Here is a 115,247-nt window from a genome sequence, read left to right on the forward strand (position 1 = left end):
CAGTAGCTGAGAAAGTTGTATTAGCACCAGCACAAATTGTACTTGCAGATGGCTGAGCAGTAATAGCCGGAGCCATGTTAACAGTCAATGCTGCACTATTTGAAGTTGCAGCAGGTGTACAAGAACCAGTTGCTATAACTCTATATAAATATCCGCTTAATCCGGCAGTTGCACCAGTGATAGTTAATGTTGCACTAGTTGTACCAGAATATGGTGCACTAGCTGGAACATTACCAAAACCAGAACCCTGATCTACCTGCCATTGGTACCCTGTAGCACTTGAAGCTGTAGCTGTGAAAGTTGTATTAGCCCCTGCACAAATTGTACTTGCAGATGGCTGTGCTGTAATAGCCGGAGCCGTATTAATAGTCAAGGCCGCGTTGTTTGAAGTAGCAGATGGACATGTTCCTGAAGCTACAACCCTGTAGATATATCCATTTAATGCTGCAGTTGCGCCAGTTATAGTTAATGTTGCAGTAGTTGTACCAGAATATGGTGCAGAAGCTGGAACATTACCAAAACCAGCACCCTGATCTACTTGCCATTGATATCCTGTAGCATTTGAAGCTGTAGCTGTGAAAGTTGTATTAGCTCCTGCACAAATTGTACTTGCAGATGGCTGAGCTGTAAAAGCTATAGTATTCATACTTCCTGTAACCGCAACATTTTTAGTTGTTATACCGGTAGAAGAAACAGTAATATTACCAGATGGCGTTCCTGTAGCTGATGCCGCTAAACGAGCATATATGGTTTTAGTTGTTACAACACCGCCTACGTTAGGAAAAGAAATATTGTTAGTGTAAATACCAGCTACTGATGTAGAAATTTCAAAACCAGTAGTGGCTAATACATCCAATGATGAGGTTAAACCACCACCACTTATTGTAAAACTTTGTGCTGTTGAAGCACCACCACAGCTTGAAAACGCACTCAAAGAGGTCGTTGATACAATAGAACCCGCAGGTTCAGTAATAGTTACAGTTTGGGTTTTATTACAACCGCCAAGGCCATTTGGAGTGCTGTCCGTAATCGTTACGGTATAAGTACCAGCAGTAAGACCAGAAGCAGTAGCCGCTGTTCCTCCAGATGGAGACCATGAATAGAAATAAGGAGTAGTTCCGCCCGTAACACTAATCGTAGCCGAACCATTATTAGCACCGTATGTACTCGCATTACTTTGTGATGAAATTGAACTGCCAAGTGCCGTTGGAACGGTTAATGTTGCAGAATTCGAATTTACAGAAGAAGCTCCTCCAGCAACACAACGATAAATGTAAGCATTCATTGCAGATGTAGCACCTGTTATCGTTAGTGTAGAAGTACTGCTGGTACCTATAGAAGTTACGATTGAGTAAACACCACCATTCGAAATGTTAGTAAAACCGCTTCCATCATCAACCTGCCATTGTAGGCTAGTAGCATTAGTTGCAGCAACTGAAAATGAAGTATTAGCAGCAGGGCAAATAGTTTTGCTGGTTGGCTGTAAACTAAACACCGGTGGAGTTGTAGAAATATTTGGAGTCTGATAATTGGCTGCAGTTATAGGAAAATTAGTAGGACTGGTTGTATTTGTATCTATATCCCAGTTTGCCGGATTATTGATAAGGCTTAATAAAGTAGTAACATTCCCTGTTAAAGTACCAGTACTTTTATATTTGGCATTCGGATATTCCTGAGGTGATGGTGGAGGAAATAAAGAAATACAAGTTGAACCATTAACTAATCCTGATGGTAATGCACTTGAATTTCCGCCAGTTGTACCGGCCAGATTCCATTTTGTTGTTGGGTCATAATCACCTGAATTATAATCACCATTAATACCCGCAATAAAAGTCGGAGCATTTGGTGAAACAGGTTGGGCACCGGCTGATGACTGATAAGCTAAAATCTGATCACCACCACTAAGATTAAATCCTGAAAAACCAGGAGCAAAACCAATACCAGTTGTACCCGTTACTGTGAAAGTGTCGGCAGATGTTTCCATTACCGAAACAATAGTTCCTACTGTAGTCAAAGAAGGTACTGTCCATTGAAGATGTGCTTCTGCACTTCCAACATTCCACGTTGTACCATTCCATCCACGTTCACTAAAATAAATAACTGTTCCGGCTGGTATATCTTTTAAAACAATAAAAGAAAAACCATCCAGAGGAGAGGTATTATAGCCAATAAAGGCTATATCTCCCGGTGCCAGTTGGGCACTTGCTTTTTGCTGCACCAAAAAGGTACATAAGAGCATAATAAATAAGAGTAATTTTTTTTTCATAACATATGTTTTAGTTAATGACATAAATAAGCATTCTGCCAACCGCCTTGTTTGTCAGGCTTTGTAAATGAAGTGAAAGCCTTAATAAAATTTCCGTCATTTATCAATGTCTCAATTTTCCTAAAGCTTATATTATTAAGGGAATCTAAATTTAATTCGTAGATGTAATGATTAAATATTGTTCTGTTTGTTTCCTTGTCAAAGCGAATAGCTCCTCTGGGACCAACAATATTTAATTTGTTTATCTCTTCAATTAAAGAATTCAAACTAAAGTCTTTTGCATTTAGAAGAATGTTCTTTAATATCAGTCCGTTTTCATATCCTAAAATTGAAAACACTGATGGACTTTCAGAATAAGTATTTAGATATTCGGAGGTGAAATCTAATGCTTCAGTATCATTTTGCATCCATGAACTTACTACATAAAGATTGTGTGGATTGGTTTTATAGTGTTCTAATATTTTATCATTGATAAAAAAAGGAGTTACATAAAAAGGATATTTTTGTGTAATCTTATTTTTACTTACAAAACCAGCATTTTCTTCGGCATATATACCGCTGTAAAATGCAAAAACGGCATCAGGTTCCTGATTATTAATAGTCTGATCCATATATATGGCTTCATCTTCTCTTGGCACAAAAGGAGTAATGTAATGTCCTGAAAAATTACTATCTTCCTTAAATGCATATTCAATCGCGCTCAGCATACCATAACCAGAATCATAGAACGAAGTCGAAGTGGCAATTTTTCTATACTTTTTGCTTGTTGTTAAATAATTTCCTAAATGATAGCAGGATTCAGTTAATCCAAATGAATTAATGTAAACCCCTTTTGGAGTTACAGTTTCATAAGGTAATGTTGCTCCTAAATCTGCTGCGATTAATAAAATATCATTGTTTGAAGCATATTTATAAACTTCGGCTACATTGTAATGACCAAAAAAACCTATAATAATAGATACATCTTCCTGAAAATTTAATTTCTGAATTTTCTCAATTATTATTTTATCGTCTGCACCAATACCTATACTTTCGACAAAAAATTTTGTTTTGAGATTGTTAAGTTTTAAACCTCGCATAAAATCTTTATCCAGCCCGGAATACTGTTGTGACTTCGGAATTAAAATTCCTATTTTGATGTCGTTACCCATAAAATTAGATTAAAAAAAACAGAGGCAGGAATACCTCTGTTTTATAATTTGATATTAGTTACGAGAAGGGAAAATTCCTTCCATAGCAATACAAAGATTAATACCCAAATATGGATCTCTAATACTAAATGCCTGAGAGCCTCCTGCAATAGTTGTAGAACCAGATATACTTGCAGTTATACCTCCAATTTTGGTAGTGTTTGCAGTTGGCTCACTATAAATAGCTGGTGTAGCTCCGGCAGCTGCCAAGAAGTTGTTACCGCCGTCAGTTTCATTAGAATTTGTCCCGCCAGTAAAAGCATTTGCAGTATAAGCTAAATTTACCTGACCAGCACCAGTTCCAGGAATAAGCTGGTGATTGTGCTGTGGCATATTGTTTATAGTTAGTGTAGTGTTTTCAGTTCCACCAACTTGTCCATAAACAATAGGAGTTAAGCCAGGTCCGTTACCAACACCAACCATGCTGCGTCCTCTTAAATCTGGCAAAGCAAAAGTAGTTTGTCCATTTCCGCCGTAAGTAGTACCAAGTAATGAAAATAGGGCAGTATTTTGAGCAATTGAAATTAATTGACCGCTGCAAGTTTGCCAGCCCCTAGGATTAAAAGTAAATCCAAAAGCCATAATTGATCCTAAAAAAATGTCATTCATAATTTTTCTGATTAATAGTTAGTATTAGTTATTTTGATTTATTTATAATTTGCCAGATTTGGTTAAAAAAATACTCTGACAGTTTTTTATTACAATGCTAAGTTACTTGAATGTAACTATTTTTAAAACAGGTGTTTATACCTGATTTTTAAAGTAGAAAGTATTTTGCTAAAAAAATAGTTCCTACATTTTTAAATTGAATCACTAAACTTTTATGGTTTTAATTCAGGATTAAAATTAAATTTCAAATAGGTTAACAAGGAAAAATATGTCATAGAACAGGTTTTTCTTGTCATGAAATGGCATTTTAATAAAGGCGTGTAAGGTTTATTTTATAAGGCTTTTTTGTATAAATAAAGTTAAAAACACAAACGATTTCATTTGCAGTTTTTAGTTTGTAAGTTTCTTCGTTAATAAAGAATAAAATAAAGATAAATAAAAGCTTACAAATAAAAATTAAATATTTGTCAGATTTTTTCGAGGCAAATAAAAAATATTATTGTATAATATACTGATTCAGAGTATAAATAAAAGCAAACTGTCAGGAACTATATCTTCGTTATCTTATTTATTAAGGCTTTCGAAAAATGTTCCTGACAGTTTATTTAAAGAATATCCTTAAAAATGGATATTGATGCAGTTTAGAGATTTGAAGAATAACTTCAGTATGGGATTTGCTAATTTTTAAACTTCACAAGACGAAAGTTCATCTATTATAGTTTTGACACTGCGAATAAAAATTTCAGTATTTTTAGTTTCCTCCTTAATATAGATATCATAATCGGTTAAATTAAACTGTTCCAGCATATCTTTTTTAAGATACTTTATCATCGATTCAATACTTCGGGTATCGTTATTGTTTTGTCTTTTTAGTTCACGATGTTTGCTCTCCAGATATGATAAAGTCTTTTTTAATTTTTGAATGCTCAATTTATCCACGTTTCAATCTTTTAAAATTAATAGAAAATAATCACCAACTAAATATCTAATCCTTCGTACTTACGATTAAATCGATAATTCAGTTTTAATAATTTTCGAGAGTTTTAAAATATTTTATTTGAAGATGGTTTAACTTTTTGAATATCTTTTAGTTAAGATATATGTAGAGTAAAAAAAACTTTTTTTTTCTTAAGAAAAAACTTAAATGACCAATTATTATCTGGAATTTCTAATACTATAAGAAATATTCTAAACTTTTTGTTCTCTATTCTTAATATGATTTCGATGTGAAATTCCCCATTTAATCATTTCCAAAATTATAGGCCCGAAAGATTGGCAATAAGAAGTTGATTCATAAAGGATAGGAACTTCTGCATCACGATCTTCGGTTCTTTTTACCAAATTATTCAGTTCCATATCCCTTAATTCCTTCGATAACATTCGCGAAGTAATTCCAGGAATACTTTCCTTAATATCCTTAAATCTATTATTTCCGTTACAGATAGAATTTATAATAGGCAGTTTCCATTTTCCACCTAAAACATATATAGTATCCTGAAGAGCCTGAACTTCTTCTTTTTGATTTCTTGCCATATATTTTAAACCATATAAGTTATATAAGAAATTTTAAGTTTTTTATTTTCGTATTAATCTCAAAAGATCATTTTAATCCTTTAATCTGTGGCATAAAAAAACTTTGCGTCTTAGTGCCTTCGTGGCATTAACCAAACAAAAGTATAAAATAAATCATAAAATTAAATAAATGTTTTTATTTATGTATTTAACTACGTAGTTTTGTGATGTAAAAAAATAAAATATTATGGAGCCAAAAATTAGACCTATAGAAAACCAATATTCAAATGTTATTGTCGATTTAATATTAAACATTCAACAAAAAGAATTTAATGTTCCCATCACTATCGAAGACCAGCCAGACCTGCTTACTATTGATGATTTTTATTATGCCAGCGGAGGAGGTTTTTGGGGCGCATTTATAAAGGAAGAACTAGTTGGAACGATCGCTTTGGTAAAATTTTCTGATACTGAAGCCGCAATTCGAAAGATGTTTGTAAAGAAAGAATATCGCGGAAAAGAATTTTCAATTGCCCAAAAATTATTAGAGACACTAATAAGTTATTGCAAAGAAAATGGAATCAATGATTTATATTTGGGAACCGTTTCTATATTAGAAGCTGCATTGCGTTTTTATGAAAAGAATGATTTCGTGCGAATAGAGAAAGATAAACTTCCAAAAGAATTTCCTTTAATGGCACCAGACAATGTATTTTGTCATTTAACTCTAAAGAAATAAAGATGAACATTATAGACGAATCAGGAATATTGGCCCTTTCTACACGATTGCAGCGACTGAGCGAACAATTGCGAAAAGACGGCGCCTTGTTTTACAAGTCATACGGAATCGATTTTGAACCTAAATGGTTTCCCGTAATTTATACTTTATATCATAAAGAAGTTTTAAGCGTAGTAGAAATTGCCAACGAAATAGGTTACACGCATCCATCAACCATAAGCTTATTAAAGGAACTGGAAAAACAAAAACTGATTCGTTCTAAAAAAGATAAAATCGACGAGCGTAAAAGACTCCTTCAGCTTACAGCAAAAGGCCAGGAACTAATCGAGCAGATGAAACCTGTTTGGGATGTTATGAAAAAAGCCTTAACTGATATTGCCGATAATCAAAATAACCTGCTTCAGGCCATTAATGAAGCCGAAAATAAAATTGTTCATCAGAGTTTTTTACAAAGAGCTTTACAATTAAAAAGCGTAGAAAAACAGTAATTCTCATATTCGAAATATCATAACCATTGAAAAAAATACCCATATACAATCAGAGTCCCGAAGCTGTTGGCGGTATTTTTATTGCCTATCATTCTGCAGACGATCTGGCCAATTTCGATGCTAAATTAGAAGCGCACCGTGATGATTTTTTTATATTTTTTGTGCTCACAAAAGGACATGCCATTCTAAAATGTGACATGATCAATATCGAAATAAAAGCCATTAATGTACTGATGATCAAACCGCTTCAAATTCATCACGGACAGGATGGTTCGATAGACGCAGCAGGATACTATATTGGTGTGGCTCCATTTCTTATTCCGAATAATTGTATCGAGATTTTCCAGAATTTAAAAACTTCCGAACAGTTAAATACAATTAATACGGAATATAAAGAAGAACTTTTGGATACCATCGATTTATTACATCGTTCGTTTAAAAGTAAAAACAAGAACAAGCCGCAAATTATTAATGGACTTTTTAATGCGCTGATCTATCATTTTGCCAATATCTATTCAGGCTCACAAAATCCTGTAAAAGAAATAAAAAATCAGTCGGCGGTGATTTATGCTGATTTTAAAAAGCTTATTTCAGATCGTACCTTTCTCAAAAGTCCGTCATATTTTGCAAAGAAATTAAATATCACAACTTCCCATCTCAATGACTGTGTCAATGCTTCTTCTGGAAAATCGGTGACCTATTGGCTGCAAAATGCTATGATTACCGAAGCCCAGAGACTTCTTTATTATACTGATAGTGAAGTAAAAGAAATTGCTTTTGCACTCGGATTTGAAGATCATACTTACTTTTCGCGATTATTTAAAAAAATAACCAAAGAAACCCCGCTTGCCTTTCGCAAAAAATTCCGTGAATAGTCCAATCATTGCCATTTATTATTCAATGCCTTTTTAGTGCTTTATGTTCAATTTTGAATTGAATTTTAAAACCTGAAAATTATGAGTTCAATGCCTAAAATTATTGGCGACTTTATGGAAATGGCCTTCGCCGGTAAAATTTCCAAAGTAAGCGTGATCACTATAGAAACACCAAGCCCGAATATAAAAATAATCAATTTTAAAGGTACTTTTCCACATGTTAAATTCAAGCTCGGACAAGCCATAGTAATTCGGATTAACGATACCAATTACCGCAATTATACCCCAAGCAAATGGAACAGCGAAAACGGAACATTTGAAGTCATCTTTCATATTCACAATAACGGCCCCGGAAGCGCATTTATAAATAATTTAAAACCTAATGATCAAATTAGCGTTGGCCTGCCAAGAGGTTTTAAGATTTTTAATAAAGAAGCGCAATACCATTTCTTTTTTGGAGACGAAACTTGTATTAGTGTTTTTAAAAGTATGAAAGATGAAATTAACCGAAGTGAAAACAATTATTTAGGTATTTTAGAACTGGATGAACTTTCAGTTGAAATTCCTAAAAAGCTAGGGCTAAATGTAGATATCGTTCCAAAATCAATCCGCAAAGCAGAATCGGCAATAAAATCACTCCAAAATCTTGATCCCGAAATCTGGAACTTATGGAAAAATGGATATTTCTATTTAATGGGAAATGCCAAGTCCATTCAGGCATTTCGAAAAGTATTAAGAGAAAAAGGCGTTTCAAACAAAAACATTCACACACAGCCATATTGGGCAGAAGGAAAAGTTGGACTTTAATTCCCTGAAGTAACAATAAGAAAAAAGCGATCTTATTGGGATCGCTTTCTTGGTTAAAATATTAAGTGGAACATCAACGATATTATAAGAATGATAAACCCAATATGCTCCAAAAACAAATACCATTTGAATTTACGCCCATTCTCTAACACCATTTCATATATGTACGATAAATTCTATATTTTTGGTTTTGAAAGTATTGTTAAAGTTTTACAAATATTTTTCACGCGTAATAACTTTGTCAAAGTTCAAAACTTTGACAAAGTTTATTCCCGAACAAAAAAAGAAAAAAATCTTAGTACCTTAGCATCTCAGTATCTTAGAAACTCCACAAATGACCATTCAGCAGTTAAAATATATTGTTGCTTTAGATGACGAACGCCATTTTGCAAGAGCGGCCGAAGTCTGCATGGTAACACAGCCCGGATTAACGATTCAGTTAAAAAATCTCGAAGAAGAAATTGGAATCAAGATTTTTGACCGAAATAAAGTGCCATTAACGCCAACAATCCTCGGAACTGAAATAATCAACAAAGCCAGAAAAATTCTTCGCGAAGCCGATGAAATCCGTGATTTTGTGGTGAATGAAAAAAATCTTTTAGAAGGAGAATTAAAGCTTGGAATAATTTCAACTTTGTCACCTTATCTCATTCCGTTGTTTATTAATGCAATGAAAGAAGCGGCACCAAAAGTGCATTTTATTATTAAAGAAGGTTATACCGGACATTTAATGAGAGATTTAGAAATTGGTGCGATTGATGTAGCTATTATGGCGACACCCACGGGAAATCCCAATTTAATTGAACATGTTATTTTTAAAGAACCTTTTGTAGCTTATTTGAATGAATCGCATCCAATGGCAAAAGAAGATTTTTACGAACTTCAGCCCGGTGACAAAACCGAACTGTTGCTGCTGCATCATGAATATTGTTACAACGCACAGCTTCTGGATATCTGCGGATTAAAATCATCAGATAAAATTAAGGAGCAGTTTACCTACGATATCAATTCAATAGAAACCTTAAAAAATCTCGTTCGCGCACATTTAGGATTTGCGATTATTCCGCAGCTTTCTATTTTAAACGAAGCACAATCGCAGCTTTTTAAACCTTTCAAAGAACCCATTCCGGTAAGGGAAATCAGTTTAGTAGTTTCAGATTCTTTTTCGAAGAAATTATTATTAGAAAAAATGAATGAAGCCGTTTGGAACTGCCTTCCCGATGCACTCAAAAAAGATTTCGCATACAAAAAAATCCGCTGGAACGATTCACCGTATTTTGTAAAAGCGATTAGTAAAGTTTCTTAAAAGGAAATTCCAATAAAAAAATTCCAAATTCCAAGGAAAATTCCAATATAAAAATTCCAAATTCCAAATTTGTTAAGGCTTGGAATTTGGAATTTTTCTGTTTTTGTCATTCCGAGGAACGACGAATCACACAAGAAACTCTACACAGATTGTCGCCAATCTTTATAAAACCTGTTATTATTCTAGACAAAGAAATGTCATTTCGACGAAAGGAGAAATCTCCACAAGAAACTCCGTATAGAATGTCGCCAATCTTTGTAGAGCTACTCGCGGAGATTTCTCCTTACGTCGAAATGACAAGATTATGAATATTTTGAAATTTCAATTCCCATTTTTTTTTGGAATTTGGAATTTAAATTTTGGAATTTTACTCCATTTTTGGAATTTAAAAAAATTGGAATTTATTTTTTCGAAGCTGCAATAATCACATCAGCAACTTTTGCCGGTTGAGAAATAAAAACCACATGGCTTCCTTTTATCTCTGTAATTTTTGTGTTAGAACGTTTGTACATGGCACGTTCGATATCAGGATTGATACTTTTATCTTCAGTTGCTACGATTCCGTAAGAAGGTTTAGTTCTCCATGCTGCTTTAGTAATTGGAGTTCCAAAACCCTGAGCGTGAAAAGCACCTTGCGAAGCAAACATAAATTCAGCATCTTCTTTACTTAAATCACCTGCAAAACCAGCGTGAAATTTAGCTTTATCATAATAAGCAATTCCTTTATCATCTGGAGGCAATACACCATTTTCTGGAGCAGGAGGCGCAGTTTGTAACCATTGAATAGAGTTTTCTCCGTTATCAGGCTGTAAAGCGGCAACATAAACTAAAGCCGCAACTTTTGGGTGATTTCCGGCTTCTGTAATTACAGTTCCACCCCAAGAATGTCCCACTAAAATTGTTGGTCCGTCTTGTTTGTCAAGAGCTAAATTTGTTGCTTTAACATCATCTTCTAAAGAGCTTAACGGATTTTGAACAATAGTTACATTATATCCTTTTTTGGTTAAAATCTGGTACAAACCTTTCCATCCGGAACCATCTGCGAAAGCACCGTGAACTAATACTACATTTTTAATTTGTGGAGCAGCTTGTGCGTTTACATTTGCTGATGTAAATACTAAACTAAAGATTATTGCTGCGAATGCTAAAAAGCTTTTAATTGTTTTCATGTTTAAAATTTTAGATTGTTGATTTTGTTTGAAATTCCAATTTTTTGAAATCCCAAATTCCAAGTTTCGAATCATTATTGGAATTTGGAATTTTAATATTGGAATTTATTTAAAGTTATTGATATTTAATTAGTTCAATGTTACAGATAATGTGATCTCTGTGTTAAGAAGTTTCGAAATTGGACAAATTTCTTTTGCTTTTTGAGCTGCTTGTTGAAAATCTTCTGCAGAGATTCCAGGAACTTTTCCAATTAACTCTAATTGGATTAAAGTAATTGTACCGTCTTCAAAAGTTACTTTAGCAGTTGTATCTAAATCTTCTGGAACAAAACCAGCCTCAGATAATAAAAAGCTTAACTGCATGGTGAAACATCCTGAATGTGCCGCTGCAATTAATTCTTCAGGGTTTGTTCCAACACCTTGTTCGAAACGAGTTTTAAAAGATAATTGTGCATTATCTAAAGTTGTACTTTGAGTACTAATAGTACCTTTTCCTTCCATTCCTGTACCTTTCCAGTTTGCGTTTGCTCTTCTTGTAAATTTCATGATTTCTATTTTTTAAAGTTATTTTTTAAGATGATCAAATCATTTGTTTGATTTTGATGAGACAAATTTATGGTGACAATGCTTATTAATCAAATTAATAATTTTTAACACTTATAAAAATAATTTATAATGATAGATTTTACTGGGCTGGATCAAAACTTTAGTTTATAATTTTTTTTCAGATAAATTTTAAATCTAAGGAGAAAGGATGATTATTTATCTCTTTTTTGGTTTCAAGTTAGAATTTGAAACCAACTAAATAGCTGAATAATAGTTTTATATGTTGTATGGATTTAATTTTATTCAAAACAATTTTACAGGAATACCCCAGAGAATAAATTTTTAATGAATAATCTAACTTTTAAATTTATGAAAAAAGCTTTTCTAATAATTGTAGTTTGTTTGAGTACAGTTTTGTTCTCCTGCAAAAAAGATAAAGATAGAGATCAAACAAATCCCGAAACGGTAAAGTCTGATACTGCCGATGCTGCATTTGCCGATAACGGCTGGCCGCGAGAAGCCGAAAATAACGGCACAAAACTCGTTTATTATCAACCGCAGGTAGATGACTGGAAAGATTATAAAGAAATCACAGCCCGACTTGCTTTTTCGTTAACACCAAAAGACGGCAAACAAGTTATAGGTGTAGCTTCTTTAAAAGCAGAAACTTTAGTAGATAAAGATAACCGAAGCGCTTTTATTAAAAACCTTCAGGTAACTGATGTACGATTTCCTGCTCTCGACAAAAAGAAAGTTCCCGAAATGGAAAAACTCTTTAAAGAAACACTGCCCGTAAGCGGAGATCCTATTTCAGTAGATCGTATTCTGGCAGATTTAAGCCAGACCAAAAGCCCTGCAAAAGGAATTACGGCTAAGAACGATCCTCCTGCGATTTTTTACAGTACCAATCCTGCGATTTTATTAATCGTGCAGGGAGAACCGGTTTTAGTGCCCGTAGAAAAAACAGATATTCAATATGTAGTCAATACAAACTGGGATTTATTTTTTGATAAAACTTCTAAAGATTATTATCTGTTGGCTGAGAATGTCTGGCTGACTTCCAAAAAAATAGACGGTAAATGGATTAAAACAGGAAAATTGCCTTCGGGGTTAATTAACCTGCCTTCGGGACAAAATTTTGATGATGTTAAAAAGATGATTCCGCCTCCTTCAACGGGAACGGCTCCTGAAGTTTTCTACAGCAATAAACCAGCTGAATTAATTGCCGTATACGGTAATCCAAAATTTATCAAAATTCCGGGAACTAAATTAATGTACATTGACAATACCGAAAATGATATTTTTGCCAATGAAGCCGATGGACAATATTATGTACTATTCTCCGGAAGATGGTTTAAATCGAAAGACTTAACCGGACCGTGGATCTATGCCGGAAATAACCTTCCTGCTGATTTTGCTAAAATCCCTAAAGATTCTCCGCGTGCCAATGTATTGTCATCTGTGCCCGGAACGCAGGAAGCCAAAGATGCCGTTATGCTGGCACAAGTTCCCACAACTGCGATTTTAAAGAAATCTGATGCCGAAGCCAAAGTAAAAGTAACGTACGACGGAGCGCCTCAGTTTAAACCTATTGAAGGTACAAAAATGCAATACGCAAGCAATACGCAGGAAAAGATTATAAAAGTAGGCGATTTGTATTATTTGTGTTTTCAGGCCGTTTGGTTCATGTCGACAAGTCCTAACGGGCCTTGGAAAACAGCCGATTCTGTTCCGAAAGAAATTTATACCATTCCGCCGAGTTCTCCGGTTTATAATGTAACCTATGTTACGCAAACTACAACCGATACAACTGTCGAAAGCAGTTCAACAGCAGGATATTTAGGTGCTTTTATTATAGGTGCTACAGTAGGTGCTATATTAACGTATGGCACAGGATGGTATTATCCGCCTTATGTGTATTATGGCGGATTATATCCTATTTACCGTCCGTGGCCTTATGCGTATGGAGCAGGAGCAGTTTACAATCCGTGGACGGGCGGTTATGCTGTCGGAAGACGTGTTTACGGACCTTATGGTGCTGCAGGAACTTCGGCCTGGTATAATCCCGCAACGGGAAGATACGGACGTTCTGCAAGTGTGCAGGGCTGGTATGGCGGTCGTACTGCTGCAAGTACATACAATCCGTGGACGGGAAATTATGCCAGAACCAATCAGGGACATAATGCTTATGCGCAATGGGGACATTCTGCTGCTACAAATGGCAATCAATGGGTGCAGACAGGACACGTTACAACCCGACGCGGAACTGCAATTGGTTATGAAACTTCGGGAGGAAATAAAGGTGTAATTACGCATCGCAGAGGCGGAGGAACGACTATTCATACCAACAATAATGTATATGCAGGTCACGACGGACATGTCTATAAAAAAGATGCTAACGGAAACTGGAGTCATTATAATAACGGAAACGGTGGATGGAGTCAAGCAGGAACTTTAGGTTCGTCAAGCAAATCTGGCGGAGCTGTTGAACGTAATAAACCAAATCAGGGATTGGGAGCAAACGGAGCAGGAGAGAGGATTCAGCGTGATAATCTGCCAAAACCGGAACAAAACTTAGGCGGCGAAACCCGATTAGGCGACAGAACCCAGCGTGACAATTTCCCAAAAGCAGATCAAACCCTCGGACAACCGAATAAACCGCTTGGTGAAGCAGGCCGTCCTGATATTACAAACGATCTTGATCGCTCAGCATTATCGAGAGACCGCGGAGAATCTCAAACCCGAAATTTCCAAAACTTCCAGCATCAAGGTGGTTTTAGCGGTGGCGGATTTAGAGGCGGCGTAGGCTTTAGAGGCAGAAGATAAATAAAAGTAAAGGTTGATTATTTTTTAAATTCCAATTTTTAAATTCCAAATTCCAATCGCTCGTATTGGAATTCAGGATTTGAGAGTTGGAATTTATTTTTGAAATCAAGATTCTGGAATTTAAGCATAATCTTGTCATTTCGAGGAACGAGAAATCTTCGTTAGAAACTCTACAAAGATTGGTGACATTTATTTAAAATTCCAATTTTAAAATCCCAAATCCCAACGCAATCTTGTCATTTCGACGAAGGAGACTCGAGCGATAGCGAACAGGCGAAGCAAATCTCCACAAGAAACTCTACAAAGATTGGCGACATTTATTTAAAATCCCAAACCCCAACGCAATCTTGTCATTTCGAGGAACGAGAAATCTTCGCAAGTAACTCTACAAAGATTGGTAACATTCTATACGGAGCTACTCGCGAAGATTTCTCCTCTGTCGAAATGACAAATTATGAAAACTTGAAACCTAAAACATGAAACTTCAAACAAAACAAATTCCCTATATTTAATAAAAAATCAGACAAATGAACTCTAACAAACTTTTACTTTGCCTTTTATTCACAATGCAAATAGCATTAGGACAAACCAACCCCGACATTAGTTTAAAACAATTAAGCAAACAGCATCAGTATGCTAAAATGGATAGTTTAAACAATAAGGAAAAAGGCAAAGACTATTATTTCTACAAAGGATTATATGCCAATGTCTGCAATAAACCCAAGTTGTCAAACCAGTATTTAGACAGTTTAAAAAATAACGAACTCACCAATACTTACGAATTTGCGAAGCTGAAAAATGACAATTATATCAAACTCTTTAATTACAATTTGGCTTATACGGCTTCTAAAGTTTTAACCCTTAAATTTCAAAAACAGTATACCGAAGATGAACTTCAGGACGAATTAAACACACAGCGAATCTGGCAGACTTTACGCAATACTCGCGCACAGACAACCGATAAAATTTCGACAATTTCAGTTGCTGCGGTAAAAGACAAAGCAGGTTTAATTACAGCCGAAGTTAAAGCAAATGAAACGCAGTCCAGTTTTGTTTTTGATACCGGAGCAGGAATTAGCTGTATTACCGAAAGTGTGGCGAAGAAAATGGGAGTTAAAATTCTGCCCGATAATAATATTTCGGTGGCGAGTTTTACGGGACAAAAAAACAAAGTTGGTATAGGCGTAGCACCCGAAATTAATTTAGGTGAATTGAAAATTCATAATGCGGTGTTTTTAGTATATCCTGATAAGGCTTTTACATTTGCAGATGGCGCTTATGTCATTAACGGAATTATTGGTTTTCCTATAGTAAAAGAGTTAGGAACCATTACGATTGAAAAAGATAAACTTACCTTTTCGAAAGAATTAGAGACCAATACAACCGAAAAAAACTTATTTGTAGACGAACTCAGAGCGATTGTAATGCTTACGTATAAAGGCAAAACTCTTCCGTTTAATTTTGACAGCGGAGCAAAAGAAAGCCTTTTCAACAAAGCGTTTTACGAAACCTTCAAAACAGATCTTGACCGTATAGGTACTTTAGAAACGTCTAAATCCTCCAGCGCTGGCGCAGAAGTGATTTCTACAGAAGTTTTGGTTTTAAAAGACCAGCAAATATATCTTGGAAAAAAACTAATTCAACTCCCAAAAATGGAAATTGACCAAAAGGATTATGGCGTTTATGGCGAAGTTAATTTTGGAAATATTGGTCAAGATGTATTGGGACAATTTGAAAAGGTTGTGATTAGTTTTGATGGGAATTATTTGAGTTTGGAGGATTGAAAATTTTAGTTTTCCATACCGAAGCGAATGTCTCGATATTAGAGAATTTATTTAATTACTTAGATCATTTAAAAACCAATTAATAATTTTGTCTCCAATTTTATCATTTAAGCATTTTTCATCTGATTTGAAAATAGAAATTTTTCCCAAACCACATTTATGTTTTGAATCATCACCAATAAACTTTTGAAATCCTTTAAAATCAGTTTTATTTGAGGGATATAACAACATAGCTTTCGTAGATTGCCAATACTCATTATAAACATACATCTGACGTAAATCATGAGTTGAAGGTTTATTGTTGGAAATGTTTTTCCATTTTGTATCAATGATATATTTACATGTATTATCTTCAATTACAATATCTGGTCTTATTGAAATATCGCCCCAAAAATGAGCAGATTGTTGACCACGAATAGTTACTTTTAGATCCGATTGCTTTAATCTTGCTAATATATATTCTTCCCACAAGGAATTCATATCAAAAAGTAACGCCAACATATTTTCTGAACCACTAGAAATGTTGGGAGCAAAATTTAAGATTATAAACTTTGAAATTGCTAAAGCAGTTTCATAAGAAGCAGTTTTTCTATTTTTAGGGATTTTTGAAAATGTTGCTTCGGTAACTGAAATATTTTTTACTTCAGGAAAATCTAGTTGGACTGTTTTACATTTTGAGTATAGATAATTTCCTTTAGTGCATTTTTCAATTATTTCTAAAGCTTTAAATAAAATTTGATGGACTAAATGATCTTTATCATAAATCTGGTGGGTCGTGTAAAAACGCTCTTTATGAACAAGGTTTTTACTGATGTGTTTGGCAAATTCTAATTTTCCTTTTAATGCTTTTACATTACTTGTTTCTTTATAATACTGTTTTATTAATCCTTGATGGATTAAGATTTGAACTTCATTTAAGAACCATTCAAAATAAAGATCCAGCAAATGAATGTTTTGTCGGTTCACATTTGCCTGATCTACATTTTGTATTTTTAGCTTTTTTGTTACTCGGAGCATTTCAATTAAAGCCTTTTGCCATACTGCTTCGTCTCCATTGTGATTGTCTATTTTAGGTAAAATTTCTATTGTTAGTCCATCTACTTGAATGACTCCCACAAATTGTTTGAATTTTATGCCATTGTGTCTTAAGTCGAAATATTTGTAATTATGTAATGCATTTAGTTTTGACAATGCCACAAAATGAGAATGCCTAAATTTATCACCAATAGGTAAAAAACTATGTTCAAAAACTTTAATGCTATTCATTTACTCTTCCTAATTTGATGTTTCTTTTTTATCTAATAGTAATTTTAAAGCTCCTATAATATCAAAATCGTCATTAATAATTTTTAATTTATAAGTCTGATGTCTATCTGGTTTTGAAATATTAAAGAAAGAAGGAAACGATACTTGTTTATTAAAATCTGTTTTTTCAAAGAATCCTTCGCCTAAGACTAAACCGATTTTTTCATAATCTCCATAAAAATATTCCTGTAATAATGGAATTATATTGTTTTTGAATATTTTTTTCAATCCTTCTTTGTCTTCGTTTTCCAATTTAATGAAATAAGAATGACCTATGGTATGATCTCTATCTAGTAAAACTTCAATTCTTTCATTTAAAACCTCTAAGAGATTATCTAATGTAATGTCGCTAATAATTATGCCTTCTAAAGTTTTTGAATCAGGCATAACTTCTGTAAATGAAAAACGTCTTCTTAGAGCAGTGTCCAATGCTTCAATACTGCGATCTGCAGTGTTCATTGTTCCAATGATGTATAAATTAGGAGGTATACAAAATTCTATTTCGCTTTTAGAATAAGGTAAAGTAATTCTGGTTTCGTTGTGTTTTCCTAATCTTTTATCTTCTTCTATTAAAGTAATTAATTCACCAAATATTTGTGAAATGTTTCCTCTATTTATTTCATCGATAAAAAGGAAAAAAGGTTCACTAACTTCGAATTTAGCTTTTACAATTTCTTTAGAACTTTTTAAAGCATCATTTAAATCTTCAAAGCCCGCTAAATTCGCAGCTTTATCACAAGCAATTTTGAAAATCCCGTCTTCAATATTATAACTCAATTCGTTATTTTCATCAAGAATGGGTTTAATGCCTTCTATAAAATCTTCATAACAAAATGATTGATGGAAAGTAGTGAACAAACTATTTGTTTCCGAATTAAATGTAGCATTAAGATTCTCTTTTGAAGCTTGATCGTCAAAAAATATTTTGTTTGCCTTTAATCCTTCAATTAAAGAATTCCACCTTTTCCCGCCATTTAATCGGCCAAATGTGGGGGTATAAGATGCTGAAAGCAATTCAGGAGTATCGAATATTTTTATCCATTTTACTTCAATTGTTTGAAAATCATAATCTTCATCAAGCGCTTTTGAATAATCATAATCGTGAAGTGCTTCAGCTATTGCATAAAATTTTCTACCAGAAATTATACAAAAGTAATCTCCTTTTCTAACGTAAGAGAAGTAAGATTTTATATTAAAGTTGTTTGTTTGATCTCTATTAAGAGTTTTTAAATCTCCAATATCATTATGACACCATTCATAACCAAGTCTGTTTCCTGATTTTAAATCTTCCCAAAGATAACCACCTTCTCCAGGTGCTAAATGCCAAAAGGTTTTATGTTTATTTATAAGAATAGAATCATCAATATTAATTGTTTTTTTATTCTTTTGCTTGTTAAAGAACGAATTAATTTTAAATGTTTTTCCAGTTCCTGGAGGTCCATAAAAAATTTGATTTAGTGAACTTAAATCAAAATGATGATTTTTTTCATTATTTGATTCTTCGTCAGGATTTGGATTCTCAGCAATTCCCCACAAAAAATGCATTAAGTCAAAATAGTCTTGATTAGCTTCTTTTTTAGAAATAATGTATTTGTTTAATACTGAATAACTTTTTACTTCACCTTTAAAATCTAAATATTCTGCTGCTGCATATAAGGGATCCCAAGTAAAAATATTAGTAACATTATAATCACTGTACAAAAAAGCAATTTTCCATTTGCAAGCAGGTCCTAAATCAATATTTTCAATTTTTTCAAGATCATTTGATTGAGCATATTTTATTATTGAGACTAAAATTGTTCTAATAGAATGAAAAGCTTCATCAACAGTTGAACCGTATTTAGTAAACCAAGCATACCCTTGATCTGTTTTTCTACTGTTTCCACTTACAATTGTAGCAGTATTTCTTCGTTTGTAAATACCGAATTTATATGCAGAACCTCCCCAAATACTTCCTAATAAATTAGTTTTAGCCTCAAGCCAGTAACAAAAAGATGTTTTATCTAAATTGGTATATTCTTCTAGAGTAAGTTTTTCAATTCGTGATAAAGGCCACTCTTTTAAAAAATCTTCTTTTAATTTATAATATTCTTGATTTATCATTTTTGTTTTATTTCAGTAAAGATTTCTCTAAAAGACGTAACAGAAATTAAATATCTTGAATTTTCTTTTTCTTGCAATAATATATAATGAATAATATTATGCTCTATACTATCAATAAGTATAGTTTTATTCCCAGAGTATTCTACTTTAAATTTATTGTTTGCAAAACCTTTTTCGGTTTTATTAAGTTTGTAAATTTCATTTCCCACATGCGTACTCACATTTGTAAGATCGTAAATAGTATTTTCATTATTTAGTTTGTATTCTAAAATATCACCCTCGTTTATAAGTTGAATAGATGTTACAAGTTCCATAATTTTGGTTTTTCTTAATGTGTTTTACAATATTTTTATTCCGGCTTATCAATATATTTTCCCCAACCATCAGGTATTATGTGCTCATTTTTCATCCAGAATAACCATTTATAAAAAACAGTTTGATACTTTATTTTTTTCTTATCCCATGCCATAAAATCATCATAAAGTAATTTATCCGTTATTGGTTCATTCTTTATAATTCGATTATTCCAGACAGCATAAAGTGTTGCAATAAGTTCACACTCTCCCCAACTTAGTGGCCTAAATTTTAAAAGCGTATTGTTTATTTTGACAGATTCTTCAGGGAAATTTTCTAGAAATAGGTTTTCTAATTCATCTGCCCCTGATAAAGCATGATAACGTACTCTTTTGTTATCCGTTTTATCTTGGACTACATTAAAAAATCTCATACGATTAAAATCAGTTTCAATGTTTTTGATCAAAATATCATCATATGGTCCTGCAACTTTTTTAATATAATTAGAATCAAAATCGATTTTACAAATATATTCTGTCAAGAATAATAATTTTTGAAACTTAACTCTACCAAAATCAGTTGTATTGTTTAAATTAATAATATGTCCTGCAAGAATTGTTTTTAAAGGATTTTCTATTTTTCTATCCGTAATAGAAATATTTTTAATATTTTTCTTTGGTTGTAAAGCCTCTCTTAAAACCTGTTGCAATAGTTCATCATTATAATTTTGACTTTCCTTGATACTTTTTTCTAAATTATCGCAAAATGCCATTAATTCCTCTAATTTTTTTACGATTTGCTCTTGTTCATGAAGAGGAGGAATAGGGATTATAAATTGTTCTAAATTATATTTTGGTAGTCCTTCACGGCCTGCGCCTGTTGTGGAACTAAAAATTTGTTTTTGAAAATAAGGAGATAATACCAATTTGTGTAAAAACGTATTATTTATCAGTAAAGATCTTATTATGCAAACGTGCTGACTTACGTTTCCTTCTTCAAAATCATTAGGAACTAAAGCAGATCGTCCCATAGAACCTCCAGTAATATTTAACAAAATATCATTTGCTATTACAATAGTTCCATTCATTTGCATTTGAACAGTATCGGAAATATATTTGATATCTGTATAAACCAACCCATCATCATGAATGTTTTGAGAACGAAAAAAAGGCTTTCCAACCTCAGAATAATTACTTCCTTTTGGAGTACTGCCAGATCCAATTTTAGTACAAATTTCTGCTAATCTGCACCACGTCCAATGCTCTGGAATTTTGAATGGAATTTTGTCAATAGTTATTAGCGGTAGTTCTTTTTCTTTCTTAAGTTTCTTCTCTGCAATTAATTTTGTTTTTTCTACTTTTATTTTTTTTAAAAGTCGCTGTCCAGTTTCTGTTGTATTGATATTTTTAATCAATTTTCCTTGCACAGCTTCAAGAAGAAAAGTTTGACGTAGTTGTTTTACTAAATCAAGCTGATTTATGAGTTCTATATGTAAATTTTCTTTTTCTGTAATTATACTTAAAAATTTATTGATTAAGAACAACAACTCTATTTCAATTTTATTTCCATTATAATTATTGAAATTTGGTTTTTTATCATCTAACAAATACTCATCAATGTTTTTGAATAATTTCGCTAGCTTTCTTTGCATTTCAAATGATGGAATGTTAAATTCAATTCTACTTACATCATTCTTATTAAATCCTCCTTGTGCACTCCTTGATATTGATGTTAAAAAATTTTGAAAATAGGAGCAATGTAACCAATAAAATAAAAAGTCTTTATCTACTACGTTTTCTTCTAAGAAAATTATTTTTGCACATGCAACATTATATGCTCCAGCTTTTCCTGTTAGTATTTTACCTACCGATGCTCCATATCTTCCTAAAAGAATATCATCATTTTGACAAATTTTATTGTTTTTGGTTATTGGAATAAAAGTAGGTGTGTTTTCGGAAGCAAAATCTCTAATTTGCAAAAAACGAATATAACCATTTTTAGGTTCATGAATAAATTGAGATTTCGGAGGCTGTGTTCCTCCAGAAATATCGAAGTAATCTGTAAAAAGACCTTTTTTAAATTCTTCAGGAAATTTTAAAGCAATTTTATTTAAACAATCTACAAAGGTTTGAATTGACGAATCCCTTTTAAGTTTGTTTCGATATAATGATGTTAAATCAGCCATTTACTTCCTTTTTGATTTTAATAAATAATTGATTAGTTTTAGAAATTGAAATTTGTAGTAATTCTAATAATTCAGAGCTGGTATGAGTAATGACTTCTTCTTTTTTTGCTGGATTTTTTATTGCTAAATCATAATTGCGATCAATAATTGTTTTGATATCTACTTTCCAAGCAATTTCACTTTCTTTACGATCATTCCACCAAGTTTTGATTGGATTAAATTCTTTTATCTGTATAGGTCTAGTTTTGTTATATGCTTTATGTCCTTCAGGTAACCTGTGTTCATAATACCAGATTTCTTTGGTAGGCGTTCCTTTAGTAAAAAACAGTAAATTTGTAGCTACTAACGTGAACTTGACAATTTTATAAATCCCGAAGAGATTTACCCTGTTATAGCAACTACTTCCGAATTGATGACAACAGGTGTCGATGCTCAAACCTGTAAAGTAATTGTTTTAGATACTAATATTAATTCAATGACCAAGTTTAAGCAAATAGTAGGTCGCGGAACAAGGATTAATGAAGAATTTAATAAACTTTATTTTACCATTTTGGATTTTAGAAATGCTACTGATAATTTTGCTGATCCGACTTTTGATGGAGATCCTTTAAGAATAAAACCAATTACGGATGATGTAGATTTAACTCATATAATTGATGAAGAAGAAAATGAATATTCCCCGATAATTGATGAAATAAGCGGTGAAGAAATCATTTTGGAGCAGCCAAAAGTTCGAAATACTTTAAATGAACCAAATACAGAATACAAAAAAAGAGAAAAACAATACATAAACGGTATAGATGTATCTGTTTTAGTAAGTCGTGAATTGTATTTCGATTCAAATGGAAAACCTATTACTGTTAGTCTTCAAGACCATACAAAAGAAATTATTAAAGGAAAATATACTTCATTAGATGATTTTTTATTGACATGGAATCAAGCTAATCGTAAAGATGCCATTATCAAAGAATTACAAGAACAAGGAATTTTAGTTGATGCTTTATACCATGCTGTTGGCAAAGAAGTAGATTTATTTGACTTAATTTGCCATGTAGCTTATGATCAAAAACCGTTGACAAGACTAGAACGTGCAAACAATGTCAAAAAGCGTAACTATTTTACAAAGTACGAAGCGAATGCTCGTAAAGTATTAGAAACTTTATTAGATAAATATGCAGATGAAGGTGTAGAAAATATTGAAAGTATTGAAGTACTGCGTGTAAAACCTTTTGATAATTTTGGTTCTACATTAGAAATTGTCAATGGGATTTTTGGAGGAAAAGATAGTTATACAGAAGCAGTTAAAGAATTAGAAACAGAATTATATAGAAAAGTATAATAAAAATGAATAATCACGACATATTTGTTGATCTAGTAATTAGATCATTAAATCTTGTAGAAAATGAATATTTCTATACTGCCAGTAATAATTTTCACCAATTTAGATATCATTTAAGGAATTTGGGGCATTTTAGAGGTAATACTTTTTATAGATATAGTGAACGAGGATTTGCTTATGAATTATATCATCAAATGCGAATTGAAATTAATACAATTAGGACTACAGACGATTTTTTTCCTAGACATTGCTTACAAGGTGAGATTAAAAAAATGGATGTTGAAGAAGTAGTCAATCATTTTGGTTATCAAAGATTGGGTGCGTCTTATATTCCAGATTTGTTATTTCACATACCTTCGGAAGATTCTAATGCTTTTGTTATTGAAATAAAAAGCCAACCCGAACTATCGAACAGAGATTTAAAAAATGACTTAACTAAGCTATTTAAGTTCCTAACAAGATTTAATTATGCTAGAGCAATTTTTATTGCTGTTAATGTAACTCCGGAAACCGTAGTTAATCTTATAAATGACGAACGGGATTTTATGCTACATCAACTTGATAATAATAGACTACAGGATTGTCATATAATAATTAAAGAACATAATCATACAACAGAAAATATTTTTTCTCAAACTTTAGCCCAAATATATAATGTCTAACATTTCCTCAATACTAAAAAGCATACAAAACATAATGTGGCAAGACACTGGTCTAAACGGTGATGCACAAAGAATAGAATAGTTAGGCTGGATGCTTTTTCTTAAAATATTTTCAGATAAAGACAAAGAATTAGAATTACTTGATGATAGTTATACTTCCCCAATTCCAGATTTATTTCATTGGGTAAATGAAAAAGGAAACTGGGCAGGTGATTCTGAAGGAATGACGGGAGACGAATTATTAGAATTTGTTGACAGACAATTATTCCCTGCTTTACGTAATATAGATGTGAGTACCGGAAACCGCCGTGCATTAATCGTGCGTGAGGTTTTCGATGGCAATCATAACTACATGAAAAGTGGTACCAATATTCGTAAAGTTTTGAACAAACTTAACGAAATGGACTTTAATGTCGCCAAAGACCGTCATGCCTTTGGAGAATTATATGAAACTATTTTAAAAGGATTACAAAGTGCTGGTAAAAGTGGCGAATTTTATACCCCTAGAGCCATTACTTCATTTATTACGGAAATGATCAACCCACAATTGGGTGAAAAAATATTGGATCCAGCCTGTGGAACGGCAGGATATTTAACTTCTGCTATTGAACATTTAAAAAAACAAGCTAATAGCATCGAAGATCTTCAAAGTATAGGTGAAAATGTAATGGGATGGGAATATAAACCTCTTCCTTATTTACTCGCAACAACAAATCTGATCTTACATGATATAGAAGTGCCAAATATTCGTTTTGGCGACGCATTAGATCAGCCTTTAAGTAATTTTACAGAAAAGCATAGAGTAAATGCGATTTTGGCAAATCCTCCATTTGGCGGAATAGTTGCTAATAATAATGAAACTAACTTTCCACAAAACTTTAGGACAAAAGAAAGTGCCGATTTATTTTTGATTTTAATGATTCATTTATTAAAAAAAGATGGTCGTGCAGGAATTGTTTTGCCCGATGGTTCACTTACAGGTGATGGAGTAAAACAACGTATAAGACAGAAACTTTTAGAAGACTGTAATTTACATACAATTGTGCGTTTACCTAATTCCGTATTTCAACCTTATGCGTTTCCCATCTTCATTATCACCAGTAATTTGCATTACATATTTATAATTCTCTGATACTAAATCAGCATTATGTATAGAAATTGCTTTTCGCATGCGTTCAGCGTGATCAATATCCACACAAAAAATAATTGTTTTCGCAAAACGATCTAGTCCTTTTAAGTATTCTGTCACTTTTTGCGCAACTATATCAGTTCGTTCATCAATAACAAGTTTTTTGTCAAAATCTCTTCTGTTATAAATGCGATCTTCAACTAGATTTCCTTCTTTATCAGTTTTCCCTTTTTGTGGTCTGTAACCTTCAGTATCAACATTAATTGCGACACGAATTACTTTATAAGGTGCTAAAAAGCCATCATCAATTCCTTGTTTTAAGGAATAAGTGTAAACAGGATCTCCAAAATATTCGGTATTACTAGTTTCTTTAGTTTCTCTTGGAGTGGCAGTTAAACCTATATGGGTTGCTTTATTGAAATATTTTAAAATTTCACGCCATGTACTATCTTCATTTGCACTTCCACGATGACACTCATCAATTACAATTAAATCAAAAAAATCAGGAGAAAAATCTTTATAGGCATCTTCGATTCCTGGTTCATTATTAGTTAAACCTTGATATAAACCTAGAAAAATTTCATAAGCTTTATCTTCAGTATCGATTCCCCTTTTTTTATTGCTTACTAATTCGTCTTTACCATTACTATTTGTGAGAACTTTTTTCTTTATAATAGTCATTTTATCTTTAAAATGCTTAAAATCTCCTTTTCTTGTTTGGTCAATCAAAGCAGTTCTGTCAGCTAAAAATAAAATTCTCTTTTTAGTTCTGGATTTCCATAAACGATATATAATTTGAAATGCTGTATAGGTTTTTCCAGTTCCGGTTGCCATAACTAGTAAAATTCTATTTTGTCCATTTGCAATTGCTTCAACGGTTCTATTTATGGCATTTTGTTGGTAATATCTCGGTTTTCTGCCTGAACCATCAGAAAAATACTTTTGTAAAGCTATTTTTTCTCCTTCAGGATTTATAATGCCTTTATATTTTTTGTACTTGTTCCATAAAGTTTCAGGTGAAGGAAATTCTTCATTAGATAATTCAGTTTCTATATTTTCATCATTTGCAGTTCGATCATGAAATAAGAAGCCATCTCCATTACTACTAAATACACAAGGAATGTCTAAAATCTGGGCATAATTTAATGCTTGTTGAATTCCTGAACGAATAGAATGTTTGTTATCTTTTGCTTCAATTATGGCAATTGGATTGTCTTGATAATAAAGAATATAATCTGCTCTTTTTCTTTCACCTCTTGCAGTAAGTTTTCCTCTTACATATATTTTGCCATCGGTAAAAAAGACTTCTTCTAAAATTTGTCTTTGCAAATCCCAACCTGATTTTACTAATGCTGGAGTTATAAATTTTGTGCAAATATCCCTTTCTGAAAGATCTTTTTTATTCATAAGATTTATATTACGTAAATATAATTTTTGCTAAGATATCGAAAAATATAGGTTTTTGAGTAAGGAAATGATATTCAATAAAATTTATTCTTAACTGGTGTCATAATAATTGAGTATGAAACAATGATTAATAACGGCTTAATTCTTTTGAAAATCGTTTAGCTATTTAACTTTTAGCCATTCGTTCAAAAAGATCAAGTTTTTTCATTTGTAGTGTCATATGATGCTTAACAATTCGATCATAATCATTTTCATCCTCAAAAAGCTTGCTAACTAAAACTAGCATTTCAATCCCAAAAAGTAATACAAACCAAATAAGCCATATTGTTAATGCAACACCAGATTTAGAAATTAAACTCCACATTACTTCTAATTCATCTAAAAAGCCTACTTTACTAGAAATATCTTTTTCAAGTTGAGGGCGAATATTTAGAAGAGCCGATTCTTTTTTAGATTTTTGAATATTTAATTCATGAATAGATTTTTCTAGTGGAGCAATCATAGAAATTTTGGGATTGGGTACATTTGAGCTATTAATTACTTTAACAGGGACTGATTTTTCAGTTGTAACATTATTTCCTGTTATTGGATCAAATGTGACATTTTTTTCAGTTTTATTAGTTGAGGTGGTTGAATATATTATTGAGGTAGGATTTCTTGCAATTTCAGTAATATAATTTTGTCTTTCAGTTTCTTTTTCTATAATAGCTTTTTGTAAATCATCAATCTGAGTTCTTAGTTCTCGAGTTTTAGAATCTAATGCTTTATTTACTCTAGCCTCAATAAATGTAATTTTTTCAAGTTCAATATCTTGTTGAAAAATAATTTGATCAAGAATAACAGATCCAATAATCGCCATGGTTATTGCAATAATTCCTCTAGTTACATAAAGCCAATTATTTGGATTAATAGCTAGTATTATTTGTCGTTCAATTTGAATAATAATTATTATAAAAATTATGGAGCCAGAAATTGATGCAATTATGCCTCCTGTGAGATATCTACTCGTAAAAGAATAGCCGATAAATGCCCAAAGAAGACAGACTATTAATAATGCTGACGTATATCTTTTTACAGTTTTAACTGAAATTTCGCTGCAATTTTGCACAATTGCATAGTTATATCCTGTAAGGAAACAACCAAATCTTATCCATATATTTTTCATAACTAAAAGTTCTTTTTCATTATAGAATGATGAGAAATTGCAGCTAAGCCATTATGGAAACCTCTTTTATAACTTAAGATAATTCCATAACCAATACCTTTATTCTCTTTTGCATCATTCTCAATTACCAATATTTGATTTATATGTTCTTCAGCTGTATCTTTTTTTACCGTTAATTCTTCAACAGTATCTACCATTCCGCTTCGGCTTCTGGTTTCAATATGAAAATTTATTTCACGAATAAAATCTTCATAAAATGTTTTTATTTTTCTAATTGTTCTTTCTAAATCATTTTTTAATGCTTCGATGTTCTGTTCTAAATGTATTTTGTCTGGATTTATTAAAGCATCATCATATCCTTTTCCTTCATAGTTCTTTTCGATAAAATTAAATAATACTGATATCCCGTTTTCAGAATTTGATGCAGTAGTACGATCAGTTTGAATTGCATCTGGTGTCGTTTTTTCTTTTTCAAGAAAAACGTTTTCTGGAATTTCTACAAGCGGATTTGCAAGACTGTCTTGTCGAACATCTATTGTATTACCGTTTGAATTTTGTTTTCCATTAAAAAAATTAAATAGTCCCATATTTCTAAATTTTAAATGTTTATTGTTGGTACCTTATATTTTGAATGACCACGTCTATGACATGATTCACAGAGTGTAATTAATAAGTAATCTTCGTATTCCCAAGGAAGTTTAAATTTGTTTTCACGAACTATAAAGTGATATTGTCTATGATGTACTTGAAGATTTTCAATCGAAAAACAAATTATACATTTTTGATCACGAGCTAAGATTTGCTTTCTTTTATTCTTCCACTCGATAGTAAATAATAATGAACCATAGCTGCCATGCGCTGGTATTTCTTTTGTAATTGGTTCTAAAATATTCAAGTCAATACTTTTATCTGCTTGTTTATATCGGCGGTATGTATTATTGCTTTTCATTTCATTAAAGCGATAATGACTATCAGTTGGATCAAACATAATTTGTAATTATTAATAAGGATTAATATCAACTTTTTATATTTCTATTCTAAAGCGAATTTTTTTTAGAGTTGTCAAAGATTACTATTTAACAATCAGTTATTTTACGGAAAACCATAATTGGATAAAATTTGCTTGCAACAAGTGTAATAAATAATTAAAAATCAAGCACAGAGTATTTATACGGTATTTTCCAAAATAAATTAAAAAAACAAAACCCTCAATCAAATGATCAAGGGTTTATAAATTTTAAAAAAAAAATAATTTTACTCCACATCCAAATAAGGATTCAAAATCTCAGCCAATTCATTAAGCCAGTAAAAGCTGTTTTCTAGTTTTGGTATTTCTTGCTGCAGGGTTTCGTTTTCTCTTATTAAACTTAACGAAAGAACAAAATTTACCTGTCTTAAGGCTTTTGCCATTTGTTCTGGCGCTACGGTTTGATTGAAGAAATTGGTAAGCCTAATTTCGGCTTCTTTTGAAAGGGTTTTGGTACTCATAATCTTTACTTTAGGGAAATGAAACCCGCGTGACTTAGGTGTCCTACGCTGTAAAGAGAGCGTTGCAGTTGTTTCCAATACCGCCACCATACCACACGGGCAAACTTTTTTTCTGATATCATAACTTTACTTTTAGGACTGTAAAGATATCAAAAAATGTTTTTAATTGTAAGAAAAATATTTCTTTTAAATTTTGTTTCTAAATCAAATTTCCACAAAATCTTCTAATGAAAACGAGTGTCCTAGCCCTGATCGAAGCGGCATCCTTTTTCTTGCTTCTTTAGCAAGAAAAAGATACAGCGGAGAGCAGGAATCAGCTCCTAAATAGTATTACGAATATATGAAATGGAAATGAAAACCTAAGCTTCGATAATACTCAAAATTGTCTTTGGAATTTCGGCGAAAGCCTCAAATGAATAGGGTTTTATAAGATAAGCTTTTACGCCCAGATCGTCGCATTTTTCTTTGTACGACGGATTTATGCTGGTAGAATAAACAAAGCAGGGAATGTTTTTTAAGTCTGAATTGTTTAAAATTTGCTGTAAGGCTTCGATGCCGTCGACAATGGGCATGTTGATGTCGGTCAGGATTACGTCCGGACTTTCGTTTGCCGTGTCTTTAAGGTAATTGAGCAGTTCTTCGCCATTGGCTACAAGGCTTACTTTGCCAAAATTGGGGTTTTGATTGAATGTTTCGAAGATCACATCAGCGTCATCATTGTCATCTTCGGCAATTATGATATGCAGGTTGTTTTTTTGTGGCATTTTATACAATTGGAAAGTAAAGATTAAATGTCGTTCCTTCGTTCAGTGTACTTTCGACGGTAATGTTTCCGGAGTGGTTTTCCATAATCTTTTTACAAATCGCAAGGCCTATACCGTTTCCTGAATATTCGTTTCGGGCATGAAGGCGCTGAAAAATGGTAAAGATTTTAAGAAGATGGCTCGACTCCATGCCAATTCCGTTGTCTTTAATTTGAATCTTTACAAATTTAGCATTTTGATTTGGCATTTCGGCATTTAAATTTTCTGCCTGATAAATTTCTATAAGGGGGGCAACAGCTTCTTTACTGTATTTTATGGCGTTGGTAATAAGGTTGCCAAAAAGCTGCCTGATTTGGACTTTAGAGGCTTTTATGGCAGGGAGTTTTCCTATTTTAATATGGGCTTTTTTATCTGCAATTATAATTTCGAGGTCTTCGATTACTTCGCCTATTATGGAAGTTAAATTAATTTCGGTTCGTTCTTCCTGCGCTGTGTGCGACGAATACTGCACTAAATCATCAACCAGAGAATTCAACCGCAGTGCCGATGATTTTAAAACATTCATTGATTTGGCATCGTTATCAGAAAGGTAACTTCCGTCGATTCGGTCATTATGCATGACAATTTTCCTCAGCGGTTCTTTTAAATCGTGCGAGATAACATGAATAAACTCTTCGAGATTGGTATTAATCCGGTTTAACTCTTTGATTTTTTCTTCTAGTTCCTGCTGATGATGGAGGAGGGCTTCTTCGTGTTTTTTCTTTTCGGTCAAATCGGTAATCACAATTCCAATTGCTTCTACAGAAGGTTCCAGATCGGTTAGTGCGATATAAGCCGGAAAAGTTTTTTTGTCTTCGCTCGATTTAAAAAGAATTTCGTGTGTGGCGATTCCGTACCGAAGTGCCTGAATAAGCTGGACAAACTGTGTGGGATTATCAAAATATTCATTTAAATACGTCCCGATAATTTGTTCTGACGGAATACCTACGAGTTCAGAAAAGTAGTCGTTACAGTACAATATGAGTCCTTTGCGCGAAATACTAAGCGCACCCTGTCGGAACTTTTCAATAAGAAGTCGGTACGTATAATCGGCCGTTTCGAGAGAATAAAGCTGGGGTACTCCGTTATTGTTTACTACCAGTGCATCTACATCTCCTTGTTTTATGGCTTCGACTATACTGTTTGCTTCATAAAGCTGTTCTTTTAATGACTCGATTTCGGTCAATAAATCTTCTATATTTTTATCGGTAACCTCCAAATTCTACATAATATTTAATATTCTCAGTACTTTATCTTTATCTGATAAATCACCTAAAATGATTCTTTTGGGCTCGGGACTTATCTTTAATAACGTAGGAATTGCTACTATCTGATGTATCACGGCCTGTTCTTTATCCCTGCTGATGTCTACGATTTCTAATTCGTAGTTTTCTTTGAGATAAGTATCGCATATTCTGCGTAAATTTTCAATTGCATGTCCTGATTTAACAGACATACCTGAAACAAAAAGTATGAACTTATGTTTGGTTGTACTTGTGCCATCAGATGAATCTTCCATGATTAAGCGTTTATAGGTTTAATATTAAGCCCTACAAGCACTCTTTCTTCATTAGAAAGGTCACCTATAATTTTACGGATTGGCTCAGGAAATTTCCTGACCAGGGTTGGTACAGCCAAAATTTGATCGCCTTCTGCCAATTGCGGATTCTTCAGCAAATCGATAATCTCGATGCTGTATTTTCCTTTTAAATGTTCTTCGGCGTACTTTTTTATATTTTCAAGTGCCTTGATCGATTTTGGCGTCTGGCCTGCTATATAGAGCAATAATTGCCATTCGGCTACTTCTTTTTTCATTTTAATTTTCTTTTTTCTTAGAAGATAATTTAGCCTGTAATTCTTCTGTTGCTTTCAGGATACTCAATTCTTCTTCTGCCGATTCAAATTCGGTTCTCAAGGCTTCAATATTGGCTTCCAAAACTTTGCGTTTGCGCTCAATTTCACGGTCTTTTCTGCTGATTTCGTTTTGAAGTTTAATATCAGAAATGGTTTTCTTAAACTGATGCGACTGTCTGGCAGCACCGGTCAGGATTCCCTGCGGACCTAATTCTACATCGAGTAATTCGATTCCTTTTTTAGTGATCACAAATTCGCGAACCTGATTAGAATGTCCCATTCCTCTGGCTTTGATAATAAAAATACCGCGGTTTCTTTCTCCAACGCCTTCCATATCACGAACCGTTATCCAGGTATCGACTAAAGACGATACGGATTCTTCTGCCAGATCTGGTCTAAAATTATCTGTTTGTTTATTTAATGATGTAAACAAAGCCGTAATATTATTTGCTTTAAGCATATCTATGAGCCTTACCAGCATAGAACGGACTTCCTGTTCGCTTCCTACTGTAATAAGATTACTGATTGGATCAATAATAATAGTGGTAGGCTGAAATTCTTTTATTAATTTTCGAAGTGTAAGTAAATGCAGTTCAAGACCATTTAATGACGGACGTGAAGAATGGATTTGCAAAATACCCTTTTTGATATGTTTGTCGAGATCAATTCCAATTGATTTCATATTGCGAACCAATTGCTGCGGCGATTCTTCGAAAGCGAAATAAATCGTTTTTTCGTTTTTTTCGCATTGTTCATTGGCAAAATAACAGGCAACCGTAGTTTTAGCTGTTCCCGCAGTTCCTGAAATTAAAATATTGCTTCCGCGATAGAATCCGCCGCTATGAAACATTTCGTTTAATCCGGGAACTCCTGTAGAAATAATATCCGAAGAAACTTCGTTGTCGAGTTTTAACGATGTAATAGGAAGTACCGAAATACCTTGTTCATCAATTAAAAACGGATATTCGTTTGTTCCGTGTGTTGAACCTCTGTATTTTACAATACGAAGTCTTCTGGTCGAAACCTGTTCAATAACACGATGATCGAGAACAATAACACAGTCTGAAACATATTCTTCTAATCCTTGTCGGGTTAAGGTTGCTTCGCCGCGTTCTCCCGTAATTACAGCAGTTACGCCTTTTGTTTTCAGCCAATGAAATAATCTTCGTAATTCGGCTCTTAAAATCGCCTGATTGTCAAGGCCAGCAAATAAAGATTCGATTGTATCCAGTACTACACGCGTTGCTTTTATAGAATCGATGGCGTGGCCTAATCTTATAAATAAACCATCAAGATCGTATTCGCCCGCTTCTTCAATTTCTGATCTTTCGACGCGGACATGATCTACAACGAGTTTTTTATCCTTTTTGAGCTGCTCGAGGTCAAAGCCGAGTGATTTTACGTTTAAGGTAAGATCGTCTGATGGTTCCTCAAAAGACATGAAAACCCCGGGTTCGTTATATTCTGTAATTCCTTTAATAAGGAACTGCATTGATAATAATGTTTTTCCACAGCCGGCACCACCGCAAATTAAGGTTGGGCGTCCTTTTGGGAAACCGCCATCAGTAATCTCGTCTAGTCCGTCAACGCCTGTAGGCGTTTTTGGGAATATAAAATGATGTGTTTTTGTTTTTTCCTGCACGATATAAAAATTCAGTATTATCTCAAATATACGTTTTCTTACAGAATTTACAATGAATTCTCATTAAGATTTAACAGCTGTTTAATGAAGTTTTAAAAATAAATTAAGAGAATTGATCTTTAAATATGAATAAATCGGATAATTTTAACCAAATAACTGCACATTCAATCTAAATATTTAACAGTAATTTTTGAGTTTTGCCTGAAATTGATTTTTGAGAATATTTAAATGTTAAAATCTACTTTCCAGTATACTCTATGATACCTTTAAAAAAGCAATACTATTTGCAATTTAACTTTGTCCCGTTAATTTAAAACATATAAAAATGGACAATTTAAAAGATAAAGTAGCCGTAATCACAGGCGGAAACAGCGGTATAGGCTATGCAACAGCAAAACAGTTAAAAGAACAGGGAGCACAGGTTATTATTACCGGAAGAAGAAAAGAAGCAATTGAAAAAGCAGCACTGGAACTGGGCGTAACAGCAATAACATCAGATCAATCGAGTATTTCTGATATTGAGAGTCTGGCTTTAAAAGTTAAACAGGATTTTGGAAAAGTAGACATCCTTTTCATCAATGCCGGAATTGCCGGATTAGGAAATATCGAGCAGGCAGCAGAAGAACAATTTGACAGTATCATGAATGTAAATTTTAAAGGCGCATATTTCACATTAAGCCGATTTATCCCAATTTTGAATGATGGTGCATCGGTTGTATTTCTTTCTTCGAATACTGCCAGTATGCCGGGACCGGGTTCTTCGGTTTATTCGGCAAGTAAAACAGCTTTGAATTCGGTTATGAAATCAGCAGCTTTGGAATTAGCACCTAGAAAAATCAGAGTAAATTCTGTTAGTCCGGGACCAACCCAAACCGAAGTAATGAAAAAAGTTGGTTTAGATGAAGCCACTGTAAATGGTATTATGGATATGGTTGTCGAGAAAGTACCATTAAAACAAATGGGAAAATCTGAAGACGTCGCCAAAATGGTTTCGTATGTAAGCAGTGAAGCAGCAAAATTCATCACCGGAGCAGATTTTATTATGGATGGGGGAATGGTGTTAGCTTAATTGTTAATGGTGAATTATTAATTGTTAATTCTGCTGGTGATTTAACCACAAAGATGCTAAGGTTTACGCAATCCCGATAGCTATCGGGAGCTAAGATTTTTAATCTCGCTAAGTCGCGAAGTTTTTTTGTCTCCCGCAGATTTAACAGATTTAGCAGATTTTTTTGATTATTCACAATGAATTAAGAAAATAACAATCTGCTCAATCTGCAGAATCTGCGGGAGTAAATCTTTAATCTCTGGCAAAAAAATAATAATCTGTAGCAAAAACACAAATAAAGATCGCAAAGTTATTACCCACATAGCTTTGCGATCTTCGCATTTTTATAAAACCAAACGAGCCAAAAAACCTTAGCGCGCTTTGCATTAAAAAAAATCACATTCCACTCTGTCCGTTTCACCTCAAACTTCGTCCGTTTGGACTGTTTTCTCATTTCGTAAGAATGGTTATCGATATACTTTTGACGAAGAAATTAACTGATATTCAAATAATTTAAAAATCAAAAAAAATGAAAACACTTCAACTAAACAAGCGTAGTTTTTTAAACGTCATTGCCACTGGAACTTTTATGTTGGCAACTGCCGTATCTTTTGCACAGAACGAAACTAAAACCGATTGTAATTTAATTCGTCCGTATCATATAAGCGTTTCACAGGAAGCGATTACAGAACTTCGCAATCGTGTAAATGCTACTAGATGGCCGGATAAAGAAACCGTAACAGATCAATCACAGGGAGTAAAACTAGAGCAGATTCAGAATCTGGTAAAATATTGGGGAACCGATTATGACTGGCACAAAACAGAAGAAAAGCTAAACGAACTTCCTCAATTTGTAACCAATATCGACGGACTGGATATTCAATTCATTCACATTAAATCAAAACATAAAAATGCGTTACCGTTAATTATTACTCACGGATGGCCGGGATCATTTTTTGAACTTCTAAAAGTAATTGGTCCATTGACAGATCCAACAGCGTATGGCGGAAAAGCCGAAGATGCTTTTGATTTGGTTATTCCTTCAATGCCGGGTTATGGTTTTTCTGAAAAGCCAAAAGGAACAGGCTGGGGACCAGAGAAAATTGGAAATGCGTGGGATGTTTTAATGAAACGTTTGGGTTACAAGCATTATGTTTCGCAAGGTGGTGACTGGGGTTCTGTAATTGCCGATGCGATGGCGCGCCAGGCTCCAGAAGGTTTATTGGGAATTCACGTAAATATGCCCGCAACGGTTCCGGCAGATGTTGCCAAAGCGCTTAAAGACGGAGATCCGGCACCAAAAGGATTATCGGTTAAAGAAAATGCAGCTTTTAATTCGCTGAATAAATTATATACAAAAGGCGGTGGTTACGCCGGAATGATGGTGACTCGTCCGCAGACTTTAGGTTACGGACTTACGGATTCTCCTGTTGGTTTGGCTTCGTTTTTCTTAGATAAATTCAACGATTGGACATACAGCGGAGGAAATGCTGAAAAATCATTGACTAAAGATGAAATGCTGGATGATATTTCGCTTTACTGGTTTACGAATACTGCCAATTCATCTGCTAATTTATATTGGGAGAATAACAACAATAACTTCAATGCCGTAGAACAAAAAACAGCCGAAATCAAAATTCCGGTTGCGATAACCGTTTTCCCAGGAGAGATTTACCAAGCACCAAAAACATGGGCTGAAAAAGCATATAAAAACTTAATTTATTTTAAAGAAGTAAACAAAGGCGGACACTTCGCTTCTTGGGAAGAACCGCAATTGTTTTCAGTTGAACTTCGTGCGGCTTTTAAATCATTGAGAAAATAATTTATTTTTTTTAAAACACATATAAACATAGGTTGAAAACGTGATAAAGGTTTTTGAAAAAATCTGGATTTTCACACATAGTTATGTTTGTCGATAAAAAGTTTCACGCAGATTCGGCAGATTTAGCTGATCAATAAGAAAAAAATCTGCTTTATCTGCAAAATCTGCGAGAGAATACAAACAAGTAAAACGGCTTTCCAGACAAAGAAAAACTATGTTCCTATGTGTTTAAAAAACTAACCACTAAAAAATAAAATCATGGAAACTAAAAAACAAAAAACTTGGGTAATAATCGCCATTATCATTTTAGGAATAATCGCCTTTTTGATTCCGAATCAAATCGCAGCACAAACCGGAATAAAACGTACTGACTTACAAAAACACGATTTAAGCATTCCGGGAAGAGAAACCGTTCAAGCCAAAATAGATTTCGACGGACATACCGCTTTCGGAAAACATTCTCATCCGGGTGAAGAAATCATTTATGTATTAGAAGGTTCACTTGAATATGAAGTAGAAGGCCAAGCACCAGTAACCTTAAAAGCTGGAGAAGTTCTTTTTATTCCAGCAGGAGTTGTTCACTCCGCTAGAAATAATACAAACGTAAAAGCATCAGAACTGGCAACATATATAGTCGAAAAAGGAAAACCGGTTTTGGTTATGAAGAAATAGTTTCAGGTTTCAAATTGAAGTGCGAATAGTTTAACCGCAAAGTGCGCTAAGGATACACAAAGTTTCGCAAAGTTTTTGTTTCCCGCAGATTTCGGAGATTGAGCAGATTTGATTAAATAATTTGAAACGAATAAAAAATAGTCTGCTAAATCTGCAGAATCTGCGAGAGAAAAAATCATTTTAATCCTTTAACCTGTGGCTAAAAAAATATAAGAATATAGAGTTTTACGGCTAAACTACTCACATTTCACAACTTGACCCTTGTCCATTTCACCTTTTACTTTGTCCACTTCGGCTTTTTTCTTCTTTTAAAACGAGGATTGTCGAGATACCTTTGACGAAGAAATTAACTGATAATCAACTAATAAAAAAAATAATAATTATGAAAACGATATTAAAAATCAAAAACAGAATTACAAACGCAGTTCTTTTAATTGCCTTTATTTTAGTAAACGCAGCAGCAATTGCACAAACAGAAAAACAAGACGGTTCACTAGGAACTTTAAAACAAATCAACGCCGGATTATTAAACGTAGGATATACTGAAGCTGGTCCTTCAAACGGAACTCCGGTAATCTTACTTCACGGATGGCCTTATGACATTCACAGTTACAATGAAGTAGTGCCAATTTTAGTTTCAAAAGGCTATCATGTATTTACACCTTATTTAAGAGGTTCAGGAACAACAACTTTCCTTTCAAAAGACACTTTCAGAAACGGACAACAAGCAGCTTTAGCAACTGATATTATTGCTTTTATGGATGCTTTAAAAATTGACAAAGCAGTAGTTGGCGGATTCGATTGGGGAGCTAGAACTGCAGTAGTTATGGCGGCACTTTGGCCGGAACGTGTAAAAGGTTTGGTTTCGGTAAGTGGTTATTTAGTAGTGAATTTAGAAGCTAACTTAAAACCATTACCTCCAAAAGCCGAATTAGGATGGTGGTACCAATATTATTTCGCAACTGAAAGAGGAAAATTAGGCTACAGCCAAAATACATATGAATTCAACAAACAAATTTGGCAGATCGCTTCTCCGTTATGGAATTTCGACAAAGCTACTTACGATCAAACAGCACAATCTTTTGATAACCCAGATCACGTTGCAATTGTAATTCACAATTACAGATGGAGACAATCGCTTGAAGCAGGAGAATCTAAATACGACAGTTTAGAAAAACGCCTTGCAGCAAGACCGGAAATTAAAGTACCAACCATTACAATAGGAAGTGATTTTGACGGCGCTTTTGCAGATGGAAAAGCATACGCAAACAAATTCACCGGAAAATACGCCCACAGAATTCTAAAAGGAATAGGACACAATGTTCCGCAAGAAGACCCAAAATCATTTGCACAAGCGATAATTGACGTAGATGGGATGAAATAAATTCCAATTACGCATAATCTTGTCATTCCGAGGAACGAGGAATCTCCACGAGAAACTCTACAAAGATTGGCGACATTCCTGACGGAGTTACTTACGAAGATTTCTCCTTCGTCGAAATGACAAGATTGTGGGAAAAATAAATTCCAACAAATAATCTAAAATCTAAAATCAACAATCTAAAATTTTTTAAACATGGAAACAAAAATCTTATACACAGGAAAAACACACACAACAGGTGGTAGAGAAGGCGCTTCTCAAAGTTCAGATGAACAATTGAATATCAAATTAAGTTCACCGGGAACATCGCGTCCGGGAACAAATCCGGAGCAGTTATTTGCTGCAGGATGGTCAGCATGTTTTATTGGAGCATTAGGAATCGCAGCTTCGAAATTGGGAGTTAGACTTCCGGCAGAAACGGCAGTAGATGCAGAAGTAGATTTATGTGTAACTGAAGAAGAATATTCTTTACAAGCACGTTTAAACATCAACCTTCCGGGTATTGATCGTGAAACTGCGGAAGCTTTAGCGGCTCAGGCACACCAAACTTGTCCTTACTCAAAAGCAACAAGAGGAAATATAAACGTAGAGATTAACATCCTTTAATTTCTAAGTTGTTTAACCTGCAAGGTTTTCAAAACCTTGTAGGTTTAAATTATAGACTTTCTAAATAAAAAAAATACCTGTAAGGTTTTAAAACCTTGCAGGAAATAAATAGGAATCATGAAAAAGATAAAAATAATAAGTGCTTTTACAATGCTGTTTTTCTTAACAGGAAACACCATTTTCAGCCAAAGCAATCAAGATAAAAAAGGTTTTGCTCTTTTAGAATTATACACTTCCGAAGGCTGTTCGAGCTGTCCACCAGCAGATGAATTATTGGGGAAAATTCAAAATGAATTAAAAGATAAAAATGTTTACGTACTTTCTTATCACGTTGATTATTGGGACAAACAAGGCTGGAAAGACATTTTCAGTAATGCCGATTATACCAAAAGACAATACGATTATGCAAAATACATGGAGAAAGATCCAATCTATACACCGCAGGTAATCATAAACGGAAAAATAGATTATATCGGTTCTCAGGAAACAAGTTTACGAAACGGAATTAAATCGGCACTTTCAAAACCTGCTTCGACGAATTTAAGCTTAGAAGCAAGTCAAAATGCGAATTCTATTGCTGTGAATTATAATGTGGAAGGAACTTCAAAAAACAGCCGTTTATTAATTGCTGTAGTTCAAAAAGAAGCCAAAAGCAATGTAAAAAGAGGGGAGAATGCTCATAGAGTTTTATCTCACTATCAAATCGTTCGTAATCTGCAATGGGTAGATTTAAACAAAGTAAAAAAAGGAACAGCATCGGTTCATCTTCCTAAAAATTATAATACACAGGATTTTGAGATTATTGGGTTTGTACAGGATATGAATTCAGGGGTAATTTTAGAAGTAAAACGAGCTTAAATTTTTTCTTTCTCGCAGATTTAGCAGATTAGCAGATTTTTTTTCCTTTCTTATCTGCAAAATCAGCTAAATCTGCGGGAGAATTAAAAATATATTTCACGCAGATTTGACAGATTCAGGCAGATTTTGTAGATTCTATTCCCAAACAATTTGCGAATAAAAACTTTGCGCCTCTGCGGCTTTGCGAGATTAAAAAAAATACCTCGTCACATTTGTCATTTCAAGGAACGAGAAATCTTCGCAAGTAGCTCCATACAGTATGTCGCCAATCTTTGTAGAGCTTCTCGTTGAGATTTCTCCTTCGTCGAAATGACAATACTTTGGGCTGACTTTTTAAATCTGCATAAAATCTTTTTTCAAAATAAAACTATCTTTGACAAACAGGAAAAAAAACGATACAATTATGGAAAAATCAAAACGTTTTCAGGTTTCGCTCAAAATTATTTTGGGAAGCTCAATTGCACTTGCAATTCTGGCTTCAATTCCAAAATTATTTGATGCCGATTCTACGCCTGGAGACATCATCATAAACTCTTCAATTACACTGCTGTTTTCCCTTTTTATATGGTATTACAACATTTATAGTTTACCCAAATTTTCCTCGCAGCGCACCAATAAAAGTCTGTTTAACTGGAAACTTTTACTAAGTGTTGTTTTGGGGATTTTGCTGATGGTGATTCTCGTAATTGCACATCAGGAACTTTTTCAGGTTTCAAAAATGGACGCGCCAATCATGTTCGAGCTTCGAGGTATTTTAATCAATTTGATTGTGTATATGTTTCTGCATTTACTTTTTCAGAATTACCAAACACAGCAAATGGGAGTAGAGTTGGAACGTACCAAAGCAGTACATTTAGGAGCGCAGTACGAATTATTGAAGCAGCAGGTAAATCCGCATTTTTTGTTTAATAGTTTAAATACTTTAAAATCGATGGTTGATATGCAGGATCCGCAGAGTTCTGATTTTATTCTGAAATTATCTGATTTTTACCGATTTACTCTCGAAAGCAGAAAAATGGATTTGATTCCGTTAAAGGAAGAATTACAAATTTTAGATTCGTATGTATATCTACTGAAAGCCCGTTTTGAAGACGGATTTGAAGTGATAAAAGAAATCGACGAAAAACAATACGATTGCGCGATTCCGCCTTTTTCGCTTCAATTATTAATCGAAAACTGTATCAAACATAATGTTGTTTCGCTTGATAAACCTTTGAAAATTAAATTATATACCGAAAATGATTTTCTAGTAATTGAAAATCCAATTCAGCTGAAACGAGGCACTTTGTCAACCGGCGTTGGACTGAACAATATCAATCAGCGTTTTCTGCATTTGGTTAACAAGGAAATTGAAATTGATAAAACCGAAACCCTTTTTAAAGTAAAAATACCACTGATTTATGACTATCGTAATAATTGAAGATGAAATAAAAACGGCCAAAGCACTTGGTCAGCTAATTTTGAGTATCAGACCCGATGCTCAAATTTTGTCGTATATTCAAAGTATTGACGGAGCTGTAAGTTATCTTCTAGAAAACGATCAGCCCGATTTAATTTTTATGGATATTCAGCTTGCGGATGGTTTGAGCTTTGAAATCTTCAAAAATGTAGAGGTTTTGTCTCCGGTAATTTTCTGTACTGCTTTTGATGATTATGCTATCGACGCTTTCAAATCAAACGGAATCGATTATGTCTTAAAACCTTTTTCAAGAGAAAGTATTTCTCAGGCAATTAAAAAAGCAGGTGAACTGAAAAACTTCTTCCAAAGAAATAAAAAAATGATGCCTGATTTCGATTATCTCTTAACGAGAACAGGAGAAAATAAAGGAAAAAGCAGTTTTTTAGTTTTTAAAAACAATAAATATCAAACGATTCAAACAGAGAATATTGCCTTTTTCTACATCAAAAACGAAACCCCAACAATCGTAACTTTTGATAAAACCGAATATCAAATCACACAATCTCTGGATGAAGTTCATAAGCTTTTATCAGCCATTCAGTTCTTCAGAATTAATAGACAGTATTTGGTGAACTTTTCGGCAATTAGAGAAGCAGAGCATTATTTCTCAAGAAAATTGATTCTCAAACTTACCATTCCAACTGAAGAAAAATTATTAGTAGGAAAAGAAAAAGCAACAGCATTTTTAAGCTGGCTGGAGAATAGATAGTTTTTTTAGTGGTCAGTGATCAGTTTTTTTTAATGATCAGTTTTAGTATCAGTTTAAAGAATTAACCTAATGCAGTTTGTCATTTCGAGGAACGAGAAATCGCACACGAAACTCGCCAAAGATTGGAGAATTACTGTGCGGAATATCTGGTGCGATTTCTCGTTCCTCGAAATGACAAACTGTGACTAAATCCTGCGACTGATTACTAAAAAAAACTGACCACTGACCACTAAACCTTAGAAGGCGGTAACCCAAACTGTTTCTTAAAAGCAAACGAAAAATGCGATAAATCCTCAAATCCCACTTCTAAATAAACTTCCGAAGGTGTTTTTCCTTTTTCCTTAATTTGATAATAAGCTTCCTGTAATCTTTTCTGAATGAGCCAACGACTTGGGGAAAGATCAAAAATACGTTGAAAATCCCTTTTGAAAGTCGCTAAACTTCTTCCCGTTAAATAAGCAAAACGGTCTAATTGTACATTAAAATGAAAATTCTTTTTCATAAATGCTTCCAAATCAATTTTTCCGGGTTCATTGAAATCGAATAAAATATCTTTTAATTCCGGATGACATTGCAGTAAAATAGTAATGGCTTCGTTTACTTTTAAAGTTTGAAGTTCTTCATTGATCAATTGATCCTCATTGATATACGGAATCAGCGAATTCATAAAGCTTTTCAATAACGGAACTTCTTTTAATTGTAAAACCATTTCCGTTTCCGGACTTTTAATCAAACTTGTTTTCTGATTGTATTGTATAGAGTAATCCCGAAGTGCTTCCTGATTCAGATAAATCGAAATAGACTGAAAAGCGGTATTCGGATCAGGTTGTTTGATGAATTTTATGAGCTGATTTCTTCGGATAAATCTAAAATCGCCAGGATTAAAAACGTATTCTTTATTGCCATTATTTAAAGTCAAAATTCCCGAAATCTGAAAACTCAAAACATGTTGTGCAGCAAATTGCTCGCCTTCGCGATTTTGTGTGTAATAGCAGGAATACGCAATTGGCGAGGTTTTCTGATTTATTTTTGAATCGTTCATATCACAAATTTATAAAAATTAAAGTTGGAGAATATTTTAAACACATAGAAACATAGATTATATTCTAAATAAAAGATGTTTTAAAAATCTAGATTTTCACACATAGTTTTGTGTTTTAAACAAAAAACTTAAAATAATGTTTCCCGCAGATTTAGCAGATCAAGCAGATTTTTTTTTATTTAATCTGTGTAATCTGCAAAATCTGCGAGAGAGTATCAAACTATGTTTGTTCAAAACAAGTGAAACGCCTTTATAGACAAAGAAAAACTATGTCCCTATGTGTTTCATTAACCATTGATAATGCTTATTTCTTACCAGTATACCATTTTCCCTGAGCTGAATCAAAAAAACTTCCAGAATCCTCATGATCTGTAGACAAACTTACATTCATCCATTTTTCCATTTCTTCCGTTCTGTTTTGATCAGCGTTTTGTAAAATTCCAATTGCCTCGCTTCCCAAAACAAGATGTACAGGCGGATTTGGATGCGAAGCCAGATCAACCATTACTTTAGCCGCTTTTTCAGGGTCACCAACCGGAACAAAATTTCCTCCTTTAAAGAAATCGGTACGTTGTTTCACCATTTCATAGCCTTCAATATCTTCGGCATACGTCATCGATGCGCCAGCCCAATCCGTACGGAAACCGCCTGGTTCAACGCTCGTAACCAAAATTCCAAGCGGAGCAACTTCTTTGGCTAAAGCCTCAGTAAATCCGCCTAAACCAAATTTCGCTGCCTGATACATGGTTAAACCTGGATTTCCAACGCGTCCGCCAACAGAACTTATTTGTAAAATTCGGCCAGAACCTTGTTTACGCATAAAAGGCAGAACGGCACGTGTAATTTCAATTGGTGCGTATAAATTAGTTTCTAACTGACTTCTAACTTGTTCACTTGTATAAGCTTCCGCAGCGCCAATAATTCCGAATCCGGCATTGTTAACCAATACGTCAATTTTTCCGAAATATTCAACAGCTTTATTTACGGCCTGATGAACTTCATCATAATTGGTAACATCTAATTTCAAAGGCAGAATCTGATCCTGAAATTTTTCTTTCAAATCATTTAACTGATTAATGTCTCGTGCAGTTGCAGCTACTTTGTCTCCGCTTTCTAAAACTGCTTCAGTAAGATTACGTCCTAATCCTCGAGAGCTTCCTGTAATAAACCATATTTTGTTCATTGTAATTGTGTTTTTAAGTTCATTACAAATTTACGTCGGGAATGAAGGTTGTTGTTTTGTTGAAAAGCTCAAATTTATTTGTTTTAAGGCTCAAGGGTGTTTTGCCGCGAAGACACAAAGGCGCTAAGTTTTGTTTTTGCCACAGATTAAAAGGATTAATGGATTTTTTTATTTCACGCAGATTTAAAAAGATTTAAGCAGATGTGCGCAGATTATTTAAAAAAAAATCTGCGCACATCTGCTTAATCTGCGTGAAATAAAAACTTTGCGTCTTCGCGACTTTGTGGCGAAAAAAATTAGTTAACTGTATAAGTTGCAGTATATAATCTTCTAAACATTATATAAGTAACACTTACCATAACAAAAGCAATAATAGCATCAATAGTTGCAGGAAAACCTAATACAACCAATTTTGAAAAGAAAGCGAAAATAATGTCAAAAAATACTCCGGCAAATACCCATTCTTTTAATCGTAATAGTTTATTCGGAATTAATAATGTGATAACTCCTGAAACTTTCATTACACCCAGGATGTAAATAAAATGAGCTGGATAACCTAATAGTTGTGTAATTTCCCAAACCAATTTGTTGGTTGTAAGTTCAAAAAATCCGCTGGCACCAAACCATAAAGAAGTTAAAATAATTCCTGTCCAATAAATAATTTTTGTTGTTTTTGCATTCATGATTTTAAATTTTAAGTTGTTAAACAGGACAAATTTGCGGCAACGGCAATCGGTTTCATATTCAAATTTTGGTGAAACGGACAAATTCAAATCCGAAATAGACAATCAATAAGTTCATTTGATTTTATAACTTTACAAAAGATTTTCAAACCCAATAGTCACCATTTAAAATGGAAGCCAAAACACTTTTAAAAGAACATATCGCCAAAACAGTTTCGCTGACAGAGGAAGAGTTTGATTATTTCTTTTCGCATTTCAAATCCTTATCTTTTAAAAAAGGGCAAACAATTATTAGCGCAGGCGATAAAGTAGATTGTGAGTATTTTGTGATTTCGGGTTGTTTAAAGGCTTTTTATATTAATGACGAAATCAAAATGTACATTTTACAGTTTGCGATGCCAACTTGGTGGACATCTGATTATAATGCACTTTACAACCAAACTCCGGCTGCTATAAATGTTGATTGCATTACGGACGCCGAAGTGCTTTGCCTTTCTAACACCGACCGCGAAAAACTCTGCACCGAATTTCATCAGGTGGAACATTTTTTTAGATGGAGAACGAATAAAGGCTACATCGCTTCTCAAAAAAGGCTTTTATCTTTTATGAATAATAACGTCAAAATTCGTTACGAAGAACTTTTGGCTTTATATCCTCAATTATACAATTTAGTTCCAAAGCATTTGATTGCGGCTTATTTGGGTGTTTCGAGAGAAACCCTTAGCCGACTTTATAATTCTTAGTTTTTGTAGCCCACGGATTTTACGGGTTATTTTTTTGTTTTGCGTAGATTTTGTTTCTCGCAGATTTTTTATCGCTATAAAAATATTGCCTGTGGTTTCAACCACAGGGGTCTTGATTATGGCAATACTTTGCGTTCCAGCGGTTGAAACCGCTGGCTATATTTAAAATTCGATATCAATATAAAAACCTTTGTCTCTTTGTCCCTTTGCACCTTTGAACCTCAAAAATAAGAATGTGATCTACATCACGTAACCAATTTCCATAGTCGCCGTTCCTTTGTACTGTACTTTTAAATACAACAAAAAATGGAAACAATAAATTTTAAAATCGTAAGCTCAAACAGCAGCGTAGAATGGACTGGTAGAAAAGTTACTGGTGCACATAATGGTACAATTGGTATCAAAAATGGTAATTTCATCTTTAATGATGGAAAAATAAAAGGAGGGAATGTTGTTATCGACACCACTTCGATTAAAATTCTGGATGTAACAGATCCGGCAACGAACACTCAATTTGCAGGACACCTTGCATCTGATGATTTTTTCTCTATCGAAAAATTCCCAACAGCAACATTAGATATTTTAAACGTAAAAGAAATATCAGGCACAACGTATTACCTTGAAGGAAACCTGACTATAAAAGATATTACACATCTTGTTGGGTTTGAAGTACAGGTAAACAGTAACAACAATACACTTTCACTTGGAGGTAAATTGATTATCGATCGTACCAAATACGATATCAAATTCCGTTCAGGAAATTTCTTCAAAGATTTAGGAGACACACTAATCTACAACGACTTTGAGCTAGATTTCAATATCACTGCCGAAGCTGTTTTTACAGGACAATCTAAAAACTAATTATCATGCCTTACGTAAAAATCGAATTGACCCGCGAAGGAGTAACACGCGGGCAAAAACAACAATTAATCAGCGGCATTACCAACCTGATTACAGAAGTATTAAATAAAGATCCGCATTTGACTCACGTTGTGATTCAGGAAATCGAATTAGACGATTGGGGTTATGCAGGAGAACAAGTATCAGTATTAAGAGAAAAAGGCATTACAGCCGATAAAAAATAAAAATCATGAAAAAACAAACAATAATCGTTACCGGAGCAGCTTCTGGTATCGGAAAAGGAATCGCTAAATATTTCTTAGACAGAGGCGATAATGTGGTTATAAACTCAGTTACAGCATCTTCATTAGAAAAAACTTTCAATGAATTTGGTGCAGGCGAAAATCTTGCAATGTTTGCGGGAGATGTAAGCGATAAAAAAACAGGTGAGCAATTGGTTAAAATTGCTTTAGAAAAATTTGGTTCTGTAGACGTATTGGTTAATAATGCAGGGATTTTTGCCAGCAAGCCATTTTTAGAAGTAGACGAAGCGTATCTAGATACATTTTTGAAAACCAACCTAAAAGGAACTTATTTCACTACACAATCTGTGCTTCCGCAAATGCTGAAACAACAAGGCGGTGTTGTAATTAATATCGGAACTCCATTAGTAAATCACGGTTTAGGCGGATGGCCGGCTTCGGCTCCAATTGCCAGTAAAGGTGCAATTCATGCTTTAACAATTCAGTTAGCAGCAGAATTTGGAAAACAAAACATTCGTTTCAATACCGTTGCTCCGGGTGTAATTCGTACGCCAATGCACGGAGATAACGCAGATAAAAGTGCCGGTTTGCATTTATTAAACAGAGTAGGAGAGATCGATGATGTTTCTGAAATGGTCTACACAGTTGCTAAAAGCAATTTTATTACCGGATCAATCATCAATGTTGATGGCGGAAAAGGTGCAGGACACAATTTAAATTAAGGTGAAAACTATATTATTAACTGCTTTTATGCTCTGGAGTTTTCAGGGCATAAAAGCTCAAAATACTAGTAAAATGGAAAATCAAATAGAAATTCAGGCTATTACCGATGCAATAGAAAACTATTATTTTAAAGGCATTTATGAAGGTGATGAATTATTGCTTGGCAGTATTTTTCAATCCGGGACATTTCTTTTCGGAGATATAAACGGACAACCCTATTTTAAAACCGTTGATTTGTATTTAGACGGCGTTAAAAACAGACAAAGCCCAAAGGATTCGGGAAAATCTTTTAAAGGTGAAATTTTACATATAAGCGTTGTAAATTCTATCGCTGTAGCGGAATTAAATGTTAAAATGTACGACTTTAATTATAGGGATTTTTTATCTTTCCATAAGATTAATGGCAAATGGCTTATCGTCAATAAAATGTTGACTGATACCAATAAATAACTTAAATTTGAAGCTATGTGGTACAATACAAAAGCTAAGGAACTGTTAGGGATTGACTATCCAATTTTGCAAGGCCCTTTTGGGGGTAATTTATCAACGGTAGAATTAACAGCGACGGTTTCAAATCTTGGCGGATTAGGTGGTTACGGTGCTTACACTTTAAGTCCACAGGAAATTTACGAAGTAGATAAACAAATAAAAGCAGCCACAGATAAGCCGTATAATATTAATCTTTGGGTTTCAGATCATGATATTCCGGATGGAGGTTTAACTGATGATCAATTTGAAAAAACAAAAGCGATTTTTAAATCTTATTATGACGAACTTGGAATTCCGTTACCGGAAAAACCAGCGCCATTTCAATCGAGATTCGAAAACCAGTTACAAGTTATTTTAGATGTTAAACCAAAGGTTTTTAGCTTTATGTTTGGCGTTCCTTCAGATGATGTTTTAGAGCAGTTTAGAAGATTAGGAATTGTTACTGTTGGTGCTGCTACAACACTTGATGAAGCCATTTTTCTGGAAAGTAAAGGAGTTGATATGATTATCGCTTCGGGTTTTGAAGCAGGCGGACACCGTCCTTCTTTTTTAACCAACGCCGAAGCATCTGTAACCGGAACTTTTGTTTTACTACAATTAATGCGCGAAAAAATAAAAACACCAATCATTGCAGCTGGCGGAATTGCCGACGGAAAAGGAGTTGCCGCAGCCTTAACATTAGGCGCAAGCGCAGCCCAAATAGGAACCGCTTTTTTAGCTGTCGATGAATCGAATGCATTGCCAATTCACAGAGAAATGTTATTTTCTGATGCTGCAAAATATACAACGCTTTCACGCGCATATACGGGAAGATTAGGTCGAGGCATTACAAGCCGAATTGCAAAAGATATAATTGGAAAAGAATCGAACATTCTGCCTTTTCCATTACAGACTACTTTTATTTCTCCATTGAGAAAAGCTGCACTCGATCAGCAAAAATGGGATATGATATTATTTTGGGGAGGACAAATTTCGTCAATCTTAAAACATACCAAAGCAAAAGAATTGATGCATTCTTTGATTGAAGAAACTACGGCGTATTTTGATGGATTAAAGTCATAGTTCCTCGGAATGACAAGCGGTACGATAATTTCTGTTTCAATACAAACTCATTTCAAAAAACGGAATGAGTTTTTTTATGCTTTTTCTACAGTAAAAAAACAGAATTAGTCAATTTTATTCTATCAAACGTATGAATTTCCATTATAAAATAAGGAATTATTAAAAATTATAATCTGATTTAATTATCTAAAAATCAATCATTTGTATTTTGTATAAAATGTTTTTCAATTAAAATTCAAAAAAAATAAATTTAAACACTACTAATTCGGTAGAATTAATATATATTTGTGTCACAGAAAAATTCTGAATGATACTTATCCAGAAAGACTGAGGGAGTAGGCCCTATGAAGTCTTAGCAACCTGTTACCGAATAAGGTGCTAAATCCTTCCCGCTTGCGGGACAGATAAGAAAGATTGGCGCAAATCTGAATAAGATCATCATTGTTGAAATTATTTATTTTTTAAAATGAAAACCAAACTACATTTTTTACACGACAGTGACGAACTTTTGAATTCAATCTTCGAAGAATATAGTCTTGCTGGTTTCCGAATGCGAAAGCATTAAATTCTCTCATTTCTTTTTAAATACTATTTGCTAAAGGCCTTTATAAATTGGCTTAAGGAATTCTTTTGCTCCAATATTAAACGATAATAAAAATCATATCATCACCTTAAAATCAAAATAAAATGAAAAAAATACTATTAGGTTTTGCCTTATTTCTTGGAGTTGCACAAACTCAGGCGCAAGAAAATAATTTACAGTTAAAAGGAACTGTTGTCGATACAGTTGCGCAATATGTGTATTTGCAAAAATTCCACAATAAAATGTTTACCACTATAGATTCGGTAAAAGTGAAAGACGGAAGTTTTAGTTTTAAAACTAAAGTTAAAACACCAGAATTATACGGATTAAGTGTAAACACAGAGGATTCTCCATTGTATATTTTCCTTGAAAAAACGCCTATTACAGTAAAATTAAGCCCGAAGAAATATTATACAAGCTCTGTAGTTGAAGGTTCTGAATCTCAGAATTTATTCGATGCCTATAAAAAATCAAAAGATGTAGAAATCAGTAAATTCATTACAGAAAATCCTAAATCTATTGTTTCGGCTTATGTATTGTACAGAAACTGGTCGTATAGATTAACGCCGGAACAAATCACTCAAAACATTGCTTTGCTTGATAAAAGCCTGCAAAGTACCACTTACGTGAAAGAACTAAAAGAACTGGTTACTGTTTTAGACGGATTAGCGGTTGGTAAAAAAGTCCCAGATTTTACTGCTAATGATCCGCAAGGTAAACCAGTTCGTCTTTCAGAAAATTTAAAAGGCTATACTTTAGTTGATTTTTGGGCTTCATGGTGCGGACCTTGCCGTAGAGAAAACCCAAATATTGTGGCAGCTTACAAAGAATATCATGACAAAGGATTTAACATCGTAGGTGTTTCTTTAGATAAAAAGAAAGAAAACTGGATAAAAGGAATTCAGGATGATAATTTAACATGGACTCATGTTTCTGATTTACTTTTCTGGAACAGTGCAATTGCTAAATTATATGGCGTAAGAGCGATTCCTGGAAATTATTTAGTGGATTCAAAAGGAATAATCGTTGCGAAAAACCTTCATGGAGAAGAATTGCAAACTACACTTAAATCACTTTTAGGGCAGGCAAATTAATTTTTTTTAAACACATAGAAACAGAGATTATATTCTAAATAAAAGAGATTTGAAAAAATCTAGATTTTCACACATAGCTATGTTTATTAAAACAAGTGAAACGCCTTTTACCACAAAGAAAAACTATGTTCCTATGTGTTTAAAAAAAACAATCAATAATAAATTTAGTTAATTAAAATGATAAAGGAAATGAATGCTATTGAGACAACAGAACCAATTGAATTGGAGTGTTACTTCTCTAAATTTAGAGAAAATACAATAGGAGTAGATCACCGTTTTAAATCCGTTTACGGAAATCAAAACCTGCTTTATGCAGATTGGGTTGCCAGCGGAAGATTATATGCTCCAATTGAGGATATTATGCTCAATAAAATTGGTCCAATGATTGCCAATACGCATTCACTTTCTAGTCAGACTGGAAAAACTTCAACGCACGCTTATCAATATGCGAGAGATATCATTAAGAAATCAGTAAACGCAAATACTTCTGATGTTTTGGTGACTACGGGAAGCGGAATGACTGCCGCTTTATCAAAACTGCAAAGAATAATGGCTTTGCGAACGAATGATGAACAAGATAAACCTGTTGTTTTTATCACGCACATGGAGCATCATTCGAATCAGGTTTCGTGGTATGAAACCAACGCCGATGTTGTGATTCTGCCACCAGATGAAAATAATTTAGTCGATCCCAAAATTCTTTCGGAAGAAATTAAAAAATATGCTCACAGAAGCTTAAAAATAGGTTCGTTTACGGCTTGTTCCAATGTTACGGGAATTATTACGCCTTATCATGAATTGGCCAAAATTATGCATCAAAACGGCGGACTTTGTTTTGTTGATTTTGCAGCTTCGGCACCGTATGTCAAAATCGATATGCACCCAAAAGATCCGGAACAGCAATTAGATGCTATTTTCTTTTCTCCGCATAAATTTTTGGGAGGGCCGGGAACCTGTGGTATTTTGGTTTTCAACGAGAAATTATATAAATCTGAATTTCCGGATAATCCGGGCGGCGGAAATGTAAAATGGACCAATCCTTTAGGCAGATATTGTTATAGCGAGGTCATAGAAGTTAGAGAAGATGGCGGGACACCAGGCTTTCTACAAGTAATAAGAGCTGCTTTAGCTTTAGAATTAAAAGATAAAATGGGAGTGGCAAACATCAAAAACAGAGAAAAAGAACTGCTTGCTCTTTGTTTTTCGAGACTTCAAAAAATAAAAGGTTTGTCAATTTTAGGAGATTTAAAAACAGAAAGAATCGGCTGTGCTTCTTTTATAATCGAAGATATTCACTATAATTTAATCGTAAGGCTTTTAAATGACCGTTTCGGAATTCAGGTTCGCGGAGGCTGGTCATGTGCAAGTACTTATGCGCATTATTTGTTTTATATAAACGAAAAGAAATCAGCACAAATTACAAACGAACTTTTAGAGAAAAATCAAACTAATAAACCCGGCTGGGTACGTTTGTCGCTGCATCCGATTACGACAAATGATGAGCTTAATTTTATTTGCGATGCAATTGAACAAGTATCTTTACATTATAAAAAATGGAAGAAAGATTACGAATATAATTCAGTAACAAATGAATTTGAAAATTCTGAAATTAAAGAAACTATAGCTGAAGAAGTAAATGAATGGTTTAAGTTGGATTGATTTTTTTAAACACATAGAAACATAGATTTTTTTAGTTTTTATAAAAGTTGATAAAAAGAAACTAGTTTCTAACACATAGTTATGTTTGTTTAAACAAAGGAAATTTAAAAAGCATGTTTATCATTCCTCGTTCCTCGGAATGACAAATACTGACTAGCTATGTTTGTTTAAACAAGTGAAACGCCTTTTACCACAAAGAAAAACTATGTTTCTATGTGTTTAAAAAATTAAACAGCTATACTTTTGTATAATAAAGCAATAAAAATGAAAGCAATTGTATTACAGGAAAACCGGGAATTTCAATTAGAAAACGTAGAAATTCCGCAGCCCGAAGAACATCAGATTCAGGTAAAAATTAAAGCTTCAGGTTTTAATCCGATTGATTATCAAATGACGGAAGACGGATCTGAAAGAAAGCTTTTGCACTCTCCAATTCTGGGTCGGGAGTTTTCAGGGATTGTATCGGCAATTGGTAAAAGTGTAACTGATTTTAAAATTGGCGATGCTGTTTTCTGCGGATCAGGAAGTATGGGTTCTAACGGAACTTATGCAGAATATATTTGCGTTCCCGAAGCAATTGCGGTGCATAAACCTGCGAATATTTCTTTTGAAGAAGCTGCTGCAATTCCATCAGCAGGATTAACAGCTTTGCAAGCCTTTAAACGTATAAATGCCATTTTTTCTGATTCCATATTAATTACAGGCGCTGCTGGCGGAGTTGGGAATATGCTTGTGAAACTGCTTCTGGCAAATGGCTTTCAAAATTTTGTAGTTACAGCCGGAAATGAAAGTAGCATTAACGCATTAATTGACCTTGGTGTAAAACCAAAACAAATCATCAACTATAAAAAAGAAGAAATTTACAAAACTGCACTTTCTTTAAACGGAAATAAAACTTTTGATATTGCAGTTGATTTAGTTGGAAACAACGTGGCAGAAATTGCTGCAAAACTTTTAAAAACCAATGGAACTTATGTTGATGTAACCAATTTTTCTACTCCGGAATCGCGAGGAATTCTTTTTAGTAAAGGAGCCTCAATTTTAAACATCTCCAATTATGCGTACGGACTTGAAAAACGTTACGACTATTACAAAAACGGATTAAATGAGCTAAGGTTACTTTTGGATCGAGAAAAAATTACGCCACCTGCTATTTCAATAGTCGGAGAATTAGAAGTAAATACAGTAGAAAACGCCCATAGAATACTTCGTGAGAATAAAACGGAAGGAAAAAAGTTAATCATGAAAATTTAGATTTTTTTTCACGCAGATCCTGCTGATGTTTAACCGCAAAGTTTTTTGCCTCCCGCAGGTTTGGCAGATTGGTTAATTTTGTGTAATAAATTCAGAAAAATAATCTGCTCAAATCTGCCAAATCTGCGTGAAAAAATCTTTTTAATCCTTTATATCTGTGGCTATTATTTTAAACACATACAGAGGCATTTTTGTCATTCCGAGGAACGAGGAATCGCACTAGAAACTCCATAAAGTATATCGCCAATCTTTGACGAGTTACGTGTGCGATTCCTCGTTCCTCGGAATGACAATTCAAAGCAATCGTTATAGTAATCTACTATTTTGATAGGTTAATAAAAGTTTTAATGGTTTTTATACTAAAATTAAAATTATCTGTTTAAATTTGCAGCAACAATGAGAAATAATAGCCAGAAAATGAATAATTATTATAGCTACAGCATGATGTGCTGGGATGCTTTATGATTGTTTGGCTTATATATAAATGATATTATTTATTTCAAAAAGCCTTTCAAATAATTATGAAAGGCTTTTTTGTTTTTAAACCTGAATTGAACAAATGATTGAATTAAAAAACGTTACCAAAACTTTTCATCAAAAGGACAGAATCGTTTCTGCTTTAGATGATGTTTCGCTAAAGGTGCCGCCCGGGAAAATTTTTGGTGTTATTGGAACTTCCGGAGCTGGAAAAAGTACACTAATTCGTTGTGTAAACCTTTTAGAAAGACCAACTTCTGGAGAAATTATTGTAGATGGAAAAGCTTTGATGCAATTATCAAATGCTGAATTGGCTACAGAAAGAAGACAAATAGGGATGATTTTTCAACACTTTAACCTGCTTTCTTCGAGAACTGTTTTTGATAATGTTGCTTTCCCGCTTGAATTGATTGGAACTCCAAAAACAGCCATTAAAACCCGTGTTTTAGAATTACTGCAATTGGTTGGTTTAGCTGAAAAAGCATACGATTATCCGGCAAGTCTTTCTGGCGGACAGAAACAAAGAGTTGCGATTGCGAGAACATTGGCCAATAATCCGAAAGTTTTGTTGTGTGATGAAGCTACAAGCGCACTTGATCCCGCAACAACGCGTTCAATTCTGAATTTACTGAAAGACATTAACCGTCGTTTAAATATTACCGTTTTATTGATTACACACCAAATGGAAGTCGTTAAATCGATTTGTGATGAAGTTGCGGTAATCAGCCACGGAAAATTAATAGAGCAGGGAAGTGTAGGTGAAATTTTTGCCGATCCAAAACATGATTTAACAAAAGAGTTTATTGCTTCGTCGCTTCATTTGGAGATTCCAGACGTTTATCAGGAAAAACTACAAAAGACAGATAACGGAAGCCTAAATCCGTTATTAAAGCTTGAAATGACCGGAAAATCGGTTAATGAACCTGTTATTTCAGAGGTTTCAAGATTGTTTGACACCAATTTCAAAATCGTAAGCGCGCAGATGGATCAGGCCGGAGATGTAAACTTTGGCGTTATGCTGATCGAATTATCAGGAAAACGTGAGAACTACGACGCTGCCATTCAATATTTTATTTCAAAACACATTAAAACAGAAATCATAGGTTATGTCTGATTCTATTATCGCTTTATTATTAAATGGAACCTGGGAAACCATTGTTATGACATTTGTGTCTGGCTTTTTCGGTTTCCTAATCGGACTTCCAACGGGAGTTTTACTTTTTCTTACCCGAAAAAATCAAATACTCGATCAGCCGGTTTTAAACAGAACTTTATCGGTTATTGTAAACGTTTTTCGTTCCATTCCGTGCATTATTTTAATCGTTTGGATGATTCCGTTTACACGTGCTATTGTTGGAACTTCTATTGGAGTAAGTGCTGCTTTAGTTCCGTTAAGTATTGGCGCGGCACCGTTTATCGCCCGTTTGGTTGAAAACAGTTTATTAGGTCTGCCATCGGGATTAATTGAAGCTGCAAGAGCTTTAGGAGCAACGCCTTTACAGATTGTATATAAAGTATTACTTCCAGAAGCTTTGCCATCATTAATAAACGCAGCATCGATTACTTTAATCACTCTTGTAGGTTATTCTGCAATGGGCGGAGCAGTTGGAGCGGGCGGTTTAGGACAGGTTGGTTATCAATATGGATATATTGGTTATGATGCCGTAACGATGAATTCGGTTTTGGCATTATTGGTTATTTTGGTTTTCCTTATTCAGTTTATTGGAGACAGATTATCAAAACATTTTGATCACAGATAAGTATCAATTAAAAATTAGGAATTAAAAATTAAAAATAGATTTGTCATGAAAATAAATTTCTTGAAAACAGCCGGAATTTTAGCTTTATCATTGGTTTTAGCTAATTGCGGAAAAAGTAAAAACAATGATCCGCATTTTATAAAAGTTGGTGTAGCTTCCGGACCTGAATTAAAAGTTGCTGAAGCAGCTAAAAAAGTAGCCAAAGAAAAATTTGGACTTGAGGTTGAATTGGTTTCTTTCAACGATTATGTAATTCCAAACGAAGCTTTAAGTCAGGGTGATATTGATGCAAATGCTTTTCAGCATAAACCTTATTTAGATGAGCAGTCTAAACAACGTGGTTATAAATTGGCAATCATCGGAAATACATTCGTTTATCCGATTGCGGCTTATTCAAAAAAAATAAAAAACCTTTCTGAATTGAAAAATGAAAGTACTATTATTATCCCAAATGATCCAACAAATGGCGGACGTTCGTTATTGCTTTTACAGAAAAATGGTTTATTAAAATTGAAAGATGGTGTTGGTTTATTACCTAAAGTAACAGATATAGTAAGTAATCCTAAAAACTTAAAAATATTAGAGTTAGAAGCGCCTCAATTGCCTCGTGCTTTAGACGACGCTAATGTTTCGATTGCAATTATCAACAACACTTTTGCTTCTGCAGCAGGATTGGTTCCGTCACGAGATGCCTTGTTTGTTGAAGATAAAGATTCTCCTTATGTAAATCTTGTAGTAAGTCGTGAAGACAATAAAAACGAAGAGAAAGTAAAACAGTTTTTACAGGCTTTTCAATCTCCGGAGGTTGAAGCTGCAGCCGAACGTGAGTTTAAGGGCGGCGCTGTGAAAGGATGGTAATAATAATTGTGAGTTGTTAATTGTGAATTGAACTTTGACAACTAATTATTTGATATAAAAAAGGCAGATGAAATTGTTTCATCTGCCTTTTTTATTTTATTGTATTTTGTTTGTGGCTTCAAATCTTTTTTTTGAAGCTTATATTAGACCCAATTGTCTCGCTTTATTAATAAGCTCGGTATCACCGCCTTTTTCTAATAATAAATGGCTTTTAATATTTGCTTTTCGCTTTTCAATTGAACTCATTGAAAGCGGAATATGATTTGGAATATTAACGGTTTTAACGCCTTGAGATAAAAGAATTAAAATCTGACTGTCGTATTCGTCCCAATTTAAATTTCGGTGCGTTAATTTCTTCTGAGATTTGATAATCTCATCGCTGTAAATTATTTCCCCTTTTAGAATTTTTTGGCAGATAGCCGGAAAAGATTCAAAATTAACTTCACTTTTTGATATAAACCCGTCGGGAGCAATAGTTTTTATAATTCTGTTTACGATGAAGGCTTCGGTATGCATTGTCAGCAATAAAATTTTGCAGGAAGGAAGTGCTTTTCTAATGGTTATTGCCAAGTCAATACCATTAGCAATATTGAATTCTTCATAAGGCGGAAGATTAACATCCAGAATAGCAAAATCCAGTCTGGTGTTTTGTTTTTCAAGCAGCATTATCCTTTTATAGGCAGTCTCGCAATTGTATTCTTTTAGGAAGATGGGTTCAACTGTATCAAAGCAATCGTCAGACAGAAGGTTGACATAACTGTCTACCGTCATAGGATGATCATCAACAATTAAAATATTAAGTGACATTATCGTAAAATTTAAACAAAATTAAACAATCTTACGGATTTTCCGTAAAATATGCAACTTTTTTGGATGTTTTTTTGCAAAAACATAAAAATAACACACCATGAAAAGTAAAGTAATTCGTATTCTTTTTGCATCAATTTTAATGATGAATTTATCTTGTACAACTGATGATCTTGACAACCAAGATTTTAATTCATCCGAAAAAAAAAAGCTTAATAACCAAATCAGCAAAGATGAAACTGTTAACTCCAAAACAATTGACTCTTTAAAAATCAGTTATAATTTACAAGTGAGCGCTCCAGATGGAGATCCGCTAAATCCAAAAATTAAATAAAACATGTTCGACTCTATTCACTGAAGACTATAATACTGATATTGAAGTATTATAGTCTTCTTTATTTATAATATATTTGAATTTAATTTATAAAGTATCATTTTGAGATTGAAGTCGAAAATATATATTCCAATACTTCTATTAGTAATAGTAATTTTATTAGTGTTTTATCATAGGAGAGATGAATTAAAAATTAGAAATCAAAACCAGAATACTTTTGATGCAGAATACTTTAATAAAATTTCAGGAACTGCAAAAGAGAAATATTTAGATTCGCTTGTCAATAATTTAAAGCATCTAAAAAATGACTCAGTTGTTAGAAATTTATATTTAAAAGCAGGAGAGGAATATTATTATTTAAATAATATAAAAAAATCACATTCCTCAAGCGTAACAGCTTTGAAATTATCAAGAGAAGAAAACGATAGTTCCAGAATTGCAAAATCCCTTTATTTTATAGGCGACTGCTATGAAAGTTCCCAAAAAGACAGTGCCTACTATTATTATCTGCAGGCTCAAAAAATTTATTTAAAAATTCACGACTACGACAAGTTAGGGCAAATGTATTTTAATAAAGCCTATGTTCTTTTTTATGATGGAAATTATGTAGAATGTGAGGTAGAATTAACCAAAGGTCTTGAATACTTAAAAGATTCAGATAATATAAAATTGCTTTATTCCTGTAATACCTTAATGGGGAATTGTTTAGAAAAGCTGTTTATGTACGATCAGGCTTTAAAATATCATCAACTGGCGTTGAGAAATTTAAAAGCAATGAAAAAAAATAATACAGATAGTGATGAAGTGAATAATTTCAATATTTCATCTGTAATTAATATTTGTAATTTATATGATTTAAAAGGCGATTATTCTAAATCAATTAAAGAATTAAAGCCTTTGCTGACTAAACATTTAAGAAAGAACTGGCCTCGGTTTTATGCTATTGTTTTGTCTAACCTGGCTTATTCTAAAATGAAAAATAAAGAATATAAAAATGTTGAATCAATGTTTTTAGAGTCTTTAAAAATTGTTGACAGCTTAGGGTATACTTCTGACGTCATGTATAAAAAAATTCATTTAGGAGAATTTTACCTGACACAAAATGATTCTTTAAAATCCTTAAAAACTTTGCAGGAAGCTTATACCGTTTCTATCAAATTAAAAAATACCAACGAAACTTTAAACACATTAAAACTGCTAACCCGAATAGACAGCAGAAAGAGATTGTTTTATGCCAATCAATATATTGCTATAAGTGACAGCATTAACAGTATTCAAAGCAGAACCAAGAATAAATATGCCAGAATTGAATATGAAACTGTAAAGGTCGAAGATGAAAATAAGATTTTGACTAAAAAGAACTTTTATATTTTAATTTTTTCTTTTGCCTTGTTTTTAGTTCTATCGGCAATTTCGGTAGCTATTTATTTAAAGTATAAAAACAAAGAATTAAGATTTGTAAAGCAGCAGCAAAGTGACAGTGATGAAATCTACCAGCTTTTGAGCGAACAGCAAAATATAATTAACGCCGCCAAAGAAGAAGAAAAGAATAAAATTGCAAGAGAACTTCACGACGGTGTAATGAATAAGGTATATGGTGTAAGAATGAATTTAGGATTTTTTAATTCTAAATCAGACGAAAAAACGATAGAAAAAAGAAAGCAGTATATATTTGAATTGCAGAATATCGAAAATGAAATCAGAACCATTTCGCATGATTTAAATCAGGATTCTTTTTTAGAAAGTAATGATTTCAATACCCTTTTATCTAATTTAATTAAAAGTCAAAATGAGATTAGTAAAACGCAGTTTAATTATTTTGTAGATGAGAGATTTGAGTGGGAGCAGGTTCAGAATATTTATAAAATAAACTTTTACCGCATTATTCAGGAAGCGCTTCTAAATATTCAAAAATATGCTCAAGCCTCAAAGGTTGATGTTAAAATAGATTTAATTGATAAAGATGTTTTGCAGTTATCCATTATAGATGACGGTGTTGGCTTTGATATCAATACCGTAAAAAGAGGAATTGGCTTATCTAATATAAAAGAGAGAACCAACTCTTTAAAAGGAAACTTCGAAGTAAAATCTAAACCGGGCGAAGGCACTGAAATCATTGTAACTTTTGCTATTTAATTGAAAAATAGAGAGATAGAAATGAATCTTATTTTGTTGTTCTTCAGACTTTTAGATGTCTTTTTTTGATTTAATGCAGACTAATTTTGCTTTGTTAATTTGATTAAAGCAAATTAATGAAATTTTAGACTTTGCATTAAATTAAAAATATTTGTCATGAAAATATGCAGCTTAATCTTTTTATTTTTTACAATTAGTTTTTTTGGAAATCCTGTAGAAATTAAAAATGATACTCCGCCGTTGAGTCCGGAAATGGAAAGACTTAATACTGAGCTTTTGGATGTGAAAGCGATGATTAAAAAAAATGCGGCTTACAATACAAAAATAGCCTTCTTTATTGATATGAGAATTAAATCGGGTAAAAACAGGTTCTTTGTTTACGATTTAGAAAAAGATGAAATTGTAGACCAGGGTCTTGTAGCAAACGGTTTTGGTTCCGAAACGACAACCAGAGGGGAATTAAAATTTAGTAATGAACCCAATTCAAAATGTACATCTCTAGGAAAATATATTGTTGGTAAATCCTATAGAGGAATGTTTGGAAAATCTTATAAATTATCTGGTTTAGACGAAACAAACAGCAACGCAGCAAAAAGAGCCATTGTGCTGCATTCCTATTCAGCAGTTCCTAATGAAGAACAAGACTATTATATAGCAAACAGTCATGGCTGTCCAATGGTTAGCGAAGCTTTTTTTAAAAAATTAGAAAAGATAATAGACAACTCTAAACCTAATATTATTTTACATATTTATTATTAATTAAAACATATTTAAATGGTTGAAAATTAGTCCGAATACGATTATATATTCAAAAGAGACAGCTTAAGACAGCTGTCTCTTTTTTTGTTTATTATCATCTAAATTTTAACAGAATTTCATATTGTTTTTATTTGATTATTTGTTTTTAACATAATATGTTAAATTTTTTCTTTCTTCCGTTTTAGTAATTCTTTTCCCAACATCCAAATTTAATCCTCATGCAAAATAACTTATTGAGTGGCTTAAAAGAGCACGAAAACAAATTACTAACCATATGGTCTCAACTTCTAATCGATGGTGGATCTGATGACGGAGCAGTAGAAGAAGAAGAGTCAAAAGAATTTGCTTCTCTGTTTTTAAAAGCTGCCGCTGCTGCTGAAGGTAAAATTCAGGATTCTCAGGAATTTGAAAAAGTCGAGGATCTTATAGTTGGAATAGCTTCATCACGAGGAAAACGTGGGTTTTCGCCAAGAGAAAATGCGCAATATTTAATCACATTCAAAGAAGCAGCTTCTAAAATACTATCTGAATTAATAAAAGACCCGGAACAGCTTTTTGATGCAAACCTGCAGCTAAATGCAGCTTTGGATAATATGACTATTTTGACTTTTGAAGCTTTTATGCGAGGAAGAGAAGATATAATATCCAGACAAGTGGATGAAATCAGTGAAATTTCAACTCCGGTTATCACCGTTTGGGAAGGTGTAGTTGCCCTGCCTATTATCGGAACTTTAGACAGTTCGAGAACGCAGATTGTAATGGAAAATTTACTGCAGCAAATTGTAGATACAGGAAGCTCTATTGCTATTCTTGATATTTCGGGTGTTCCGGCGGTAGATTCTCTGGTGGCGCAGCATCTTATTAAAACTGTAAGTGCAACCCGATTAATGGGAGCTGAATGTATCATAAGCGGTATCCGTCCGGAAATTGCTCAGACAGTAGTACATTTAGGAATTGATCTTACAGGAATTATTACTAAAGCATCGCTTGCAAGTGCACTTAAAACGGCATTTGATATGTTGCAGCTTTCAGTTGTTAAAAGAAAAATAGTTTAAGATTTTATAAATTGATATGGAAAGAATTCCTATACTTAAAATGGGAGATTTTCTGCTTGTTACCATACAAGTAGATTTGTACGATCAACTTGCAGAAAATCTTGAATCAGACTTAATAAACACCATTAGTAAACATAGTTCAAAAGGTGTATTGATAGATATATCGGCGGTTTCTATTATCGATTCATTTATGGGTCGAATATTAGGAAACATAGCTGTAATGTCTAAAATAATGGATGCACAAACAGTCGTTGTAGGAATGCAGCCGGCTGTAGCTATTACACTGGTAGAATTAGGATTATCTTTAAACGGAGTTATAAGTGCCCTTAATGTTGAGAAGGGCATGGATCTACTGCGCTCGAAAATGCAAATAAGCGATAATGAAGAGCAGGATTATGACGACGATATCGAATAGTAAAGAAGAAGCACTTATCGTAAAAGAACAAGATGTAGTACCATTACGCAACCGGGTAAAAGAGTATGGCGTAAAAATTGGTATGAGCATTTTAAATCAAACTAAATTAATTACGGCAACCAGCGAACTTGTTCGTAACCTCCTTAAATATGGCGGCGGCGGTAAAGTCATTATAGAGTCGGTCAGTAATGGCCGTGACAATGGCGTACGCGTTACTTTTATTGATAATGGCCCCGGAATAGCCAATGTAGAACTGGCTATGAAAGACGGATACAGTACCGGTAAAAGCTTAGGCTTAGGATTACCGGGTACTAAAAGGCTTGTCAATGAGTTTGATATTAAAACAGAATTAGGAAACGGTACCACCGTAACTATAACAAAATGGAAAAATGGATAATACTTTTTCCACTTACAAGATAGACGATCGAAGTCTGATTGCTTTTATAAAAAGAGAAATACATAACCTGGCGCTTCAATTAGGATTTACGCCGCACAGAGCAGGAGAAACGGATATAATTGTAGCAGAATTAACTTCCAATCTTATTAAATATGCAAATGGCGGTGAATTGCTGTACAGGGCTAATATAGAGGAAGGGCAAAACGAAATTGAAATTTATTGCCTTGATAAGGGAATAGGATTTGAAAATGTGTCAAAAATAATGAATGACGGTTATTCGTCATCCAATACATTGGGACATGGTTTGGGCTCGATCAAAAGACTGAGCAACGATTTTCAAATTTATTCCATGAAAAACTGGGGTTGTGTACAGTACGTGAAAATTTGCGAAAAGCCGGATTTTCGTTTGTCTGATATACAAAAAGGTTTATACCATAAAGCCATAGCTTTAAATTATCCCGGTGAAAAAGTCTGCGGTGATGGTTATCATATTAAAAATCTTAAAAAAGGTTTTCAAATATTTGTAGGTGATGGTTTAGGTCACGGTGTAAATGCTCATGAAGCCGTGCAGCTTGCTGTTAAAGCATTCAAACAGTCGGTAGAATCTGATCCTGCGGAAATCCTAAGGGATATCCATTCAAAAGTAAAAAAAAGCCGAGGACTTGTTGCTACAGTAGCCACAGTAGATTATAGTTTAGAAACCTGGAATATTTGCGGTATTGGCAATATCAATACGCGAATTTACGACGGATTAGAAAACAAAACTTATACGCCTTATAATGGAATTATTGGACACAATATTCCGCGTACATTAAACAATTCGGTTGTTCCTTACAAAAAGCACCAAATTATTATCATGCATAGTGACGGACTGAGAACAAGATGGAATCTTAGCGATATGAATTCTATATTTAAACAAAGTCCAGGAATTATTGCATCAGCATTGCTTAAGGAAAATATTAGAGGTACAGATGATGCCACAATTCTTGTTGGTAAAATAATTTAGTTATGAAGGAAATCATAAAAATAAATCTGGATAACGAAATGGACTTAATACTGGCCCACAAACGCTGCATGAAAATTGCCGAAATGTGCGGTATGCCATCATCTTTCCAGACAAGATTTTCGACAGCAGTATCCGAAATAGCAAGATGCTCGATTGCAAAAGGTAAAAATTCTTTGCTTGTTTTGGGAATTAATGTTATTAAAGCAACTCAAAAAGAAATTATCGCAATCATTACAGATACTGTAGATTTAAAAAACTGCAATCCTGAAGCTTTTAATTATGCATCGAAAATTTCCGGAAATATAGAATACAGTTATTTAAACAATCAGTCTACAACGAGAATAAGCCAGCCGGTTGCTTCTCCGGGACTTCTTTCAGAAACTAAAATAAAGGGATTTATCGATTATTTTAAATACGAACCTCCTTTATCGCCTTACGATGAAATCAGAAAGAAAAATATTGAACTCATTGCGCTTTCAGAAAAACTGGCAGAAAGTGAAAACAAATACAAACAGCTCGCCAACACAATTCCTATTTTAATTTGTGTAATAAATGAGCGTAATAATGTTCTTTTAACCAATGAGTCATTAGAGCATTATCTGGAAGTTCCAATTCTCGCCTTCGACAAGAAAAACCTAAGTAATTTTATTCATCCTGATGATATTGACGGAATATTGGAAGGCTGGAAAATAGCAAAATCAAAGCGTTCTGAATTTTTAGGGGAAACCCGAATTAAATATGGTTTAAGTTATATCTGGCATTTAATTTCGATTATGCCAAACAAGGCAGAAGACGGGACTTTTAACAGCTGGCTAGTTTATTTTGTAGACATCAATGCTCAAAAAATGGTCGTAGAAACGCTGAAAGATAATACAGAATTAAAAGTAATTCAACGTGAGTTAGAAAGTGCCAACTTAAAACTGGTTTTTAAAAATAAAGAATTAGAGCAGTTTGCCTATATTGCCAGCCACGATCTTCAGGAACCACTTCGTAAAATCATGATTATGCTTTCGCGCGCCGGGGAACATTTAAGTGAAGACCAAAGGAAATTATATTATTTTGATCGAATAACGATGGCGGCAGGAAGACTCTCTAACCTGATTACTGATGTTCTCAATTATTCGAGAATAGACAATAAAAAACAAATATTTGAAGAAGTTGACCTTAACCAAACCCTTTCGGAAATATTAGGAGATTTAAGTCTGGTTATTGAGGAAAAAAATACTATAATTGATATTAAGTCTTTGCCGACAGTTTTAGGACTTGATACACAACTTCGCCAGTTATTTTATAATTTGGTCAACAATGCTCTTAAATTTAATACTGCTGTGCCTGTAGTAACTATTTCGGCATCAAATATTAATGAAGATAACAAAGTGTCTTCACCAGAAAATTATCATATAATTTCAATTGCTGATAACGGAATCGGAATGGACAGTCAATATTCTGGACGTATATTTGATATGTTTCAAAGATTACACGAACGCGATCAATATGGAGGAAATGGGATAGGACTAGCTTTGTGCCGCCGAATTATTGAAAACCATAACGGAGTAATCAATTTTACCAGTAAACCCGGAGAAGGAACAATCTTTTGGATTTATCTTCCCAAAAAATAAATAATAAAAAAAGGCAATCAACAGATTGCCTTTTTTATTATTATAAAGAAAATTAATTATCCGTGAGCTGCAACTGAAACATCAGCCCATTCTTCCCATGTTTTTAATTTTTGTTCGTAGGTTTGTTTAGCAAATGGTAAAGCTATTTTTCCTAAAAATAAACGTAAAGGAGGATTTTCTGCTTCAACTAATTTAACGATTGCAGGAACTGTCGCGCTAACTTGTCCAAATGTATCGGGATCGTGTCCGTCTGCAAGTGCTTTTTTGATTCCGTCGTAAGCAGGAATACTTTCGCTGTGGAATCCGTTACCCCAAATATCAGTAAAGTAACCATTTGGCTCTACTAATGAAACATTGATTCCGAATTGTTTTACTTCAGATGCCAAAGTTTCACTTAAACCCTCAACAGCAAATTTTGAAGCATTATAAAGTCCGATAACCGGTAAAGTTGCGATTCCTAAAATAGAAGAAACCTGAATAATATGTCCGCTTTTTTGGTTTCTCATAATTGGTAAAACAGCTTGTGTTAACCATAAAGTTCCAAAGAAATTAGTTTCGAATTGTGCTCTCGCTTCCGCTTCACTTGCTTCTTCAACAGCACCGTTTAAAGCGTAACCTGCATTATTGATCAAAATGTCAATTGTCCCGAAATGATTTTTTACTTTTTCAACTATTGCAAATGAATCTTCACGTTTATTTACGTCAAGTTTTAATGGTAAAATTGCGTCTCCGTATTTTGCTTTTAAATCGTTTAATGTATCGATATTTCTCGCTGTTGCAGCTACTTTATATCCTTTTTCTAAAAATGCTTCTGTCCAGGCTTTTCCAAATCCTTTTGATGCTCCTGAAATTAAAATTGTTTTTGACATGATTTCTTAAATTGTTAAATGTGAATTGTTAATTGTGAATGATCTTATTTTAATTGGTATTATATTTTTGTTGATATTGTTATTTATAAATATGACTGATCGGTCATATTTTTAATAAAAAAAATTAGATGCTGTTTTGGTCTATTAAATTTTTTAAGGTTTTAACAATGATTTCCATTTTATCATTGTTTCCGGACATTCTTGACATTAAATGTCCGCCTTCGAGCATTGCAAACATTACAGTTGCAAAATCTCCAGGTTTTAAATCAGTTTTAAATTCTCCGTTTGCTATTCCTTTTTCTACTAATCCAGAAAGCAATATTTGACCGGAACGAATAACAGTATTTACCTTTTCTTTTACTATTGGGTTTGTATCATCAGCTTCTGTTCCAAAATTCAAAAGAGGACAGCCTCCAAAAACCGGTGGCTGCAACGGATTACTAAAAAAGTCTATATATGCAAACAACTGTTCTTTTGAAGTTTTGTATTTACTTATTGCTGTTTGAATTTTTGTGTTAAGCATTTTAATATTATGATCAACAGCCGCACAAGCTAAAACTTCCTTATTTTCAAAATGTACATACATGCTTCCTTTAGACAATTTGGTGGCTTCCATAATATCGCTCATAGAAGTAGCTGCAATTCCTTTTGTATTAAAAATAGGAGCGGCTTTTTCTATAATAAATTGTCTGGTTTCTTCACCTTTTGCCATGATAGCTTTTATTTAACGGTACAAATATATGACCGATTGGTCATATTTACAAACAAAAAGAAGATTATTTTTTAAAAAATTTCAAAATGTGCCTGTTTATGAGGGATTCGTAAGGGCTATAATTAATTTTTTGTGTTCAGGATATTGTGCAATTAAGGTATCTCGATCTCCTAAAAAGTAATTATCAGGATTAAAAGGAGGCGCCATTGATACGCCCATAAGGCTCCAGGAATCTTTACTTTTAATTCTGGAACCAATCCATGTTCCGCCCGGAATTACTTTCATTGGTTTTCCGCCTTTAGCAATATCATTACTAAAAATACAGATTTCAGATTTTGGCGTATGACCTTCCGGATATAATAAAAGCATTTCAACAGGCTTTCCGGCATAAAAATGATACAGCATATCTCCTGTAACTTTATGCATAATAGAGCAGCGGGAATTATCCAGAAAATAATAGATCGCGCTGCAAGGAGTATTTTCGGCAGGCGGAATAGGGTAAGTATTGGCAAAATAACCACCTTCGGTACTGTTTAACTGCAAATTAAGAAGTCTAATTATTTCAGATGCTGGTGACATAATGTTAATGTTTAATTGGTTTGTTAGAAATAGTAAATCCCCGAAGATTTATACTAAAACTTCGAGGATTTGGGGTTAGTAAGCCTTATACTCTGGTTCGGTTGATCGGGCTGATATCTGTTAATTCTTTTGTTGGATTAAATGGCGAACCAACGCTTTGCTGAAAATTAAAATAGTTGTTTGGATCTACTTTCTTTTTAATTTCTAAAAGGCGTTTGTAATTGCTTCCGTAATATTGTTCGGTCCAGTTGTGCTGTAAAGGATCAATGTAGTTTACATAAGCTCCCGTAGCATTTCCGGCATCAGATAATCTTTCGAAAAATTCATACGCCCATTCTACATTTTTCAATGTATCTCCAGGTTTATCTAAATCCCAGATTGCTTTAACTTCCGGAATAAAACGGCTGTTCCTGTGTACGTATGCTGTAGCATCTGAGGCTACATTTTCGATTGCACCTCCGGCATGTGTCCAAACGGCAAAACTTTCCGCAGACGGAGCTTTACTCATAGATTCTATAATAACCTTTGCCACTTTATTATTCATTCCGCCTTCTGGAAGAACCGTAGAACGGATGTAAGAACTTCTTCCGGCAACTCTTGTCGTGTAACCGTTATAAAATTCCCAGTCAGGAAGCGTCATATTAAACAAATCGGCATTAATTGGTTTTAGTTTTAAAAGTCCCTGAAGATGTTCAATTCCTTCGGCACCGTCACCATTAAAAACCGGAGTTAAACCCAGCACTTTTACATTGGTCACTTTGTCGATTAGGTCTTTTTGATTTCCCATAAAACCATAAACGGCCATTGCGTCTGGAACATCTTCAACCCATTCGTTGTAATAACCTAAAACATCTTCGGCCATTTCTAACGGATATCGAATTTGCCCCACTAACATTTTTTTGCTTAAAGGTTTACGAACTCTCATTTCCATTTCGACTACAATTCCAAAGTTTCCGCCACCGCCGCCAGAACAAGCCCAGAAAAGATCAATATCTTCTGCAGATGTGCTGTGTAGACCAATATGACGTAGTTCTCCGTCTGGAGTAACAATTTTTAAACTTTCAAGATTATCAATGCTCATTCCGTAGGAACGTGAAACAAAACTATAACCACCGCCAAGCATAAATCCCGGAGGTGCAACAGTAGGGCAGCCGCCGCCTACAGGAATTAATCCTGTATTAGTTAACTGCATGAACTTGTAAACATCGTACCATATTACACCCATTTCTGCCGTAACGGTTTCTTTTTTAGGATCGAATGTAATTCTGTTTAAATTTTTCATTGCAATTACAACACCGCCTTCGTTCAGGCAGTAACCGGCAGCACTGTGTCCGCCGCCTTTTATGGAAAAAGGAAGATCGTTTGTAATGGCAAATTTTAATCCGAGTCTCACATCTTCAACTACGGCCGGAAAAATGATTAAACGCGGTCTGAACTGAATTCGGCCGTTATCAATTTTTATAACATCTTCATATTCTGAATCGCCGGGCTGAAGCACATAACCACTCAGTTCACGAACTAATTCCTGAATTGCTGTTTCTATCATGATTTTTGGTTTTTGGGGTTAATTTTTTATCTGGTAAGCGAATACACTTTTGACTGGTATTTTATATAAGAATCAAAAATGTACGTGTTGTCAATCATTCCGGCAGTTGCAGGAAAAAAATCTTCGTGCTTTTTGCTTGTCAGATAATCATCGTACGCTTTTTTACTTTCGTAGATAATTGAAACCGCAACATCAAAATTTCTAACAGAAACATTTCGTTTAATATCCGTTAATCCGCCAGTTGAAAACTGCTGAATTCCCGGATGTCCTGATAAATATTCTACACAGATATCCGTAAATTTTTTAATGTTTTCCGGAGATTTATCTTTTAGAGAAAAATACAAGTCATGAAACATACTTTGCGGATAGTTTCCATCGGCACCAATAGTTTGCGGTTCTGAGGAATTTCCACCAATAATAAGATTGGTTACATAATAATCCATAACACGTCTTGTTGTGCCCGGAACCCATCTGTTTACGTCAATTACGAATTGATTGTGTGCAGAATCATTTCCGTTATACACATTAAAAGCATCTTCGTTTGCAAAAAGCTGATGCATGGCAATGTCATAATTAAGATCATTTTCAGGACGAATCATATCATCAGCCCTTACGCCAATCCAGAATGAAATCATTCCCACAGATTCAGAAAGATATTGTCTGGCTTCCGCCATATAAGCCTCTACAATGCCTTGAGTATTACTTGTACCCAAGTTGAAGTACGTGCTGTGCATCAACATAGGTGCGTTATTTGAATTTTCCATTTGAATTTCTTTTAAATGTTTTTAATTGATTTTCTTCAGAAATTATTATTGCTGAAGGCGAAGTGTTGCTACTGAAATATGAGGCCATTTAATTTCGACAACGCTTCCATCTGGGGCAAAAACGGGGAAATCAAGGATTACGGTTTGTGTATACTGCAATTGAAGGAACTCTGAACCGTCTGGATTTTCAACAGTTTCTATCCAAAAAATTGCAGAAAGACTGTTTGCATTGGCATTTACATTTACAAACGGAATGTTTGTAATCCCGCCAACCGGAGCAGTTGCGCCCGGAGTTGCAACGCCATCAATAGGGTTTGCATCTAAAAAGATTACAACGGTTTTAGTAATGTTTTGTCCTTTAATGGCATTTTCCAAAAGAATATTCGGGTTCATAATTACTTCTTTTGCAATTCCCGGAGGCGGAACAGCATTTACCAATTGTGATAAATAAGTTTCGCTTGTGTCATTTACTCTTTTTCCGTTTACAATAAAAAATGGAGTAGGATCTGCTACTTCAAATTGTGGCGGCCCGTTTACGGTAAAAAAAGTTCCTTGTGCTAAAATTGAATCTCCGTGCGGAATTGAACCTAATCTGGCGATACTTGGCTGTACCGCCGGATCAGTACCACTTGGAAGATTTAAGAATAATCCCGTTTCTAAATGAATTCCGTTTTGACCGCTTGGCAGGTTAACATCATCTACCTGCTGTAAATAATGCAGCCCCTGAAAAGCGATATCAGATTGTGCATTTCCACGGTTGATAATATCACCTCCAATTGAATTGAAAGTAAAAGTTTCTGCTGTTGAATTTAATATGATTTTAAATTTATCAGCCGGAGGCGGACCCGGTTTTGCCTGATTCATATTTGGAACTTCAATGATATTGAATCCCGGACCAACCCAAGTTCCAACTAATGAATTTAATACACCAAGATCAGCTGATGGAATTTCTACAGCTTCGGCTTTAAATTTTGACTTAAGTCCCTTATTGACTGTTTTTGTTTCTAGCTTTTCTAAACCCGACAGATTCAGGTTTGCTAACGGATTGTTGTTTTGTTGTGATGCCATTTTATTTTTTTGAATTGATTTTGTTTTTACTAGGGTATAAAATTGTTTTGAGGGTTTAAAGTGCTTTTCGGCTAAATCCCTGAATCTGAAATAGTACTTCAGTGGTCATGAAAACATTTGGCGGCGTGCTGAAATCGCTTAGAAATAAATCGCCGTAAGTTTTTACAAATTCAGTAAATATGGGACCGTTTACATGTTTAAAAAACGCATCCTGATTTTCATAAACTTCCCAAAAAATAACCTGACCCTGTGGCGGAGTCGGTAGGCTTTTTTGGTTGAAATCCGGAACGTGAACCATATACAATAAAGTTTCCGGTTCGTTTTCCTGAACATCTTTTGCCAGTTGAATTAAAGCTGTTTTTGCTTTTTCTTCATTTCCGGGCAAAATGGTCCATTTTGCTTCAAGTGGGTAATACATAGTTTTTTGAATTATGAGTTATTAGTTATGAATTATGAGTTATAGCCATTGTCATTGCAATAGCAATTAAAATTGCCATTTCCATTGAAATTGCCATTTTACACTTCTACATATTCAAATGTTGGCCCTGCGCATTCGCCATTTTCAAGCGGAATGTTTAGTAATTCCAGCGCTTTGTATTTAAGTTCATACATCACTGTAATTCCTTTAATAAGAAGTTCAGGTTCACCGCTCACTGCATCGTTAATCCCGTTTAGGAGCTGTACATATACTTTATTGAAGTCTTTTGCTTTTTCCAGTAATTCAGGATTTTTTTCATAATCTTTCATTTTTGGATTTGCTTTCATATTATAAACAGATGACCAGCTTACCGTAAAAGGTTTTCCTGTTGGTATACTTTTTACAGGCATTTGAAAATTGGTATCATTCGCGCTGTACATTCTTCCAAAACAGATTTCCTGAAATTTGAAATAATGTGCGTATTCAATATCTTCTCCAAATAAAACCTGCTCAGTTGCAATAGTTCCGTCGATACCTTCACCTTGACCTACGATTTCTCCAATCGCTTCTTCGGCATCTTCATACCTTACAACTTTTGTGATTTTACCACCGCTTCCATAATAATGTTCGGCAGTAATTTGACGGCTTGGATCTCCAATGAAAATTCCATTCTTTGTTGTTTTCTTTGCTTCTTCATTTAAACGAAGCAAACCATAACGAATCGCTTCATAAAATTGCCCGATGCTATCAAAATGACCCGTAATAGGCGCTTTTGGATCAGAAGGTCTTTCGATTGTAGAAAATTCATCTAATGCTTCTCTGGAGAATTTTAAAAGATGAACTTCAAACGGAGGCGAACCTTTCGGGACTTCCGGAACAATGCCGCCCGGAAGCGGAGTAGGGTAGTTTGGAATAATCTCTTTTACGTTAAAAAGTTTATCACCTTTTTTAATTGTTTTTGGATCTGTAATAGCGTTCAAAATGTTGGATACCAAAACCATGTGCAGCATTTCTTCAACCACGACACTTCTAATAAGTGCTGCTGCCTCTACATTGCTTCCTTCTTTAATCGTGTAAAGCCCGCATAAATAAGGCGGAATCGTTGAAAGCTCCAATTTTAAAGCGGTTCTAAGACAATCCTGAAGATGTTTAAGATCTTTGATGTAATTTTTTACATCTCTTTTAGACATTTTCAACGACATTCCTTTTGCACTTTTAGCTGTTATTGCCGGTGCAACACTGAGTTCATTATCAGCAATAAAGGCATTATCTGTCGCAACTGAATAAACCTCTTCGTTAATATCCAGATCAGCAATTGGTTTAATTAGCTTTTGACGATTTGGATTGTTTTTTTGAAATAATTTATTTTCCATAATAGTTATTGTTCAAGTTGTTGAAGGATAGCTTCTGCCGCTTTAAAAGTCAGGGCAGACATAGTTAGAGTTGGGTTTGATGTTCCTAGAGTCGGCATATTTCCACAGCCTACTAAGTACAAGTTTTCGTGATCCCACGTACGCATATTGGCATCGACTACAGAATCTTCTTTAGAGAATCCCATTCTGTGTGTTCCTACAATGTGTCCTGCGCCAGCAAAAGTGTAGCCTTTGCCTCTGTAAGTCACATAATCAGCATCCGAAGCCGGATTGTAAGATGTAAAATCTTCAATATCACATTGGCAGAACAATTGCTCAGAAACAATTCCTGATGCTTCAAAAGCTTTTAGCATGTATTCTGTTGCTTTATAATGAATTACAGGTCTGTAATTGCCAATGTTATCTTTGTATTGAGGATCAATTGTTACACGATTATCAGGATCTGGAGCCTGTTCGCATTCAAAGTGTGTAAAGAATTGTCTTGTAACCAGATTTTCGATTTTTGCACGAAGCTCTTTACCAATAATGCCTTCATTTACAGCATTAATAACATCTGTTGCAGGTGAACCAGTTGGCCATGCCCAGCCCCAGTTGTCTAACGGTAAAATCCATGCAGCGTGATTTTTACGAAATTCTCCATCTCTAAAAGTTGGAATGTTAGAAGTAGAACCCGGACCACGATACGGATAAATAGGATCTTTTGATAATCCCCATCTTAAAACCGTCATGTGATCCATTAAATTACGTCCCACCTGGTCACTGCTGTTTGCTGCTCCTGATGCTAATAATAATTTAGCATTTTCAATTGCGCTGCAGGCCATTACATATAAAGTTCCTTTTGCAGTATGTGTTTCATATTCTGATGAACTTCCTTTGATATACGTTTTGTATTCAACACCGTTAATCCAGTTTGAAGTTTCGTTGATTAACAATCTTGAAGCAACAGCTTGTGTTTTTACGACAAGATTTCCCATGTCGCATTTTCTGAATGTTTTTAAGGCGTTGTATTTTGCCTGAACCGGACAAATAGGTACACAGCTTGCATTTCCTTCGCAGCGCTGACCTGTATATTGATCCCAGTTTGAACCAACCGGATCATATTCTCCAGGTTCAATTTTGATGATATCTAATTTTTTTGAACCTGGATTCCATTCTACTCCGCCAATATTGTAATCAAGATTAGGGATTGAATTTCTTCCTTGTGGCGTACTGATACAAGTTAATTTATAGTCTTTACCATTAAGTTTAATGTTATTGTTTTTATCAATAACTTTTTTCATTACGCCGTCAAGGTAACTCGTTGGAATACCTTTCATTGGAAACACATAATCTTTACCAAAAATGTTTTTTTGTTCGATAGGATAATGCTGATCATCTACATTTCCAGAAACACCAATTTCGTTTTCGGCCATTTGATAATAACGGGACATATCATCATACTTAATTGGCCAGTCTACACCAACACCATATTTAGATTTCATTACAAAATCATTTGGCAGCATTCTAAGCGTAGTTCCAAGCCAGTGCAGCGTTGTTCCGCCCGGCGCTCTTGTATTATCACTTGCAAAAGGAAGCGGTCCCATTTGTACCAAATATCCTTTTGTTGAAGGTCTGTCTTTCGGGATTTTCTGAATATCAAGAACATCAATTGAAGGGGCATCTTTTATATTCGGATAAGGCGAATTAGGAACTTTTGCAGAAGCATTATAAAACGTATTAAGATAATCCTGATAGTTTTTATAATTAGCATCCTGATCCATTGCTATCCCTGCAGAAAGACCTGCTTCTAGCATTAAGACTTTCTTACCTGCATTGGTAAGAACCTTTGCTATTATTGATCCGGCAATACCAGAACCAACAATAACTACATCATAATTATTTTCCATTTGATTACCTTTTTGTTATGAATTTTTTACTGTAAGCGGACGTTCTGCCCATGAGCCGTAACCAGGTTGTTTTGCTCCCGGCGGATGTGTATGCGCAGCGTTCCACATAAGTCCCTGAATGTAAGAAGCTGATGATACTACATCGTTGCCCCAATTTCCGGTATACCAAAGGATAATGATGTTTTTTGCCAATCCATTATAAGCTGATGCAGCCATAAATTGTGAAGCTAAAGCAGCTTCAATGTTTTTTTTGGATTTGTCATTTAACAGCACATGCACATCAAGAAAGAAATAATCGATGTCTTGTTTGTCTGTGTTTTTCTGGATCGTGTTGTAGTAGGTTTCTAGCATTCCAGTTGCTTTGAGTTCAGTTTTACTGAAACCGGTTAGAAGCGCCGAAACCTCTAAAAAGAGTTTTGTGTGGGAATTAGGTTCCATGGTGTTAGTTTTTTGGGAATTAAAGGGTTAAACATTTTTTGTTAATTGGTTTTTGATGTAACATGTTTAAGTCCAATATGCTAACGTTGTACCTTGAGTATAGATGCGATGATACATCCAGAAGTAAAGTCAAGCTTATACAATTGGCTGTTTCCGCAAGTTTTGAAGCGCAAGTATTAGTAGCGTTACTTTGCTTCGACACAGTAGTATTAGTTTTGATATTGAGCCTTGTTTTTTCTACTAAAATTACTGGAGATATAAAAAGGCTATTGATAAATTGACACAGGAGTAAGATTTTATGTCACAAAAGAGATAATTTTTGGTACTAAAACTTTTATAATGTTAGATAAGTTGTTAAAAGTTTAAAATATTAATATTAGTTTAAAGACTATAACATATTGAAATTGAGTTTCATATGCTGTTATAATTGTTATAGGCTGGGAAATGAGTTTTATTTGCTGTGTTATAAGGATAAAAAAGAGGCTCTCTCAAAAGTCAAGACAGCCTCTTTTATTTTAAATGTTCCTTGTTCTGTAGGAACATTTCATTGGTAGAAAAATTATATTTTGATGATGGATTACGTTCCGTAGGAACGTTTGATTTAGACATTGTTTTTTAATAATCTGACCTATCAAACGTTCCTACGGAACGCAAATATGGCTGATCTTTATTTTTTCTACCTACGAAACATTCCTAATGGAATGATAAAACAAAGTTTTGATTAAAAAAAGAGACTGTCTCAAAAGTCCAAACAGTCTCTTTTATTTTAAATGTTCCTTGTTCTGTAGGAACATTTCATTGGTAGAAAATTATATTGTTATAATGGTTTACGTTCCGTAGGAACGTCTGATTCACATTTTTTTAATAATGTGAATTATCAAACGTTCCTACGGAACGCAAATGTGGCTGACCTTTATTTTTTCTACCTACGAAACATTCCTATGGAATGATAAAACAAAGTTTAGATTAAAAAAAGAGACTGTTTCAAAAGTGGAAACAGCCTTTTTTATTTTAAATGTTTCCTTGTTCTGTAGGAACATTTCATTGGTAGAAAATTATATTGTTACAATGGTTTACGTTCCGTAGGAACGTTTGATTTTGACGTTATTTTTTAATAATCTGACCTGTCAAACGTTCCTATGGAACGTAAAATGCGACTCTAACTATTTTTCTACCAATGAAACATTTCTATGGAATGATAAATAGAATATCAAAAAATGACCAATTAAGTCACTAAAAACAAACAAAATATTTATAACAAAAGAGCTGCCTCGAATCTAGAGGCAGCTCTTTACTATTTGTGTATTTATTTATCCTAAAGAATAAAATCCAGATTAAAGTTTATTAGTTTTAGTGTCAACAATTTTACTTACTCTAAATACTAAAAAGATAGTAAGTAACATAATTCCAGAAGCAGTCATGGCCAGAATATCATAATGTTCTAACGGTGCATAACTGTCTTTTTGGTAAATAATTAATCCGGCAATTACAGCGCCAAAACCTCCGGCCATTTGCTGTAAAGACGAGTTAATACTCATAAACGCACCACGATCCTGCGGATCTGGAATGGCAGACGTTAAAGTCGTTGACGGAACCATTCTGCTCATAATTGTTGCCATCATAAAAACGTTGATAAGCAATACAATATAGAATGGAGTTGGGCCAAAATGAGAATAAATATTGATTAGAATCACAGCAGATACAGTAGCAAATGCAAAGATTTTAAATTTATTTACCCTGTCACTCAACTTACCAATAAAAGGCATTGTAATTAAAGTTGCAATTCCGGTAATCATGAATAATAAAGGTAACTGCTCATTAGTTACTTTAAGGTTGTTGATAGCAAACGCACTACCAAAAGGCATCATCATAAAACCTCCAATAGAAAGCAGGGCAGTAGCTAAAAAACCAACCTGATAGTTCTTTTTAGAAATCGTATGATACAAATGCATCAAGGCTGTTTTCTCTTGTTTTAAATGTAAATGCTCTGTAACAGGTTTTAATTTTACATATAAAATCATGGTGATAATAGCCGCCATTGCTGCGATCCATAAAAACGGAACGTGCCATCCCCAGGCATTTGCAATGTATAAACCAATTGGGATTCCAAGAACCTGACTCACGCCAAATCCCATTTGAATAAATCCCATTACTTTTCCTCTTTGCTTCAGGCTGAATAAATCAGCAACAATAGCAAGAGAGATTGAACCAATTACACCGCCAAATAATCCGGTGAAAACGCGCGCTGCAACCAACAGAAAAAAGTTAGGGGCAAGGGCACAAAATAAAGTTCCGATTGTAAATCCGATGTAAAAGAAAAGTAACAATTTTTTTCGGTCAAATTTATCTGCAAAACCAGCCGTCAGCAATCCGGAAATCCCGGCACTAAAAGCATAAGCAGAAACGGCAATACCAAATTGAGAAGCCGTAATATTTAAGGTTTTAATCATAATATCCCCAAGCGGCGACATTACCATAAAATCAAGCACAACCGTAAATTGTGTCATGGCTAAAAGAAATATAACCAGTTTTTGATAGCCATTAAAACCGGTTTCGATAGTTTGTTTTTCGTTCATATAATTATTGTAGTTCTTTGCAGTCAAAATTGTGAAAATTCAATAAGTCAATAATTTGAGCTGCGTTTAGTTTTTCGCTTATAATTCTCAATACGCAATCAATATCTTCCTGGTCAATTGACCATTGCAATATAGATTTGTTTGCGTTTAAAAACGTTGCGATTTTGTTTTTACTTGTCTCTGTTTTTATATTAGTGGCGAATATCAATACATTCATAACATAAAATTTAAGGTGTTAATGCCTTTATCACGAGTCTAAAAGCTTCTTGTTGTATTTCATTTGTTAATTGAAATGGAGTGGTACCTCCAAGTCCTTTACCTTTTTCATGAAAACGAAGTAAATTGTACAACGGGCCATAAGCAATACTCCAGAATACCTCCTTAGATACTGGTACTATTTCTTTTCTTTCAATTGCCCGATGCAAAAACTTCGTCATGATTTCTTTGAGTTCCATCAAACTTTCGTTAACGATATGTTCGCCATAATTTGAATTTTGCAGAATTTCCCAGCAGGCAATTTTATCAGTGTTTTTCAGCATAAACTCTGATCGGTTTTCCCATTGCTTGGCGAGACCTTCTACAAAAGGCATATCTGGCGAGAAATCTTTAAGCGAACTTTTAAAGAAGTAAGTGCCCATTTCAGTTCCAATTTTTTTAATCAGATCTTCTTTGTCGGCATAATAAATATAAAGCGTCGCTACAGAAATCCCGCACTCTTTCGCAAGTTTGTTCATTGTAAAGCCTTCTATGCCATACTTTACAATCATTTCTATAGTTTTCTCTTTAACTAATTCTTCTTTATTAATATCTCTTGTTCTCAAAATGAAAAGGATTTTATTGAATTGACTCTGCAAAGATATAATAATAAATGAACGTTTATTCATTTATAAAAAATATTTTTCAAAAAACTTTAAAACAGCAAAAGTTGGTTCCCAATATAATTTTACTATTTTTACTCTTAGCAGCTATCATACTCAATAATTATTTGGTATGAAATACTGATTTTTTTATTAACCTAATTATTTAAAAATGAGAAAAAACAACGATTTTGGTTTGTTAATACTTCGTATTACAATTGGATTTTTAATGCTTTTGCATGGTATTTCAAAATTTAAAGGCGGTTTAGATTTCATAAGCGGAATGCTTGTTGAAAAAGGACTTCCGGGTTTCTTTGCTTATGGCGTTATCATAGGCGAAATTTTGGCACCAATCTTAATTATAATTGGTTTTAGAACCAGAATTGCTGCTTTAATATTTGCTTTCAACTGTTTCGTTGCAGTTTTAATGGCACACAGTCAGGATATTTTTAAATTAAGTGATCACGGAGGTTGGGAATTAGACCTTCTGGGGTTATATTTCTTTACGGCAATTGCTTTGTTTTTTACCGGAGGAGGAAAATTCGCTGCTTCAAAAAGCAATAAATGGGATTAAAAACTCATTAAAATATAAAATTATAAAGTGGCCGTTGAGTCGCTTTTTTTATGATTTTATTAGTAAGAAAGTCAGTAAAATCAGAGGCTGATAATAATTTGAATTCTAATGTTATTCTAATGTAGCGACGAAAATTTAGTTTTAACTTGCGCCCTGAAATTATTTTTTTGCAATGCTTAACAAAATTAAAAATAGCCTTTTATGTAAATGCCTTCAGGCGTTACTAATCGGCTATTTTTTAATGAGCAGTATTAATGTCTCAGCAACTTTCAGCAGAATTATAAAAGAAAATACCGAAACTCATTCTGTTAAAGGAATAGCCTGCAATCTTTTAAAGAAAATCTTTAAGTGCGACGGTATTCCCGAAGAACTTGATGACTACGAAACAAAAGATACTAAAACCACAAAACTTGCAAAAGGAATTGTGTTATTAGAATATCTCGTTCCTCTGGATGCGTCTGTACCAGGATTTTATTTTCAAAATAACCTTAAAGGAAAAAATTATATAGACAATCCAATTTTCTCATTTGGATTTCACGGCAAGATCCATTTGCCGCCTCCTCGATTTATAGTATAAGTATTTAGTTTTGATTGGATTATGATATTTTTTGTAATCCTTAATGCGATATTTTTCGTAAATTAACATCTATTAATCTTGTATTTATATATAAATCCATGACACCTTTAAAACGTTTTTACAACTTACTCGCGTTAGACAAACGTGACGTATACCAAATTATATTTTATGCCGCTTTTGCGGGTTTGGTAAACCTTTCCCTGCCTTTAGGAATTCAGGCCATTATTAATTTTATTCAAAGCGGACAGCTTAGTGTTTCTTGGATTGTACTGGTTTTTCTGGTTACAATTGGAGTTGGCTTTGGCGGAATTTTAACCATTCTGCAGCTGCGAATCGTAGAAAATCTGCAGCAGAGAATCTTTGTGCGTTCGTCTTTTGAGTTTGCTTACAGACTGCCTTTAATTAAGTTTAAAGAAATGTATTCGGAATACGCGCCGGAAAAAGCCAACCGATTTTTTGATACCCTTATGGTTCAAAAAGGAACAGCAAAACTTTTACTCGACTTTTGCACGGCCTTTTTGCAGGTTGGTTTGGGTATTATTTTACTGGTTTTGTATCATTCCTTTTTTACAGTAATTGGACTTTTATTTATCGTTATTCTGTATGTCATTTTTAAATTTTCTTATAAAGATGGTTTAGAAACAAGTCTTAACGAATCAAAGTTTAAATATAAAGTGGCGGCCTGGCTTCAGGAAATTGCCCGTAATCGTGAGAGTTTCCGCAGAAAAGGCGGTTTCGATTATGCTTTAGACAGAAATGACGGTTATGTGAGTCATTATGTTAATTACCGCGAAAAGCACTTTCAGGTAATGAAAAAACAATACATTCAGCTTACTATTTTTAAAGTAATTGTTACAGCTGCTCTTTTGTCGATTGGTGGTTTTCTGGTAATTCACCATCAAATGAACATTGGGCAGTTTGTGGCAGCTGAAATTGTAATTGTATTGCTGATCAATTCTGTAGAAAAAATAATTTTCGGGTTAGAATCTTTTTATGATGTATTGACTTCTTTGGAAAAAATTGGTCAGGTTACGGATATGGAAATTGCCTGTATTCCAAAAACTTCTGCCGTAACCGAAACCGGAATTACAATCGAGACCGAAAGTATTGCTTACAATTATCCGGAACACAGCAAAAAATCACTTAAAAATATTAACCTGAAAATAAATCAGGGTGAAAAGATCATTTTAAGAGGAACAAATGGTGCCGGAAAAAGTACTTTATTACGCTTACTTGCCGGACTGCTTGAACCGGAAAGCGGCGCAATGTATGTGACCGATAATTTCATGAACCGTTTAGACGAAGACAGTTACAGAGCACAATCCGGAACACTTTTACAGGGCGATACACTTTTTGAAGGAACAATTAAGGAAAACATTCTTTTTGGAAATGAAACCATTAATAATGACGATTTAAAATGGGCTTTAGATAATGTGTGTTTAACGCCTTATATTAAAACTTTCCCGAACGGACTGGAACATCAGATTCATCCGGGCGGACGCGAACTTTCGGCTTCTGATGTGCAAAAGATTCTTTTGGCGAGAAGTATTGTGACCAAACCTAATATATTATTCCTTGAAGATCCGGTTGATAAAATGGACGAACTGACGTCGGGTAAAATTGTTGACTTTTTACTTGCCGAAGAAAATGACTGGACGGTAATTGTTACTTCTAAAAATGATGTCTGGAAGAACAAATGCAGCCGTATGATTACGATTGATGATGGAAAAATTATTAACGACATAAAGCTTTAATCATGCTTAATATATCTAAAGATAATAACGTACTTATAACGCCGGGCAAATACAAATCGATTACCGCCGTTGCCCGCAGACCGCACTATAAAATTTTAAACCGAGTAATTGTTGGATTTTTAATTTTCTGCATTGCCTGCCTTTTTCTTCCTTGGACACAAAATATTTCGGGAAGTGGTTCTGTAACGACTTTAAAACCAGATCAAAGACCGCAGACCGTTCATAATGCGATTGCCGGAAGAATCGAAAAATGGTATGTACAGGAAGGGGATTATGTAAAAAAAGGAGATACGATTTTGTTTATTTCTGAAACTAAAGAAGATTATTTAGATCCAAATTTAGTTGGAAATACAAAAGATCAGGTTGATGCCAAAAAAATGGCTGTAGAATCCTATGCTGATAAAGTAAGTTCTTTAAATGTTCAGGCTCAGTCGCTTAATACCGAAAGAGAATTGAAGTTGCAACAAGCTCAAAATAAAATCAAGCAAGCCCAGCTGAAAATTAAAAGTGACAGCATGGATCTTGAAGCGGTAAAAACGCAATTAAGAATTGCAAAAACACAATTTGACCGTTCAACCGCATTAAATAAAGAAGGCTTAAAACCGCTTACAGATGTAGAGCAAAAACGTTTAAAACTGCAAGAATCTGAAGCGTATATTATTACACAGCAAAACAAACTTTTGAGCAGTAAAAACGAATTGATAAATGCAAGAGTAGAAATAAGCCGTATCACAGCCGAATATTCTGAAAAAATATCAAAATCAAGAAGTGATAAATTCACAGCTTTAAGCACGCAATACGATACAAAAGCTCAGGTAAATAAACTGGAAAATCAATATGTAAACTACAGTATTAGAAATGGTTTATATTATATCACGGCTCCGCAAAGCGGATATGTAAATCGTGCTTTACTGGCCGGACTTGGTGAAACAATTAAAGAAGGAACGCCAATTATCAGCATTATGCCGGCAAGTTATGATATTGCGGTAGAAACGTATGTAGATCCTATCGATCTTCCGTTGGTGCATCGCGGTGCAAAAGTTCGTGTTTGGTTTGACGGATGGCCAAGAATTGTGTTTTCCGGATGGCCGGGATTATCCTACGGAACTTTTGGAGGCAGAGTTGTAGCGATTGAAAATTTTATTAGTGCCAATGGAAAATACAGGGTTTTGATTTCGCCAGACGGAAACAAAGATGAAAAATGGCCGAAAGAACTAAGTATTGGAGCAGGAGCGCAGAGCATTGCTTTACTAGAAACGGTTTCGGTTTGGTATGAAATATGGCGAAACTTAAATGGATTTCCGCCAAATTATTATAAGTCAGATGAAAAGGAGGCAAAAAATGGGAAAGACAAAAAATAAATTTAAGACGATAGTTCGACTGTTTTCTCTTTTGTTTTTATTCGGTTTTTCTGCTTATAGTCAGGATTTTAATAAAGAAGAATTGAGTTACAGCGAATATTTGGGATATGTAAAAAAATACCATCCGCTGGTAAAACAGGCGAATCTTGAAATTAGCAATGCGCAGGCAGCGTTGATGCTAGCGCGCGGTGGTTTTGACCCTAAAATTGAAGTCGATTACAATAAAAAAGAGTTTAAAGGAACAGAATATTATTCGATTTTAAACAGCAGTTTTAAAATTCCGACTTGGTACGGAATCGAAATCAAAGCCGGATTTGATGATACTGACGGACAATATTATAATCCGCAGAATCGTACGCCGGATAATGGATTAACTTCTTTAGGAATCAGCGTAGCTTTAGGTCAGGGAATGTTCATCAACCAAAGAATGGCAGATGTACGCGAAGGAAAACTGCAGTTAAAATTAAGTGACGCACAGCGAAAATTGAGAGCAATTGAGGTTTTGTATAAAGCAAGCGAAGCTTATTTTGAATGGAGAAAAAGTTACAACGAAGCTGAACTTTATAAACGATATCTTGGTTTTGCAAGCACACGTTTTGCGGGTGTAAAAAAACTAATTGAACTTGGCGATTCTCCTGCAATTGACAGCGTTGAAGCCGGAATTACAGTTAGAAACCGGGAATTAAATGTTGAAAACGCGAATCTAAAATTAGCTAAAGCGAAATTGTATTTGTCTAATTATCTATGGCTTGAAAATGTTCCCGTTGAATTGGGAGATATGGTGAAGCCAGAAGAAAATTTGATTTTGACTTTAGAGGAAACCTTAAAAACAGATGCCATGATGGTAAATGTTGAAACGTTAGATTCGCATCCTAAAATTCAGGCTTTAGAAACTAAAATGTCGATGCTGGAAGTGAACCGACAATTGAAAGCTAATTCGCTGTTACCAAAATTAAATGTGGGCTACAATTATATTTCTGAACCTTCTTATTTTGATTCTTTTAATGCCGATGATTATAAGTTTAATATAGATTTCAGCATTCCGATTTTTTTAAGAAAGGAGCGAGGAAGCCTGAAAATGGCAAAACTGAAAATTCAGGATTTAAAGTTTGATATTGAACAGCAGAGGCTGGAACTAAAAAACAAAATAAAAGCACAGCAAACTGAAATCGCTTCTTTAAAAAGGCAGAAAAATGTAATTGACAATTTGGTAAAAGATTATGTAACAATGCTAAATTCTGAAGAGAAATTGTTTTCTTTCGGTGAAAGCTCGATCTTTTTATTGAATTCAAGAGAAAATAATTTGGTAAGTGCAAAGTTGTCGCAAATTAGTATTGAAAATCAGTTTTACATTTCAAATGCTGAGTTGTATAAAATATTGGCTAATCCCGATTAATTTGAATTTTCTAAAATGTTATACATTAATCATTGAGTGAAAAACTAAAACTTAGCTTTTTATTTTTTTACAATCATGTTATCATTCCGTAGGAATGTTTCGTCGGTAGAAAAATAATGCCCAACGACATTTTACGTTCCATAGGAACGTTTGAGATGTTAGATTATTGAAAAAAAAATGTCAAAATCAAACGTTCCTATGGAACGTAAACAATGACAACAATATAATTTTTTCTACCAATGAAATGTTCCTACGGAACAAAGACATAAAATAAAAAGGGATTGTTTCGACTTTTGACACAATCCCTTTTTATTTTTTAATTAAAATTTACTGGCAAATTCTTTCGCAAAATCTTCCAGTTTTATTTTCCCGTCAACAGAAGCATTGCTTGATATAAAATGTTCAATGATTTTTCCGCTTCTTAAACCAGTCCCCATTTCTGCATAAAGTTTAGCAATTTCTTCCGGAATTCCGGCTTGTGTCATTCCGCCAAGAGCTTGTTCATCTGTAAATTCTACCCATGGTAATTCTGGTTTTGCAATTGCAGCACCCAACACTTTTGCAGCGTCACCCGGAGTACGAACATCACTAATAATATATCGGATATTTTTTCCTGCCGGAGTATGCTGCAATTCTTCTGCGGCAGCCTGAGCAATATCTACTGGATGCACAAACGGAATTGTTATTTCTGATGGATAATTAGAACCAATAATTCCCGCTCCCTGAATCATTGGAACATCATTATAAAAATTAGTAAAGAAAAAACCTGCTCTTAAAAAAGTTACAGAAGTATTCAGTTCCTTATATATTTCTTCAATTTTATGAAGTCCTGCGATTGGCCCAGTTCCAGATGGTAAATGAGCACCAATACTGCTTAACATAACGACTCTTTTTACTTGTGCTTCTTCAATTGCTTTTGCAAAAGATTTTCCAGCGTTTTCAGTATTTGCAATAACATTTGCTCCGCCTAAATTTGGAGGTGTCATGGCAAAAATAGCATCTGCACCTTTTAATGTTTCCAATAAAAATGCTGCATCGCTTACAGAACCTACTGCAGCTTTTGCGCCAAGATTTTCGATTGCTGTTTTTCTGTCGGCATTACTGCTTATTACGGTTACGTCGTGACCAGCAGCGACAAGTTTTGTAGTTAATGGTTTTCCTATGTTCCCTAAAGAACCTGTTACTATAATTTTCATATATATAATTTTTTTTATTACAGTTACAAAGGTATCTTTGTACTTACTTTTATACAAGTACTTACCCTATAGTATGTATCATGACAGCAATTAAAGAATCATCGACAATTCAGGAAAATAAGCAATATGCACTGGAAAAATGCCCGGTTACGTTTGTAATGGAAAAAATAGGCGGTTATTGGAAACCTATTATTCTTTGGCATTTATCAAGCGGAATGAAACGTTACAGCGAATTAAAAAGAGAAATTCCTGCTATTACAGAAAAAATGCTCATTCAGCATTTAAAACAATTAGAAGCCGATGGTCTTGTGATTCGGGAAGCAAAACCTGTAGTTCCTCCTTTTGTAACATACAGACTCAGCAACGCCGGACAAGGTTTACTGCCTGTTATTGAAGCAATGGCAGCGTGGGCTTTTAAAGTTAAGGATGGAGAGTATTTATAAGATTCTAAGTTGCTGAGATGCTAAGATTCTAAGTTTTTTAGTCGAAGGTAGAAAGTTGCAAAGGTTCAAAGGTTTTAGAAAAATCTTAGCATCTCAGAACCTTAGCAACTTAGCAACTAAAAATTACTTAACCACCGTTGCTTCCAATTCTACTTTAACGGTTTCAAAAAGGCTTTTTACTTCCATTAAAGTTGTGGCTTGTTGAATGTTGTGTTTTGCAATCCATTCCTGCAGGATATTGAAGTGAGGCCAAAGCTCTGAAGTTGCAGTAGTGTAGATCGTTAATCTCACGATGCCGCTGCATTCGTAACCTGCTTCGGTGATTACTTGTTCCAGATTTTGGATCGCCAGTTTTAACTGTGATTCCATGTTTTCATTGCTTGAAATTCCTTCGGCGTTTATTGCGGTCTGCCCGGAAACATACAATGTTCCCTGCGGATTTTTTACTTCAACTGCCTGATTATAACTACGCTCGTTTTGCCATTTCCACGGATTGATAACTCTTTTTTCCATTTGATTTCCTTTTTTAGTTTGCGCCAATATTGGCATTGTTGCGATTAATAATAATCCTAAAAGTTTTGTTGTTGTTTTCACGATTACAGTTTAAAATTTATACTGCAAAATTGAAAATAACTTGTGGAAACAGGTCTTGACATTTGTCACGATTATAATGTGCGAAATGTCACATTTACGAAGATAATCGGCTTAAGGTTTCGCGCGAAACGCCTAAATAAGAAGCGATAAGACTTTTAGGAACGCGCTGAAAAAGAGATGGATATTGTTTCAAAAGCTGTTCGTAGCGTTCTTTTGGATTAGAAGTCATCCAGTAAAGAATACGACGCTGTGAGGCAAGGAACCCAAAGTTAGCTTTCTCCAGAAGAAAGCGAAGCATTTTTGGGGAATTATCGCATAGATCTTTATAATCTTCCAAAGTAAAACAAAGCACTTCTGTATCTTCAAGACATTCTAAAGACATTGTCGCTTTTGTTTGAGTGAAAAAAGCATAATAATCGCTTTCCCACCAGTCTTCCATAGCAAAGGATGCAATATGCTGTTTTAGGGATTCATCGGTGTAAACCAATTTTAAAAGTCCGGAAATGACAAAATAAGCATATTTTACATCATCGCCTTCCTGAATTAAAAATTGATGTTTTTTGAATTTTTTAGTGATAAAATGCTGACTGATAAATGAAAATTCTTCATCTGTCAGCTTTATTATTTTTTCGATATGTTCCCGAAGTTTTTCCTGCATGATATGGTCAAAGATATTTAATTTTTTCGATGATCAAAAAGGGTAAAATAAATCAGATAGCCATATTCAAATTAAACCGGATTGAAATCCAGCCCTACAATATGAATCATCCCTTCGGGATTTTACATTCTGGGTGTTAATGCGATCTATAATTTTCAGCATCAAAATAAAGAGCCGGAGGCTCGATTTATATTGTAGGGCTGGATTTTAATCCAGTTCATATTGTAGATCCGGTTTCAATTCATTTTTGCGGAATATAAATATTAAACGTAGCGCCCTCCATAGGTTTTGCCGTCGCGTTAATAATGCCATTATGATTTTCTACAATCTTTTTTACGATGGCAAGACCAATTCCTGTTCCGTCATAAATATCCCTGCTGTGTAAGCGCTGGAAAACACCGAATATTTTTTCGCTGTGTTCCGGTTCAAAACCAATTCCGTTGTCTTTAAAACTTATGTGGCAATAATTTTCTTCTGATGATAATTTATCATTTTGTAATTCTTCACCGCTGACGATTCGGCTTTTGATTTCAATTTGAAGCGGAATTTCCTTTTGAGAAAATTTCAAGGCATTGTTTACCAGATTTTCGATAAGCTGAATAAACAAAAATGGAATGATATTTATTTTGCCGTGAAGATCCGTAATAATCGAAGCATTTTTTTCCTTAATATTTTCCCGAAGCGCTTCTTTTACATTTTCAATAATGATATTAAGATCCGTATTTTCATAAATACGATCTGTAATATTCGTTCGGGAAAAAGTCAATAGATCATTGATTAATTCCCGCATTCGGTTGGTGGAATATAAGATTCGTTCAAATTTTGCCTGTCCATCCGGGCTCAAATTTGGATATTCTTTTGCCAGAATAATGTTTGTAAAAGTTTGAATTTTGCGCAGCGGTTCCTGTAAATCATGACTTGAGATATGAGTAAAAGCATCAAGTTCAGTATTTTTCTTTTTTAACTCGGTAGCATATTTTTCTATGGCAATATATTGCGCTGCCAGTTCTTCATTTGCTTTTGTGATTTTAGCATTAAGCGCAGTTGCTTCTTCTTCTCTAAGGCGTAATTCCCTGTTTTTCTTATACAATTCGGTAAAAACCATCACTTTTGCCTGAAGGATTTCTGCAGACAAAGGTTTAATCATATAATCAACAGCTCCAGACTGATATCCTTTAAAGATATAATCTGTAGTGTTCATATTTGCCGTTAAGAAAATTATAGGTACATGTTTAAGTTTATCGCTTTGGCGAATGAGTTCAGCAGTTTCAAACCCATCCATAAGTGGCATTTGCACATCCATAAGAATTATTGCAAAATCCTGACTTTTGAGCAGAATTCGCAACGCATCTTTCCCGGAAGTAGCTTCTACAAATTCATATCCCTGATCTGCAAGTATGACCTGAAGCGAAAGTAGGTTTTCCTTCTTGTCGTCGACAATTAATATTTTAACCGGATATTCTTCTATGGGGTTCTGGCCTTTCATAATAGGGGAATTATTTTAACCACACTCTCATTAAAGAGGATAATTGTTCAACATTAACCGGTTTTGTAATATAATCTGATGCGCCCGATTCGATACAGCGCTGTCTGTCACCTTTCATTGCTTTTGCTGTTACGGCAATGATAGTTAAGTCTTTATGTTTTATATTTTTTCTAATGATTTTCATAGTTTCATAACCGTCTAATTCCGGCATCATGATATCCATTAAAACAATATCAATTTTTAGATTCTGACTCAAAATATCAATCGCTTCGTGGCCGCTTTCTGCGCTGATAACATCTAAACCAAAACGTTCTAAAGCAGTTGTAAGTGCAAATAAATTTCGAACATCATCATCTACTAAAAGTACTTTTTTATTGATTAAAACATCTTCTTTTAAATAATACGTTTCGATTCTGTCCTTCATGCTTTCCGGCAGGTCTTTATGAACACGATGCATAAACAGGGCAGTCTGATCTACTAGTTCATCGATAGATGTGGCACTTTTTGTAATAATGCTGTGTGCAAAACGACTGAGTTTAGCACACTGTTTTTTATTGACATCGCCCGCAGAATGCACGATTATAGCCGTTTCCTGTCCGCTGATATTATTTTCCAGATCGCTGATTAAATCCAAACCATCAGCATCAGGAAGCATTAAGTCTAATATAATACAATCGAATGATTTTTCCTGTATCAATTTTACAGCATCTTTTGCCGTTAAAGCAGTTGATACCGAAATGTCTTCGCCTTCAACAGCTTCAACAATTCGTTCCAGTTCAAATTCATTATCATCCACTACAAGAAGATTTTTTTCTTTCTTGTCTTTAAAATCCTGAATATCATTAAAAAGAGAAGTCAATAATTCATTTTTGACAGGTTTAAGGAAAAAGTTTCTGGCACCGCGTTTTAAACCTTTGTTTCTTTCATCTTCTCCCGAAATAATATAAACCGGAATATGACGAAGCGTGAAATCTGTTTTTAGTCGGTCGAGAATTTTCCAGCCACTGGTGTCCGGCATATTTAAATCCATTGTAATGGCGTGCGGCTGAAATTGATTGATATAATCCACCACATCATTTCCGCGTGTCGTTACAATCGCTTTTATGCCATGCTGATGCGCTCTTTCCAGTAATATTTTAGCAAAGGTGACATTGTCTTCGGCAATTAAAAGAATTTTGTCATTTGGTTTAATATCAGTCCTATCGTCACCAACCTCATCTACAAAATATAAATCCATATCAGATTTTTTGAAACTTGCAGACGGAAGTGATTTTAAACGGCTTTTTCCGGCGTGAAGAACATTGGTTTCTTCATTTACGTTAATGTCTTCCAATTCTGGAATATAAACGAATTTCAATGGTAAAAACAAGGTAAATTTACTTCCAATATTGGTATCACTTTCCAGTTCGATGCTTCCGCCTAATAAATCAGAAAGCCCGCGGCTGATGGATAATCCTAAACCGGTTCCTCCATATTTACGGCTTGTAGAACCTTCTGCCTGTTGGAAAGCTTCAAAAATGATGTTTTGTTTTTCTTTGGAAATTCCAATTCCGGTGTCTGAAATTTCAAAAGCAACGACGGCTTCGGCATTTTCCAGACTTGCGTTTTTGGTTTTCCAATTATTATCTGCTTTATAAATGTTTAATCTAACGCCGCCTTTTTCAGTAAACTTGAATGAATTAGAAAGCAGGTTTTTCAGAATCTGATTCAATCTTTGCGAATCGGTTTCCATAACTTCAGGAAGATTATGATCCATCATAATTTCAAAATTAAGATGTTTCGCCTGAGAAATAGGGTTGAAGGTAGACTCCACAAATCGGCTGATTTCTGCAAAACTAATTGGGTTGTAATCCACAGAAATATAACCGGATTCAATTTTAGAAAGATCCAGAATATCGTTAATTAACTGAATTAAGTCATCTCCGCAAGAGTTGATTGTTTTAGCAAACTGAATTTGTTTTTCGGATAAGTTTCCGTCGCGGTTGGCAATTAATTCGTTGGCGAGAATTTGCAAACTGTTTAACGGTGTTCTTAACTCGTGTGACATATTCGCCAGGAATTCAGATTTGTATTTGGATGTCAAAGTAAGCTGATCTGCTTTTTCTTCCAATGCTTTACGGGCAACCTCAACTTCCTGATTTTTTAGCTCAACTTCTTCTTTTTGATTGGCCAATAAAATAGCTTTTTCTTCCAGCTCTTCGTTGGTATTTTTTAAGACTTCCTGCTGACTTTTCAGCTCGCTTGCCAATGATTGTGATTGTACCAATAATTCTTCGGTTCTTGAATTTGATTCGATAGTATTCAATACGATACCAATACTTTCTGTTAATCCTTCAAGGAAATCTAAGTGCGTCTGACTAAAGGTATCAAGCGAAGCTAATTCAATAACTGCTTTAAGTCTTCCTTCGAATAAAACTGGAAGAATAATTACGTCTTTTGGTTTCGCATCTCCTAATCCGGAATTAATTCTGATGTAATCTTTCGGAACATTACTTAAAATAATTCGTTCTTTTTCTACAGCAACCTGACCTATAAGTCCTTCGCCCATAGCGTAGGAGGTAGGTGAATTTTTTCGTTTAATGTAAGCGTAAGAGGCAATTAAATTCAGTTTAGAATCCATGAATTCTTCGCCTTCTTCCAAAATATAGAAAAGTCCGTGCTGTGCAGTAACTACGGCTGCAAGCTCAGAAAGGATTTTCATGGTAACCGATTTAAGCTCTTTTTGCCCTTGAAGCATTTGCGTGAACTTAGCTAAATTCGATTTCAGCCAATCTTGTTCCTGATTACGTAAAGTGGTTGCTTTTAGGTTTGAAATCATTTGGTTGATAGTATCTTTAAGAGCTTCAACTTCACCTTTTGCTTCAACACCAATTGTTCGCGTTAAATCTCCCTGCGTTACCGCCGATGCTACCTCAGAAATAGCACGTACCTGCGTCGTAAGATTTGCCGCTAACTGATTTACGTTTTCGGTTAAGTTTTTCCAAGTTCCAGATGCTCCGGGAACGTTTGCTTGCCCTCCCAGTTTTCCTTCGGCACCTACTTCACGGGCAACTGTTGTTACTTGATCTGAGAAGGTGGCAAGTGTATCAATCATCTCATTAATAGTATCCGTAAGCTGTGCTACTTCACCTTTTGCATCAATAGATAATTTTTGTTTTAAGTTTCCTTTTGCTACAGATGTTACGACCTTCGCAATTCCACGAACCTGACCCGTTAAGTTGGATGCCATTACGTTAACCGAGTCTGTTAAATCTTTCCATGTTCCGGCAACACCTTTTACTTCAGATTGTCCTCCCAGTTTTCCTTCGGTTCCTACCTCACGCGCCACACGCGTAACCTCTGATGCAAATGAATTTAACTGTTCCACCATCGTATTAAAGGTGTTTTTCAAATCGAGGATTTCTCCTTTTACGTCAACGGTAATTTGTTTGGAAAGGTCACCATTTGCAACGGCTTTGGTTACATCGGCGATGTTACGTACTTGTCCGGTAAGGTTCGATGCCATTTGGTTAACGGAATCCGTTAAATCTTTCCAGGTTCCGGCAACTCCGGGAACGAACGCTTGTCCACCCAGTTTTCCGTCGGTACCAACTTCACGCGCCACACGAGTTACCTCTGATGCAAAGGCACGAAGCTGATCCACCATGGTATTTACTGTTTCCTTTAATTGCAGGATTTCTCCACGAACGTCGGCCGTAATTTTTTTCGACATATCTCCATTGGCTACGGCAATCGTAACCTCAGCAATATTACGTACTTGTGTCGTTAAGTTACCTGCCATTTGATTAACCGAATCGGTCAAATCTTTCCATGTTCCGGCAACTCCGGGAACATTTGCTTGTCCACCAAGTTTTCCTTCGGTACCAACTTCACGTGCCACACGAGTTACCTCAGAGGCAAATTCACGAAGCTGATCCACCATTGTGTTCAGGGTTTCTTTTAATTGCAGAATTTCCCCGCGAACGTCAACGGTAATTTTTCGGGACATATCTCCATTTGCCACGGCAATCGCCACATCGGCAATATTACGTACCTGAGCGGTAAGATTTCCTGCCATTTGATTAACAGAATCTGTTAAATCTTTCCATGTTCCGGCAACTCCGGGAACGTTGGCTTGTCCTCCCAGTTTTCCTTCCGTACCAACTTCTCGCGAAACCCTTGTTACCTCCGAAGCAAAGCCTCGAAGCTGATCCACCATCGTATTAATTGTATTTTTTAACTCTAAGATTTCTCCTTTTACGTCAACCGTAATCTGGAGCGATAAATCTCCTTTTGCTACGGCTGTTGTTACTTCGGCGATATTACGTACTTGTCCGGTTAAGTTCGATGCCATTTGGTTAACGGAATCTGTTAAATCTTTCCAGGTTCCACCAACACCTTCAACCTGCGCTTGTCCTCCCAGTTTTCCTTCGGTACCCACCTCACGCGCCACACGGGTTACCTCAGAAGCGAAAGAGTTCAGCTGACCCACCATGGTATTAATGGTATTTTTAAGCTCAAGAATTTCTCCTTTTGTATCAACGGTAATCTGACGGGATAAATCGCCTTTTGCTACGGCTGTTGTTACCTCGGCAATATTACGTACTTGTCCGGTTAAGTTCGATGCCATTTGATTAACAGAATCGGTCAAATCTTTCCATGTTCCGCCGACACCTTTTACTTTTGCCTGACCTCCCAGTTTTCCTTCGGTTCCTACCTCAAGTGCCACACGCGTAACCTCAGAAGAAAAGGAGTTCAGCTGATCCACCATTGTATTGATGGTTTTCTTTAATTCGAGAATTTCCCCTTCGGCTACAGCCGTAATTTTTTTAGAAAGGTCACCATTTGCTACGGCGGTTGTAACCTCGGCAATGTTACGTACCTGTCCGGTTAAGTTGGACGCCATCTGATTAACGGAATCGGTTAAATCTTTCCATGTTCCACCAACACCTTTTACTTTTGCCTGACCTCCCAGTTTTCCTTCTGAACCTACCTCACGCGCCACACGAGTTACCTCAGAACCGAATGAGTTTAGCTGATCCACCATAGTATTGATGGTATTTTTTAGTTCAAGAATTTCTCCCTCAACGTTTACGGTAATTTTTTTAGATAAATCTCCTTTTGCTACGGCTGTTGTTACCTCAGCAATATTACGTACCTGACCGGTTAAGTTGGATGCCATCTGATTTACGGAATCGGTCAAATCTTTCCAAACCCCGCCCACACCTCGTACTTTTGCCTGACCTCCCAGTTTTCCTTCAGAACCTACCTCACGTGATACACGAGTTACCTCAGAAGAGAAGGAGTTCAGCTGATCCACCATGGTATTGATGGTATCTTTTAATTCCAAAATTTCACCTTTTACGTCAACGGTAATTTTTTTAGATAAATCTCCTCTTGCTACGGCAGTTGTTACATCGGCAATGTTACGTACCTGTCCGGTTAAGTTCGATGCCATTTGGTTTACCGAATCCGTTAAATCTTTCCATGTTCCACCAACACCTTTTACCTGCGCTTGTCCGCCCAGTTTTCCTTCTGTACCAACCTCACGCGCCACACGGGTTACCTCAGAAGAAAAAGAGTTCAGCTGATCCACCATGGTATTGATGGTATTTTTTAATTCTAAGATTTCACCTTTTACGTCAACGGTAATTTTTTTAGATAAATCTCCTTTTGCCACCGCTGTTGTTACATCGGCAATATTACGTACCTGACCAGTAAGGTTACTCGCCATTTTATTTACAGAATCGGTCAAATCTTTCCAAACCCCGCCCACACCACGAACTTTTGCCTGACCTCCCAGTTTTCCTTCGGTACCAACCTCACGCGCCACACGGGTTACCTCCATCGAGAAAAGGTTCAGCTGTTTCACCATTCCATTTACCTCTTTTGCAATTCGAAGAAATTCTCCCTGAAGCGGGTTTCCTTCAATAGATAAAGGCATTTCCTGAGATAAGTTTCCTTTTGCCACCGATGTAATTACGTGTGCAATTTCGATAGTAGGGTGAACCAGGTCAGAAATCAGGGTGTTTACAGATTCAACACACGAACTCCACGAACCACGTGCACCGTCAAGAACCACGCGATTGGTTAGCTTTCCTTGTTTACCAATGCTTTTTCCAACCTTTTGAAATTCAAAAACCATTCTTTCGTTCAGGTCGATGATTTCGTTTAAAGTATCGCAGATTGATCTTTTTATTCCGTTTTGGTCGGTAGGGAAACGCTGCGAGAAGTTTCCGTTTTTAACTTTCAGCAAAATCTTTAAAAATTCGGCATCGTTAAGAATAGATTCTTCGGGTTCAATTTTTTTTACTTTGGTTCCAGATGGTTTTTTTTCATCTGTTATGATTGGCAGTGCGATCAAAACCTCATTTTCTGGTGCTTTATCGGTGTGTTTTGCTTTTTTCATAATTGGCGGCTTGGTATATTTTTGATTTTAGAGTTCAGATTTTAGATTATTTCTGATTTCTAATCTTTGATTTTTGAAATTGTGACTGCAATTGATATTTTAAAATTTCTATTAAATTTAAGTATTTTCATTTAATAAAATTTTCCTTAGATGAAATTGTACAAAGGCATCCATTGAATCGGGTCTTTTTGTATTGTCATTGTAATTCAATGGTTTAATGATATATCCTGAAATACCTAGTTCTTCGGCGGTAACCCTGTCGTTATTTTCAGAAGATGTCGTCATAATAAAAACATTTAGGTGTTTTAATTTTTCGTCGGTTCTTATAATGCTGAGAAATTCAATTCCGTTCATTCTGGGCATATTAATGTCTAGAAGAATCACATCCGGCACAAGCGGATTTTCAGGATCTCTTAATAGTTTTAATGCTTCAAGTCCGTTGTAGGCGGTATGAAGAATATATTTGATTTCTAATTTTTTTAAGGAACGTTCTACCGATATAGTATCCAGTTCATCGTCTTCAATTAGTAAAATGTTTGGCTTTCTCATACGGCTTTATTATTTCTCCAGGTAAAGGTAAATTCTGCCCCTTCGCCCAGTTTTGATTGTACATTAATGGTTTCACCTTGTTCGTCAATTATTTTTTTGACAATGGCGAGGCCAATTCCGGTGCTTTCCATTTCATTTTTTTCTCTCAGGGTTTGAAATATTTCAAAGATTTTTTGATGGTATTCAGGATCAATTCCAATTCCGTTATCTTTTATCGAAAACTCAAAAACGTTCATTATTTTTTCGCATTTTATAACGATGCGTGGATTTTTAGGATTGGAGTATTTTACAGCATTACTGATTAAGTTAGAAAATACCTGCTCAAGTTTTAAACGTTCTGTAAAGATTACGGGAAGATTAATAATTTCTAATTTGAATTTCCTCGGAACAATAGACTGCGCAATTTCATCAACCATTATATTGGTATCCACTAATTCAGGAGTTGTTTTTCGGTTGATTCGGGCATAATCCAAAAGACCGTTAATTAAGGCTTCCATGCGCTGCGTTCTCTTCGGAATTATGCTCAGATAATTTTTTAGGGCAGGAGAGAGCTCTTCTGATAAATCTTCTTCAATCCAGCTGATAACATTATAAATACCGCGAAGAGGGGCTTTTAAATCATGAGAAACTACATAGGCAAATTTGTTAAGTTCTGCATTTTTGTTTTCCAGGTCCTGAATGTTTTTTTCCAGTCGGCGCGACATAATGTTTAAAGAGGAAGAAAGCGCACTTAATTCATCTTTTCTATAATCTTCAACTATGGTAAATTTTCCTTTAGAGATTGTATCTGCCACACGAACCATAGAGTTGATTCGGTTGGTAATCATGATAACAATATAAGATGTACTTGCAATACCAACAAATATGGTTAAGGATAAAAATATGAGCGAGAATGTTCTGGTATTTGCTAAAGACTGCAGTAACATATCGCTGTGGTATTTTCGTGTTTTATATTCGATTTTGTCAAACCGTTTGAACTTTCTACTAATAGCATCATTGATATTTTTGCCTATATGTTTTTTAAATTTAGTGTCTATAAGGTTTTGATAAACTACGGGATTATTGTTTCTGCTTTCGATTAATTCTGATGTATATACAAGCCACTCAATATGCAGCTGTGTTATAGAATCTATAATAGACCGCTGGGTATTATCAATGCCAATAAGGGATCGCTGTTCTCTAAGATATTCGGGTACTTTTTTTATTCCTCTATTATATTCTTCTAAAAATGTGGTGTCGTTTGTTAAAAAATAACCTCTTACGGCACTTTGCATTTCAAGAATGGCCCTGTGGGTTTTATTAGAATTTCTAATTACGGCTTCTGATTTTGAAAGAAATTGAGAATTAAGCTGTACTTTTTTAGACAGCCTGTAATTCGTATAGGAATCTGCTACAGAAAGTAAAATGATAAGCGTAAAAGCTACAAGTATTTGAGTTGATAATTTCATTGTCTTTCTGTTAGGAATACCAAAGGAACCAGGGTTTAACAATAAAAAAAAGCAAAAAACGGCACAGCGCAGTAAACGGTTTGAGCAGTATAATTAAGCACAGTACACATTATGCGATATAATGACTTAGTATTTTTTTTAATTCATTGAAATCACTTGGTTTTGAGATGTATTCATCTGCTCCGTATTTTTTGGCTTTAAGCTTAATTTCTTCAAATTGTGAAGTTGAGAAAATAATGATAGGAATATCTTTAATGATTTCCTGCTTTTTAATTTCTATTAAAAATTCTAAGCCGGACATAACCGGCATATTAAGATCCAGAAAAATAACATCGGGATTAATTTTTTTGTGGATCAGTTTATTGAGTGCTTCTACAGGGTTTTGCATCGATACATAATCAGCACTGGAAACTGCCTGAAGTGCTTCCATAAAAAAATCGCAATCGTCAATATCATCGTCAATTTGTAATATGTTTTTATAACTCATATAAATATTGGGGTGTTTATAAAAGATGATATTTCGTTAAAAACGAACGGCATGACAATATTTTTCTTACTCAAATGTAAAAATAATATTGCCAATTTTAATCTCTTTTGATGTGTTTTTTGAAAGAAATTTATTAGAATTCTTAAAAAATATTTTAATCGATAGTCGCTTCTAATGTGTCTGTTTTGTGAATTGAAGCTTCTTTATGATTGCTTCTGGAATTATCATCTTCGCAAAGCGATTCGCAGCTGTAGTTCAAAATTGAAATTAGGATAACAATTAAGAAGATTGGTAAAAGTATTTTCATGGATTTATGTTTTGGTGAAACATTTATAAGACTGAAAAGTATAACTATGCCCTAAAATTTTCTTACACAATTTTTAAATATTGTTCTATAATTCTCATGCCAAAATAATGTACATTAGTTTTCTGAAATTCTGTAACGATGAAACATTCAAAAAAAGGCGAATTTTACGGCGATACAAACAAGACTATTTATCTCGACGGAATTACTTTAACTGATACCGTTTACACACATCCTAAAGTGGACTGGCATTATCATGAACATGCTTATTTTACTTTTATTCTGGAAGGAAATGTTATTGAAGGAAATAAAAAAGAAGTCTACAATTGTTCTCCCGGAAGCCTGTTGTTTCATAACTGGCAGGATGCACATTATAACATAAAACCTGACGGATTTACGAGAGGTTTTCACCTTGAAATTGAAAAGCACTGGTTTGAGAATCTGAGTTTAAACAGCGAAAATCTGGAAGGAAGCAGTAAAATTTTAGATCCTGATATTAAATTGTTGATGTACAAAGTTTTCAGGGCTTCAAAAATAGAGGATAATAGTACTGATATTTCTACTCAAATATTACTGCTCGAAATAATTTCACGTTTACAAAACAATTTTAAAGCGGTTTTAGATAAAAAGCCAAAATGGGTAACAACGCTGGATGAAATCCTGCACGAACAATTTGCAGAACCTCTTACGTTAGAATATTTAGCCTCGATATTAAATATTCACCCGATACATTTGTCGAGGGATTTTTCTAAATATTTTCATTGCAATCTGGGCGAATATATTAGGAAATTAAAGGTTGAAAAGGCGCTTTCGCTGATGTCTTCCCAAAATCAGTCTTTTACCGAAATTGCTTATCAATGCGGGTTTTCAGACCAAAGTCATTTTAATCGCTGTTTTAGGGAAATGAATGAAATTAATCCATCTGAACATAAAAAAATACTTTTTAAGAAATAACCGCAATGTTAATTCTGTACAATTTTTAGTGAATGGAACGACATAGTTTTGCTTTTCAAATATTTATAAAAACTAAAATGATGACACGAATAATATTGTTTCTTTTACTGTCTTTGTGCGGTAAAATTGCGGCCCAAAATAATTTATATAAAGCAGACGAAATCACTTATGATATTCATAAAGCCAATATTGGTAAGGTTACTTTTATGAATGGAAATATTCCGCTGGTTGAATATAAAAAGACAGACATTTTAAAATCATTTGAACTTAAACCCAGATCAGATTTAAATATCAGAGTTTTTATGGATAATTCGGTGGTGAATTATTTACATCAATTAACTCCTGAACTTTCTACAGAAACACTTTTAAAAACCGGAAATCTTCAGTTTTCTTTTTATGTTGATGGGAAATTGATTTATACCGAAAATATTCATCACGGCTGTAATTTTGGATCTGGCGGAAACAAAAATACATCTACAGTATTTAGGGTTCCGTTAACGAGTACAAAAGGAGAAGACTGGTGGGCGATGAATATGTGGGAACGCTTTAAAAATAATGGCGGAGAAAAAGCACTAAACACAGGAATGCATGAACTTAAAATAGAACTCAGACCTTATATTAAAATAGACGACACTATAAAAACAGGAAATTTAATTGCCGAAGGTCAGTTAAAGCTGCTTATAAAACCCATTGTATTAACTAAAAAACAAATTGAAGTTCAGCAGATTCAGCCGGGCAGCGATTGGGAAATTTCAAATCAGTCTTTTGATAAAAAGAAAATTGAGGAGTTAAATTCAGCTATTGGCACTTATAATTTAAAAGAAATTACGAGTGTCGTTGTAATAAACAATGGTAAATTATTGCTTGAAGAATATTTTAATGATGCCAATAGAAATACGCTGCACGACACGAGATCTGCCGGAAAATCTTTTGCTTCTACAATGATGGGAATTGCGATTGATGAAGGTTTTATTAAAAATGAAAATCAGACTTTAAATACATTTTACGATTTAAAACAGTTTACTAATTATGAACCTAAAAAAGACAGCGTAAAAATAAGAGATCTACTTACAATGAGTTCTGCTTTTGAAGGTTCTGACAGCAATGGAGATTCTCCGGGAAATGAAGATAATATGTATCCGGCTGAGAACTGGGTAAAATTTGCGCTGAACCTTCCTATGGATAAAACCAAAACAAACGGCGGTCAATGGGATTATTTTACGGCAGGAGTAGTAGTTCTTGGCGATATTATAAATAGAAGTGTGCCTCAGGGTTTAGAAAAATATGCCGATGAAAAGCTTTTTAAACCTTTACATATTACGAATTATCAATGGCAGTATACGCCTCAAAAAGTGCCTAATACGGCTGGAAGTTTACAAATGACTTCTTTAGAATATGCTAAATATGCGCAGTTGTATAAAAATAATGGTTTGTGGAACGGAAAACAGGTTTTAAGCGCAGAATGGGTTTCTAAAACTTTTACAAAACAAATCCAGATTCCGGAACGAAATAATGAATTCTACGGTTATTTGTTTTGGAATAAAACTTTTGCTTTTGAAGGAAAAAATTATGAAACGTTTTATTGTGCCGGAAATGGGGGAAACCAGTTTATAGTTTTTAAGGAACTTCCGTTAGTGATCATTATTACTTCAAAAGCATATAATAAACAATATGCACATCCTCAGGCAGAAAAAATTGTAAAGGATTATATTTTGCCGGCTGTTTTAGATTATAAACGGTAATGTTTAGGTTAAATTATTTTTTAAATGTGGGAAATATGTAAATTTAAACTGTAATTATTTCTTTACAATCTTCGCAGGCATGGTAAATTGGGCTTTCAAAATAACAATGCCCGATGATGAAAAAATTACGAATCTCAATTATAAATATACACGGACTTTTAAAGGGTTCCGGTCTTGAAATTGGCCGGGATGCAGACAACGGCGGACAAACTAAATATGTCTACGAACTTGCCGAATTTTTATCCCAGCACAAAGATGTTGAGCACGTACATTTATTTACACGATTAATTGACGATCCTTTGCTTTCGCCTGAATATGCAGTTCCTGTGGAAGTAATTAATGATAAATTAGATATAAGACGAATTCCTTTTTTAGGAAAAAAATACAAATCGAAAGAACTGCTTTGGGAAGATCTTGATACGTTTGTAAACGGAGCAATGCAGCATATTAAACTGCACAATATTTATCCGGACTGGATTCATTCTCATTACGGGGATGCTGGTTACGCTGCCGCCGAATTATCTGCGGTTCTCAATATACCTTTTGCGCATACCGGACATTCTTTAGGATTTTATAAAAAGAAAAAATTGCTTGAAAGCGGATTTACGGAAGAAGAACTGGAAAAGAAATTCAAGTTTAAAGCCAGGATTGCGGCTGAGGAAAAGACACTTGAACTTTCGGAATTTATTGTTACTTCTACCGAACAGGAAATTGAAACCTATAAAGCATATAAAAATTTTGAGTTAGGAAAATACCACGCCATTTCTCCGGGAATCGATACCAGAAAATTTGTTCCTTATTATTTTCAGGAACCGGATAATGATAAACATTTAGAAGAAACACAGCGGAAATACTGGGTTTCAGAAACGATTTCAAAATTCCTGACCAATCCGCATAAACCTTTTATACTGGCACTTTCGAGGCCTGACCGACATAAAAATCTCCATACACTTATTGATGTTTACGGTAAAGACAAAGAATTGCAGAGCATTGCAAATCTGGTCATTTTTGCCGGAATCCGTAAAGACATTGCTAAAATGCCGGAATCTGAAAAAGATGTTCTGACGGATTTATTATTGCAAATGGACAAATACGATTTGTACGGAAAAATGGCCATTCCGAAAAAGCATGATGTGGAGAATGAGGTTTCGATTATTTACCGTTATGCTGCCGAAAAAAGAGGTGTATTTGTGAATTTGGCTTTGCATGAAAATTTCGGTTTAACCGTTATAGAATCGGCAAGTTCAGGACTTCCGGTTGTGGTTACCAAAAATGGCGGACCATCAGAAATTATTCCAGTCTGCCAAAACGGAGAATTGGTGAATCCGCAAGATGAAAATCAAATTAAAAAAGCACTTCGAAATATTTTAACTGATGAAAATCAATGGAAATATTATTCGAATAACGGCGCCATAAATATTCAAAAACATTACAGCTGGTTAAGCCACGTTAACCAATATGTGGAATTGGTAAAAGAAAATTTATCCTTATCATCCGGAGCCGGAATCAAAAAACAGCATTATCCAAATATTAATATTGACCGATTGAAAAGAAAGATCGAAAACTTATTGGTTTCGGATATTGACGGAACGCTGATTGAACCCAAATTAAATAATCCCGGATTAAAGGAATTAAAAGCGCACTTAACAAACCGTACGGATAAGATGGCTTTTGCGATGGCTTCGGGAAGAAATTTGACTTTGGTTAAAAAAATCATTGATGAGGAGGAGTTTCCGCTGCCGGATTTTATTATTTGTTCCGTTGGGACAGAGATTTATTATACTAATGGGGAAGATTATATCCTCGACAAAGGCTGGGCAAAATTCTTAGCCGGAAGATGGAAAAGAGAAGATATTGTCGAACGTTTAAAGGAAGTGAAATGGATCAGGCTTCAGGAAGAAGAAGCTCAGAATGCTTATAAAATTTCCTATTACTACGAAAAAGAAGATTATGATCACGACGAATTAATCAAGGCTTTAGGAACAGGCTGGTATAAAATAAATATTATTCCGAGCCATGGTCAATATCTGGATTTTATTCCGAAGCGGGCTTCAAAAGGAAATGCTATAAAATTTTTATGCCGTAAATGGAATATTTCATTATCGAATGTGATTGCTGCCGGAGATTCGGGAAATGATGTTGATATGTTCAGAGGTTTGGTAAAAGGTATTATTGTGGGAAACAGAAGCGCAGAACTGGCAGATTACGAAACGACCAAAAGTGTTTATGTGGCTAAAAATTCGGCTTCTGAAGGAATTTTAGAAGGATTAAAATATTATAAAATAATTAAGTAACGTGTTAAGATTATTTAAACACATAGAAACATAGGTTATATTCTAAAATTAAAAAGAGTATAAAAAGAAACTAGTTTCTCACACATAGCTTTGTGGCAGCTTTGTCAAAGTTTTGAACTTTGACAAAGTTTTACACTTACGCAACTATGTTTGTTTTAAACAAGTGAAACGCCTTTTTAAGCTTCAAAAACCTATGTTTCTATGTGTTTAAATTAATATAGATATGCATTTAAAATAATTATACTAACAGATTAAATAAGTAATAAAATGTATTCAGGTTCAGGATTTAGCAATTGGGAAATTGGAGATGTTGATGTATTTATAGATGAAAAAGGAATGCATCATTTGTTTCATTTGATTATTCCCAATCACGATTATATTGCGCACGCAGTTTCAAAAGACGGTCTTTCTTGGAAAAGAGTAAAAAATGCTTTGTTTGTAGGTGATCCGGGAGAATGGGACGATGATATGTTGTGGACAATGCATGTAAGCAAAAGATCGGACAAAAAAGGTTACGAAATGTATTATACCGGTTTGAAACGTCAGGATAAAGGAATTGAGCAAAAAGTAGGCAGGGCAGTTTCGGCAGATTTAATTCATTGGGAAAAAGAAAATTTTGAAGGTCTGCCTTTTAAAAGTGAAGCACCACATTATGAAAGTTTTTCTAACAATCCACGGGAATGGATTAGTTTTAGAGATCCTTTTAAATACACGTATGAAGGCGAAGATTATTTATTGATTTGCGCCCGAAGTGCATCCGGACCAATTTACAGACGCGGCTGTATTGGTGTAGCCAAAAGAGAGAAAGAAGGTTTTGTGCTGCAAAAACCGCTGCATTTCCCATATGTATATGATGATGTTGAGTGTCCGTGTGTTATAGAAATAAAAGGAACTCATTATTTACTGGGCTCCATTCGCGAAGATGTTAAAGTACGATATTGGTCCGCGCCGGAGTTTAAGGGAGAATATTGTGCTTTTCATAATAATGTATTGCTTCCGCAGGGGAATTATGCAGCGAGAGTTGTAAAAGACGGCGCGCATTTTTTAGTCTATAATTTTTATTTTGCCGATGGAAATGTCAATACACACCGAGTAATTCCTCCGCCAAAAGAACTGGATATTGACAATAGCGGCAGACTTTTATTAAAGTCTTATTATTACTGGGAAAAGCTCTACCAAAAAACAATTTTGCAAAAAGATTTACCGCAGCCCGTACCAATTCTGGGAAATCCAACTGCTGATTTTGTTCAGGAAAATGAAAACAAATGGAGATTTGGATGCCGAAGCGGTTATGAAATTTACTGCTTCGAAAAACCTTCAATGGATTTTGTATGGGAAGGAACGCTTGCGGTGGAAGGAATGGGAAAAACAGGATTTGTAATTGAATGTGATAAAGAAGGAACAGCTTATTATATTTCGATTGATTTTGTAAACGGATTTGTTCAGTTCAGGGCTTGGGGATTTAATGAAAAGGACGTTAAGAATAATTTTATTTTTGAAAACATTCAAACCAATCAATTTGAAATTCAGGATAATAAACAAATCTATTTTAAGATTATCCGTTACGGAAATTATTATGAACTTTCTATAAACGATGTCGTGAAACTAACTTTGCTGGACTTTAGATATAACGAAGGCAAAATAGGAATTTATGTCTGCTCGGCCGTGATATCCGTTAGTGATTCTAAAATTCATGTAATTCCCGAACCGGAAAATGAATACGCAGCATCAGACCCGGAAAAATATTCTAAAGATTACAGCCGGATGGTGCAGATTAATCCGAGTTAAATTAGAAAAAGCCATATCGTTGTTGATATGGCTTTTTTGATGGCTCTAATATTTCTTTTAAATAATCTTTTTTTGATGGTTCATTAAAACTACAGCAAACATTGCTTTCGAAGGTTTCAATGTTTTAAATTTAACAGTATAATTCTGAATTGTTGATAATATGCTGATAAACAGTTAATAACTACTGCATTGATTATTATATACTTAAATATTCGAATGTTTATTTTTGATAAAGGAATAGTTAAGGAATTAATTTAAATATTAATATATGGAACGAGCTATAAAACTACAAGTACGTAAAGAATTAGACGGACGTCAACAATTTAATGTAATTAAGTTAAAAGGCAGTTTAATCTCCAAAGGCTACACTGAAATAATACATATATTAGATCAGGACGAAAATTATCATATTAATTCTTTTGCCACTTCGGCAGAAAGCAGGAATGAAGTAAAAGATTTTATCGCTGATTTTATTTCAAGCCAAAATCTTACTGATGCAGTAACTGTTTTTAAATAAACAAATCATTTACACCAAAACCAAAAAAAAAGCTATCTGAATTCAGATAGCTTTTAATGATTATTTATTATTGGAGAGATTTACAACGGTCGATCATAGCTCTCTAAGGTTTCCTCTTCATCTTCGTAATAATTGTCTTCTTCCTCAAGGCTGTCATCTTCATCATCCCAGGAAACATTCTTACTCTGACCTCTAAAATATCGACTTATTTCCTGATCGTCGCATATTGTAATGGAATCATACAGACAAAAAGATTCTTGTTTTCTAAATGTGGTTTCGTCATTTTCATTGCCTTCAAATTTCATGATATCAGTATTTAGAGGTTAATAATTGCTGTTTAAATTTAGTTCTTGCAGATTTTTACTGCGGGAATGTAAATGTAGAATTGTTAATGGGAAAATATTTTATAGTTTAAATTGTAAAAGTTATATAATTCACATATTCAGTTTGTTAACAGAAAAATATTTAAATTCTCTACTAAGTTATCCCAAATTTTTATTCTTCCGGATTTTTACAATCTATTGGTAACAAACCAAACGAAATGTTAATACAATGTTTCATAATCCTGCTGTTTTATTAATGTAAACGTAACCTAACCGACCTACCCTCAGTTTTAATTTTGAAGACATATTATTAAACAAACTATTGCAGTATATGTCATTTTTCAAAGTAAGCATACTTCACCAAATAAATGTTTTAATAGACATTATTTTCCCAGTCAATAATAATAAAGTGAAGTATTATGTATAAAGGTTATTCTGATGAAGAACTTGTTGAATTATTAAAACAAGGAAAAGATAAAGCTTTTGATGAGCTGTATTTTAGATACCGTGATTCGCTGGTGCGCTTCGTTTATTTAAGGATGAAATCGGTTCCTATTTCTGAAGAAATTGTTCAGGAAGTTTTTACCACCATCTGGGAACGCCGCAAAACCATCGTAATTCAAAAAAGTTTTGCAGCATACATCTACACTTCCGTTCGTTACACAACTTTAGATTATATAAAATCCCACACCGTAACAGATCAATATATTCAGGAAGTTTTAGATAGAAATACCGTTTCTTATAACAGTCACAATGCAACCGAAGATTCTATTTTTTATGATGAATTACAAATAGCGGTTGACAAAGCAGCTTCGTTACTTCCAAAAAAATCAAAAGAGGTTTTTATTCTCAGCAGAATCAAACATTATTCGAATAAAGAAATTGCTGACGAACTTAACGTTTCGATCGATACGGTAAAATATCATATTACATACGCATTAAAATTCATGCGGACTTATTTAGGAGAGTTTAATTGATTTTAATATTTCCGAAAATGATAAGCCGACTTTTTCTTAACAAAAGCGTAACCTTTTCAACCTACCTGAATTTTCAATTCTCAAGACATACTATTAAAGACATAAAGAAATTATAATGCCTGATAAATTAAAACAAGAAATAAAACATTTTTTAGGGGGAAATTATTCTCCAAAAGGACAAGAAATGTGGAATAAATGGTACGATCGTACTGATGAAGCTTTCGAGAATATGGAGACCATAAAATCAGATCGTTCCAAACTAAAAAAAGAATTGAGACAAATAAAGAAATCAAACGAGGTTATATTTCTTCAAACTAAATATTGGGCAGCTGCGGCTTCCTTATTAGTATTATTTGGTACATCATTTTTCTTTTACCAAAAAGCAATAAATGATGTTGAAACTAAAGAATATGCGGCAAAGTTAGGCGAACATGCAAAACTAACGTTAAGCGACGGAACACAAATTTGGCTGAATGCCGGAAGCCGTTTAAAATATCCGAAAGAATTTAAAGGAGATACTCGCGAAGTTTATCTAACCGGAGAAGCTTTTTTTGATGTAGCCAAAGACAAAAAACATCCTTTTATAATCCACACCGATAAAATGGACACCAAAGTATTGGGAACGAGCTTTAATGTTCAGGCTTATCCGGACCAAAGAACACAGGAAGTTTCTGTTATGACCGGAAGAGTAAACGTAAAATCGACCGTTACCGAAGAAAATGTATATGTAACGCCGGGTCAGAAAGTAGTTTTTAAATCAAAAAACAACAAACTCCAAGCCTTTAAAGATGTCCCGGTAAACACGATTTCATTATGGCGTAAAAATATAATTGTTTTTGAAGATACGCCGCTGCCGGAAGTTATCGCAACCATAAACAGAAACTACAATGTTGCCATCGAAATTAAAAACAAAAATCTAAACGCACTAAAAATAAACGCCTATTTCAAAGAACTTCCTGTAGATCAGGTTGTGGCCTTGGTATGCAATATCGTAAACGCCGAATATAAAGTGGAGGACGGGGTTTATAAAATTCAATAGTTGTGAAAAGTGAATAGTAAAAAGTGAGAAGTAATTAGTAAAAAATCTAAAATCTGAATTCTAAAATCTAAAATTAAAAGCCAATCTAAAATCCAAAAACTATGAATGAAAAACAAAAGCGGTACGTCGTAAAGTTTCAAAGCATTAAAAAAGCTATGTGGGCAAAAGTAATCTTATTTATTGCTTTGTTTTTTACCGGATTAATAAATGCCGGAAATATTGATTTTGATAAAAAAGTAACCTTAAAGGTAGAAAATGAAAGCTTGAAGAATGTTTTTCAAAAAATTGAAAATCAGGCTGGCGTTCATTTTATGTACGAATCAAATCAAGTTAATACGAACCAGAAAATCAGTTTAAAACTTACGAACGTTAAACTGGAGCAGGCATTAGATAAAATATGCAGTAATTTTTCGCTTCGATATGAAATTGTAAGTAACAATATCGTCATTAAAAAAACGCAAAAAGTAGCCGGTTTAACGGATGATCAAAACAAAATTATTGTTTCGGGAACTGTTTTTGGCCGAGACGATAATATGCCATTGCCGGGAGTTGGAATTAAAGACAAAGGTTCTAATACAACAACGGCAACAGACTTTGACGGAACGTTTAAAATGGAAATAAACGCATCTGAAGCGGTACTTATTTTCTCATACGTTGGTTATGCAACGCAAGAAATAAAAGTAACCAAATCAGAAAATATCACTGTAAAATTAGCAGCCGATATGAAACAGCTTCAGGAAGTTGTGGTTATGGGTTACGGAAGTGTGAAAAAGAATGAAGTTTTAGGATCTGTAGGATCTGTTTCTATGAAAGAAGCATCAAGCAGAACGTATAACAATGCAGGTGAATTATTGCAGGGAACTGTTGCGGGTGTTACGGTTATCAACGATGGAGGAGATCCAACAGCTTCGCCAACAATTAATATTCGTGGTATTGGATCTTTAAACGCAGAAACACCGTTAATTGTTTTAGACGGAATTATCTACAGCGGTTCCTTAAACACTATAAACCCAAATGATATTGCTTCGATCAGCGTTTTGAAAGATGCGGCATCAGCAGCGATTTACGGAGCAAGAGCTTCTGGAGGTGTAATTTTAATTACGTCTAAAAAAGGAATTTCAGATAAAATTAATGTAAACGTTAATTATCAGGGAGGTTTTCAAAATGTGGCTAAAAAACTTGATGTTTTAAACGCTGCAGAATATGCTGATGCCATGAACACAGCAAGAGATAATGCGGGTTTACCAAGAATTCCTGCTTTTGATCCTGCTTTTGAACCAACAGCAAGAACAACAAAAACAAACTGGATGGATGAAATTTTCCGTACAGGAGAAATTCAGGATCTATCTCTTTCGATAAATGGAAAAACAGAAAAATCAAATTTCTTTCTTTCAGGAAGTTATAGAAGAAACGAAGGTATTTTGCTAAATACTTTTGGAAACCGTTATACCGTAAGAGCAAATACCTCTTTTAAACTGGCGCCAAATTTTACACTTGGAGAAAACTTATCGTATTCTCTAACAGATGGTCAGTCTGCTAATACATCAAGTGCGTATACAGGAGCAATTTTAGGAGCAATTTTTTATCCGCCAAATGCAACAATTTACAGAGAAGATGGTTCTGGACAGTTTGGAGGAGTTCCTGAAAAATACATTGGTTCTTATGGAGACGTTATTAATCCCGTTGCTTACTTAAAAAGATTAGACAACAGAAACCCAATTTCTACAGTTTTATTCAATCCTTATGCAGAATGGGAAATTATCGAAGGATTAAAAGTAAAATCAAACTGGGGTTATACAAGAATACAAGATAACGCAACAGATTTTACGGTTAAAATTACAGAACCGGGAAAAATATTTGACTTTAACAGATTGACTAAAAAGTCAATGACCACTACTGATTTATTGAGCGAGCAGACTATTTCTTATGAAAAATCATTAGGAAAACACAACTTCAAAGCTTTAGCAGGATATACGTATCAGGAAACAAAAAGAGATTATTACACGGTTGAAGGAACAGGTTTTGATAACGAAGATCCGTCTCAGCGTTATTTGTTGAATGCTAAAGTAATTCAACAAACCGGAGCAGGTTTATCTGATGAAATTATTTCCTCTTATGTGGGAAGGTTAAACTACGATTTCAATCAAAAATATTTATTATCAGGAATTGTACGTCGCGACGGAACTTCAAAACTTTTACAAAATAACCGTTGGAAAGTATATCCATCAGTTTCGGCAGGATGGTTAATTTCTGAAGAAAGTTTCATGAAAAGCATTAATCCAATTGTAAGCAATTTAAAACTTCGTGCAAGCTGGGGACAAATAGGAAACTTAGGAAACCTTGGGCCTTACCAGTTTAGTGTGCCTCTTACGCAGACATCAGCTTTAATTGGAGCAACTCCGGTAATTAATTACGGTTATGCTGAAAGTGAATTATCAAACCCTAATTTAAAATGGGAAAGTTCTGAGCAGACTAATATAGGTTTAGATTTTACAATGTTCAATAATACAATTGTAGGTTCTGTAGATGCTTATGTAAAAACAAACAAAGACATGTTAGTGCGCGATCAGCTTCCTGGAGTTTCCGGAACGCCTCTTGGCAGAATCGTGAATTCTGGAGATGTAGAGAACAGAGGTCTTGAAGCAAGTTTAACATATCAAAAAACACGTGGAGAATTTAAATTTGATGTAACGGCAAACGCTGCATTTTTAACAAACAAAATTGTTTCTATTAAAGATGATTTGACTTCACTTGAGCCTTTAAACTTAAGCCGAGTTCGTAGTTTACCATTAGCGAATATTTATCAGGTTGGAAGTCCGGTTGGTGCTTTTTACGGATATGCAACTGACGGATTGTTCCAAAGTACTGCAGAAGCAAAAGCGTATGTAAATGCAAATGGAGTGGCGTATCAGCCAAATGCTGTTACCGGAGATATTAAATTTAAAGATGAAAACGGAGATGGTGTAATTAACAACAGCGATAGAGTAGTGCTTGGAAGTCCGTTTCCTAAAACAACTTACAGTTTAAATGCGAACTTCAAATACAAAGGTTTCGATATGAATATCTTTTTTAACGGAGCGGCAGGAAACAGTGTTTTCAATGCTGTAAAACATACAGGTTTAAATGGTTCTTTCCCGGGTTACAACTTATTGGCTGAATCTAAAAATGCCTGGTCGCCAACTAATACAGATACTAATATTCCGGTTTTATCTTCAACAGACAACAACAATAACTTCGGACGAATCTCTGATTTCTATATCGAAGATGCTTCTTTCTTAAGATTGAAAAACGTGTCAATTGGATATACAGTTAAAGAAAACTGGTTAAACGGAAAAGCAAAATTGAGATTCTTTATTTCTGGACAAAACTTGTTTACGATTACGAATTATTCAGGAATGGATCCGGAAGTTGGTCTTAGAAACTTTGGAATGGATGTAGGTAAATATCCGCTTTCCCGAATTTATATGACTGGTGTAAACGCTACTTTTTAAAAATATAAAATAAACAAAATGAAAAAATTAAGTCTTTTATTATTGAGTTTTGTGCTATTGGTAAGCACCACAGCTTGCGAAAGTGAACTTGATGTAATTCCACAGGGAGCGCCGTCAAGCGGAAATTTCTGGAAAACTCCGGCAGACGCACAAGCAGGAGTAAATTCGATTTATGCCTTGTATTCTGATGATAATATGTACGGTCGTGGTTTCTTTTGGTTAAACAACGCCAGCGATGATATCGGAACAAAACCAAGACAAAATGCAGAACGTATCAAAAATTTTATTGTTGACGGAGCTGAGTCTGATACAAAAGATATCTGGAGACTTCACTATGAAATTATGAAACGCTGCAACGACGTAATTCGTAATATCCCGAATATTCCTTTGGATGAAAAAACAAAAAACGGAATGTTGGGCGAAGCTTATTTTAATCATGCTGTAATGCATTTAGAATTAGCGTATCATTATGGAGACGATCGCGCCGGAATTCCTATTCAGGATAGAGAAAACTTTACAAATGTTTACGTTCCGCGTGCTAAAAACGTTGGTGAAAACTACGCTTATATCGCTGCCGATTTAAAGAAAGCCGCTGATTTATTACCATATTTTAATGAGCTTACACCAGACAATTACGGGCGTGCACACAAAACGGCTGCATGGGCTTATTTAGTTCGTACGTATTTGTATGCTAAAGATTGGGACAACGCTATAAAATATGCGAACATGATTGTAGCAAGCGGAAAACATAAACTGCTTGACAATTTTGAAGATGTTTTTAAAATTAAAAACAACTGGTCTACAGAATATATCTGGTCTGTAACTTCTAGTGCAGAAAATACAGGTTTGGGTTCCATTTTTCCTGGAGTTTGTTTAGAAGATAAAGGATGGGGAGCGTACAACGGCTGGGGGAATTTTTATCCAACAAAAGAATTGTTTGATACCTATGATCCAACAGATAAAAGACGAAGTGCGACAATACTTCAAAAAGGAGATAAATTCGTTTATTTTGGAGAAGAAGTAACTTTTAATGAAGGCAAAAATATTGTAAGTTCAAGTAACAGAACTGGTTATCAGTTTAAAAAATACATGGAGCCGTTTAGTTATCCAAAAACGAATTCTGGAGCTGTAGATATTCGTTATGTAAATGCAAACGGAGACAAGCCTTCAACAGCTTTAAATGTTCCGCTTTTACGTTATGCAGATGTGCTTTTAATGCTGGCTGAAGCGAAATTAATGAAAGGTCAAAACGCAGATACTGAAATCAATTTGATTCGTCACCGCGCAGGTCTTGGTGATCTTGCCGGAGCAACATTGACAGATTTAAAAAGAGAGAGAAGATGTGAATTAGCAGGGGAGTGGACAGACCGTCATTTTGATTTAGTTCGTTGGGGAGATGCAAAAGAAACTTACGCAAAACCGCTTCATCATTATAACGGAACTGTAATTTATCCGGCTCGTAATTTCAATCCGGCTATTCACCACGTGTGGCCGATACCACCAGATGAAATCGCTGTGAGCAAAGGAGCTTTGACTCAAAACCAAGGATGGTGATTTAATGGTTAATTATGAATTGTGAATGGTTAATTATCAATTAGTCGTGAACCATTAATTATTTATAATTAACAATTTACCATTAACAATTAATTAGTTTGTTTGTTTATTTTTTTTTACGCTGCAGGCTTGTTGTGGAGTCTGCAGATAGTAAAAAAATAATGGACAGCTTTAAATATTATAAAAACCAGTCTTTTTTTAAAGGACTGGTTATTATTGTTTTTTTAGCCACAGATTAAAAGGATTAAAAAGGATTTTTTTTTTCGCCACGAATTACACGAATTTCCACAAATTTTATTCGCAGCAATCAAAAAAATAATTAGTGAAAATTAGTGCAATTCGCGGCAAAAACCTTCACACAAAGTAATTCAAAAATCATTTTAATCCTTTTAATCTGTGGCAAAAAATAAAGATCATTAGTAAATATTGTTTTAGCCGCGAATTACACGAATTTCCACAAATTTTATTCGCAGGAATCAAAAAAATAATTCGTGAAAATTAGTGTAATTCGTGGCAAAACCTTCACACAAAGCAATCCAAAAATTATTTTAATCCTTTTAATCTGTGGCAAAAAACAAACAGAAAACATTTTCAATGAAAAAAATATTCACCCTTTTCTGCCTTCAATTCTTCCTGTTTGTACAAGCACAGGAATATAGTTCTTCTAATATTCATTCGCATAATGATTATGCAAGTCCGCTTCCGTTTTACGGAGCATATTCAAACGAAACCGGCGTTATCGAAGCCGATGTTTTTGTAGTAAATAATGAATTGTTTGTAGCACACAACTTCAAAGATATTACACCTCAGAATACATTAAAAAGTATGTATTTAGAACCACTTTCTTTAAAATTAAAAAGTTTAGGAAGTAAAGCTTACCCAAGCAATAAACCTTTGATTTTAATGATTGATGTTAAATCGGATGCCGATGCTACTTTGAAAGTTATTGCGCAACAGTTAAAAACATTTCCTGACATTATTGTAAATAAAAATATTAAAGTTGTCATTTCTGGAAACAGACCAAATCCTGCACAGTGGAAGGATTATCCTGAATTTATTTATTTTGACGGAAGGCTTAACGAAGAATATTCTGCTGAGCAATTAGCTCGTGTTGAAATGATCAGTGAAGATATAAAAGTCTTTACGCCTTGGAACGGTAAAGGTGTTTTAACACAAGCCGATTTAGAAAAAATTCAGGCTGTGATTAAAAAAGTCCACAATCAGAATAAAAAAATCAGATTTTGGGGCACGGCAGACAACGTAAATACGTGGATGACCTTGATGAATTTAAAACTTGATTTTATTGGGACAGATAATGTTTCTGAGTTGACACATTTTATCAATAATATTAAATCAACATTTTATCAAAATACAGAATTTCACCAGGCATATGTTCCTAAAAATGTTTCGGCTTTCGCCAAAAAGAAACCAAAAAACGTAATTCTTTTAATTGGTGACGGAATGGGATTAACGCAGATATATGCAGGTTATACAGCCAATAAAGGACAGTTAAGTTTATTTAATATTCCAACACAAGGACTTTCGATAACTAAAGCTTCTGACAGCTATATTACAGATTCTGCAGCCGGAGCAACAGCAATGGCCACGGGACATAAAACTAATAACAGATTCATAAGCGTTGATGAAAGCGGAAAACCTTTAGAATTAATTACACAGCAATTGGCTAAAAAGAATTATAAAACAGCCATTATTTCAGCAGGAAATATTACAGATGCAACTCCGGCTGCTTTTTACGCTCATCAGCCGGAAAGAAGTTACAACGAACCTATAGCAAATGATTTCTTAAGCAATCCGTCGGATATTTTAATTGGCGGAGGAACAAAAGAATTTAAATCCAGAAAAGACGGGAAAGATTTATCTAAAGCATTACTAGAGAAAGGATATACTTTTTCAGATAAATTCAGCGCTTTAGATACTATTAAAAACAGCAAATTTGTTATTGCAGATGATGCAGCGGTTGTTTCGATGAAAAATGGAAGAGGAGATTTCTTAACTAAATCTTTTGCTAAAACGGTAAGCACTTTTGCAAAATCAAAAAATCCGTTTTTTATCATGGCCGAAGGTGCACAAATTGATTACGGCGGACATAGTAATAATGTTGAATATGTGGTTCGCGAAATGCTAGATTTTGACAAATTAGTAGGGCAGGCAATGGAATTTGTAGATAACAATCCTGAAACTCTTTTAGTTGTTACGGCAGATCACGAAACAGGAGGACTTTCGTTAATCGACGGAAGTATTGAAAAAGGTTATGTTCATGGAAGTTTCAGCACAAATGATCATACAGCAGTTCCGGTTCCGGTTTTTGCTTATGGAGCAGGAGCTCAAAATTTTGCAGGGGTTTATCAAAACACAGAAATTTATACTAAAATAATAGAAGCGATTACTAAGAAGTAATTTTCTAAAAAAAGCAAAGAGGCTGTCTCAAAATTCGAGACAGCCTCTTTTTTATTTTTACATGTTTCCATGTTCCGTAGGAACATTTCATTGTTAGAAAATTATATTGTTATAATGTTTTACGTTCCGTAGGAACGTTTGATTTCGACATTGTTTTTTAATAATCTGACCTGTCAAACGTTCCTACGGAACGTAAATGTCGCTGATCTTTAATTTTTCTACCTACGAAACATTCCTAACGGAATGATAAGTCGGATATCAAAAAGTGGTCAATTAAGTTACTAATAACAAACAAAATAATTATAGTGAAAAACTGTATTGACTTTTGAGAGAGTCTCTTAGGTTATTTTATATATTTCCATGTTCCGTAGGAACATTTCATTGGTAGAAAATTATATTTTATGATGGTTTACGTTCCGTAGGAACGTTTGATTTTTGACATTTTTTTTTAATAATCTGAGCTATCAAACGTTCCTACGGAACGCAAATGTTGCTGATCTTTATTTTTTTCTACCTACGAAACATTCCTAACGGAATGATAAGTCGGATATCAAAAAGTG

General features: G+C 34.3%; 100 protein-coding genes, 2 pseudogenes and 1 riboswitch. Of the genes and pseudogenes, 54 read left to right on the top strand and 48 right to left on the bottom strand.

Annotated elements, in window-relative coordinates:
• From ACODSB_RS12275 to ACODSB_RS12295, 5 genes are all read right to left on the bottom strand, one after another.
• Nucleotides 1-2,266, bottom strand: a 2,266-nt coding sequence (locus ACODSB_RS12275; RefSeq protein ID WP_488937260.1) for a beta strand repeat-containing protein, incomplete at its 3' end; no start/stop codon positions are given.
• Nucleotides 2,267-2,280: 14 nt separating this feature from the next.
• A complete protein-coding gene (locus ACODSB_RS12280) occupies nt 2,281-3,417 on the bottom strand; it encodes an ABC transporter substrate-binding protein (protein WP_488937261.1) in 1,137 nt (378 codons plus the stop codon).
• 54 nt (nt 3,418-3,471) lie between these two features.
• Nucleotides 3,472-4,065, bottom strand: a complete 594-nt coding sequence (locus ACODSB_RS12285; RefSeq protein ID WP_488937262.1) for a phage tail protein — start codon at nt 4,063-4,065, stop codon at nt 3,472-3,474.
• 684 nt (nt 4,066-4,749) lie between these two features.
• Nucleotides 4,750-5,004 (bottom strand): hypothetical protein, encoded by a 255-nt coding sequence (locus tag ACODSB_RS12290; protein WP_488937263.1) that lies wholly within the window; start codon nt 5,002-5,004, stop codon nt 4,750-4,752.
• 249 nt (nt 5,005-5,253) lie between these two features.
• Complete coding sequence (locus tag ACODSB_RS12295) at nt 5,254-5,598, bottom strand: winged helix-turn-helix transcriptional regulator (protein WP_488937264.1); 345 nt, start codon at nt 5,596-5,598, stop codon at nt 5,254-5,256.
• Nucleotides 5,599-5,824: 226 nt separating this feature from the next.
• Here ACODSB_RS12295 and ACODSB_RS12300 point away from each other — a divergent pair, with 226 nt between their 5' ends.
• The 5 genes from ACODSB_RS12300 to ACODSB_RS12320 all read left to right on the top strand — a co-directional run bounded on the left by ACODSB_RS12300 (nt 5,825) and on the right by ACODSB_RS12320 (nt 9,792).
• Nucleotides 5,825-6,316, top strand: a complete 492-nt coding sequence (locus ACODSB_RS12300) for a GNAT family N-acetyltransferase (RefSeq protein ID WP_488937265.1) — start codon at nt 5,825-5,827, stop codon at nt 6,314-6,316.
• A 2-nt stretch (nt 6,317-6,318) separates the two neighbouring features.
• Nucleotides 6,319-6,804: a MarR family winged helix-turn-helix transcriptional regulator gene (locus ACODSB_RS12305; RefSeq protein ID WP_488937266.1), complete on the top strand. Its 486-nt coding sequence runs from the start codon at nt 6,319-6,321 to the stop codon at nt 6,802-6,804.
• Between the two features lie 26 nt (nt 6,805-6,830).
• Complete coding sequence (locus ACODSB_RS12310; protein ID WP_488937267.1) at nt 6,831-7,679, top strand: helix-turn-helix domain-containing protein; 849 nt, start codon at nt 6,831-6,833, stop codon at nt 7,677-7,679.
• Nucleotides 7,680-7,760: 81 nt separating this feature from the next.
• A complete protein-coding gene (locus ACODSB_RS12315; protein ID WP_488937268.1) occupies nt 7,761-8,486 on the top strand; it encodes a siderophore-interacting protein in 726 nt (241 codons plus the stop codon).
• A gap of 334 nt (nt 8,487-8,820) precedes the next feature.
• The gene (locus ACODSB_RS12320; protein ID WP_488937269.1) at nt 8,821-9,792 is read left to right on the top strand and encodes a hydrogen peroxide-inducible genes activator; all 972 of its coding nucleotides are present in this window, start codon (nt 8,821-8,823) and stop codon (nt 9,790-9,792) included.
• A gap of 401 nt (nt 9,793-10,193) precedes the next feature.
• Here ACODSB_RS12320 and ACODSB_RS12325 read toward each other — a convergent pair whose 3' ends face one another.
• Together ACODSB_RS12325 and ACODSB_RS12330 are read right to left on the bottom strand one after the other, a co-directional pair.
• Nucleotides 10,194-10,961 (bottom strand): alpha/beta hydrolase, encoded by a 768-nt coding sequence (locus ACODSB_RS12325; RefSeq protein ID WP_180856558.1) that lies wholly within the window; start codon nt 10,959-10,961, stop codon nt 10,194-10,196.
• A 129-nt stretch (nt 10,962-11,090) separates the two neighbouring features.
• Nucleotides 11,091-11,507 (bottom strand): OsmC family protein, encoded by a 417-nt coding sequence (locus tag ACODSB_RS12330; protein WP_488937270.1) that lies wholly within the window; start codon nt 11,505-11,507, stop codon nt 11,091-11,093.
• A 369-nt stretch (nt 11,508-11,876) separates the two neighbouring features.
• Between ACODSB_RS12330 and ACODSB_RS12335 the strand changes: the two genes are divergently transcribed.
• Nucleotides 11,877-14,333: a dermokine domain-containing protein gene (locus ACODSB_RS12335; protein WP_488937271.1), complete on the top strand. Its 2,457-nt coding sequence runs from the start codon at nt 11,877-11,879 to the stop codon at nt 14,331-14,333.
• Nucleotides 14,334-14,860: 527 nt separating this feature from the next.
• Nucleotides 14,861-16,117 carry an aspartyl protease family protein gene (locus ACODSB_RS12340; RefSeq protein WP_488937272.1) on the top strand — a complete coding sequence of 419 codons (1,257 nt, stop codon included), beginning with the start codon at nt 14,861-14,863 and terminating at the stop codon, nt 16,115-16,117.
• A 51-nt stretch (nt 16,118-16,168) separates the two neighbouring features.
• Here ACODSB_RS12340 and ACODSB_RS12345 read toward each other — a convergent pair whose 3' ends face one another.
• The 5 genes from ACODSB_RS12345 to ACODSB_RS12365 are packed head-to-tail and all read right to left on the bottom strand — an operon-like array spanning nt 16,169 to nt 22,440.
• Nucleotides 16,169-17,383: an McrC family protein gene (locus tag ACODSB_RS12345; protein ID WP_488937273.1), complete on the bottom strand. Its 1,215-nt coding sequence runs from the start codon at nt 17,381-17,383 to the stop codon at nt 16,169-16,171.
• A gap of 9 nt (nt 17,384-17,392) precedes the next feature.
• Entirely contained in the window at nt 17,393-19,525 is a 2,133-nt protein-coding gene (locus tag ACODSB_RS12350; protein WP_488937274.1) for an McrB family protein, read from the bottom strand.
• Nucleotides 19,522-19,839 (bottom strand): hypothetical protein, encoded by a 318-nt coding sequence (locus ACODSB_RS12355; protein WP_488937275.1) that lies wholly within the window; start codon nt 19,837-19,839, stop codon nt 19,522-19,524. Before ACODSB_RS12355 ends, ACODSB_RS12350 begins: the two co-directional genes overlap by 4 nt.
• Before the next feature lie 35 nt (nt 19,840-19,874).
• Nucleotides 19,875-22,004: a restriction endonuclease subunit S gene (locus ACODSB_RS12360; RefSeq protein WP_488937276.1), complete on the bottom strand. Its 2,130-nt coding sequence runs from the start codon at nt 22,002-22,004 to the stop codon at nt 19,875-19,877.
• Nucleotides 21,997-22,440, bottom strand: coding sequence for an N-6 DNA methylase (locus tag ACODSB_RS12365; protein ID WP_488937277.1), 444 nt, complete (start codon nt 22,438-22,440; stop codon nt 21,997-21,999). The genes ACODSB_RS12360 and ACODSB_RS12365 overlap by 8 nt, the downstream gene beginning before the upstream one ends.
• On the opposite strand from ACODSB_RS12365, the pseudogene ACODSB_RS12370 reads away from it, so the two are divergent.
• The 3 genes and pseudogenes from ACODSB_RS12370 to ACODSB_RS12380 form a co-directional block, all read left to right on the top strand.
• Nucleotides 22,351-23,343 (top strand): annotated as a pseudogene (locus tag ACODSB_RS12370) (type I restriction-modification enzyme R subunit C-terminal domain-containing protein); the annotation flags it as partial. The gene ACODSB_RS12365 and the pseudogene ACODSB_RS12370 sit on opposite strands and share 90 nt — an antisense overlap.
• A 5-nt stretch (nt 23,344-23,348) precedes the next feature.
• Nucleotides 23,349-24,005, top strand: coding sequence for a hypothetical protein (locus ACODSB_RS12375; protein ID WP_488937278.1), 657 nt, complete (start codon nt 23,349-23,351; stop codon nt 24,003-24,005).
• Nucleotides 24,006-24,405: 400 nt separating this feature from the next.
• The gene (locus ACODSB_RS12380) at nt 24,406-25,137 is read left to right on the top strand and encodes an HsdM family class I SAM-dependent methyltransferase (protein ID WP_488937330.1); all 732 of its coding nucleotides are present in this window, start codon (nt 24,406-24,408) and stop codon (nt 25,135-25,137) included.
• Here ACODSB_RS12380 and hsdR read toward each other — a convergent pair.
• The 10 genes and pseudogenes from hsdR to kaiC all read right to left on the bottom strand — a co-directional run.
• Nucleotides 25,081-26,541: pseudogene (gene hsdR, locus ACODSB_RS12385) on the bottom strand (EcoAI/FtnUII family type I restriction enzme subunit R); the annotation flags it as partial. The gene ACODSB_RS12380 and the pseudogene hsdR sit on opposite strands and share 57 nt — an antisense overlap.
• A 166-nt stretch (nt 26,542-26,707) precedes the next feature.
• Complete coding sequence (locus ACODSB_RS12390) at nt 26,708-27,706, bottom strand: DUF4407 domain-containing protein (RefSeq protein ID WP_488937279.1); 999 nt, start codon at nt 27,704-27,706, stop codon at nt 26,708-26,710.
• Nucleotides 27,707-27,708: 2 nt separating this feature from the next.
• Nucleotides 27,709-28,293: a hypothetical protein gene (locus ACODSB_RS12395; protein WP_488937280.1), complete on the bottom strand. Its 585-nt coding sequence runs from the start codon at nt 28,291-28,293 to the stop codon at nt 27,709-27,711.
• A gap of 11 nt (nt 28,294-28,304) precedes the next feature.
• Nucleotides 28,305-28,694 carry an HNH endonuclease gene (locus tag ACODSB_RS12400; RefSeq protein WP_488937281.1) on the bottom strand — a complete coding sequence of 130 codons (390 nt, stop codon included), beginning with the start codon at nt 28,692-28,694 and terminating at the stop codon, nt 28,305-28,307.
• A gap of 266 nt (nt 28,695-28,960) precedes the next feature.
• Entirely contained in the window at nt 28,961-29,194 is a 234-nt protein-coding gene (locus ACODSB_RS12405; RefSeq protein WP_053474499.1) for a hypothetical protein, read from the bottom strand.
• A 359-nt stretch (nt 29,195-29,553) separates the two neighbouring features.
• Complete coding sequence (locus ACODSB_RS12410) at nt 29,554-29,958, bottom strand: response regulator (RefSeq protein ID WP_488937282.1); 405 nt, start codon at nt 29,956-29,958, stop codon at nt 29,554-29,556.
• 1 nt (nt 29,959) lies between these two features.
• Nucleotides 29,960-31,216 carry a sensor histidine kinase gene (locus ACODSB_RS12415; protein ID WP_488937283.1) on the bottom strand — a complete coding sequence of 419 codons (1,257 nt, stop codon included), beginning with the start codon at nt 31,214-31,216 and terminating at the stop codon, nt 29,960-29,962.
• Between the two features lie 3 nt (nt 31,217-31,219).
• A complete protein-coding gene (locus ACODSB_RS12420) occupies nt 31,220-31,516 on the bottom strand; it encodes a circadian clock KaiB family protein (RefSeq protein WP_053474502.1) in 297 nt (98 codons plus the stop codon).
• A gap of 2 nt (nt 31,517-31,518) precedes the next feature.
• Nucleotides 31,519-31,812: a circadian clock KaiB family protein gene (locus ACODSB_RS12425; RefSeq protein WP_053474503.1), complete on the bottom strand. Its 294-nt coding sequence runs from the start codon at nt 31,810-31,812 to the stop codon at nt 31,519-31,521.
• A 1-nt stretch (nt 31,813) separates the two neighbouring features.
• Nucleotides 31,814-33,493, bottom strand: coding sequence for a circadian clock protein KaiC (gene kaiC / locus ACODSB_RS12430; RefSeq protein ID WP_488937284.1), 1,680 nt, complete (start codon nt 33,491-33,493; stop codon nt 31,814-31,816).
• Between the two features lie 325 nt (nt 33,494-33,818).
• Here kaiC and ACODSB_RS12435 point away from each other — a divergent pair, with 325 nt between their 5' ends.
• From ACODSB_RS12435 to ACODSB_RS12470, 8 genes are all read left to right on the top strand, one after another.
• On the top strand, nt 33,819-34,562 hold the full coding sequence (locus ACODSB_RS12435; protein WP_488937285.1) for an SDR family oxidoreductase: 744 nt from the start codon (nt 33,819-33,821) through the stop codon (nt 34,560-34,562).
• A gap of 508 nt (nt 34,563-35,070) precedes the next feature.
• On the top strand, nt 35,071-36,363 hold the full coding sequence (locus ACODSB_RS12440; RefSeq protein WP_488937286.1) for an epoxide hydrolase family protein: 1,293 nt from the start codon (nt 35,071-35,073) through the stop codon (nt 36,361-36,363).
• A gap of 258 nt (nt 36,364-36,621) precedes the next feature.
• Nucleotides 36,622-37,035 carry a cupin domain-containing protein gene (locus tag ACODSB_RS12445; protein ID WP_488937287.1) on the top strand — a complete coding sequence of 138 codons (414 nt, stop codon included), beginning with the start codon at nt 36,622-36,624 and terminating at the stop codon, nt 37,033-37,035.
• A gap of 382 nt (nt 37,036-37,417) precedes the next feature.
• Entirely contained in the window at nt 37,418-38,419 is a 1,002-nt protein-coding gene (locus ACODSB_RS12450; protein ID WP_488937288.1) for an alpha/beta fold hydrolase, read from the top strand.
• Between the two features lie 192 nt (nt 38,420-38,611).
• Nucleotides 38,612-39,022 (top strand): organic hydroperoxide resistance protein, encoded by a 411-nt coding sequence (locus tag ACODSB_RS12455; RefSeq protein ID WP_488937289.1) that lies wholly within the window; start codon nt 38,612-38,614, stop codon nt 39,020-39,022.
• A gap of 117 nt (nt 39,023-39,139) precedes the next feature.
• Nucleotides 39,140-39,880, top strand: coding sequence for a DUF1223 domain-containing protein (locus ACODSB_RS12460; RefSeq protein ID WP_488937290.1), 741 nt, complete (start codon nt 39,140-39,142; stop codon nt 39,878-39,880).
• Between the two features lie 403 nt (nt 39,881-40,283).
• Entirely contained in the window at nt 40,284-41,300 is a 1,017-nt protein-coding gene (locus ACODSB_RS12465; RefSeq protein WP_488937291.1) for a sensor histidine kinase, read from the top strand.
• Nucleotides 41,281-42,048, top strand: coding sequence for a LytR/AlgR family response regulator transcription factor (locus ACODSB_RS12470; RefSeq protein WP_256635112.1), 768 nt, complete (start codon nt 41,281-41,283; stop codon nt 42,046-42,048). Before ACODSB_RS12465 ends, ACODSB_RS12470 begins: the two co-directional genes overlap by 20 nt.
• A gap of 229 nt (nt 42,049-42,277) precedes the next feature.
• Here ACODSB_RS12470 and ACODSB_RS12475 read toward each other — a convergent pair whose 3' ends face one another.
• The 3 genes from ACODSB_RS12475 to ACODSB_RS12485 form a co-directional block, all read right to left on the bottom strand.
• A complete protein-coding gene (locus ACODSB_RS12475) occupies nt 42,278-43,090 on the bottom strand; it encodes a helix-turn-helix domain-containing protein (RefSeq protein WP_488937292.1) in 813 nt (270 codons plus the stop codon).
• Nucleotides 43,091-43,394: 304 nt separating this feature from the next.
• On the bottom strand, nt 43,395-44,273 hold the full coding sequence (locus tag ACODSB_RS12480; protein ID WP_488937293.1) for an oxidoreductase: 879 nt from the start codon (nt 44,271-44,273) through the stop codon (nt 43,395-43,397).
• A gap of 296 nt (nt 44,274-44,569) precedes the next feature.
• Complete coding sequence (locus tag ACODSB_RS12485) at nt 44,570-44,956, bottom strand: DoxX family protein (protein WP_488937294.1); 387 nt, start codon at nt 44,954-44,956, stop codon at nt 44,570-44,572.
• Between the two features lie 170 nt (nt 44,957-45,126).
• On the opposite strand from ACODSB_RS12485, the gene ACODSB_RS12490 reads away from it, so the two are divergent.
• The 12 genes from ACODSB_RS12490 to metQ all read left to right on the top strand — a co-directional run bounded on the left by ACODSB_RS12490 (nt 45,127) and on the right by metQ (nt 56,761).
• Entirely contained in the window at nt 45,127-45,699 is a 573-nt protein-coding gene (locus ACODSB_RS12490; RefSeq protein WP_488937295.1) for a Crp/Fnr family transcriptional regulator, read from the top strand.
• A 306-nt stretch (nt 45,700-46,005) separates the two neighbouring features.
• Nucleotides 46,006-46,560 (top strand): YceI family protein, encoded by a 555-nt coding sequence (locus ACODSB_RS12495; protein ID WP_488937296.1) that lies wholly within the window; start codon nt 46,006-46,008, stop codon nt 46,558-46,560.
• A gap of 5 nt (nt 46,561-46,565) precedes the next feature.
• Complete coding sequence (locus ACODSB_RS12500) at nt 46,566-46,784, top strand: tautomerase family protein (RefSeq protein ID WP_056198604.1); 219 nt, start codon at nt 46,566-46,568, stop codon at nt 46,782-46,784.
• A 5-nt stretch (nt 46,785-46,789) separates the two neighbouring features.
• Nucleotides 46,790-47,524, top strand: a complete 735-nt coding sequence (locus tag ACODSB_RS12505) for an SDR family NAD(P)-dependent oxidoreductase (protein ID WP_488937297.1) — start codon at nt 46,790-46,792, stop codon at nt 47,522-47,524.
• Nucleotides 47,525-47,597: 73 nt separating this feature from the next.
• Entirely contained in the window at nt 47,598-47,975 is a 378-nt protein-coding gene (locus tag ACODSB_RS12510; protein ID WP_488937298.1) for a nuclear transport factor 2 family protein, read from the top strand.
• A gap of 15 nt (nt 47,976-47,990) precedes the next feature.
• A complete protein-coding gene (locus tag ACODSB_RS12515) occupies nt 47,991-49,076 on the top strand; it encodes an NAD(P)H-dependent flavin oxidoreductase (RefSeq protein ID WP_488937299.1) in 1,086 nt (361 codons plus the stop codon).
• Between the two features lie 311 nt (nt 49,077-49,387).
• Nucleotides 49,388-49,487, top strand: a riboswitch (SAM riboswitch).
• Between the two features lie 276 nt (nt 49,488-49,763).
• On the top strand, nt 49,764-50,753 hold the full coding sequence (locus tag ACODSB_RS12520; RefSeq protein ID WP_488937300.1) for a redoxin domain-containing protein: 990 nt from the start codon (nt 49,764-49,766) through the stop codon (nt 50,751-50,753).
• 189 nt (nt 50,754-50,942) lie between these two features.
• Complete coding sequence (locus ACODSB_RS12525) at nt 50,943-52,412, top strand: aminotransferase class V-fold PLP-dependent enzyme (protein WP_488937301.1); 1,470 nt, start codon at nt 50,943-50,945, stop codon at nt 52,410-52,412.
• A 264-nt stretch (nt 52,413-52,676) separates the two neighbouring features.
• The gene (locus tag ACODSB_RS12530) at nt 52,677-53,666 is read left to right on the top strand and encodes an NADP-dependent oxidoreductase (RefSeq protein WP_488937302.1); all 990 of its coding nucleotides are present in this window, start codon (nt 52,677-52,679) and stop codon (nt 53,664-53,666) included.
• A gap of 559 nt (nt 53,667-54,225) precedes the next feature.
• A complete protein-coding gene (metN, locus tag ACODSB_RS12535; protein WP_488937303.1) occupies nt 54,226-55,257 on the top strand; it encodes a methionine ABC transporter ATP-binding protein MetN in 1,032 nt (343 codons plus the stop codon).
• Nucleotides 55,250-55,903, top strand: a complete 654-nt coding sequence (locus ACODSB_RS12540; RefSeq protein ID WP_488937304.1) for a methionine ABC transporter permease MetI — start codon at nt 55,250-55,252, stop codon at nt 55,901-55,903. The genes metN and ACODSB_RS12540 overlap by 8 nt, the downstream gene beginning before the upstream one ends.
• 45 nt (nt 55,904-55,948) lie before the next feature.
• The gene (gene metQ, locus ACODSB_RS12545) at nt 55,949-56,761 is read left to right on the top strand and encodes a methionine ABC transporter substrate-binding lipoprotein MetQ (RefSeq protein WP_053472746.1); all 813 of its coding nucleotides are present in this window, start codon (nt 55,949-55,951) and stop codon (nt 56,759-56,761) included.
• Between the two features lie 138 nt (nt 56,762-56,899).
• On the opposite strand, the gene ACODSB_RS12550 is transcribed toward metQ, so the two are convergent.
• On the bottom strand, nt 56,900-57,568 hold the full coding sequence (locus ACODSB_RS12550) for a response regulator (protein ID WP_180857553.1): 669 nt from the start codon (nt 57,566-57,568) through the stop codon (nt 56,900-56,902).
• A gap of 100 nt (nt 57,569-57,668) precedes the next feature.
• Here ACODSB_RS12550 and ACODSB_RS12555 point away from each other — a divergent pair, with 100 nt between their 5' ends.
• From ACODSB_RS12555 to ACODSB_RS12590, 8 genes are all read left to right on the top strand, one after another.
• Nucleotides 57,669-57,902 (top strand): hypothetical protein, encoded by a 234-nt coding sequence (locus tag ACODSB_RS12555; RefSeq protein ID WP_053472744.1) that lies wholly within the window; start codon nt 57,669-57,671, stop codon nt 57,900-57,902.
• Between the two features lie 108 nt (nt 57,903-58,010).
• The gene (locus ACODSB_RS12560; protein WP_488937305.1) at nt 58,011-60,038 is read left to right on the top strand and encodes a tetratricopeptide repeat-containing sensor histidine kinase; all 2,028 of its coding nucleotides are present in this window, start codon (nt 58,011-58,013) and stop codon (nt 60,036-60,038) included.
• A 156-nt stretch (nt 60,039-60,194) separates the two neighbouring features.
• Entirely contained in the window at nt 60,195-60,797 is a 603-nt protein-coding gene (locus ACODSB_RS12565; RefSeq protein WP_488937306.1) for a murein L,D-transpeptidase catalytic domain-containing protein, read from the top strand.
• A 218-nt stretch (nt 60,798-61,015) separates the two neighbouring features.
• A complete protein-coding gene (locus ACODSB_RS12570; protein ID WP_053472741.1) occupies nt 61,016-61,852 on the top strand; it encodes an STAS domain-containing protein in 837 nt (278 codons plus the stop codon).
• 16 nt (nt 61,853-61,868) lie between these two features.
• Complete coding sequence (locus ACODSB_RS12575; RefSeq protein WP_053472740.1) at nt 61,869-62,267, top strand: STAS domain-containing protein; 399 nt, start codon at nt 61,869-61,871, stop codon at nt 62,265-62,267.
• Entirely contained in the window at nt 62,248-62,664 is a 417-nt protein-coding gene (locus tag ACODSB_RS12580; RefSeq protein ID WP_053472739.1) for an anti-sigma regulatory factor, read from the top strand. Before ACODSB_RS12575 ends, ACODSB_RS12580 begins: the two co-directional genes overlap by 20 nt.
• Nucleotides 62,657-63,670 carry a SpoIIE family protein phosphatase gene (locus tag ACODSB_RS12585; RefSeq protein WP_053472738.1) on the top strand — a complete coding sequence of 338 codons (1,014 nt, stop codon included), beginning with the start codon at nt 62,657-62,659 and terminating at the stop codon, nt 63,668-63,670. The genes ACODSB_RS12580 and ACODSB_RS12585 overlap by 8 nt, the downstream gene beginning before the upstream one ends.
• Nucleotides 63,671-63,672: 2 nt before the next feature.
• The gene (locus ACODSB_RS12590; RefSeq protein ID WP_488937307.1) at nt 63,673-65,289 is read left to right on the top strand and encodes a sensor histidine kinase; all 1,617 of its coding nucleotides are present in this window, start codon (nt 63,673-63,675) and stop codon (nt 65,287-65,289) included.
• A 56-nt stretch (nt 65,290-65,345) separates the two neighbouring features.
• Here ACODSB_RS12590 and ACODSB_RS12595 read toward each other — a convergent pair whose 3' ends face one another.
• The 12 genes from ACODSB_RS12595 to ACODSB_RS12650 form a co-directional block, all read right to left on the bottom strand.
• Nucleotides 65,346-66,158 carry an SDR family NAD(P)-dependent oxidoreductase gene (locus ACODSB_RS12595; RefSeq protein WP_180857549.1) on the bottom strand — a complete coding sequence of 271 codons (813 nt, stop codon included), beginning with the start codon at nt 66,156-66,158 and terminating at the stop codon, nt 65,346-65,348.
• 124 nt (nt 66,159-66,282) lie between these two features.
• Nucleotides 66,283-66,870 (bottom strand): TetR/AcrR family transcriptional regulator, encoded by a 588-nt coding sequence (locus ACODSB_RS12600; RefSeq protein WP_488937308.1) that lies wholly within the window; start codon nt 66,868-66,870, stop codon nt 66,283-66,285.
• A gap of 96 nt (nt 66,871-66,966) precedes the next feature.
• A complete protein-coding gene (locus ACODSB_RS12605; protein ID WP_053472734.1) occupies nt 66,967-67,449 on the bottom strand; it encodes a cupin domain-containing protein in 483 nt (160 codons plus the stop codon).
• 85 nt (nt 67,450-67,534) lie between these two features.
• Nucleotides 67,535-68,995 (bottom strand): FAD-binding oxidoreductase, encoded by a 1,461-nt coding sequence (locus ACODSB_RS12610; RefSeq protein ID WP_488937309.1) that lies wholly within the window; start codon nt 68,993-68,995, stop codon nt 67,535-67,537.
• Nucleotides 68,996-69,021: 26 nt separating this feature from the next.
• Nucleotides 69,022-69,759 carry a Dabb family protein gene (locus ACODSB_RS12615; protein ID WP_488937310.1) on the bottom strand — a complete coding sequence of 246 codons (738 nt, stop codon included), beginning with the start codon at nt 69,757-69,759 and terminating at the stop codon, nt 69,022-69,024.
• 45 nt (nt 69,760-69,804) lie between these two features.
• On the bottom strand, nt 69,805-70,827 hold the full coding sequence (locus tag ACODSB_RS12620) for a heme-binding protein (protein ID WP_180857546.1): 1,023 nt from the start codon (nt 70,825-70,827) through the stop codon (nt 69,805-69,807).
• Between the two features lie 55 nt (nt 70,828-70,882).
• Complete coding sequence (locus ACODSB_RS12625; RefSeq protein WP_053472730.1) at nt 70,883-71,245, bottom strand: putative quinol monooxygenase; 363 nt, start codon at nt 71,243-71,245, stop codon at nt 70,883-70,885.
• A 98-nt stretch (nt 71,246-71,343) separates the two neighbouring features.
• Nucleotides 71,344-72,618 (bottom strand): ferritin-like domain-containing protein, encoded by a 1,275-nt coding sequence (locus tag ACODSB_RS12630; RefSeq protein WP_488937311.1) that lies wholly within the window; start codon nt 72,616-72,618, stop codon nt 71,344-71,346.
• Nucleotides 72,619-72,623: 5 nt separating this feature from the next.
• Nucleotides 72,624-74,504 carry a GMC family oxidoreductase gene (locus tag ACODSB_RS12635; protein ID WP_488937312.1) on the bottom strand — a complete coding sequence of 627 codons (1,881 nt, stop codon included), beginning with the start codon at nt 74,502-74,504 and terminating at the stop codon, nt 72,624-72,626.
• Nucleotides 74,505-74,519: 15 nt separating this feature from the next.
• Entirely contained in the window at nt 74,520-74,942 is a 423-nt protein-coding gene (locus ACODSB_RS12640; RefSeq protein ID WP_053472727.1) for a sugar dehydrogenase complex small subunit, read from the bottom strand.
• A gap of 1,334 nt (nt 74,943-76,276) precedes the next feature.
• Nucleotides 76,277-77,518: an MFS transporter gene (locus tag ACODSB_RS12645; RefSeq protein ID WP_256635092.1), complete on the bottom strand. Its 1,242-nt coding sequence runs from the start codon at nt 77,516-77,518 to the stop codon at nt 76,277-76,279.
• 227 nt (nt 77,519-77,745) lie between these two features.
• Nucleotides 77,746-78,339, bottom strand: coding sequence for a TetR/AcrR family transcriptional regulator (locus tag ACODSB_RS12650; protein WP_053472771.1), 594 nt, complete (start codon nt 78,337-78,339; stop codon nt 77,746-77,748).
• Between the two features lie 208 nt (nt 78,340-78,547).
• Here ACODSB_RS12650 and ACODSB_RS12655 point away from each other — a divergent pair, with 208 nt between their 5' ends.
• The 5 genes from ACODSB_RS12655 to ACODSB_RS12675 all read left to right on the top strand — a co-directional run bounded on the left by ACODSB_RS12655 (nt 78,548) and on the right by ACODSB_RS12675 (nt 84,037).
• Nucleotides 78,548-78,949, top strand: a complete 402-nt coding sequence (locus tag ACODSB_RS12655) for a DoxX family protein (protein ID WP_053472724.1) — start codon at nt 78,548-78,550, stop codon at nt 78,947-78,949.
• 241 nt (nt 78,950-79,190) lie between these two features.
• Entirely contained in the window at nt 79,191-79,526 is a 336-nt protein-coding gene (locus ACODSB_RS12660) for a hypothetical protein (RefSeq protein ID WP_488937313.1), read from the top strand.
• Nucleotides 79,527-79,624: 98 nt separating this feature from the next.
• Nucleotides 79,625-81,280: a peptidase domain-containing ABC transporter gene (locus tag ACODSB_RS12665; RefSeq protein ID WP_488937314.1), complete on the top strand. Its 1,656-nt coding sequence runs from the start codon at nt 79,625-79,627 to the stop codon at nt 81,278-81,280.
• Nucleotides 81,281-81,282: 2 nt separating this feature from the next.
• Nucleotides 81,283-82,641: an HlyD family secretion protein gene (locus ACODSB_RS12670; RefSeq protein ID WP_053472722.1), complete on the top strand. Its 1,359-nt coding sequence runs from the start codon at nt 81,283-81,285 to the stop codon at nt 82,639-82,641.
• Nucleotides 82,622-84,037, top strand: coding sequence for a TolC family protein (locus ACODSB_RS12675; protein ID WP_488937315.1), 1,416 nt, complete (start codon nt 82,622-82,624; stop codon nt 84,035-84,037). The genes ACODSB_RS12670 and ACODSB_RS12675 overlap by 20 nt, the downstream gene beginning before the upstream one ends.
• Nucleotides 84,038-84,357: 320 nt before the next feature.
• Here ACODSB_RS12675 and ACODSB_RS12680 read toward each other — a convergent pair whose 3' ends face one another.
• Nucleotides 84,358-85,233 carry an NAD(P)H-binding protein gene (locus ACODSB_RS12680; RefSeq protein ID WP_488937316.1) on the bottom strand — a complete coding sequence of 292 codons (876 nt, stop codon included), beginning with the start codon at nt 85,231-85,233 and terminating at the stop codon, nt 84,358-84,360.
• Between the two features lie 80 nt (nt 85,234-85,313).
• Here ACODSB_RS12680 and ACODSB_RS12685 point away from each other — a divergent pair, with 80 nt between their 5' ends.
• On the top strand, nt 85,314-85,676 hold the full coding sequence (locus ACODSB_RS12685) for a winged helix-turn-helix transcriptional regulator (protein WP_488937317.1): 363 nt from the start codon (nt 85,314-85,316) through the stop codon (nt 85,674-85,676).
• A 123-nt stretch (nt 85,677-85,799) separates the two neighbouring features.
• On the opposite strand, the gene ACODSB_RS12690 is transcribed toward ACODSB_RS12685, so the two are convergent.
• The 8 genes from ACODSB_RS12690 to ACODSB_RS12725 form a co-directional block, all read right to left on the bottom strand.
• Complete coding sequence (locus tag ACODSB_RS12690) at nt 85,800-86,189, bottom strand: RidA family protein (RefSeq protein ID WP_291148856.1); 390 nt, start codon at nt 86,187-86,189, stop codon at nt 85,800-85,802.
• 175 nt (nt 86,190-86,364) lie between these two features.
• The gene (locus ACODSB_RS12695) at nt 86,365-86,928 is read right to left on the bottom strand and encodes a Crp/Fnr family transcriptional regulator (protein WP_488937318.1); all 564 of its coding nucleotides are present in this window, start codon (nt 86,926-86,928) and stop codon (nt 86,365-86,367) included.
• Between the two features lie 241 nt (nt 86,929-87,169).
• On the bottom strand, nt 87,170-88,414 hold the full coding sequence (locus ACODSB_RS12700) for a sensor histidine kinase (protein ID WP_488937319.1): 1,245 nt from the start codon (nt 88,412-88,414) through the stop codon (nt 87,170-87,172).
• 10 nt (nt 88,415-88,424) lie between these two features.
• Entirely contained in the window at nt 88,425-94,802 is a 6,378-nt protein-coding gene (locus ACODSB_RS12705) for a HAMP domain-containing protein (protein WP_488937320.1), read from the bottom strand.
• Between the two features lie 117 nt (nt 94,803-94,919).
• Entirely contained in the window at nt 94,920-95,351 is a 432-nt protein-coding gene (locus ACODSB_RS12710; protein WP_180860445.1) for a response regulator, read from the bottom strand.
• Nucleotides 95,348-96,799 carry a sensor histidine kinase gene (locus ACODSB_RS12715; RefSeq protein ID WP_488937321.1) on the bottom strand — a complete coding sequence of 484 codons (1,452 nt, stop codon included), beginning with the start codon at nt 96,797-96,799 and terminating at the stop codon, nt 95,348-95,350. The genes ACODSB_RS12710 and ACODSB_RS12715 overlap by 4 nt, the downstream gene beginning before the upstream one ends.
• A gap of 109 nt (nt 96,800-96,908) precedes the next feature.
• Nucleotides 96,909-97,286, bottom strand: a complete 378-nt coding sequence (locus tag ACODSB_RS12720; protein ID WP_053472714.1) for a response regulator — start codon at nt 97,284-97,286, stop codon at nt 96,909-96,911.
• A 154-nt stretch (nt 97,287-97,440) separates the two neighbouring features.
• Complete coding sequence (locus tag ACODSB_RS12725) at nt 97,441-97,593, bottom strand: hypothetical protein (protein WP_488937322.1); 153 nt, start codon at nt 97,591-97,593, stop codon at nt 97,441-97,443.
• A gap of 138 nt (nt 97,594-97,731) precedes the next feature.
• Here ACODSB_RS12725 and ACODSB_RS12730 point away from each other — a divergent pair, with 138 nt between their 5' ends.
• The 5 genes from ACODSB_RS12730 to ACODSB_RS12750 all read left to right on the top strand — a co-directional run bounded on the left by ACODSB_RS12730 (nt 97,732) and on the right by ACODSB_RS12750 (nt 104,885).
• Complete coding sequence (locus ACODSB_RS12730) at nt 97,732-98,544, top strand: helix-turn-helix domain-containing protein (protein ID WP_180860451.1); 813 nt, start codon at nt 97,732-97,734, stop codon at nt 98,542-98,544.
• 77 nt (nt 98,545-98,621) lie between these two features.
• Nucleotides 98,622-100,286, top strand: a complete 1,665-nt coding sequence (locus ACODSB_RS12735; RefSeq protein WP_488937323.1) for a serine hydrolase domain-containing protein — start codon at nt 98,622-98,624, stop codon at nt 100,284-100,286.
• 113 nt (nt 100,287-100,399) lie between these two features.
• The gene (locus ACODSB_RS12740; RefSeq protein ID WP_488937324.1) at nt 100,400-102,580 is read left to right on the top strand and encodes an HAD-IIB family hydrolase; all 2,181 of its coding nucleotides are present in this window, start codon (nt 100,400-100,402) and stop codon (nt 102,578-102,580) included.
• A 267-nt stretch (nt 102,581-102,847) separates the two neighbouring features.
• Nucleotides 102,848-104,368 (top strand): glycoside hydrolase family protein, encoded by a 1,521-nt coding sequence (locus tag ACODSB_RS12745; protein WP_488937325.1) that lies wholly within the window; start codon nt 102,848-102,850, stop codon nt 104,366-104,368.
• Nucleotides 104,369-104,636: 268 nt separating this feature from the next.
• On the top strand, nt 104,637-104,885 hold the full coding sequence (locus ACODSB_RS12750) for a hypothetical protein (RefSeq protein ID WP_053472709.1): 249 nt from the start codon (nt 104,637-104,639) through the stop codon (nt 104,883-104,885).
• Nucleotides 104,886-104,965: 80 nt separating this feature from the next.
• Here ACODSB_RS12750 and ACODSB_RS12755 read toward each other — a convergent pair whose 3' ends face one another.
• Nucleotides 104,966-105,190, bottom strand: a complete 225-nt coding sequence (locus ACODSB_RS12755; protein ID WP_053472708.1) for a hypothetical protein — start codon at nt 105,188-105,190, stop codon at nt 104,966-104,968.
• 437 nt (nt 105,191-105,627) lie between these two features.
• Between ACODSB_RS12755 and ACODSB_RS12760 the strand changes: the two genes are divergently transcribed.
• The 5 genes from ACODSB_RS12760 (at nt 105,628) to ACODSB_RS12780 (ending at nt 114,687) form a co-directional block, all read left to right on the top strand.
• The gene (locus tag ACODSB_RS12760; protein ID WP_309845841.1) at nt 105,628-106,185 is read left to right on the top strand and encodes an RNA polymerase sigma-70 factor; all 558 of its coding nucleotides are present in this window, start codon (nt 105,628-105,630) and stop codon (nt 106,183-106,185) included.
• A 115-nt stretch (nt 106,186-106,300) separates the two neighbouring features.
• Entirely contained in the window at nt 106,301-107,224 is a 924-nt protein-coding gene (locus tag ACODSB_RS12765; RefSeq protein ID WP_488937326.1) for a FecR family protein, read from the top strand.
• Nucleotides 107,225-107,325: 101 nt separating this feature from the next.
• Nucleotides 107,326-110,715, top strand: coding sequence for a SusC/RagA family TonB-linked outer membrane protein (locus ACODSB_RS12770; RefSeq protein ID WP_488937327.1), 3,390 nt, complete (start codon nt 107,326-107,328; stop codon nt 110,713-110,715).
• Nucleotides 110,716-110,733: 18 nt separating this feature from the next.
• On the top strand, nt 110,734-112,269 hold the full coding sequence (locus ACODSB_RS12775; RefSeq protein WP_488937328.1) for a RagB/SusD family nutrient uptake outer membrane protein: 1,536 nt from the start codon (nt 110,734-110,736) through the stop codon (nt 112,267-112,269).
• A gap of 594 nt (nt 112,270-112,863) precedes the next feature.
• Nucleotides 112,864-114,687, top strand: a complete 1,824-nt coding sequence (locus ACODSB_RS12780; protein WP_488937329.1) for an alkaline phosphatase — start codon at nt 112,864-112,866, stop codon at nt 114,685-114,687.
• The last annotated feature ends 560 nt before the right edge of the window (nt 114,688-115,247 follow it).

This window comes from Flavobacterium sp. FG68 (assembly GCF_057808895.1).

Coding starts and splice junctions, on each gene's coding strand:
- ACODSB_RS12280 (WP_488937261.1), bottom strand. CDS start 3,417: ATGGGTAACGACATCAAAATAGGAATTTTAATTCCGAAGTCACAACAG.
- ACODSB_RS12285 (WP_488937262.1), bottom strand. CDS start 4,065: ATGAATGACATTTTTTTAGGATCAATTATGGCTTTTGGATTTACTTTT.
- ACODSB_RS12295 (WP_488937264.1), bottom strand. CDS start 5,598: ATGGCAAGAAATCAAAAAGAAGAAGTTCAGGCTCTTCAGGATACTATA.
- ACODSB_RS12300 (WP_488937265.1), top strand. CDS start 5,825: ATGGAGCCAAAAATTAGACCTATAGAAAACCAATATTCAAATGTTATT.
- ACODSB_RS12305 (WP_488937266.1), top strand. CDS start 6,319: ATGAACATTATAGACGAATCAGGAATATTGGCCCTTTCTACACGATTG.
- ACODSB_RS12315 (WP_488937268.1), top strand. CDS start 7,761: ATGAGTTCAATGCCTAAAATTATTGGCGACTTTATGGAAATGGCCTTC.
- ACODSB_RS12320 (WP_488937269.1), top strand. CDS start 8,821: ATGACCATTCAGCAGTTAAAATATATTGTTGCTTTAGATGACGAACGC.
- ACODSB_RS12325 (WP_180856558.1), bottom strand. CDS start 10,961: ATGAAAACAATTAAAAGCTTTTTAGCATTCGCAGCAATAATCTTTAGT.
- ACODSB_RS12330 (WP_488937270.1), bottom strand. CDS start 11,507: ATGAAATTTACAAGAAGAGCAAACGCAAACTGGAAAGGTACAGGAATG.
- ACODSB_RS12335 (WP_488937271.1), top strand. CDS start 11,877: ATGAAAAAAGCTTTTCTAATAATTGTAGTTTGTTTGAGTACAGTTTTG.
- ACODSB_RS12340 (WP_488937272.1), top strand. CDS start 14,861: ATGAACTCTAACAAACTTTTACTTTGCCTTTTATTCACAATGCAAATA.
- ACODSB_RS12345 (WP_488937273.1), bottom strand. CDS start 17,383: ATGAATAGCATTAAAGTTTTTGAACATAGTTTTTTACCTATTGGTGAT.
- ACODSB_RS12350 (WP_488937274.1), bottom strand. CDS start 19,525: ATGATAAATCAAGAATATTATAAATTAAAAGAAGATTTTTTAAAAGAG.
- ACODSB_RS12355 (WP_488937275.1), bottom strand. CDS start 19,839: ATGGAACTTGTAACATCTATTCAACTTATAAACGAGGGTGATATTTTA.
- ACODSB_RS12360 (WP_488937276.1), bottom strand. CDS start 22,004: ATGGCTGATTTAACATCATTATATCGAAACAAACTTAAAAGGGATTCG.
- ACODSB_RS12375 (WP_488937278.1), top strand. CDS start 23,349: ATGAATAATCACGACATATTTGTTGATCTAGTAATTAGATCATTAAAT.
- ACODSB_RS12380 (WP_488937330.1), top strand. CDS start 24,406: ATGGACTTTAATGTCGCCAAAGACCGTCATGCCTTTGGAGAATTATAT.
- ACODSB_RS12390 (WP_488937279.1), bottom strand. CDS start 27,706: ATGAAAAATATATGGATAAGATTTGGTTGTTTCCTTACAGGATATAAC.
- ACODSB_RS12395 (WP_488937280.1), bottom strand. CDS start 28,293: ATGGGACTATTTAATTTTTTTAATGGAAAACAAAATTCAAACGGTAAT.
- ACODSB_RS12400 (WP_488937281.1), bottom strand. CDS start 28,694: ATGTTTGATCCAACTGATAGTCATTATCGCTTTAATGAAATGAAAAGC.
- ACODSB_RS12405 (WP_053474499.1), bottom strand. CDS start 29,194: ATGAGTACCAAAACCCTTTCAAAAGAAGCCGAAATTAGGCTTACCAAT.
- ACODSB_RS12410 (WP_488937282.1), bottom strand. CDS start 29,958: ATGCCACAAAAAAACAACCTGCATATCATAATTGCCGAAGATGACAAT.
- ACODSB_RS12420 (WP_053474502.1), bottom strand. CDS start 31,516: ATGGAAGATTCATCTGATGGCACAAGTACAACCAAACATAAGTTCATA.
- ACODSB_RS12425 (WP_053474503.1), bottom strand. CDS start 31,812: ATGAAAAAAGAAGTAGCCGAATGGCAATTATTGCTCTATATAGCAGGC.
- ACODSB_RS12435 (WP_488937285.1), top strand. CDS start 33,819: ATGGACAATTTAAAAGATAAAGTAGCCGTAATCACAGGCGGAAACAGC.
- ACODSB_RS12440 (WP_488937286.1), top strand. CDS start 35,071: ATGAAAACACTTCAACTAAACAAGCGTAGTTTTTTAAACGTCATTGCC.
- ACODSB_RS12445 (WP_488937287.1), top strand. CDS start 36,622: ATGGAAACTAAAAAACAAAAAACTTGGGTAATAATCGCCATTATCATT.
- ACODSB_RS12450 (WP_488937288.1), top strand. CDS start 37,418: ATGAAAACGATATTAAAAATCAAAAACAGAATTACAAACGCAGTTCTT.
- ACODSB_RS12455 (WP_488937289.1), top strand. CDS start 38,612: ATGGAAACAAAAATCTTATACACAGGAAAAACACACACAACAGGTGGT.
- ACODSB_RS12460 (WP_488937290.1), top strand. CDS start 39,140: ATGAAAAAGATAAAAATAATAAGTGCTTTTACAATGCTGTTTTTCTTA.
- ACODSB_RS12465 (WP_488937291.1), top strand. CDS start 40,284: ATGGAAAAATCAAAACGTTTTCAGGTTTCGCTCAAAATTATTTTGGGA.
- ACODSB_RS12470 (WP_256635112.1), top strand. CDS start 41,281: ATGACTATCGTAATAATTGAAGATGAAATAAAAACGGCCAAAGCACTT.
- ACODSB_RS12475 (WP_488937292.1), bottom strand. CDS start 43,090: ATGAACGATTCAAAAATAAATCAGAAAACCTCGCCAATTGCGTATTCC.
- ACODSB_RS12480 (WP_488937293.1), bottom strand. CDS start 44,273: ATGAACAAAATATGGTTTATTACAGGAAGCTCTCGAGGATTAGGACGT.
- ACODSB_RS12485 (WP_488937294.1), bottom strand. CDS start 44,956: ATGAATGCAAAAACAACAAAAATTATTTATTGGACAGGAATTATTTTA.
- ACODSB_RS12490 (WP_488937295.1), top strand. CDS start 45,127: ATGGAAGCCAAAACACTTTTAAAAGAACATATCGCCAAAACAGTTTCG.
- ACODSB_RS12495 (WP_488937296.1), top strand. CDS start 46,006: ATGGAAACAATAAATTTTAAAATCGTAAGCTCAAACAGCAGCGTAGAA.
- ACODSB_RS12500 (WP_056198604.1), top strand. CDS start 46,566: ATGCCTTACGTAAAAATCGAATTGACCCGCGAAGGAGTAACACGCGGG.
- ACODSB_RS12505 (WP_488937297.1), top strand. CDS start 46,790: ATGAAAAAACAAACAATAATCGTTACCGGAGCAGCTTCTGGTATCGGA.
- ACODSB_RS12510 (WP_488937298.1), top strand. CDS start 47,598: ATGGAAAATCAAATAGAAATTCAGGCTATTACCGATGCAATAGAAAAC.
- ACODSB_RS12515 (WP_488937299.1), top strand. CDS start 47,991: ATGTGGTACAATACAAAAGCTAAGGAACTGTTAGGGATTGACTATCCA.
- ACODSB_RS12520 (WP_488937300.1), top strand. CDS start 49,764: ATGAAAAAAATACTATTAGGTTTTGCCTTATTTCTTGGAGTTGCACAA.
- ACODSB_RS12525 (WP_488937301.1), top strand. CDS start 50,943: ATGAATGCTATTGAGACAACAGAACCAATTGAATTGGAGTGTTACTTC.
- ACODSB_RS12530 (WP_488937302.1), top strand. CDS start 52,677: ATGAAAGCAATTGTATTACAGGAAAACCGGGAATTTCAATTAGAAAAC.
- metN (WP_488937303.1), top strand. CDS start 54,226: ATGATTGAATTAAAAAACGTTACCAAAACTTTTCATCAAAAGGACAGA.
- ACODSB_RS12540 (WP_488937304.1), top strand. CDS start 55,250: ATGTCTGATTCTATTATCGCTTTATTATTAAATGGAACCTGGGAAACC.
- metQ (WP_053472746.1), top strand. CDS start 55,949: ATGAAAATAAATTTCTTGAAAACAGCCGGAATTTTAGCTTTATCATTG.
- ACODSB_RS12550 (WP_180857553.1), bottom strand. CDS start 57,568: ATGTCACTTAATATTTTAATTGTTGATGATCATCCTATGACGGTAGAC.
- ACODSB_RS12555 (WP_053472744.1), top strand. CDS start 57,669: ATGAAAAGTAAAGTAATTCGTATTCTTTTTGCATCAATTTTAATGATG.
- ACODSB_RS12565 (WP_488937306.1), top strand. CDS start 60,195: ATGAAAATATGCAGCTTAATCTTTTTATTTTTTACAATTAGTTTTTTT.
- ACODSB_RS12570 (WP_053472741.1), top strand. CDS start 61,016: ATGCAAAATAACTTATTGAGTGGCTTAAAAGAGCACGAAAACAAATTA.
- ACODSB_RS12575 (WP_053472740.1), top strand. CDS start 61,869: ATGGAAAGAATTCCTATACTTAAAATGGGAGATTTTCTGCTTGTTACC.
- ACODSB_RS12580 (WP_053472739.1), top strand. CDS start 62,248: ATGACGACGATATCGAATAGTAAAGAAGAAGCACTTATCGTAAAAGAA.
- ACODSB_RS12585 (WP_053472738.1), top strand. CDS start 62,657: ATGGATAATACTTTTTCCACTTACAAGATAGACGATCGAAGTCTGATT.
- ACODSB_RS12590 (WP_488937307.1), top strand. CDS start 63,673: ATGAAGGAAATCATAAAAATAAATCTGGATAACGAAATGGACTTAATA.
- ACODSB_RS12595 (WP_180857549.1), bottom strand. CDS start 66,158: ATGTCAAAAACAATTTTAATTTCAGGAGCATCAAAAGGATTTGGAAAA.
- ACODSB_RS12600 (WP_488937308.1), bottom strand. CDS start 66,870: ATGGCAAAAGGTGAAGAAACCAGACAATTTATTATAGAAAAAGCCGCT.
- ACODSB_RS12605 (WP_053472734.1), bottom strand. CDS start 67,449: ATGTCACCAGCATCTGAAATAATTAGACTTCTTAATTTGCAGTTAAAC.
- ACODSB_RS12610 (WP_488937309.1), bottom strand. CDS start 68,995: ATGATAGAAACAGCAATTCAGGAATTAGTTCGTGAACTGAGTGGTTAT.
- ACODSB_RS12615 (WP_488937310.1), bottom strand. CDS start 69,759: ATGGAAAATTCAAATAACGCACCTATGTTGATGCACAGCACGTACTTC.
- ACODSB_RS12620 (WP_180857546.1), bottom strand. CDS start 70,827: ATGGCATCACAACAAAACAACAATCCGTTAGCAAACCTGAATCTGTCG.
- ACODSB_RS12625 (WP_053472730.1), bottom strand. CDS start 71,245: ATGTATTACCCACTTGAAGCAAAATGGACCATTTTGCCCGGAAATGAA.
- ACODSB_RS12630 (WP_488937311.1), bottom strand. CDS start 72,618: ATGGAAAATAAATTATTTCAAAAAAACAATCCAAATCGTCAAAAGCTA.
- ACODSB_RS12635 (WP_488937312.1), bottom strand. CDS start 74,504: ATGGAAAATAATTATGATGTAGTTATTGTTGGTTCTGGTATTGCCGGA.
- ACODSB_RS12640 (WP_053472727.1), bottom strand. CDS start 74,942: ATGGAACCTAATTCCCACACAAAACTCTTTTTAGAGGTTTCGGCGCTT.
- ACODSB_RS12645 (WP_256635092.1), bottom strand. CDS start 77,518: ATGAACGAAAAACAAACTATCGAAACCGGTTTTAATGGCTATCAAAAA.
- ACODSB_RS12655 (WP_053472724.1), top strand. CDS start 78,548: ATGAGAAAAAACAACGATTTTGGTTTGTTAATACTTCGTATTACAATT.
- ACODSB_RS12660 (WP_488937313.1), top strand. CDS start 79,191: ATGAGCAGTATTAATGTCTCAGCAACTTTCAGCAGAATTATAAAAGAA.
- ACODSB_RS12665 (WP_488937314.1), top strand. CDS start 79,625: ATGACACCTTTAAAACGTTTTTACAACTTACTCGCGTTAGACAAACGT.
- ACODSB_RS12670 (WP_053472722.1), top strand. CDS start 81,283: ATGCTTAATATATCTAAAGATAATAACGTACTTATAACGCCGGGCAAA.
- ACODSB_RS12675 (WP_488937315.1), top strand. CDS start 82,622: ATGGGAAAGACAAAAAATAAATTTAAGACGATAGTTCGACTGTTTTCT.
- ACODSB_RS12680 (WP_488937316.1), bottom strand. CDS start 85,233: ATGAAAATTATAGTAACAGGTTCTTTAGGGAACATAGGAAAACCATTA.
- ACODSB_RS12685 (WP_488937317.1), top strand. CDS start 85,314: ATGACAGCAATTAAAGAATCATCGACAATTCAGGAAAATAAGCAATAT.
- ACODSB_RS12690 (WP_291148856.1), bottom strand. CDS start 86,189: ATGGAAAAAAGAGTTATCAATCCGTGGAAATGGCAAAACGAGCGTAGT.
- ACODSB_RS12695 (WP_488937318.1), bottom strand. CDS start 86,928: ATGCAGGAAAAACTTCGGGAACATATCGAAAAAATAATAAAGCTGACA.
- ACODSB_RS12700 (WP_488937319.1), bottom strand. CDS start 88,414: ATGAAAGGCCAGAACCCCATAGAAGAATATCCGGTTAAAATATTAATT.
- ACODSB_RS12705 (WP_488937320.1), bottom strand. CDS start 94,802: ATGAAAAAAGCAAAACACACCGATAAAGCACCAGAAAATGAGGTTTTG.
- ACODSB_RS12710 (WP_180860445.1), bottom strand. CDS start 95,351: ATGAGAAAGCCAAACATTTTACTAATTGAAGACGATGAACTGGATACT.
- ACODSB_RS12715 (WP_488937321.1), bottom strand. CDS start 96,799: ATGAAATTATCAACTCAAATACTTGTAGCTTTTACGCTTATCATTTTA.
- ACODSB_RS12720 (WP_053472714.1), bottom strand. CDS start 97,286: ATGAGTTATAAAAACATATTACAAATTGACGATGATATTGACGATTGC.
- ACODSB_RS12725 (WP_488937322.1), bottom strand. CDS start 97,593: ATGAAAATACTTTTACCAATCTTCTTAATTGTTATCCTAATTTCAATT.
- ACODSB_RS12730 (WP_180860451.1), top strand. CDS start 97,732: ATGAAACATTCAAAAAAAGGCGAATTTTACGGCGATACAAACAAGACT.
- ACODSB_RS12735 (WP_488937323.1), top strand. CDS start 98,622: ATGATGACACGAATAATATTGTTTCTTTTACTGTCTTTGTGCGGTAAA.
- ACODSB_RS12740 (WP_488937324.1), top strand. CDS start 100,400: ATGATGAAAAAATTACGAATCTCAATTATAAATATACACGGACTTTTA.
- ACODSB_RS12745 (WP_488937325.1), top strand. CDS start 102,848: ATGTATTCAGGTTCAGGATTTAGCAATTGGGAAATTGGAGATGTTGAT.
- ACODSB_RS12750 (WP_053472709.1), top strand. CDS start 104,637: ATGGAACGAGCTATAAAACTACAAGTACGTAAAGAATTAGACGGACGT.
- ACODSB_RS12755 (WP_053472708.1), bottom strand. CDS start 105,190: ATGAAATTTGAAGGCAATGAAAATGACGAAACCACATTTAGAAAACAA.
- ACODSB_RS12760 (WP_309845841.1), top strand. CDS start 105,628: ATGTATAAAGGTTATTCTGATGAAGAACTTGTTGAATTATTAAAACAA.
- ACODSB_RS12765 (WP_488937326.1), top strand. CDS start 106,301: ATGCCTGATAAATTAAAACAAGAAATAAAACATTTTTTAGGGGGAAAT.
- ACODSB_RS12770 (WP_488937327.1), top strand. CDS start 107,326: ATGAATGAAAAACAAAAGCGGTACGTCGTAAAGTTTCAAAGCATTAAA.
- ACODSB_RS12775 (WP_488937328.1), top strand. CDS start 110,734: ATGAAAAAATTAAGTCTTTTATTATTGAGTTTTGTGCTATTGGTAAGC.
- ACODSB_RS12780 (WP_488937329.1), top strand. CDS start 112,864: ATGAAAAAAATATTCACCCTTTTCTGCCTTCAATTCTTCCTGTTTGTA.